The following is a 114586-nucleotide window of genomic DNA, read 5'->3' as shown; positions in this document are numbered from 1 at the left end:
GCGGGTCGGGTTCCGCAAGGCCGGCAGCCAGTTCGAGGCGGTGCGTGGCATCGACCTCGACGTCGCCAAGGGCGAGGTGGTCGGCATCGTCGGTGAATCCGGATCGGGCAAGTCGGTCGGCATGCTTGCCGCTCTCGGCCTGACCTCGAAGAATGCGGTTGTCACTGGCTCGGTGCGGTTCAAGGGCGAGGAACTGGTCGGCAAGCCGGCGCGCGAAATGCGCAAGATCAGGGGCGCGCGCATCGCCATGATCTTTCAGGATCCGCTGTCCTCACTGAACCCGGTAATGACCGTCGGCGCCCAGATTGCCGAAGCTGTCCGGCTGCATCAGCGCGTCACCCGCAAGCAGGCCATGGCGCGCGCGGTCGAACTGCTCAACCTGGTGGCGATCCCGCAGCCGGAACGCCGGGCCAGCCAGTACCCGCACGAATTCTCCGGCGGCATGCGCCAGCGCGCGGTGATCGCCATGGCTGTCGCCAACGATCCCGATTTGTTGATCGCCGACGAGCCGACCACGGCGCTCGACGTGACGGTGCAGGCGCAGATCCTCAGCGTGCTGCGCTCGCTGCAGGAGCGGCTCGGCCTCGGGCTGGTGCTGATCACCCATGATCTCGGTGTCGTCGCCGGCCATGCCGACCGCGTCGCGGTCGTCTATTCCGGCCGTGTGGTCGAGCAGGCTGATGTGTCGCAACTGTTCGCCGATCCGCGCCATCCCTATACGCGCGGCCTCATCGCTTCGATCCCCAATCTCGAGGAAAGCCGCGAGCGGCTGTTCTCGATCGACGGCTCGCCGCCGGCGCTCGGCCGCTTGCCGGGCGGCTGCGCCTTCCATCCGCGCTGCATCCATGCCGAGGCGCGCTGCCGGACCGAAGACCCGCCGCTGCACGATATCGGTGGCCGGTTCTCGGCCTGCCATTTCGCGACGACCTTGCCGCCCTTCCACAGTGCTGCGCTGGCAGCGGCAAGCCTTGAGACTGGAAGCCTGATCCCATGAGCGCAGCGGAGCAAACTCAAGCCGAAACCAGGCCGGAAGCGGCACTGTCGGTGCGTCATCTGGTCAAGGATTTCCCGGTTCGCGGCGGCCTGGTCTTCGACCGCGCGGTCGCCCACGTGCGCGCCGTTGCCGATGTGTCCTTCGACGTGGCACCCGGCGAAACATTGGGCTTGGTGGGCGAATCCGGTTGCGGCAAGTCGACCCTCGGACGCTGCCTGATGCGGCTGATCGAGCCGACCAGCGGCGAAAGCTGGTTCCGCGGCCAGAACCTTCTGGCGCTGAACCACGAGGACATGCGCCTGATGCGGCGCTATATCCAGCTCGTCTTCCAGGACCCCTACGGGTCGCTGCATCCGCGCATGCGCATCGCCGACAACATCGCCGAGCCGCTGCGCATGAGCGACATGTCGAAGGCGGACCGTCGCACGCGCGTCGCCGAGCTGCTCGAACTGGTGCGGCTCAATCCCGAGCATGGCAAGCGCTACCCGCACGAGCTGTCCGGCGGCCAGCGCCAACGGGTCGTCATCGCCCGGGCGCTGGCGCTCAACCCGCAAGTGGTGATCCTCGACGAGCCGGTCTCGGCGCTCGACGTCTCGGTGCAGGCCGGCGTGCTGAACCTGCTCAAGGACATCCAGCAGTCCTTCGGCACCTCCTACTTGTTCATCGCCCATGATCTGTCGGTCGTGCGCCACATCTCGCATCAGGTCGCGGTGATGTATCTCGGCAAGATCGTCGAGATCGCGCCGGCGGCGGAGCTCTATTCCAAGGCGTTGCATCCTTACACGCAGGCGCTGCTGTCGGCGGTGCCGCTCGCCAATCCCGAGAAGGAGCGCAGGCGCGAGCGGATCGTGCTGACCGGCGACGTGCCGAGCCCGCTCAACCCGCCGTCGGGCTGCCGCTTCCGCACGCGCTGCTTCAAGGCGCAGGCCATTTGTGCCTCGGTCGAGCCGCCGCTCGATCCGGCCGGCGGCACGCATCGGGTCGCCTGTCATTTCCCGGAACCCGTCAACACCTTCAGGACCGTATGACAGGCTTGCCGAATTCATCACCGCGAAGGAATTTTGATCGTGACTGAGGACCATTCCGAAAGTGCCGGTACGGCGGGACCCGCGCGCTTGCCGCTTGAAGGCATCAAGGTTCTCGATCTGTCGCGGGTGCTCGCCGGTCCATGGGCAACGATGAGCCTGGCTGATCTCGGTGCCGAGGTCTGGAAGATCGAGAACATCGATGGCGGCGACGACACCCGCGCATGGTCGGTGCCGAGCTACAAGGGTGTCTCGACCTATTATCTCTGCGCCAATCGCGGCAAGCAGAGCATCGCGCTCGACATGAAGAGCCCGCAGGGCCTGGCGATCGTGCGCGAACTCGCAGCCAAGGCCGACGTTGTCGTCGAGAATTTCCGCTCCGGCACCGCCGACCGCCTCGGCGTCGGTTACAAGGAACTCAGTGCGTCCAATCCCGGGCTGATCTACTGCTCGATCTCCGGCTACGGCCAGACAGGGCCCGATGCCAACCGGCCCGGCTATGACTTCGTCATGCAGGCCGAGAGCGGCCTGATGGCCATCACCGGCGAGAGCGATGGCGAGCCGATGCGTGTCGGCGTCGCCATCACCGATGTGGTCTGCGGCATGGTCGCAACGCAGTCGATCCTGGCCGCGCTTTTCGAACGCGCGACAACCGGCAAGGGCCAGTTCCTCGACCTGTCGCTCATCGACTGTGCGCTCAGCCTGCTGATCAATGTCGGCAGCGGCTATCTCAACACCGGCCGCGAGGTTGCCCGCTACGGCAATGCGCATCCGACTGTCGTTCCCTACCAGATATTCGAAGCCTCGGATGGCGGCTTCGCGCTGGCCGTTGGCAATGACCGCCAGTTCGCGGCGCTGTGCGAGCAGGTGGTTGATCTGCCGCATCTGGCGAGGGATTCACGCTTCATCAAGGCAGGCGCGCGCGCAATCAACCGTGAGGCGCTGATCCCCGAACTGGTGGGAGCCTTCAGGGCCAAACCGCGAGCCCACTGGATGGCGGCCTGTGCGGCGGCCAGCGTGCCGGCCGGGACGGTGAAATCGATACCAGAAGTCTTCGACAGCCCGAATGTGCGCGAGCGCGGCCTGATCCAGACTTTGCCGCATCCGCATCTCGGTTCCGTCGCCATGGTGCGCCCGGCGCAGGGGCTGGCCGCTCAGCTGACCGCCAACTTCACGGCACCGCCCATGCTTGGACAGGACACAGCTTCTGTCTTGACTGACGTCCTCGGCTACAGCCCCGAGACCATCGACCAACTGATCGGCACCGGCGCCGTAGGTGTTTACGCGCCTGCCGCCGAGCCTGTTTCCGCCTGACCTTCACGGAGCCTGCAATGTATCCCGACGTTCACCTGCATATTGACGGTTCGTGGCGACCCGCGCGCGGCGGCCGCACCATGCCGATTGTCAATCCTGCGACCGAAGCTGAACTCGGCGCGCTCGCCCATGCCGGCATCGACGACCTCGACGAGGCACTGGCTGCCGCCGCGAAGGGCTTCGAGGCCTGGCGGCGCGTCTCGCCCTTCGAACGCTCCAAGCTGATGCGCAAGGCGGCTAGCATCCTGCGCGAGCGCAACGAGCATATCGCCACGCTGATGACGCTGGAACAGGGCAAGCCGATCGCTGAATCGCGCATGGAGGCTTTTGCCGCAGCCGACATCATCGACTGGTTCGCCGAGGAAGCGCGCCGCAGCTATGGCCGCATCGTGCCGGCGCGCCTCGAGGGCGTCAGCCAGTCTGTGGTGAAGGAGCCCGTCGGCCCGGTCGCCGCCTTCACGCCATGGAATTTCCCGCTCAACCAGGCGGTGCGCAAACTGTCCGCGGCGCTTGCCGCTGGCTGCTCGATCATCATCAAGGGGCCGGAGGAAACACCGGCTTCACCAGCCGAACTGGTGCGCGCCTTCATCGATGCCGGACTGCCCAATGGCGTCTTGAACCTCGTCTACGGCACGCCGTCGGAAATCTCGGCCTATCTCATTCCGCATCCGATCATCCGCAAGATCTCCTTCACCGGCTCGACGCCGGTCGGCAAGCAACTGGCGTCGCTGACCGGCCTGCACATGAAGCGGGCGACGATGGAACTTGGCGGCCATGCGCCGGTCATCGTCCTGCCCGATGCCGACCTCGACCGCGCCGCACGTTCGATGGTGGCGTCGAAATTCCGCAATGCCGGCCAGATCTGCGTCGCGCCGACACGCTTCCTCGTTGATCATGCTGTCTATGATGACTTCGTCGGCCGCTTCGCCGAGGCGACAAGCCGGATCAAGGTCGGTGATGGCCTTGCCGAAGGCACTACCATGGGTCCGCTCGCCAACCCGCGCCGCGTCCAGGCGATGGAGGAGCTGGTCCACGACGCCGTGCAGAAAGGCGCCGAACTCATCGCTGGCGGCAAGCGTATCGGCAATTCCGGCTATTTCTTCGAGCCGACCATCCTGTCGAATGTCGGCAGCGATGCCCGTGCCATGAACGAGGAGCCATTCGGCCCGCTGGCATTGATGACGCCGGTCAGCGGGCTGGACGAAGCCCTCGCCGAAGCCAACCGGCTGAACTACGGCCTTGCCGCCTATGGCTTCACCCGCTCGGCGGCGAGTGCCGCGAAAATGTCGTCGGGCATCGCCAGCGGCATGGTGTCGATCAACCATTATGGCCTGGCGCTGCCGGAGGTGCCGTTCGGCGGCATCAACGATTCCGGCAATGGCACTGAGGGGGGTGCCGACGCGCTGGAGAGCTATCTCAACTCGAAGTTCGTCTCGCATCTGCAGGTCGACTGACGCGCGGCCAGTTATTCTGCGGGCCGCCACTATTTTTGCTGACCGTAGGTCTTGTAGCGCCCGCGAATGGCGGCGAGTTCACTCTCACCGATCAGCACCGGCGTGCCGGCGCTGCGCGCCAGGAGATATTGCCGCGCCAGGGTTTCGAGCTTGATGGTGCGGATGAGCGCCGTGTCTAGATCGCCGCCGAAGGCAATCATGCCGTGGTTGGCGAGCAGGCAGGCGGTACGGTCCTTGAGCGCCACCACCGCCACCTTGGCCAGTTCGCTCGACGCGAACAGCGCATAGTCCGAGCAGCGCACATCGTCACCGCCGAAGCCCGCGATCATGTAGTGGAACAGCGGCAATCCTTCGCGCAGGCACGACAGCGCCACGCAGTGGTCGGGATGGGCATGCACCACGGCGCCGGCCTCCGGAAAGGCCTTGTAGATTTCGGCATGCATTTCCCATTCGCTCGACGGCTTGAAAGCGCCGTCCCAGGCTCCATCGAGTTGCATCGCCACCATCTGTTCCGGCCGCAGAGCGCTCGTGGCTATTCCCGTCGGCGTGATCAGCATGCCCTCCGCCGTGCGCACACTGATATTGCCTGTCGTGCCGACATTCATGCCGCTGGCGTCCAGGGTCTCGGTCGCGGTGATCAGACTGGCGCGTGCGGTCTCGGTATCCATTACGATGCTTTTCCTCTGGAAGCCCTTGTCGGGGGCCATGTGTCGATTGACGGCGCGATGGTGGTTGCCCGCGTCATGTCCTGCAGCACGTCGACGAAGATATCGGGGCCGCCGAGCTTTCCCGATTTGAGCATCAGCGCCAGCGGGTCATCGGGCAGGCCGGGCAGGTCGGCAATAGCGCGCGACAGGCCGGGGCCTTCATAGGCGCCCATGGCGATCCCTGTGATGCCGAGCGCCTTGACCACCGAGCCAGCGGTCTCGCCGCCGGCGACAACAAGCCGCCGCACGCCGAAATCGCGAACCAGTATCTCTGCAATTCCGGCCAATATCTCTTCCGCCCGTGCCGCCACCACGTCGCGGCCATGCGCCTGCTGAAGCGCCTCGACCGTCGCCTGCGGCGCGGTCGTGGCGATCGCGATCATCGCGTGCGGCAAATGCTGCTCGGCAAAGGCCCGTGCTTGCGCCATGACATCGGCACCAGCGAAGGCACTGGTGAGGTCGATGGTCAACAGCGGATTGTTTTGCGCGAAGCGGTCGAGCTGTTCGATGGTGCGGTCGGCGACGCTGCCGGCCAGCACCGCTGCCGGACCGCTCACAGCCGGCAGGCTGGCGGCAACGAGATCATCTGACTTCACCAGCCCATGCGCCAGCCAAGCCGGCGGCAGGTGCGCCACGACGGAGGAGTTGCCGGTCATCAGCGGTAGGTCGAAGGCGGCTTCCGCGATCGCCGCCAGATCGCGTTCGCGGATCGTGTCGGTGACCAGCAGCGTCTCGCCGCGCGCGCTTTTCTCCCGTACGGCGTCGCGGATGGCTTCCGGGCCGGCATCGATGGTGAGCCAGGGCACCAGCCCGGCCTTGCCCTTGCTCTGCGCTTGCAGCACGCGAACCAGGTTGGAATCGGTCATCGGTGTCAGTGGATCGAAGCGCTTGGGCGATTCGGCCAGCAACTGCGAGCCGCCGAACATATGCCCCTGGTAGACGGTGCGGCCGGTCTCGCAGAGCGCCGGTGTGAACAGCGTCACGCCGCCGCCAAGCCGCTCAAGCAACGCTTCCGCGCAAGGACCGATATTGCCGGCCGGTGTCGAATCGAAGGTGGCGCAATATTTGAAGAAGATCTGCCGCGCGCCCGCTTCGACCAACCGGTCGGCAGCCTCGAGCACTCGGCGCACTGCATCGTCGGCAGCGATGACGCGGGTCTTGAGCAGGATCACATGGGCGAGATTGCCTGAGGGGATCGGCGCCTCCAGCCCGACCGTGCACCCCGTCGGGATGCCACGCGCGACCAGCATCGACGCCAGTTCGGTGCCGCCGGTCAGATCGTCGGCGATGGCGCCAAACAGAAGGGAAGGCGTCGATGCGGTCATACGCTTCGTGTCATTTTTGCGTGTCTCATGTCGATGGTCAGGCCGTTCGTGATATCATATACACAGCCCGCTCGACTCAGGCGACGCCTGCGCCCCGGCAAGGACGGAGACTGGATGTGACTGCTTCCATCGCGCCGATCGCGCGCGACAATCTGACGACCCGCGTCTACGAGGAGCTGCGCCGTGCCATGATGGAAGGGCGCTTCTGGCCGGGCCATCGCTTCAAGATCCGTGATCTCGCTGCCAGCCTCGAAGTGTCCGAAACGCCGGTGCGCGAGGCACTGATGCAGCTGGTGCGCGAAAAGGGCCTGGAGATGGAGGCGGGCCGTTCGATCACCGTCGCCCAGCTTTCGCTCGCCCAGTATCTTGAGCTGCGCAGCATAAGGCTGCACCTCGAAGGCATGGCGGGCGCGGCGGCGACGACACGCATCGAGCCGCGCGAGATCGATCGCTTGGCGGCGGTGCATGAGAAGCTGATCGCCAACGAGGACAATGGCCACTGGTTCGAAGCCGTTCGCGACAATTGGGAATTCCACCACTCGATCTACCAGGCAGCGGGCATGCCCGAACTGCTCGCCATCATCGAGGGCATCTGGCTGCGCAACGGGCCGCTGGTCAACTATCAATACCCAAACGCCAGGCCGACCTATGATGGTCGCCACCGCCATCTCGACATCCTCGAAGCGTTGCGCGCGCGCGATGAGAACGGCGTGCGCAAAGGCATCCAACAGGACATGATCGAAGGCGGCCGCCTGCTGGTCAAGGTTCTGGAAAGGCTGAACGACGGTTCGGTCACCTCGGAAGAATTGCGCCGCGCGGCGCAGAACGGCCGCCTGGTCTCGGCGGCCGGCTAGGCGATCTTTTCTCTCCAAACGCACAGGCGCTGGCTCACGCCACCTGCGCCGCCGCGGCCATGCCGGCATCGGCGGCCTGAAGCGCCAAGTCCACGTCCTTCGCCGTGTGCGCGGCGCTCAGGAACATGTTGTGCCGGGGGTGGAAATAGGCGCCTTCGCGCAAGGCGGCCGAGCAGAAGGCGTCGGCTTTCTTGAACTCGGAATCGCCGTCGAACAGCACCATTGGCATTGATACCGGGCCGGTCTGGCGAAGCGAAAGGCCATGCTTCTTCGCGGCCGCGTCGAGGCCCGTCCGCAACCTCTCACCGGCTTCATTCATGCTGGCGATCGCGTTGGTTTCGCGCAGCGTCTTGATGGTGGCGATGGAGGCTGCCATGGCAACGGCGCCATACCAGAACGAGCCTGTCACATAGACCTTGGTAGCGGCTTCGCGGAACCGATCCGTGCCGGTGATGGCGGCAAGCGGATAGCCATTGGCGATGGCCTTGGAGAAGGCGGAAAGATCAGGCCGCACGCCGAGCGGCTCCCAGCTGCCGCCGAGGTCGATGCGGAAGCCGGCCCGCACATCGTCGACGATCAGCGCCGCGTCGGCGGCGGCGGTGAGCTCGCGCGCCCTTTTGGCGAAAGCGGCGGTCGGTAGTTCCTGATCGCGGGCAATGTCGTGTCGGAAGGCGGTGACGACGACAGCGGCAAGGTCATTCCCGGCCTGTTCGACGGCCGCCTCCAGGCTGGCGACGTCATTGTAGTCGAAATGGATCAGATGGGCGCGGTCCTCGGCGGTGACGCCGGCGAGTGAGGGCGTGCACCACGGCACGGCACCATGATAGGAGCCGCGCGCCACCAGCACCTTGCGTCGGCCGGTGCCGGCGCGCGCGATGGTCACGCAAGCCGTGGTGGCGTCGGTGCCATTCTTCTGCAGCATCGCCCAGTCGGCATGCGCGACGGTTTTGACCAGCAACTCGGCCAGTTCGACCAGCACTTCACCGGGGCCGTTCATGGCATCACCAAGGCTGCGCTGCCGCGCCGCCGCTTCCTCGACCGCCTTGTGGTGATGCCCAAGGATATTAGGCCCCCAGCTGCACATCAAATCAATGTATTCGCGCCCGTCGACGTCCCACACCCGGCAGCCATCGGCGCGCTCGAAGAACTGCGGATAGGCGGAGCCGAGATAGCGGGTGGCCATATGGCCCCACATGCCGCCCGGAATGACCGAGGCCGCGCGCTCGCGCAGCAATTGGTCCTTGGAGTTGATCAGGGAAGGCATAGCTTGGTCTCCGAACATTGATATATCATATATTGATTCTGAGTGCTGGAAGGACAGGATTTTCCGACCTTCCACAGTGGGAGGACGGGGAGGCGGCTTTCCGCCTCCCCGTCCTCTGTTTGCTTAGTGGCTCAGTTCCGCCAGCGGCAGGTTGCAGCAGGCGCTGTAGCGCACGCCCTTGACGTCGGACTTGTAGGCCAGGATCAGATTCGGGCTGACCAGCGGCAGGATGATCCTGTCCTTGATCATCTCCTCGCCGGCCTGATGCCAGAGCTTGGCGGCTTCGTCGCCACTCGCGGCCAGCGCTGCCTTGTAGATATCCGCTTCCTTCGGGTTGATCACCGATGGGTCACGTTCCGCGCCGGCGCGGCGCGACCATGGGGTGCCTTTGGTCATGGCGAAATAATCAACGTACTGCGAGGTGCCGTAATAGTCCGGCGCGTAGAACACTGCGGTCATCGGGATGCCGTCGCCATTGACGCGCTCGCGCCAGTTGGCAAAGGGGATCGGCTGCAGGTCGAGCTTGATGTTGACCTTGGCCAGATCCTGCTGGACCTTCTGCATCAACAGCGAGAGATCGACGCCGTAGACGTTCATGCCGGGGAAGGCCGCTTCCATCTCGAAGCCGTCGGCATGGCCGGCCTTGGCCAGCAGCGCCTTGGCCTTATCGAGGTCGTAGGGCTGCGCCTCGAAGCCCGACCCGCCGGGGAAGCCGAGCGGGATTGGCGCGCTGATCAGCTGGCCCTCGGAGCCGATGGTGAAGTCGAGGATGCTGGGGCGGTCAAGCGCAAGCGAGATCGCCTCGCGCACGTCAGGCGTCAGCGGAACCTTGTTGGCCTTGGCGCCGGGCGACAGCGCCACGTAGATGAAGTTGTAGGACGGCACGGTCTCGATCTTGACGTCGCTGCCGGTCATCGTCTTGGCCGTGTCCGGGTCGATCTGCATGGCGATGTCGGCGGTGCCGCTCTGCAGCATCTGCGCCTGCGCCACCGCGTCCTTGGTCTGGCGGATGACGACTTCGCTCAGCGCCGGCGCGGTGCGCCAGTACTTGTCGTTGCGCACCAGGCGCACTTCCGAATTCGGCTCATAGGATTTGAGTACGAACGGTGCGCTGCCGGCCGAATGCGCCAGGAACCACGCCTCGGCATTGTCCGTGGTCGAGGCGTCCGCACCGGCCTTGGCGCCGGCTTCCGAAGCGACCTTGCTGTTGACGACGGCGGTATAGGGTGCCGCCGCGATGTTGAGGAATTCCGAGCTCGGGCCACCATTTTGACAACGACCGTGTGTGCGTCCGGGGTCTCGATCGAGGCGACGTTGTCCATCAGGAACGAGGCGCTGCCCTTGAGGTTCTTCAGCCGCTCCCACGACCATTTCACGTCCTTGGCTTCGACCGGCGAGCCGTCCGAGAATTTGGCGGCCGGGTCGAGCGTGAAGGTGAAGCTGGTCTGATCGGCATTGCCTTCCCACTTGGAAGCCAGCAGCGGGATCAGCTTGTTGTCCTTGTCCAGTGTCAGCAGCGATTCATAGACGCTGGAATTGTAGATTTGGCAGGTGTCGCAGAAGGCGCGGTGCGGATCGAGCGAATTGAGGTCGATGTTGCGCGCGATGACCAGCGGCTTCTCGTCCTGCGCGAAGGTCGACGGTGCCCAGAAGGCACTGGTGGCCATAAGCACGGCCGCCAGCATCGTCGCCCTGGTCTTGGTTTTCGGTAGGATATTCATTCCGGTTCTCCCATTTTCTTGTCGGATCGTTGTGGCAATACGTCGGCTCTAACCACTCACACCGGTGAGGGATAAAAGCGCGGCCTTGAGCTTGTCGGCGCCGCCCAGTGCGGCGCGGTTGAGCGGGGCCGATACGACGGGAGCCGAGAGGCTTCCCGTCACATGCAGGATCTCGTGATCGAGATAGTCGAACACGCGGTCCTGAATCTCCTGGGTCAGTCGTCCGCCGAGCGACAGCCCACGCTGCACCTGTTCGACGACAGCAACACGGTTGGTCTTGCGGATCGAGGCTTCGACCAGCGTCCAGTCCAGCCCGGTCGGGTCGAGGCTGCGCAAATCGATGATCTCGGCATCGACGCCGGTTTCCTCGGCCACTTGGCGAGCGACGGCAACCATGCTGGCGCTGGTGAGCAGCGTGCAGGCGCTGCCCCGCCTGACGATCCTGGCCTTGCCGAGCCGCACGCAATAGTCACGATCATCGGTCGGGACAGGGCCTTCGCTCGAAAACAGTTCGACATGCTCGATGACGACGACCGGGTCATCGCACTTCAGCGCTGAATTCATCAGCCCGATATAGTCGAAGGGTGTCGTCGGCACGACGATGCGCCAGCCGGGGTAAAGTGCGAACAGTCCGGAAGGATCGCCCGAATGCTGCGAGCCATAGCCGGTGTGCGGCGAGACGCGCACCCGGACCACGATCGGCACCGGAAAGCCGCCGCCGAACATGTGTCGGACCTTGCTCACCGCATTGAAAAGCTGGTCGGCGGCCACCAGGCAGAAATCGCCGAACATGATCTCGACGATCGGCCGCAACCCACACAGCGCCGCACCCAGCGCCACGCCGACAAAACCATTCTCGGCGATCGGCATGGCCAGCACGCGCTCGGGCCACCGCTCCAGCGCGCCCTTGGTGGCGCCCGAGACGCCTCCACGCAGACGATGCACATCCTCGCCCATGATGATGATGCGCGGGTTCTGCTCCATGGCGCGCGCGATCACTTCCGACGCGGCAACCATGAACTTGACCGGCCTGCTCTCGGCCGGCGGCACGTCTTCGATCTCAAGGAAACGCTCATCCTTGAGTTCCGACAGGTCGCCGCGGATCTGGTTGTCGACTTTGCCGGGATCCGGCCATAGGTGGTCCGGAATGCGCAGCGCGTTGCCGCTCATCTCGGTCAGCGAGTCGGCTGCGGTGTTGACAACCTCCATGACGCGCTGGTCGAGCGTGGCGAGGTCGGAGGCATCGAGAATGCCCATCGTCTTCAGCCGCGCCGCCATTGTGGTGAGCGGGTCACGTGCCTTCCAGGCATCCTCCTCGGCGCGCGAGCGGTAGCCGAACTCGCTGCCCGGCCGCGCGCCGCTCTGATGCAGGAAGCGATAGCAGAGCGCCTCGACCAGCACTGGCCCGCCATCTTCCTCGATCGTCCGGCGCGCTTCGCGCATGGCGTGGTGGACCGCCACGACGTCCATGCCGTCGCACTCGATGCCGCGAAAGCCCAGCATCGGTCCGCGCGACGCCAGCCGCGTCTCGCGCGTCTGTTCGTTGACATGGGTGGAGACGGCATAAAAATTGTTTTCGGCAAAGAAGATCACCGGCAGCCGGTAGAGTGCGGCGATGTTCATCGCCTCATAGGCTGGTCCGGCCATCATCGTGCCGTCGCCGAAGAAGGCGACCGAGATGTTGCCGGTACCAAGCAGCTTGTCGGCCAGCGCGTAGCCTGCTGCATGCGGCAGGTTGCCGCCAATGATGGCGCTGGTGCCGGGAATGCCTGAGGCGTCGTCGCGCATATGCATCGAGCCGCCACGGCCGCCGCAATAGCCTGCGTCGAGACCCATGATTTCGGCCATTAGGCCGCGCACGGAACCCTGCATGTCCGGATTGAAACCGTCATGCAGCGGATCAAAACCGGTTGGCGTCTGCGCATTGACCAGCTTGGCCAGCACCTGGTGATGAGCGCGATGGGTGCCGTTGATGCGGTCACCGGTGCCAAGCACCGACATGGCGCCGACCGCCGTCGCCTCCTGGCCGATGCTGGCATGCGCCGGGCCGTGCACAAGCCCTGCATTGGCCAGGTCGAGCACCTTTTCCTCGAAACGGCGGATCAGCAGCATCTGGTGATACCAGCGCACCAGGCTCGACACCTCGGCCGCGTTCCAGTCGGAATCGTCGACGTCGAGCCGCAACCAGGGCGCGGATGGCTGGATCGATGTCTGCTGGACCATTCAGCTAGCTCCGTTCTGGTAGATGATATATCAAATATTTTCTCAGTCGATTGTGTCAGGCGATTTTCTGGACATGACACTGGCTTGCGGGGTTCGGCATACAAATGGAATTAAATTTCATTTTCCGCGCGGAGCCGAGACTAAGCTGGGATGGCGGCGTTCCGCAAGTGGAATTTTTGAGATGATCGGCAAGTCATTCCGGTCTTGAAAACCGAACGCCGAACGCCTGAGACCACACAACGACCTTAAAGGCTGCGAGCATGTAGGCATCCTCGCCGCAGGGGTGACGGGCGCGTCAGATTGCAGATGCCATCCCTTTCTGGTATGATATTATCACACCAATTTATAGGAGAGATCATGGCAGCAACAGAAAAACGCACGTTTAGTCTGCCAGCGGAACAGGCTGCCTTTATCGACCGTCTCGTTGAATCCGGAACCTATGCGACCAGCAGCGAAGTGATCCGCGCCGGGCTTCGTGCCCTGCAAGAGCGCGACGCGGCTGTAGAGCGCTGGCTACGCGAGGAAGTCGTGCCGACCTATGACAGATGGAAGGCAGATCCCACGGGTATTTCCGTAGAAGAGATGGCCGAGGGGGCGCGCAAACGCCACCAGGCGCGTTAGCGGAGAGACGCGTTGTGGCGACTTGAGTCCCGGCTACCGGTCCGCCCGATGCTGGAAGAACTGCAAAAACAGTTCACGTTCGGTGGTGATATCGAGCTTCTCGTAGATGCGCCGGCGGTGATTCTTGACCGTGCCGACCGTGATACCGAGGCGCTCGGCGATGTTGGCGGTCGGGTGGCCGGCCAGGATGAGCTGGACCAGTTCCCGCTCGCGCTGCGACAGTTCGGGCCACAGGCTCGTCGGGATGGTCGGCTCTTGCCGGGGCGAAGCGCCGGGGCCGGTCGGCGCCGATGTCCGGGAAAAGTCCGCGCCCCGCGCGGTAATGTCGAGCGCATGCAGCGCCTCGAACACCGGTAGCCGCTCCTCCAGTTGGGCGATTTCGCTGTCCTTGAATGCGGCGATCGAGCGGTCGAGGAAGATTCCGAGACACCAGTCGCCGCCATCGGCCAGCATGATGCCGACCTCGTCACAGATTTCCGACTGCGCCAGGAAGCCGGCTATATACTGGCCGCGCTTGGCCTCATCGTCGGCAAGCCGTTTCAGCGGCATGATGCCGAGCCGGCGCTCCCGCCGCCACGAGGCATAGAACGGGTCGAAGACATAGTAGTTGTCGAGATAGAGCCGTACCATCTCATCCGAGAAGCGCCGGTGCTTGACGAATTCCGGTGTCTGCGTCGCCGAATAGCGCGTCACCGTGACGAGGTCGTGCTCGATATCCCCGCCGATCAGGTCGATCAGGCAGTCGACATGCCTGTCCGTGCCGGTGGCGGCGATCGCCCTGGCGAGCGGCGCCCAGATAGTGCCCATGCGCATGCCCTCTTCTCGGCGATCCCGGCCTGACAGTCATTGTGTCTTTAGGCATATGGCGCGGTGCCGCCTCTCGAATCTAGCCTTGCTCCATCCTAGACCAGATACCGAGGCGACCGTGACCCAACCCAATCCCTCTGCCCCGATAATCGGCAATCCGATCGTGATCGGTATCGACGCCGGCGGCACCATGACCGACACGATCCTTGTCGATCAGGACGGCCACTTCAAGATCGGCAAGTCGGCAACCACGCCGAAGAACGAAGCCGAGGGCTTCCTCGCATCGGCCGAGGACGCGGCGGATGCCTGGGGCATCTCGCTGGAGTCCCTGTTTTCCGGCGTCAACGTCGTGCTCTATTCCGGCACCGGCATGCTCAACACGCTGCTGTCGCGCACCGGCCGTCGCCTCGGCCTGATCACCACCAAGGGCCTGGAGGACATGATCCTGATGGGCCGCGGCCTGCAGGCCTGGGCTGACTATTCCTATGCCGACCGGTTGCATGCGGTGACGCATCATCATCCCGATCCGCTGGTGCCGCGCCGCCGCACCCATGGCGTCACCGAGCGCATTGACCAGTTCGGCGACATCGTGCTGCCGGTCTACGAGCATGAGGTTTCCGCCGCTGCGAAAAAGCTGATCGCCGATAAGGTCGAGGCGATCTGCATCATGACCATCTTCTCGCACGTCAATCCGGTGCACGAGAAGCGCATTGCCGAGATCTGCCGCGAGGAGATCGCAAAGGCCGGCGCTGATATCCTCGTCTACACCAGCCACGAGGTCCGCCCGGTCATCCGCGAACAGTCGCGGCTGAACTCGGTGCTGATCGAAGCCTACGCCACCTCGCGCGGCCGCAAGCAGCTTAGGGGTATCGAGGACGTCTCGAAGAAATACGGCTTCAAATATGGCGTGCAGACGCTGCTCTCCTTCGGCGGCCTGACCTCGATCAACCATCCGCGCCTGCACGAAACCATGATCTCCGGCCCGATCGGCGGCATCCTCGGCGCGGCCTATGTCGGCAAGCTGATCGGCAACGATTCGCTGATCTGCTCGGACATGGGCGGCACCTCCTTCGACATGGGTGTGATTTCACGCGGCCAGACGCGGGTCGAGAACGAGCCGCTGATGGACCGTTTCAAGCTAAACGTGCCGACGCTGCATCTCGACACGATCGGCGCCGGCGCCGGCATGATCCTGAAGGTCGACCCACTGACCAAGAAAGTCTCGCTCGGGCCGGAAAGCGCCGGCTCCGATCCCGGCCCGATCTGCTTCGCCAAGGGCGGCACCGAACCCACCATCGCCGACTGCGACGCCATCCTCGGTCGCCTCAATCCCTACTATTTCCTGGGCGGCAAGGTCGTCTTGCAGGTCGAGAAGGCGCGCAAGGCCTTCGAGGAAAAGTGCTCCAGCATCCTTGGCGTCGGCGTCGAGGAAGCCGCCGAAGGCATGATCGACATGCTGGAGGCCGACGCCAACAACGCGCTGCGCCGTGTCATCTCCGGCCAGGGCATCCACCCCTCGGAATTCACCTTGCTCTCCTATGGCGGCTCCGGACCGCTGCATCTGGCCGGCTGCTCCAGGGGCATCGGCTTCAAGGACATCATCACCTTCCAGTTCGCCGCCGCCTTCTCGGCCTTCGGCTGCACCACCGCCGATTTCATGCGCCGCCATTCAGTGTCGACGCAGCACGACATGGGCGCTCGGGCCAGCGATGACGAGCTGCTCGCCTTCGGCAAAAAGGTCACCACGGTCTGGAACGACCTGACCAAGGCCGCGGTCGACGAGATGATCACCGACGGCCATAGCAGGGACAAGATCAAGACCGTGCCGTTCCTGATGATGCGCTACACCGGCCAGCTCGAGGATGTCGAAGTCATGGCGCCGCTCGCCGAGGTCAACTCCGCCGACGACATGCGCAAGGTCATTGACGAGTTCGAAGCGGTCTACGCCAAGGTCAATCATCGCGTGTCGCGTTATGGCGAGGCCGGCTTCACCATCACCGAGCTTGGCCTCATCGCCACAGCCGACAAGGTCAAGCCAGTGCTGCTCAAGCGGCCGCTCGGCAAGTCCGACCCGGCAGCCGCCCACAAGGGCGTGCGCGAGGCCTATATTGGCGGGCGCTGGCACAAGGCTAATCTCTACGAGATGGATCTCCTGCAGCCCGGCCATGAAATGATCGGTCCCGCCATCATCGAACATCCCGCCACCACGCTCGTCGTTCATCCGCAGGACCGTGTCCATGTCGATGAATGGACGCTGCTGCACTACACCCACGCTTGAGAGGGCGACCGCCATGTTGGACAAACCTGCTTCGGCCCTGCGCCTTCGCGAAAGACTGCTCGATTCCGAGCGGCTGATGGAGGAGACCGGCTGCTATGACGGCATTACGGAACTCATGCTGCGCAACCAGGATCCGCTGAAATTCGAGACGCTGCACACCAAGCTGCGTGCCTACTGCGTCTCGGCCCGCGAAATGGCGCGTCGCATCTCGGCTTCGCCTGGCGTGCGCGAGGTCGGTGAAATGGTGGTCGCCATCTACACGCCCGAGGGCGACGCCATCGCGCTGTCCAACGGCATCATGGTGCATGTCCACACGATGAGCCGCTTCATCAAGTGGATGATCAAGAACAATTACGAGGAAAACCCGAAGATCCGCGAAGGCGACATCTTCGCCAACAACGATGCTTTCATCGGCACCGTGCAGGTGCCCGACGTCATGGACGTGGTGCCGATCTTCCATGAAGGCACGCTGGTCGGCTGGGCTGGTGCGGTCTGCCACGAGCTGGAAGCCGGCGGCATCACCCCCGGCGGCGACGTCTGTCTGGCGCAGGAACGCTTCACCGAAGGCCTGTTCGTCTGCGCCGAGAAGATCGGCGAGAATGACGAGATCCGCCGCGACTACGTCATCCGCTGCGAGCGCAATCTGCGCATGCCGATCTACTGGGTGCTCGACGAGAAGGCCAAGGTAGCCTCCTGCATCGACATGCGCGAAAGCGTCCAGCAGTTGATCTCGGAGATCGGCCTGGACTACTGGATGAAGGTGTCGAAGGAGTTCATCGAGGAGGGCCGCCGCGCCCAGCTCGCCCGCACCCGCCAGCTCACCGTTCCCGGCATCTATCGTGGCCACACCTTCTACGGCCACGTCACGGCGGGCAAGCCTGGTTTCCAGCTGCTCGGCGATCCTGATTGGCTCTACAACATCCCGATCGAGATGGAGATCACCACCGACGGCAAGATCACCATGGACTTCGAGGGCACGCAGCCCTGGGGCTACCATTCGATGAACTGCACGCCGGCCGGCATGGATGGCGGCATGTTCGTGACGCTGACCCAGCACATGAATTTCGAGGGCCTGGTCAATGACGGCGCCTGGATGGCGACCGAGCTGAAACTGCCGCATGGCACCTGGACCAACCCCGACAATGAGATGGTGGCGACCGCCACCTCATGGGCGCTGCTGCTGCCGGCCTATGGTGTGTTCCAGCGGCTCTTGTCACGGGGCTTCGTCGCCCGCGGGTTCGTCGAGGAGGCCTTTGTCGGCCAGGTCAACAGCCCGATGATCGAGATGGGCGGAGAGAGCCAGTACGGCACGCCGTTCGGCATGGCGCATTTCGAATGCGCTGCTGCTGGCTCCGGTGCGCTCGCCATCGCGGACGGTCTCGACACCGCCTATGTCGGCTGGAATCCGGAATCCGACATGGGCAACATCGAGGTGTGGGAACAGTCGATGCCGATGGTCTATATCGGTCGCTCGATTGTCCCCAATTCGGGCGGCGCCGGCAAATATCGCGGCGGCTGTTCGTTCGTCTCGACCTGGCTGATCAACAAGACCTCGCATCTGCGGCTCCACACCTCGGAGCATTCCTCGCGCGTGTTCGACAATGGCGGCATGTGCGGCGGTTATCCCGCGCCGACCTGCCAGAAGCATCGCGCGGTGCGCAACTCCAACATCCATGAACTGGCGGCCAAAGGCGAGCCGCTGGCGCATGCGCCCGGCATCGATCCTGACGTCTCCGACTATGAGAAGAATATCGGCGGCGACCATGTCGTGGTCGAAGGCCCCTACATCACCGCGCCGCACAAATCCGGCGACATCTTCAGCCATTCCTACAATGGCGGCGGCGGCTATGGCGACGTGCTGGAGCGCGACCCGATCAAGACGGCCTGGGATGTCGAGAACGGTTTCCTCACCCGCCAGGCGGCCGACCAGATTTTCGGCATCATCCTCAAGGACGACGCAGAGGGCTATCCGGTCGCCGATATCGACGCCACGGTCGAACGCCGCGCCGCCATGCGCGAAGAGCGCCTGGCCAAGGCGATCCCGGTTACAGACTGGATCGCCGCCGAGCGCGGTCGCGTCGAGAAGGCTGACTTCGCCCCGGAAGTGAAGAAAATGTATGCCAGCGCGATCAAGCTTTCCTCGCGCTTCACCAAGGATTTCAGCGATTTCTGGAACGTCGACGCTAGGTCGATCTTCATGCCGGGAGCAAAGCCATGACCTCGTACAGCAAGGAAGTCCTTGCCGATCTGGCCGCCGGCCAGCTGCCCTGGCCGCAGACAAAGCGCATCATGAGCGCCTACAAGGACGATGACCGCTTCTTCAAGATGGTCGCCGTCTATCAGGACCGCGTCGCCTGGAAGGACCCGATCCTGCTGCCGGTCTCGGATCATTTGTTCATCTGCCAGAGCGGCGACGAGCGCATCACCCGGTGCGAATGCGGCCACTCCTTCGGCGACTACCGCAAGAACTGGAAGCTGAAGGCCGCGATCATCGTGCGCAACACCGATGAAGCATTGCGCGAGATCTACCCGAACAGCGATATCCCCGATCCGCAGTGGATGGAGATCCGCGAATTCATCTGCCCGCAATGCGGCACCGTGCACGAGGTCGAAGCGGCTGCACCCGGCTATCCCATCGTGCATGATTTCGAACCCGACCTCGAAGGCTTCTACCGCGAATGGCTGGGCAAACCGCTCTAGGAAACTGATTTGTGAACCGCGTCGCCGGCAAGGTAGCGTCCTTTGCCGGCACCGGCCTATGAATAGCGTGTCGGACGTTGGCATCGGAGACTGGCCTCATGACAAATCTTTCCGGCCGCAGCGCGATCGTCACCGGCGGGTTATCCGGCATGGGCTTCGCCATTGCCACGGCCCTGGCGCAGGCCGGCGCCAATGTCGCCGTCGGCTCCTACATTGCCCCCGCCGGGGCCGACAAATCCGATGCCGCCTACTATCCCGGCGCCGACGAGATCGAGCGGGTTCGCGCAGCTCTCGCGGCCCACGGCACGAGGGTTCACGCTGCTCATCTCGATGTCCGTGACAGTGAGGTCACCAACCTTTTCGTGGCCGAAGCCGAAGCCGCCGTCGGCCCCTCGAACATCCTTGTCAACGCCGCCGGCACCACCGCCGAGCAGCCGGTCTGCGGCCATTCCGACGCGCTATGGGACAAGATCGTAGACACCAACCTGACCGGCGCATTCCGCGCTACCCGTGCCGTGCTTCCCGGCATGATCGAGCGCGGCTGGGGGCGCATCGTCAACATCGGCTCGACCGCCGCTTCCGTCGGCTGGAAGGATAACCCCGCCTATTGCGCCTCCAAGGCCGGACTTCTCGGCCTCACCCGCTGCGTGGCTCTGGAAGGGGCCGCACACGGCGTCACCTGCGTCATGATCAGCCCGACCTGGGTCGAGACCGAACTGATGCGCCGCAATGTGGCGCAGGTCGTCGAGCGCGAGGGCAAGGGCCGCAGCGCCCAGGAAGCGATGGCCGAAATCGCCAGAGGCAATCCGCAGCAGCGCATGCTGCAGCCGCAGGAGATCGCCGCTCTGGCGGTATTCCTGTGCTCGGATCTCGCCAAAGGCATCACCATGGAAAACATACAGATCACCGGCGGAGCCCTTTGGTAGCGTGTTCTCCTCGCCTGATCCGGGCGGGCGTGCTGGGTGGGCTACCGGCTGATCTCTCCCCGTTCGCTAAGCAATTCCAGGAAAAGTGTGAACGGTTTCCCGTCCGGAATCGCGTCAAAACAAAGAGTTAGGGCGGTTTGCCGTTTCCGTGAAACGGCGAACTGCTCTAGTGTAAGACAAGGTGACCGGATTTGCCATTGAGCATGCGGTGCGATAGGTTATATTGCACTGCACAATGGAGATGCCCCTTATTGCACGCCCCAGTTTGCGGATATGTCGGCCAGCTTGCGGCCTGCCTGGCTTGCCGGCCCTGGGTCGCGTCAACGGGACTCTGAGATGAAGATTCCAAAGTCCCTGCTGGTCGATCCCGAGAAGAATTCGGTCTATGGCGCCTTTGCCGTTGCCGTCTCGATCTGGGCGTTCTCCTACTCCGTCATTTTCGGCCAGGTGCTGATCCTGGCCTACTACGCCGTCTGGCTTCCGCTGATCCTGGTCGACTACCGGCGCTTCCTGCGGCAACTGTCCAGCGCCTGGCTGCCGCTGCTGTTCGCGGCCTATATCTGCTTCTCCGTCTTCTGGTCGCAGGCACCCGGCGTCACCGCCAGAACCGCGATCCAGTATCTTTCCCACATTGCCTGTGCCTATGTCGCGGCGCGCACCGTCAGCGTGCGTACTCTGACGCTGGGCGCGCTGATCGGCATATTCGTCGTTATGCTCTACTCGCTCAAGGTAGGGGCCTATTCCGAGGACGTTCTCGACGGCAGCTACAGTTTCGTCGGCGCGTTTGCCTCCAAGAACCAGATCGGCTTTGTCGCCTCGCTGGGTATCTATTTCAGCGTGGTATACCTTGCCTTTTACCGGCGCGGCCGGCTGAGCCTGATCCTGGCTTTGCCTGTCGTGATCTTGTCGACGTATCTTCTGGCGCTCTCCCATTCCGCCACGTCGATGGCCTCGATCCCTGCGGTGCTGGCGCTGGTGGCCCTTCTCGCCATGACCAAGCTACTGCCGAGACGTTATCGCCGGGTCATTTTCATAGTTGGCGCGGGCCTGCTGGTCGTGGCGGTCTTTGTCGCCCTTAATCTCGGTCTGATGGATTTCGTTCTCGGCATCTTCGGTAAGGATTCGACGCTTACGGGGCGGACCTATCTCTGGGACCAGGGCTGGAACACCGCGCAGCGGTCACCGATCCTTGGTGTCGGCTATGCAGCCTACTGGGTGCAGGGCTTTGCCGAAGCCGAGCGGCTCTGGAACGAATTCTACATAACCTCGCGCACGGGCTTTCATTTCCACAACACCTATATCGAAGCCCTCGTCGAACTTGGCTTCGTTGGCGCGGTTATGATTTCGCTGATTATCCTGCGCACGCTGGTCGGCCACGTCACCGCGGTGATCTTCAGGACGTGGCAGACCGAGCCGGTGATCCTTGCAGGCGTGATGGTGCTGTTGGTGATCAGGTCATTCGTCGAGGTCGATATCCTCAACCCCTACATAATGGGCTCGTTCTTGCTCTATTACAGTCACTTCAAACTGGCGCGGGTGCCTGTTACCCGCACGCGATGGGCGCGGGCCGGCTTCATGGAGCCCGGTGGCCCGGAGAAGTCGGCATTGCCCGGCTAATCGGTTCCGACCAAGGCGCGTAGCGGCTTTGACCGACAGGGATCAAGTACGGATGTAGTCGGGGGATGCCACGACCTCGCGCAGGATCCGGGCAGGATTTCCTGCCACAAGGCTTCGCGGGGGAACGCTCTTCGTGACGACCGATCCGGCGCCAATGACGCTGTGGTCGCCAAGCTCGACCCCGGGCAGAATTATGGAATTTCGACCGATCCAGACATTGTCGCCGATGAGAACGGCTTTGGTCTTGACGCCCGAGCCTTCGTCGATCTCGTGATAGTTCGAATCCTGGATGACGACGCAATCGCCAATAAGACAGTTTTTCCCGATGCTTACACGGAGCGCGGCATCGATCATGACGCCGCTGTTGATGAACGATCTCGAACCGATAGACAGCTTGCCTTTGCCCGACACATGAAACCAGGAGCGCGATCCGAAACCGCGAAATGAGACAAGCGAGCCAAATTCAATTGCGCCTCTTCCGGCGATGTGAGGCGGCGTTCCCAGCACGGAAACCCGATCGGCAATTTTTATGCCTCTCATCCTCCAGACGAGCGTGAAAATCGAACCCTTCAAATATCTTCGAATGCGGTAGACGTTCACGACGCCATCTCTTCGTTCGCCCGCGACGGTATCGTCACGCAGGCAGGATTATCAGGCAGGGTAATACGTGGTCTTCGATGGACAGTGGGCTTGCGCGCCCGCGAGACCTGTCTTCTTCAAACGCCTGCAAACGCTCGATGCTCTTTATCGAAATCCTACTGGCTGGCCAGCGGCGCCATCTTGACCTTGATCACGTCGCCGGGCAGCACCGGCGTGTCTTCCTTGGCGGTGATTTCGCTGGTCTTGCCGTCGACATTGCGGACCAGCGAATAGACGAGAGTGGGCTGCTGGTCATTGGTGATGGCTGCTGTCGTCGAGGGATCGCTGGCCTGGGCGATCAGGCCTTTCTGCATATTCACCTTCAGCGCGGCCTCGTTCAGGTCGGCTTCGGTCTGCTGGCGGTCTGCGGCGAGACTCGAGCTCAACGTGTTCTGGGCATCGATGGCGTCCTGCGTCGCCTTGCTGATCGACTGCTTGGCGGTGAGGATGGCTGTCTCGTAGTCCAGGATCTTGCCCTGCAGGTCGGTGACCGACTGCTGCGAATCCAACAGCCGCGAATTGGCGACAAGGCCCTTCTGCGCCAGCGGACCGATGCTGGCGAGCTGCTGCTGGGCCAAGTCGACCTGCTTCTGCTGGTTGACGATCTTCTTCTGCAGCGATTCGATTTCGGCCTGCAGGACGCCCTTGAGGTCGTCGAGCGCCTCGAGCTTCAGCTTCAGCGCCTTCTGGTCCGCCGTCAGGATCGTCATTTCGTCGGCGACGATGGTCGGCAGCCTTGGATCGCTCTGGACCTCCTGCGGCGCTTCGAAGCTCGCCTTGCCGGCCAGATCGGCATCGATGCGGGCGCGCCTGACGATCAACCGGACGCGCTGGTCGTCGGAAATATCGAAATTGCCCTTGGCGGTAACCAGGTCCTTGCCGAGCTGCGGGCCGTAATCGGTGTTGCGCCTGATGCCGCCGGCGACACTGATCGCCTTCAGCACCGTCAGATCGGGCACAAAGGGAAATTGGCCGGGGTTCTGCACCTCGCCGGAAATATAGAACGGGCGGAATTGCGCCATCTCGACCGAGGCTTCGGGCTTGTCCGACAGAGCGAGCTTGTGCTGCAGCGCTTCGCCGATCGCGGCCGCGACTTCCGCCGTGGTCTTGCCGGCCGCCGGCAACTCGCCGACGAAAGGCACCGACAGCGTTCCGCCCGGACCGACCGTGTATTCACCGTTCACCGCCGACCAGTCACGGAACGTGCCTTCCACGGTCTGCCATTCGGCGATGCGGATGGTGAGCTTGTCTTGCGAGCCGAGCTGGTATTCGCCTGATATGGCGATCTGGGGAAGAAAAGCGAGCGACACCGCAAGGCACGTGGCCATGAGCCGCGAGCGGCCGGAAAGAGGGCCGCTGCCAAAGGCTTCGAACATGTCTGTTTTCAACTGAACGTTCCGATCCGTTTTAGCCCCATCGCCCGATGAGCTTGCCGCCGGATGCCTGGTGCCGGCGGCCGGTCAGTAAGAGCCGCGTGACATCCAGACGGCCGGCACAGTCTTGATGATGATGCGAACGTCGCCGAACAGCGACCAATTCTCGACATAGTGGCGATCGAAGGCGACACGGCTGTCATAGGAGACGTCGTTGCGGCCGCTCACCTGCCACAGGCCGGTCAGGCCGGGCCGCGACTTCAGATAGTACACGGCGGCACTGCCGTAGATTTCCAGCTCGTCGCGTACCACCGGGCGAGGCCCGACAAGGCTCATGTCGCCTTGCAGGATGTTGATGATCTGCGGCAGTTCATCGAGGCTGAGCTTGCGCAACACCGCGCCGACGCGGGTGACACGCGGATCGTTCTTCAGCTTGCGGGTCGCTATCCACTCCGCGTTGGCGTCCGGATTGGTGGCAAGGTAGGCCGCCAATACCTTGTCGCCGTCGGGAACCATGGTGCGGAACTTCAGGCATGGGAAAATCCGTCCGCCGCGCCCGATTCGCCGATGACCGTAGAAAATCGATCCGCCGTCGGAAAATTTGACCAGCAGCGCGATCATGATGAACAGCGGGCTGAGTGCGATCAACCCCGCCAGCGAACCGGCAATATCGAAGCTGCGCTTGATGAGGCCGCCGATCGGCGGCGGAAAGTCGGTGTCAGGCTGCGAAAAGTCCGCCGTGGCCGACTTGGCAATATCCCTCATGCGGAAACTCCATGCGTTGAACGAATGGTTCACCACAAAGATATCAAAAAAATGCTGCAGCGCAACACACAATTTCCCAGACCCTTGAAATAGTCACGTCATGAATTGACTAAATTATAAGCTAGCGATGCACATTTTTCGGGATGCTTAGCACATTTGTGACAATAAATGGGCAAGTGAAAAAAAATAAGGATATTTTTGGGGCGATTTTTGGGCAAGCCGTTCTCGGCGGTCCGGAATGGTGCATTTTAGTGCTTTAGGAAGGTGCGAAGTTCGCGACGATTAACATAAAATACTACTTAATATTGTGGATTGTACTGAAAAAACATAGCCGCTTCAGGTTGAGTGAATTGTGGTAGTGTGCATTGCAGCATGGCAGAGTCGATCGCGTAAGCTCAATCAAAAATATGTGCGGTTGCCCTTGCCGCCCTCTGCTCGCCTTAATAGAATTGCAAATTATACCTGTCAGAGTGGCGACAGGTTGAAAGGCCGGAAGCAACCGGTCGATAGCGGGCATCCTTACAAGCCCGCGTAACAAGGGACGGCGCTCGGGTGGGGCTATCGTTGGATATAACCCGAGCCGGTTTATGGGCTGTTGGGTATGTCACTTCCAAAATTCATCGTCGGGATGGTTTTCGCTCTTGCGATCGTCGTCGCCTGGTCCTGGCTTGGCGGCGCTTCGCTAGGCACGACGCTGCTGCGTGTCATCATCTGCGCCGTGGTCATCCAGGCCGGCTATTTCGTCATCGTCTATGCCATGATCGCCAGGAGCGCGCCGACGCCGGCCGACATGGCGCGCGAGGCCGAAAGAAAGCTGAGCTCACCCGACGTTACGGAAGGCGAGAAGCTGGGCAGTGCCAGGCGCAGTCTGCACTAGTTTCCACGGGGATTTGACCTGGCTTCAGGCCACATTGGCGGGTTCGGTTTCCGACTGTTCTCCCGACAGCATCTTGGACAGCCGGCTCGCCGGCTTCGCTTTCAGTCGCTGATACTGCCCGACTTCCACGACACGGCCGTCTTCCATCGCCACCACCCAGTCGGCGAAGGCGATCATCGATGGCCGGTGCGCGATGGTCAGTATGGTCATCGTGCCGCGCAATCCGTCGATCGACCGGGCGATCAGCGACTGGTTCTGCCAGTCGAGTGCGCTGGTCGCCTCGTCGAGGATGAGCAGCGACGGCTTGCGCAGCAGCGCACGCGCCAGCGCGATGCGCTGGCGTTCACCGCCCGAGAGCCGCACGCCGCGGTCGCCGACCACCGTATCCAGCCGATGATCGAGCCGTTCGACGAATTCGCCGGCATGAGCGGCGCGCAATGCGGTCCACAAATCGTCGTCGCTGGCTTGCGGTGCGGCAAGACGCAGGTTCGCCGCGATCGTGTCATGCAGCAGGAACACGTCCTGCGGCACATAGGCGACCTGGTTGCGCCAGCGCCGGCGATTGCTGGCATCGATCTCGACGCCGTCGACAAGGATCTTGCCGGTGGTCGGCTCGAGCAGGCCAAGCAGCATGTCCGCGATCGTGCTCTTGCCCGATCCCGAGGGCCCGATCAGGGCGGTCACCTTGCCCGAGGGAAGGCCGAAGGTGATGTCCCTCACCACCGCCTTGCCCGCGCCGTCGTAGTCGAAGGAGACGCCGCGAATGTTCAGTCCGGTATCGAGCGACAGCTTTTGCGAATCTTCCGATTCGGCATGGCCCGGCTCGCGCTCGGCGTCGAAACGGGCCTGCAGGCTGCGCATGGCCGTATAGGCGGGCAGGTTGATCAGCACCTGCTGGGCCTGCGTCTGCATGTCCATGAAGCGCGGCGCGATGCGCATGAAAACCAGTAGCAGCACGACAATCTCGGCCAGCGACAGATTGAAGCGGACCAGCGCCACATAGATGAACAGGCTCAAGCCGACGACGCTCGCCACCTGGAACACGGCGGTGCCGATCGAGCTGTTGCTGACATAGTTGATGTTGTCGGCCTTCATCTTTTCGAGCGTTGTCTGCAGTTGCGCGAAATAGCTGGCCTCGACATTCAGGCTCTTGGCCACCTTGATGCCACCGAGGAACTCCGAGACCGTGCGGTACTGATCCTGGCGATTGGTCGTCAGGACCCGGCCAAAGGCGGTGGCGCGCGCGCGAAACGGCTGCAGCGCTATGAACATCACGATGCCGATGGCGATGGCAAACGCCGTCATGACAGGCGAGATGAACATCGAGATCACGAGATAGCCCACCAGCAGCACTGATATCTGCACCAGCATGAGCAGCGAGAAGGCGGCGCCCTGGACGCGGTCGATGTCGCCGGTCAGGGCATGGTCGAGATCCGAGCTGCGCATGCGCGAGAACACGCCCCAGCGCGCCTTGCCGATGCTTTCGAACAGGTTCATGCGCAAGCGGTTGATGAAATCAAAGAGAAGCCTGGCCATGTAGACCGACCTGAAGCGGTTGAACGCGGCCTGCACGGCAACAAGCCCGACCAGCGCGCACAGCACCGTCGTCAGCTGCAGCGTTCCGTCCGGCACCAGCCAGCGCACGAAATCATTGTTCGGCAAACGCACCGCGAAATCCTGGTCGGCGCGCCCGACCAGGTGCAGCAGCGGCACCAAAAGCAGGATGGAAATGCCCTCCGTCAGGCTGCCGAGGATCAGGAACAGCAGCGCCGTCCAGGTTCGCCGGCCGCCGATCTGGGCAATGACGGCGCCGAGCGCGGCAACATCGCGAAACAACGACAGACGGAGGATTGAAGGCTTCGCCATGATTGCGCTCACCGCTGCCGACGGCCAGCCGCCAGATCCTTGGCTGCCAGACTCCCGGCTGCCAGATCGGTTTCGATCAACTCCACGGCCTCGCCAATCCTGTCGAGGCCGGCCGGGACTTCCAGCCGGAACACGCCGACATGGTTAGCGATTGCTGAACACTGGCGAAAATGCAGCGCCGCGAAATCGCCCGACAGCGCCGCGCGGCCGAACCGCGTCACGTAGGAAAACTTGATGATCGCCGGCAAGGCGGCGATGCCGGGCAAGGCCGTAACCGCGGCTCTTTGGCCGCGCTCGAGGACATAGATTCTGGTCGCCGGCACCGTGCCGCCGGAGAAGGCGCCGTGCAGGCGATGTTGCATCTTCTCGATCGCCGGATGCACTTGCGGCCGCACCTCCGCCTGGCCAAGCGAGATCGCGGCCGCGGCGTCGGCGGCAAGCTTGATCTGCGGAAAGCCCGGAACGATCATCGGTGCGTCCGGGTTCGCGAGATCGAGCGCCACGACATCGTCGGTAAGCAGATCATGCCCGGCCTGGATCAGAGCGCTTGCCGTTGTCGATTTGCCGGCGCCCTTGTCGCCCATGAAGATGGCGCCCTTGCCGGCTACCGCAATGGCGCTGGCATGCAGGACGAGCAGGCCGCGCTGGTGCAGCAGCAGCGCCAACACCGGTCCCAGCAACGGGAAGGCGAGCAGCGCGTCGTCGACCCCGGCCGCCGGCTCGATGTCGATGCGGCTGAAATCGCTGATCAGGAAGGCGCCAACGGCATGCCATGCCAGATATTGCCGGTCCGGCTCGAAGCGGAAGATCGTCGCGGCCTCGGGCGAAGGCTTCGGCATGTCGATCGTGCCGATGGCGATCAGGATATCCGGCTCCGCCGGTTCCGCCGGCTCCAGTTCAGGCAACGCCACGTCGGACGCGATGGTCAGGCCGTACGCCCGGTAGAAACGGCGCTTTCTGACCATCCCGCCAAGCGGAGGCGGATTATCAAGGTAGGTGGCGAGCGGCTGGTTGCGAGGCATCATGCGGGGCTGCCGCCATGCTGGACCTGCCGCAGCCACAGCGACAGCGAAGCCGAGCGCCAGACGTACTGGACGTCGAGGGGCGCCGCCTGGTCGGGCTGGCGCAGCAGCCGCGCATAGGCGGCGCTCACCTGTGGCAGGTTGACATAGGGTGCGATGCGGCCGGCATCCGAAACGAGCAGCTTTTCCAGCAGGTCGCGGTGGTTGCGCACCATGCCGTTGACGAGATTGGCGGTGAAATCGATCTTGGTGCGCCGCCATTGGACCTCCGCCGGCAGGATGCCTTCCATGGCGCGGCGCAGCACATAGCGGCCAAAGCCGTGGCTGAGTTTTTCCTCGCCCGGCAGCGCCAGGCAGAATTCGACCAGCGGCTTGTCCCAGAAGGGATAGCGCGGTTCGACGCCGAAATTGGCGGCGGCTTTGTCGAGCACCTCGAAAGAGTGCGGCACGTAGCCGTTGGACAAGATCCAGCGATGGCTGAGCGCGTCGCTGGCCTGGACGCCGGGCGGCATGTAGCCGGCCCGGTGGAAGCGGTCGATAAGGTCGGTCCGCCTGGCCAGGTCCGGATTGACCAGGTCGCGCCAGCTGCGGCCGCGCTGCATTTGCGTGGGCTTGCGTATCTTGTTGAGAACCCGATTCGCGATCTGTCTCGCCTTGGCGATCCGCCAGGCTGGCCCGTAAAGGGTCAGGAACTGGAAATAGAGGCCAAACGTGCTGTCGCCATAGGTGTTGGAGGCGCTGCGGACCTCGCGCCAAAGGTCAAGCCACCTGCCGCCATTGGCAAGCTCGTGCAGATGGCCATGTCCTTGTGAAACGACCTCGTCGCCGCCATGGCCGTCGAGCAGCACCTTGAGGCCCTTGGCACCTGCCGTCCGGTAGATGCCGCGGGTCAGCGTCAGGCCCGGTGCCAGGAAGGTACCTTCCTGCTCTTCAAGGACCCGCTCGAATTCCGCAAAGGGTGCGTAATTGCCGACAGGGATCAGCGTCGGGTCGGTCTTCTGCTGATCGAGCACGGCATCGATGAAGGGGCGCTCGTCCATCGGCGAGCCCTTGTCGAAAATCAGCGAGAAGGTCGGCAGCTTCGGTTTGCGATCGGTGGCGTTCTGCAGGCCGGCGACACAGGCGATCGACGAGGAATCGAGGCCGCCGCTCAGCATCGCGCCGATCGACTGGCTTCCGCGCATGCGGTTGCGCACCGATTGCGAGAACAGATGGGCGAATTCTTCCGCCGCATCCGACCGCAACGGTCGCGGCGACGGCTCGATCTGCCAATATCGGCGCAGCACCACCTGTTGTGCCGTGACGGTGAGGCTGTGGCGCGCCGGCAGGCTGAAGATATCGCTGTAGGCGGTGGATTGTGGGTCGTCGGGAAGTCCTGCCAGGAACCCCGAAATGCTGTGCTCGCTGATGCGCGCGCCAATCCCGTCGAGGCGAAGCATCGGCCCGATCTCGGAGGCGAAGGCAAAGCGCCGGTCCGCTGCGTGGTAGTAGAATGGCTTGACCCCGAAATGGTCGCGCGCGCAAAACAACAGCTGCCGCTCGGCATCCCAGATCGCAAAGGCGAAATCGCCCTGCAGATGCACGGGGCTGGCTTCCCCCCAGCGCAGATAGGCCCGCATCAGCAATGTCGCGTCCGCGACCGACCTATCGCGTATGCCGAGCCTCGCCATCAGCTCGTCGCGATTGTCCAGCCGGCAATCGGCGGTGATGGCGAGCTTGCCGCCGGCCATGGTCAGCGGGCCGGGGCCGGCTTCATCGGTCGTGTTCAGCCAGGCGTGGCCAAGCGCGATGCCGCTGTCCAGCCACCATGAATTTCCGTCAGGGCCGCGATGGCGCATGCGTGCCAGCATCCGTTGGATGTCGGTCGCTGCGTCCGCCGGCGCGGGCTCCTGTCGCAGCAGGATTCCGGCCACGCCGCTCATCGGCTGCCGTGGTCTACCAGATGCGCGAAACCATCGATGGAGCCGCCAAGCACGACATGGTTGTCGCTGACCAGCCAGGCATGCGCTTTCAGTTGCTCGCCGGTGCCGCGTTCGATACCGATGCGGATGTTGGAGGCATTGCCCTGGCGCGCGAGAATGTATTGGCCCGAAAGCGCCTGGGTGAGGCAAGAGGCGCGCGGCACGAACCGTGCGGCCGCGGTAACCCCCCAGGCGACGAGCCGCAACTCGCCCATGCTGGCGCACTGGTGCGCGTTGAGCCGGGTCACCATGCCGCGAACACGGTTGTACGAGAACAACGTCAGCCCAAGCCGGACGGTCGTGACCACCAGCAGGCAATGGCAAAGGAAGAGTGCTTCGGAGCCGCTCAGGGAGAGAACCCTGGCCAAGCCCGGCTTGCGGGGCCGACGGTTCGCTGGCCTCGGACGTCTTTCCGCCGCGGGTCTTTGCCGCGAAACCACGGCCTTTTGCGGAACCGGCCTAGACAAGTGCCTCATTGTGCAGCCTCGCAAGTCCGTTTTCGGCCAGGCCTTTCAGCAAGGCGTCGACGTCGGCCTTGCAGCGCTCGGCGTCGACATTGTAGCGCGCAAGCACAGCGCCACGGATATCGGCGATCGACTTCGGCTCCTGAATCAGCTCCCAGATGAACGCGCCGACGCCGTTGAGGCTGTAATAAACATTGGATTTAAGATTGAGGAGCGCGAGGCCTTCACCGAAGTCGCAAGCCACGGCGTCCTTCGTGGCGCTCACATTATCGCGCTCGGATGGGTTCCAGTTCATCCAAAACCTCGTTTGAAACACACGGTCTACGCGTCGTCAGTTCAAAAAGGGAAAGTCGGGGATTTTCATCCCCGGCTCCATTCACGGTCTTCAATCCTGGAGGCCCAACGTCACTCCTCCAGAACCAGGCTAGTCTCAGGAGAACGTCAGATCGCCAATCGGGGTGTGCGCCGGAAACGACGCGTCGATTGCCGTGCTGCCGCCACCACCCTGGGTGATGGTTTCGATCGAACCATGTACCGTCAGGCTGGGCGTTTCGTACTCATGCTTTTCAACATTCTGTTCCATTTTACTCTCCAATGAGGACTGGAAACGGCCTGTCGAGTGCCGTCAGCACTTTCATGCTGCGCTGCAATAGCTGCATGGCACCATTTATGAGTCAAGCCTGATTTACCTCTGGTTAATCAATTACGGGTTGCGGACGTCACCATGCGTGTGCGAACTGCTCAAAATTCTGCCTCTATTGGGCTTAAACCGGGTGCAGTTGGGTCTCGCAGCTGGCGATTCTTTAAGCAATTGATTTTGCTTGCATAAAAAGTTGTTATTGTTGGCGCTTTTTTAGGCGCCGCTAAAAAAATGGAATTTCTGTTAGCCGAGCGTGATGATGGTCGGCTAAAGTGCCTCGATAGGGTTGGAATTTCAACCGCATATCTCGCCGCTCTTGGGAAAGGTCTGCAAACGCTCTGGTTGTAAAATTCCGCACTGCGAAAGGAAACGCTTTACGGCGCCGAGGTTTTTGAGGATGCTTTGCTTCGCACTTGCAGCATACGCGCCGCGTGAACCGCTTTTTGGAGACTGTGCGCTCAATGGCCTTGCCGGAAAGTTCCTATGAACGACTGCGCGCAGCTGACTGCGCCGACGAGATAGCCTATGTGCAGGCCTGCCTGCGGTTGTATTTCTCAGGCGCGGTGGCCTCGGTCGGCGACGTTCCGACGCTGGGCCTTTCCGATGCCGCAGTCGCCGACATCGCCAGGCTGAACAAGGTCGCCACCTTCGTTCTGAAGGCGCTTTCGCGTGCGCCGGCGGGCGACAGGCCGGCCGAACTCTTCCAGTGGCTCGACACGTATCGCCGACGCACGGTTTCGATGAATGCCGCCTGCCTCATGGATTCGATGGCGATCTATCAGGCGCTGCGCGACAGGCAGATCGACTTCGTCTTTCTCAAGGGTCCGTTCCAGCAGCATCTGCTCTACGACGATCATTTCATGAAGCCTTCGGGCGATGTCGACATCCTGGTTTCACCCGCCGGGTTTTCCAGGGCCCGCGATGCCCTACGCTCGATCGGCTACGAGGTTGCTGGCAAGTCACGCTCGGTCTGGTGGGTTCGTTTCCTTGGCGAGCAGCACATGATTCGCGACAATGGGCCTAAAGCATCCACCGTCGACCTCCACCATCGCCTCCAGCAGCCCGGCTCGCCCAGTCCGCGTGACGCCGATGGGTTCCTGCGGCGCAAACGGCTGGTCGAGATCACCGGCGTCGAAGTGCCATTCACCTCGGCCGCCGACACGCTGATGCTGTCCTGCATCAGCGTCGCCAAGGCGCTGTTCAACCGCGAGCCCTGCGCCGGCTATGTCTGTGACATCAGGGCCAGCGCCAACCGTCTCGACGAGGCTGATCAGCGCCGCGTGCTCGATGCGGCGGTGAGCCAGGGGCTGGACGATACACTGCTGCTCGGCCTGCGCGCCGCCGACGTGTTGCTGGGCGGCACCGGCACGCTTTTGTCCGAGCGGGCCAAGCCGATCCTGTCGCGCATCGGCAATGAGGATCTGCTCAACATGGTCATCGCGCCATGGCTGTCGTCGCTGCGATGGCCGCAGCGGCGAACCGTGTTGTGGGAATTGTGCGGCAAGGCTCCCGTCCGCTACCTGGCGGAGGCCGGCTGGGCGGCGTCGGCCGACATCAGCCGCCGCATCTTCGAACGGCCGGCCAGTCCGTGATGGCGGTTGTGTCGGAATACGTACAGGGCGAGGGCATATCGGAACCTGTGCAAGAGGCAAAATTCATGTCGATGACGAAATCCGAGGTCTGCGTGATCATCGCGGCCAAAAACGCGGGGCTCACGATCGCGGTTGCCATCGCATCCGCGTTGCGTGAACCTGAGGTGGCCGAGGTCGTCGTTGTCGACGACGGCTCCACCGACAATACCGCTGAGGTCGCTCGCTCCGCCGACGACGGCAGCGGACGCCTCAAGGTCATGCGCCTCGACGTCAATCGCGGCCCATCCTTCGCCCGCAATGCCGCGATCGCCGGCTCAAAAGCGCCGTTCATCAGCATTCTGGACGCCGACGACTTCTTCCTCGAGGGCCGGTTTCGCACCCTGTTTGCCGGCGCCGATTGGGATTTCGCGGCCGACAACATCATGCTCATCAGGGATGACGCGACGAGCGACGCGACGAAAATCGTCGCCCCGGATTTTGCCGCCGATCCGGAATTCCTCGATTTCGAGCGCTTCGTCGAGGGCAACATCTCCCGGCGCAGCGTGCAAAGGGACGAGCTTGGCTTTCTGAAGCCCGTGATCAGCCGTGCCTTCCTCGACCGGCACCGGTTGCGTTACGACGAGAGCTTGCGGCTGGGTGAGGATTACGAACTCTACGCCCGCGCCGTCGCCCACGGGGCAAGGTTCAAGGTCATCCGTTCCTGCGGCTATGGTGCCATCGTGCGCGCCGATTCGCTCAGCGGCCGCCACAAGACGCAGGACCTGAAGCGGCTGGCCGACGCGGATCTGGCGCTGCTGGCGATCGACAGCCTGCCGGAAGGCTCCAAAGCGGTGCTGCGGCGGCATGAGCGGCATGTGCGCGACAAATATCGGCTGCGCAATTTCCTCGACGTGAAGGCCGAGCGCGGGCTGGCTTCTGCCGCGGCCTATGCCTTCGCAAGCCAATCCAACCTGGTGCCAATTGTTCAGGGCGTCGCGTCAGACAAGCTCGCGGCGCTGTTTCGTCGCGTTGGCCTTGTCTCCGGGCACAAACATGTGCCGCCGCTGCGTTTCCTGATGGCCGGGACCAGTGCGGGCAAGGAGCGGTAAGGCGCTGGGAATGCCCGGTTTACCCGCCAGCAGGCAAACTCACCACGCAAACCATTTCCGTCAGATTTATGAGTTTATGAAATGGGAGGTTGCCTCATCGCTCCGACGATGGCAGTCTATGTTGCGGTGCAGCAAATTGGACGACCAACCGAACTGGCCCCCGATCGGATTGGTCCGAAGTCTCTCCCGTCAGCGGAGTTGGACGACGCGGTACGAGTTTTTCAGCCCCGGTTGCGGGGATCGGCCAGGTGTCCGGCAGGCAAGCCGGCGATGACAGGAATTTAAGCCCATGGCCTCGATATTCGGCTTCAGATCAAGGGATCCGGCCCGCGACCGGCAGGCCGACATCGCGCGCCTCGATCGGCTGGCGAAGCTGTTCGAGCAGATCTCCGCCGAGATCGAGGCTGAGAGAACCGGCCTGGAGAGCCGCTACCGCAAGACGGCGACCAACGCGGCCTTCCTCGTCGAAGCCATGGAAAACGGCTCGGCCTCGCAGAAGCGGTCATCCGAAGTCAGCGCGCTGACAGGGTCGATCCTGAATTGCGAGCGCCGCATCGCGGCGCTGTCGCGCCAGAACGGCATGATGAAAGAACTGCGTCATTCGTTGGATATGGTCTTTGACGAGAATGCCGATTCGGCCGCCGCGGTCGACTTCGGCAGGCCTGCGGGCACCCGCCGGGCGTGACCATGAAGGCGCGGGAACTGCTGCAAAGATGTGATGCGAGACAGGAAAGGGACTTCGGGAGGGTCAAAGAGGAGGTCAAGGTTGGCCCGTTTGGAAGCGGTTCAAACGTCGACTTTGGGTTGGGGACACACAGCACAAAGGTGAGTTTGGTATGAATTCGGATCCGAAAACCACGTCCACGATAGCGATTGACGCATCGCCCTTCGCGCATATGACCCGGCAAACCGGCCTGCGGCGGTCGGGTTTGATCGGGGCGCTCTTGCTGTCCGCTCTTGGCAGCCTTCCGGCGGCCCCCGCCCATGCACAGGATATCCAGTCCGCCCCCTCTTTCGTCGATGATTTCAAAAGCTTCGATCGGTCGCGCTGGTATGTGTCCGACGGCTGGAACAACGGCAGCCATCAGAACTGCACCTGGTCGAAGGGGCTGGTCGCGCTTTCCGACGGGGTGTTGTCGCTTGGCTTCGAAAAGCAGAAGCTGAAGGATCGTGAGTTCGCCTGTGGCGAGATCCAGACCAAGCAGCGCTTCGGCTACGGCACCTACGAGGCGCGGATGAAGACCGACACCGGTCCTGGCCTCAACGCGGCTTTCTTTTCCTATATCGGTCCGTCCGACAAGCAGCCCTGGGACGAGATCGACTTCGAGATCCTGACCAAGGACACCTCCAAGGTGCAGATCAACGCCTATATCGGCGGCAAGGGCAAGAACGAGAAGCTGGTCGACGTGACGGGCGGCACCGACAAAGCCTTCAACGACTACGCCTTCGTCTGGGAAAAGGACAGTCTGCGCTGGTACGTCAACGGCCAGCTGGTGAACACCATCACCGATCCGACAAAACTGCCCAGCCATGCGCAGAAGATATTCTTCAGCCTTTGGGGCAGCGACACCATGAAGGGTTGGATGGGCGCGTTCGCCGATCCTGGTCGCAAGCTTTCGCTGCAGGTCGAACGCGTTGCCTTCACCGCGCTCGGCGAGCCATGTCAGTTTCCAGAATCGCTCGTGTGCAGCGTAAAAGAGTTGGGAAAGACGAATTGAACCGGCCGGACCGAAAACGGATCACGGCCCTGGACAGGAATGAAACCGAATGAACTTGACGGTGTTTGGAATTGGCTATGTAGGCCTCGTGCAGGCTGCGGTGCTTGCCGAGGTTGGCCACCAGGTTGTTTGCGTCGACATCGACGCCAACAAGGTGGAACGGCTCAACCAGGGCCTCGTCCCGATTTTCGAGCCGGGCCTTGAGAGCCTCGTCAAGGAAAACCACGCCGCCGGTCGTATCAAGTTCACCACCGATGCCGCCGCCGCCGTCAGGCACGGCGAAATCCAGATGATCGCGGTCGGCACGCCGCCCGGCGAGGATGGTTCGGCCGATCTCAAATATGTGCTGGCCGTTGCCGAGACCATCGGCCGTGAGATGGATAGTGCCAAGATCGTCGTCGGCAAGTCGACCGTGCCGGTCGGCACCTGCGAAAAGGTCAAGGCCAGGATCGCCGAGACGCTGAAGAAGAGGGGGCGCGAGGATCTGGGCTTCGACGTCGCCTCCAATCCCGAATTCCTCAAGGAAGGCTCGGCCGTCGCCGACTGCATGAAGCCGGACCGCATCATCGTCGGCACCGACAGCGAAGAGACCGAGGCGGTGATGCGCGAGCTCTACGCGCCCTTCAACCGCAACCACGAGAAGATGATCGTGATGGACGTGCGCAGCGCCGAATTCACGAAATACGCCGCCAACTGCATGCTGGCGACCAAGATCAGCTTCATGAACGAGATGGCCAATCTGGCCGAGCAGCTTGGCGCCGACATCGAGGAGGTGCGCAAGGGCATCGGCAGCGATCCGCGCATCGGTTACCACTTCATCTATCCGGGTCTCGGCTATGGCGGCTCGTGCTTCCCCAAGGACGTGCGCGCCCTGATCAAGACCGCCGAGGGCGTCAAATTCGACGCCAAGCTGCTGCGCGCCGTCGAGGAGCGCAACAACGACCAGAAATCCGTCCTGTTCGACAAGGTGAACCGCTATTTCAAGGGTAGTCTCAAGGGCAAGACCTTTGCGCTGTGGGGCCTGGCCTTCAAGCCCAACACCGACGACATGCGCGAAGCGCCGGCGCGTGTGCTGATGGAAGCGCTCTGGAACGCCGGTGCGACCGTGCAGGCCTATGACCCCGAGGCGATGCAGGAATGCCAGGCCATCTACGGCCTGCGCGACGACCTGCTTTTGTGCGGCACCAAGGAAGCGGCCTTGCGCGGCGCCGATGCGCTGCTCATCGCCACCGAATGGAAGAGTTTCCGCGCGCCGTCCTTCGATGCGTTGAAGGATGCGCTGACCACGCCGGTCATCTTCGACGGCCGCAACCTCTATGACCCCAAGGTCGTGGCGCGCCACGGCATCGAATACCACTCGATAGGCAGACTGGCGGCGTGAGACCGGACGCGAAGAGCAAACAGGAGCTGGCACGCGCACCCGGCGCGGAAAGGAGTTGTGGCTGATGGTGCTGGACGTAAAGCCCGAGCAAATCACCAGGGATCATTTCGATGTTGTCGCGATCGGTTCCGGTTTCGGTTCGGCCTTCTTCCTGCACGAGTTCGCCAGGCGGCGTAGGGCGCGCATCCTGGTCCTGGAATGGGGCCGCCACAACACGCATGAATGGCAGCTCGACCAGAACGCCAACACCGACATCGACGACGAGACGACCTACAAGACCAACTCCGACAAGCCGTGGAATTACACCATCGGGCTGGGCGGCGGCACCAACTGCTGGTTCGCGCAGACACCACGCTTCCATCCCAACGACTTCAGGCTGAAAAGCACCTACGGCATCGGCAATGACTGGCCGATCAGCTATGACGATGTCGAGCCGTTCTACTGCGATGCCGAAGAGATCATGTCGATCTCCGGCGATCCCGACATGGCGCAGATGCTGCCGCGTTCAAAACCGTTTCCGCAACCGCCGCATCGCATGTCGACGCCCGACAAGATGATGAAGGCGGCCCAGCCCGACCAGCACTTCGTTATGCCGACCGCGCGGGCGAGGGTACCAACGGCGCAACGCACCTCGTGCTGTGCCAATCTGCGCTGCTGGCTGTGTCCGGCCGACGCCAAATTCACCGTCAACAACGGCCTGATGCATGTCTTCGAGCATCCCGACGTTTCGGTTTGCCTCGGCGCGGAAGTGCGCAGGCTCGATCATGTCGGCGGCACGGTCCGTTTGGTCAGCTTCGTGAAGGATGGCAAGGAGTACCAGGTCGGCGGCGACCTCTTCATTCTCGGCGCCAATGCCATCCAGAGCGCGGCGATCATGCTGCGATCCGGCCTCGGAGACGAATTCGTCGGGCGTGGCCTGCATGAATCCTATGGCTGGAATTTTGAGGTCTATCTCGACGGCGTCGACAATTTCGACGGCAGCACCATCACCACCGGCCTGAATTTCGGCCTCTATGACGGTCCCCACCGGTCCGAGCACGCAGCCGCACTGGTTTATTTCGAGAACCGCTGGCAGCACGGGATGCGGGCCGAGAAGGGTCGGCTGCGCCAGACATTGCCGCTTGTCGTGGTCACCGAAAACCTGCTCGACCACGAGAATTTCGTCACCCTCGACGAGGACGACAATGCTTTCGTCAGCTTCAAGGCACCGTCGGACTACGCGGTCAAGGGCATGGCCCGGGCGCTGGACAAATTGCCTGGCCTGCTTTCGCCGCTGCCGGTCGAAAAGCTCTTCGACCGCGGCATCCGGCCAACGGAATCGCATGTCCAGGGGACGCTGAGAATGGGCACCGGTCCGGCTGATTCTGTGATCGACAGCAACATGATCCATCACCGGTTGAGAAACCTGGTTGTCGTCGGCACCAGCACCTATCCGAGCTGCTCCTGCGCCAACCCCAGCCTGACCGCGGCAGCCTTGTCCTTGCGGGCGGCAAGCCGGATCGCGTGAGAGGAGCAACTTGATGATCGGAGTCACACGGCGCTCGGCACTGGCCATCCTGGCGGGAGGCGTCGCCTCGACGGGCGTTGCCTATGCTGCTGTCTCCTCGTTTTCGGACGAGGATCTGGTTCGCGTCACGCTCGAAAAGTATCTCGGCAGGCTGAACATGCGCATCGAGCATCTGCAGCAGTTCGTGCTTGAGTTCCGCAACCGCAACCCGTGGATATTTCCCAGTGACAAGCTGGGCGATGCCATCACCTTGCTCGAAACGACCAAGCTCGGACAGGCGCGCGGCTTGTTGCCGAAGCAGAAGCGGCGCGATCTCAGGCATTTCGATCGTTGGGCCGTAGCCGAATTCCACATGCTGACGGACTATGCCTGGCGTAGCTCGCCTGATGATCCGATCCGGTTCACGGGATGGCAGTCATGCACCAACCCGTTTGCGACGCTTGATCCACCGCAGAGTGCGTGAGGCGAAAGTGGCCTGCCGGTCAGGCCGCTTTGGAGAAGAGAGCCAGAAGATCAGAATGCGACAAGGAGCCGGTTCATGAAAGTCCTGTTTGCCAGCGGCAACGGCTATCCGCCCGAATTCGGTGGCGGCGTGCAGTCCAGCACGCATCATCTGGCGCAGCAGCTGATCGAACACGGGCATGAAGCCTCGGTGCTCGCCGCCCTGTTCGGCGACGGAATGTTCGGCCTCAAGGCGCGCGCCAAGATGAAACTGCTTCGGCAACCGGCGGTCGTCGACAGTCATCCTGGCTATCCGGTGATCCGGTCATGGTTTCCCTGGGAGGCGGCAAGTTTTGCCGTCGGCAGGCAGAAGCCTGACGTGGCGGTGGTCCAGTGTCACAAGTCGGTTCCGCTGGGCAAGGCGCTGCAGGCCGAGGGCGTGCCGCTGGTCGTCTATCTCCGTAATGTCGAGTTCCATGAACTGGGCGGCGATCTGCGCGAATTACGCGGCGCGCTCTACATCGCCAATTCCGAGTTCACCGCGCGCACCTACAAGAAGGAGTTCGGCATCGAGGCGACGGTGATCCCGCCGACCATCAACCCGACGCATTACAGCACGCCGACAACGGGTAAGTTCGTCACCTTGATCAACCCCTATGAGGAAAAGGGCTTTGAGTTGGCGGTGCGCATTGCCGGCGCCTGCCCCGAAATCCCGTTCCTGTTCGTCGAAAGCTGGAAGCTAGAGGACGACCATCGGGCGCGCATCGAAGAGACGATCGCACCTCTCGGCAATGTTACGCTGGAGAGCCGCACCAACGACATGAAGATGGTCTATGGCCGCACCAGGATCCTGCTTGCGCCGAGCAAATGGGAGGAGGCGTGGGGGCGCGTGGCCTCGGAGGCCCATTGCAGCGGCATCCCGGTCGTAGGCTCGCGGCGCGGCGGCCTGCCCGAAGCAATCGGCCCGGGCGGCACGGTGCTGGATTATGACGCTCCGCTCATTGACTGGGTCGCGGCGATCAGGCTGCTGTGGAACGACAACAAGGAGTACGACCGGGTTTCCAGCCTTGCGCGCGGCTTCGCGGGGCGCCCGGAGCTCGATCCGGATCGCCAGTTCGTCACCTTCTTCTCTATATTGGACCGGGCGGTGCAGCAGCGCGCGCTGCAGGCTGCTTAGCGCTCCGAATGGTGCTGATCAGGCCGGACGTTTAACCCGGCTTTTTAGCGTCTCGTAGCCACGGGCACCAAGCAATGCGCGGGCAAGGGTCTTGGCGGCGCTCTTGCGGCCTTCCGGCGAGTTGATCTGCCGCAGTCTGGCCGGCAGGTTGCGCGCGGCCTGGCCAAGCGCCGGCAGCGACAGCGTGTCGGGAAAGCTGACCATGTGCGTTTCGACGCACAGCACCGGCTTGCCTGACAGCTCGGTGATTCTCAACGCCTGCGCATGCTCGCTTTCGATGAACAGGATGGCATCGGATTTGCGGTAGAAATCGGCCTTGAAACTGCCATGCGCGCCAAGCCGCTGGCGCTCCGCCTTGGTTGGCAGGTCCAGCATAATGAGTTGATCGTACTGGATTCCGTTTTTGGCCAGCCACGCCTCGGTCAGCGCTCGGTATTTCTCCAGCCGGCTGGTGACCAGCCAGCCGATCCTGTGGGTCGGGGTGTGAAGCGGGCGCGCTTCGCTGAGGAATTTCTCATAGGCCGGGCCGTCGTCGTTTTCCGCCTCGGTCGGATCGAGGCAAAGCACACCATCGATGTCGACGCAGCATTGCGCCAGGAATTTGTGGTGCACGAAATTCCACTGGAACATGCGCGGATGCGGCACGACCTCGAAGACGACATCGATCCCCTGATGCTGTGGCTCCAGGCCGAACACGGCGGCAAATGTGTAATCGGCCTCAATGCCGGCAGCCTCGATACGGGCGCGGGCATCGCGCATGGCATTGCCGCCGGCGACGCTGTCGTCGATCACCACCACCTTGCGCATCTCCGAGACCTTACGGTCGAGTGCCGCCCGGCGTTTGGTAATGCCTGACGTGTAGACGCGGCCTTCCAGGAAGCTGTCCAGGTCGGTCATCGGAATGTTGGCTGCAAGGCTGACCAGCGTCGCCGCCAGCACGCCGCTTCTCGGGACGCCGACCACCAGGTCAATGTCGCGCGGCAGCCGGTGAAGGTTGCCGACGACGGCGTCGTTCATGTCTGAAATCGATCGGTAGTGCATGGATCAGGCCTCGAGTGGATGTCCGTAGCTGGAGAAGGCGCCCAAATTACTGCGCCTCACGTGGCGTTGCGGCAGGCAACCTTGCCGGCAGCATTTTCAACGCCTCGCGCAAGGCCTCGCGTCCGGAAGCGAAAGCCAGCGCGACGACTGTTGTGATGAGGTAGGCGAGGATGGCGCCACTGGCCAAGGCAACGACATGCTGCTGCGGCAGCCATGGTTTGATGAACCAGACAGCCGCCAACGCCAGATGCGCGCCAAGCACGAACGGCGTTGCGGCGCGCAGCACATGGTGCGCCTGCAGCGGCCCGCTCTTGCCGACATAGAGCCACAGGAACGGTGTGCGCAGATATTCGCTGACCGCATAGGCAATCGCGACACCGAGCGCGCCATAGGGCAGGCCGAGCGCGAAGGCGAGTACCGACGTTACCGCCGTGATGATGCCCCAGCGCATGAAGTCGCCGGAGCGGCCCTGGCTGACGAAAAGCCAGCCGGCAGGATTGTTAAGGGGTTGGAGCAGGCCGGCAAAGCCCAGCGCCAGGAAGATCGAGGCGCTTGCGCGCCACTGTTCGCCGAGCACGAAGGGGATCAGCACATCCGACATCGCGGTGGCGAAGGCGACGCCCGGCAGCGCCACGACGAGAATCAGCGGCATGACGCGCAGATAGGCGCTTCGGTAGCGGTCCGGCTCGTCCTTCAGCCTGGAAAGCGCCGGCACCATGACCTTCGACAGCGGATTGGTGATCTGACTCAGCGGAAACAGCAACAGCTTGTAGGCGCGGTCATAAAGGCCGAGTTGCGCCTCGCCCCAATATTTGCCGATCAGCACATTGTCGAGGTTGCGGGCAAAGAAATTGGCGAAGTTGAAGCCGGTGATGCCGGCGCCGAAATTGATCAGCTCGCTGATGCCGGCGACCTTGCGCGGCAGACCGGGACGCCAGCGTGAGCTTGCCCAATAGCACAATGTCGGCAGCACCGCGCCGGTCAGCGTGCCGGCAAACAGCGCCCAGTAGGAACGGTCGATGAAGGTCCAGGCGATCGACACGACAAGGCCGGCGACGGCGCTGGCGACATCGATGATCGCCAGACGCCCGAACTGCATGCGGCGCGTCAAAAGCGCGAGATGCTGCGCGCCGAGCCCATAGGCCATGATCTGCAGGCCGAATGCGGCGACCAGGCCGGTCACGCGTGGTTCGCCATAGAAGGCGGCGACCATCGGTGCGGCACCTGCGAGCACGCAAGCCAGGATCGCGCTGACAGCGACATTGATCCAGAAGAGGTAGTTCACCTCTTCGTTGCGTATGCCCGTTTTCTGGATCGTCGCCTGGGTCAGCCCGAAATCCTGGAACAGCGCGATGAAGGCCAGCACCGGCGCGCACATGGCCACCACGCCGAAATCCTGCGGCGACAACAGCCGCGACAGCACGATGACGGAGATGATCTGCGTCGCAACCCGCACTGATTGCGCCATGGCCGTGACCACCGCGCCGCGCCCCACTGATTTGCGGAGCGAGCCTTCTGGCGGATCGAATGGGTTGGCTTCCAAATTCAGGATTCCTGATTTTTGCGCGGATTTCCGAACCCTGAAAATCCACGTCCGCCGCCAACGCCAAACTACGGCAATAATTTTGCAGTGCAACAGAAAATGTCCATTGCCGCGCCAAAAATGTTGCGATGCAGCAAGAGCTGTACTAGCATCCCTTTGGGTGGGGTCAAACAGCGGTCGAGTTTTCATGCTGCATGTCTTGTACCTGGTGCACGATGTTTCCGATCCGGCGGTTCGCCGGCGGATCACAATGCTCAGGACAGGTGGCGCCAAGGTTACCCTCGCAGGTTTCCGCCGCACCGCCACCCCGATTGCCGATATAGAAGGATTGCGGCCAATAGACCTTGGCGCGACGCGCGACGGACGATTCGCCCAGCGCCTGGCGGCTGTGGCGAAAGCTGCGATTTCAATCGGTTCAAAGCTGGCGGGCACGCCGAGGCCCGATCTCATCATCGCGCGCAACCTGGAAATGCTGGCACTTGCCCGTCGCGCCAAATCGGCTTTCGGCGCCACGGTGCCGATCGTCTATGAATGCCTCGACATCCACCGCCTGGTACTCCGCGACGATGTCCTCGGCAAGGCGCTACGCGCCACGGAGCGCCATCTGGCGCGCGACGTGAAGCTGCTGGTGACCAGTTCGCCCGCCTTCATCGCCAATTATTTCAAGCCCTTCCGGCAGGTCGCCGCTCCCGTCGAACTCGTCGAGAACAAATATTTCGAGGCCGCGGCGATCCTGCCCAACGAAGGTGCGGCGGTGGAAGGATCTGTCGCCCCGCCATGGCGGATCGGTTGGTTCGGGGCGCTGCGCTGCCGCCGCTCGCTTGAGCTGCTCGCCGATTTCACGCGCCGCATGAATGGACGTTTCGAGGTCGTGCTGCGCGGCCGCCCGGCACTCTCCGAATTCCCCGATTTCCATGCCTTCGTCGATGCCGAGCCTTATTTGTCGTTTCGCGGGCCCTATCGCAATCCGGAGGACATGGCGGCGATCTACCGGGACGTGCATTTTTCCTGGGCAATCGATTTCTTCGAAGAGGGCCAGAATTCGGAATGGCTGCTGCCCAACCGCCTCTATGAAGGCTGCCGCTTCGGAGCGGTGCCAATCTCGATGGGCCATACGGAAACCGGACGGTTCCTCAGCCAGCAGGATATCGGCATCCTGTTGCCGCAGGCTTCATCAGACGCGCTCGAAACCGCGCTCGGCAAGATGGAGGAGCACCGCTTCGGCAGGCTGAAGGCGCGCGTGCTTGCCCACAATCCGCGGACGTGGAGCTACGATCGCAGCGACTGCAGGGCCTTGGTCGAAAAACTTCGCCGCCTGACGAGTGTGCGCGAACCCCTCGCGACTGAGGCCTTGGCATAGGATGGATATCGCCCGATGACGCAAGCGCTTCCCTCCAGCCTGATCGTGATCCCCTGCTTGAACGAGGCAGCCCATATCGGTGCGCTGCTCGATCAATTGCGGCCCGCTGCTGAAAGGCTTGGTGCCAGGATTATCGTCGCCGATGGCGGCAGCACCGACGGCACGCTGGCCATTGTCGAGCAGATCGCAGCGAAGGATGCGCGCGTCATCCTGCTGCACAACAAGCGGCGCATCCAGAGCGCGGCCATCAATCTCGCCGTCGGTACGTTTGGTGAGGGTGCCGAGTATCTGATCCGCATCGACGCGCATGGCGGCTATCCCGATGACTACTGCGACCGGCTGCTTGAGGAAGCACTGGCCACATCAGCTGATTCGGTCGTGGTATCGATGCTGACCAGCGGCAGCGGCGCCGTGCAGAAATCGGTCGCGGCTGCGCAGAATTCGAAACTCGGCACCGGTGGCTCAAAGCATCGTCACCTCTCCGCCGGAGAATGGGTCGACCACGGCCATCACGCGCTGATGCGGATATCGGCCTTCGGTGCCGTTGGCGGCTATGACGAAACGTTCAGCCACAATGAGGATGCCGAGCTCGACTACCGGCTGAGAAAAGCCGGCTACAAGATCTGGATGAGCGGCAAGACGCAGATGGTCTACTACCCGCGCGCCTCGCTCAAGGGTCTCTATTTCCAGTATCTCGGCTATGGCCGTGGCCGCGCCAAGAATGTGCTGAAGCACCGCGTTATCCCGAAGGTCCGGCAGATGGTGCCGCTGGCAGTCTTCCCGGTGGTGCTTCTGGCGGCCTTCTCCTTCGTCCACTGGATGGCGGCGGTGCCGTTGCTGATCTGGGCGGCGGTATGCCTGGGCTACGGCCTGGTGACGGCCATTCGCGAACGCAATGCCGATATCGCGCTGGCCGGTGTTTCGGCCATGGTCATGCATTTCGGCTGGTCCGTCGGCTTCTGGCTGCAACTTCTCGGCCTCGGCACACGACGCAGGGTGGCGTGATGGCCGGCAAGAACCGCAGCATCGACATCGGCGTCTGTACGTTCCGGCGGCCGGAGCTGGCCGACACGCTGCGCTCGCTCGCCGCCATGGAGATGCCGGCAGGGTTCGATATCAGCGTCATCGTCGCCGACAATGACGACACGCCAAGCGCGCAGGCGCTGGTGACGGCGCTGTCACGGGAATTGGCGTTGCCGATCCGTTATCGGCATGCCCCGGCGCGCAACATCTCGATCGCGCGCAACGCTTGCCTTGACGCCAGCGCGGCGGATTTCCTCGCCTTCATCGACGATGACGAAACCGCCTCTACCCGTTGGCTGGCCGATCTGGTCGCGACGGCTGAAGAGAGTGGTGCTGCCGCCGTGCTCGGCCCGGTCCGCGCGCTCTACCATCCGGATGCGCCCGACTGGATGCGGCGCGGCGATTTCCACTCGACCTTGCCGGTCTGGGTGCGCGGCGAGATCCGCACCGGCTACACCTGCAACGTCCTGCTGCGTATGGGATCGGACAGCTTGCGCGGCCGCCGCTTCAGCCTGGCGCGCGGCCAGACCGGCGGCGAAGACACCGAGCTTTTCGACCAGATGGTCAAGGCCGGCGGCCGCATCGCCTTCGCTCAAGACGCTTGGGTGGACGAGGTGGTGCCGCGCTCAAGGGCCGCGTTCGACTGGCTCGGCCGCCGCCGTTTTCGCGTCGGTCAGACGCATGGTCACCTCCTGGGCAGCAGCGCGCGTGGCATTGGTCTGGTCAAGCATGTCGGTGTCGCCGCGGCAAAGGCAGCCTATTGTTTCGCCGCGGCACTTCCCTTTGTCGCCAGCCCGGTGCGCAGGAACCGCAGCGTCCTGCGCGGCATCATGCATGTCGGGGTCGTCAGCGGCCTTGTCGGCATCCGTGAAATCCGCCTCTACGGCCAGCCCTCAGCTGGGGAAGGAGGCAAGCGTGCAGCCTGACGTTTCCCCGACCCCCGATGGTTCAGTCCCCGATGTCTCCTTCGTCATTGCCGCCTACAATGCCGAGGCGACCCTCGACCGCGCGATCGCCAGTGCCATTGCGCAAAAGGGCGTCAGCGTCGAGATCATCGTCGTCGACGACCAGTCGCGCGATGCCACGCTCGACGTGGCGCGGGCCTATCCCAGGGACATTGTGCGCGTCGTAGCCCTGGCCAGGAATTGCGGTCCCGGCGGCGCCAGGAATGCCGGGCTCGACGTTGCCCGCGGCCGGTGGATCGCGGTTCTCGATTCCGACGACGCCGTCTTTCCCCTGCGCATCGCCGCCATGATCGACTGTGCTGAAAAGGCGGGTGCCCAGATCGCTGTCGACAATCTCCAGGTCATCCGCGAGGACGGGGTGATCGAGGATGCGATGTTCCCGCGACACTATCTGGAAGGCTTGCGAGAGATTTCGCTGGCCACCTATATCGCCGGCAATATCGTCTTCGAATCGAAGTTCAATCTCGGCTACCTCAAGCCGATCTTCCAGCGCCGGTTCATGGACGAAAACCGGCTTCGCTATGACGAGAAACTGAGGATCGGCGAGGACTATATCCTTTTTGCCGAAGCCCTGGCCAAGGGCGGCAGATGCGTGGTCGAGCCTGATATCGGATACGCCTATCACATTCGCAGCGGCTCCATCTCGCGTGTGCTCGAGCTTCATCATGTCGAAGCGATGCGCAAGGCAGACGAGATGTTCGCTCAAACCCATCGGATGGATGAGGCAGCCCAGGCGGCGTTTGCGCGGCGCGGCCGCAGCCTGCGCAAGGCGGCCTCCTTCCTGGCGATGGTTCAGCACATCAAGGCGCGGTCCCCGCTCAAGGCGATCCGGACGGCGCTCAGCGACCCGGCGGCGGTCAGGCATATGGGCATGCCGATCGCCGTGCGGTTGCGACGCGTAGCGGCACAATTTGCCGTGGGGGTGGGGAGGTGAAGATGCAGGCACATGGAGGGATTTTTCGTGGCCTGTGAAGGGACTGTAGTCGATCTCCTCAGAAGGAATTTGCGATGAAGAAAATCAGGAAGGCCGTGATACCGGTGGCGGGGCTTGGAACACGTTTCCTGCCGGCGACCAAGTCGATGCCGAAGGAAATGCTTCCGGTGGTCGACAGGCCTGTCGTGCAATATGCGGTGGACGAAGCTTTCGAAGCCGGCATCGAGCACATCGTGTTCGTGACCGGCCGCAACAAGGCGGTCATCGAGGACTATTTCGACCTGCATCCGGAATTAATCGGCACCCTGGAGCAGACCGGCAAGAAGACCCAACTGGAAGCGCTCGAAAGCATGCTGCCGGTGGCCGGTGCCACTTCCTTCATCCGCCAGCAGTCGCCGCAAGGCCTCGGTCACGCGGTCTGGTGCGCCCGCGAAGTCATCGGCAACGAGCCATTCGCGCTGCTCCTGCCTGATATGGTGTCCTTCGGCGGGCGCGGATGTCTCGCCGAAACCGTCGGGCTCTATGAGCGCACCGGCGGCAACGTCATCGCAGTGGAGCGTTGCGATCCGAGCGAAACCAACAAATACGGCATCGTCGGCCGTGGCGCCGATATTGGCGGCGGTTTCGAGGTCTCGGCCATGGTCGAAAAGCCGGCCCCGGCCAACGCCCCGTCGAACTTCTACATCAACGGCCGCTACATCCTGCAGCCCGAGATCTTCGCGCTGCTCGGCAATCAGCAGCGCGGCGCCGGCAACGAGATCCAGCTGACCGATGCCATGGTCCGCCTGTCGAAGGACCAGCCATTCTTTGCCCAGCCCTTCTTGGGCCGCATGTTCGACTGCGGTTCCAAGGAAGGCTTCATCCAAGCCAACATCGCGTTCGCGCTGGCGCGCGACGACATGAAGGGCCCGGTTTTCGAGATGCTTCAGGAGTTCGTCCGGTCGCATGAACGTCAGGAAGAAGCCGCATAATGCCCATCTTTCGGGAGCATTGTCGGGCGGCTGACGGCGAGGGTCGACTGACCTGCGCAGTCTGGCACGATGCTTGCGTTGCTTTTGGCGATGCTCCCGATCTTCGAGGCGCCTGTAAGCTAGAATTGGACCGACGATGAATTATGCCAACTTTCCTCTCGACAAGAGGATGCCATTGCCGAATTCGGATGCAGGAAACGGTGACGACTTCATCGATATCGAGCGGCTGCTTGGCATGGCCGCGCGGCAGGCCAAGGTGGTTGCCGTGTGCGCCGCCATCGGCCTTTTCCTGGGCATGCTATATCTGCAGACCACGCCGCCCAAATTTGTCTCGGTCTCAAGCGTGCTGATCGACGAGGGCCTGAACAAGATCGTCGACGACATCTCGGCGGCGTCGACGACGATGCAGACCGATTCCGCCATTCTGAGCCAAATCGAGATCCTGACCTCGACGCGGCTTGCCGCGGTGGTCGTCGACAAGCTAAAGCTCAGCCAGAACGATGCCTTCATGAACCCGCCGCAGTCGGCGTTGGCCAAGGGTGTCGGGTTCATCCGCGGCCTGATCCAGCTTGTCCGCCCCAGCCCCACCATTCCGGGCGTAGCTGACATCAGCAAGCTAGACCCTGCCACCCGTGATGCACTTATCGCTACGTCGAGTCGCGATTACGCAATCCTCAAGCTGCAGAACGAGGTGAGGGCGGAGCGTGTCGGGCGAAGCTACGTCATCGCGCTCGGCTATCAGTCGACGGACCCGGCATTGTCGGCGGCGATCACCAAGGCCTATGCCGAGGCCTATCTCGCCGACCAGCTCGATGCCAGCTTCGACGCCACCGAGCGCGCGGCGGTCTGGCTGCAGGGTCGGTTGACGGAACTGCGCGAGAGCTCGCAGCAGGCATCGCTGGCGGTCGAGAAATTCAGGGCCGAACACGGACTGTCCGCCAACAGTGACGGCCAGCTGATGAGCGACAAGCAGCTTGCTGATCTGAACGCCCAGCTCATCGTGGCGCAGGCCGACACGGCACGCGCCAGCGCCCGCTACCAACAATACAAGGCGATTATCGACAGCGGCTCCGACAACGCTTTCAACGATGCCGCCATATCGGCCGACCAGCCGAGCAGCTCGGTGATCGCAGCGCTGAAGACCCGTTATCTCACGGTCGCCAAGCGGCTGCAGGACGTCGAGGCCAATTTCGGCCCGCAGCATCCACAGGCGGTGGCGCTGGCCAAGGAGAAGGCCGACATTTCGACGCAGATTTTCGGCGAGCTGAAGCAACTGACCGAAAGCTATCGCAACGAATATGAGGTGGCGCAGGCGCGCGAGACCGCGCTCAGGGCCAATGTCGCCTCGGCGCAGGGCAAGAGCTCCATCGACAACCAGTCGCAGGTCCAGTTGCGCGACCTCGACCAGAAGGCGACGGCGCTCACCACGCTCTACCAAACGTTCCTTGGTCGCTACGAGGAAGCCGCGCAGCAGCAATCCTTCCCGGTCGGCAAGATCCGCATCATCTCGGACGCGTCGATGCCGCAGGCGGCTTCGAGCCCGCGCACGGTGGTGGTGCTTGGGCTCTCGCTCGTGCTCGGGGTGCTGATGGGCGCCGGCTTTGGCGGCCTCAACGAGTTCAACGAGCGGTTCTTCCGCACCGGCGAGGACGTGCGCGACCGCGTCGGCCTCAAATTCCTCGGCTACCTGCCGACCATCGGCAGCAAACCCGCCAAGGAGGACAAGCAGGACGAGGCCCAGCCGGATCAGAAGGTCGCCAGATCGCCGGCCGCCCTCGAAAGACGAGCGCGCATGCGGGTCAGCATCGACGCTCCGGCATCGATGTTCGCCGAAACGCTGCGCAGCGCCAAGATCGCCTTCGACGTCGTCATGGAAGGGCAAGGCAGCCGCGTCATCGGCGTCATTTCGGTGCTTCCCGGCGAAGGCAAGTCGACGGTCGCGGCCAATCTCGCCGGACTGCTGGCCGCCAACGGCGCCAAGACGCTGCTCATCGATGGTGACTTGCGCAATCCGGGCCTCAGCCGCAGTCTTGGCATGGAGGCCGAGCAGGGCCTGATGGAAGCCGTGGTCAACGGCCAGACCTGGCAATCCGTCGGCAAGATCGACCGGCAGACCAAGCTCGCCATCATCCCCGCCGTGCTGCGCGGTAACTTCTCGCACACCAGCGAGCTGTTGTCCTCGGCCGGAATGCGCCGCTTCGTCGAGAACGCCAAGGAGACGTTCGAGTACATTGTCGTCGATCTGCCGCCGCTCGGGCCGGTGGTCGACGCCAAGGCCTTCGCACCGTTGGTCGACGGCTTCGTGCTGGTCACCGAATGGGGCCGCACGCCGCGCGCCATGGTGCGGTCGATGCTGGAATCCGAACCCTATGTCGCCAACAAGATCGTCGGCGCGGTGCTGAACAAGGTCGACCTGAAGAAGCTCGCCAAATATGGATCGTTCGGCGCGTCGGAGAAATTCTTCGACAAATACTCGAGCTATTATCTCGACAAGTCCGAGGTGCGGAGCAAGGCGTCGGTCTAGGCGGCGGCTGCCTGGAGTTCAGCCTTGACGGAATTGGCGATGAAGCCCCGTTCATGCGCCAAGGCTGGAATCCCGGCGACCTCCCGCGCGTCAGTCGTGCGATACAGACAGTCCCGCGAGAAGCGGGGCGTGGGCGGCGAGCCTGCGGGACACGAACTCGGTGAAGAGCCGCACGCGCTTCGTCTTGCGTGCCTCCCCCTGTGTGAGAAGCCAGAGCGTCCCATGCATGGGCTGATCGGTGCCCGGCACCCTCACCAATAGAGTATCGGCATCTCCGACGAAGCACGGCAGTTTCGTCATCCCGATCCCCAGCTGCGCCGCTACGATCTGCGTCTCGGCGTCCGGGGTCCTGAACGGAACTCCCGTGGTGTGAACCTCCCTCTCGCGCGCCCAGGCCGGGATTCCATGATTGTCTATGACGATCCACCGGATGGGATCAGGCGCGCCCGCACGCCATGCAGCCAGTCGATCGCGAGACATGTAGACGCCGCTGAACAGCTCCGGTCCCTTCAGGCCGTGAAGATTAAGCGGCAGAGTCTTGCGGTTGGCGACAATGCGGATCGCGACGTCGGCCTCTCGGTTGGTCAGATTTGCCACCTCGCCGGACGTCAAGATTTCCATCTCGATGTCCGGATGCAGACGCGCGAAATCGGCAAAATCCGGCATGAGCAGGTGTGTGGCGAGGAACGGTGGAACCGTCACCCGTAAAAGCCCGCGCGCGCTCTGGTCACGCCCGAAGACGCGCGTCTCCAACTGGTGCGACGACACTTCCATCTGTTCCGCGAGCTCGAGGACCTCCTCCCCGGCGGCCGTCAGGCGGTAGCCCGAAGGCAGCTTTTCGAACATGTGCGCTCCCAGGCGTTCCTCAAGCTGAGCGATGCGTCGCAGTACGGTCGCGTGGTTCACACCAAGGCGCTTGGCAGCAGCCCGCACCGAGCCTCCGCGTGCGACGGCAAGAAAGTAACGAACGTCATCCCAGTCGATCATGGTGCAATCCCGCACCGCGCGGTGCGCCTTCCAAAGCTCTGACTTGTCGCACAACAGCACAGGGCGGCCATTATAGCACCTGTTGAGGTGCGGGCCCAATTCCGAACGCAGGAACCTTATCGTCGCCGCTGCCGTTGATAGCCGTGTCGGATCGATTTTGCACCACCGATGTGCGCTCTTCCTCACTCAACGCCTGAACTCGGCAGACCCATCTTGATGGTCTCGGGGCGTTCCCGAATGACCAAGGCGGAAGCCTGGAAGGATGCACGTCATGACCAGATTGAATGGAAAGACCGCCGTCATCACCGGCGGCGCCACCGGCATCGGCCGCGCGGCGGCAAAGCGCTTCGTTGACGAGGGCGCCTTCGTCTTCATCTACGGCCGCCGACAGGAAGCGCTCGACGCCGCCGTGGCGGACCTCGGCCCCAATGCTCGCGCGGTGAAGGGCTCAGTCTCGGATGAGGCCGACCTCGACCGGCTCTACGCGGCTGTGAAGGCCGAGCGCGGAAGCCTCGATATCGTCTTCGCCAATGCCGGGGCGGGAAGCCCGCTTCCGCTCGGCCAGATCACCGCCGAACACATTGACGAAACCTTCGACACCAATGTGAAGGGCACGATCTTCACGGTCCAGAAGGCGTTGCCGCTGATGGGCCCGGGCGGTTCGATCATCCTGACCGGATCGAGCGCCGGCACCACGGGCGCTCCGGGGTTCACCGCCTACAGCGCGAGCAAGGCGGCAGTGCGCAATCTCGCGAGGACCTGGGCGGAGGACCTGAAGGGCACCGGCATCCGGGTCAATGTGTTGTCGCCCGGGGCGACGGCGACTGAACTCGCGAAGGAAGCGCTGGGCGAGGAGGGCCAGAAGGCCTACGGCGCGATGACTCCGCTCCAGCGCATGGCCGATCCGGCGGAGATCGCAGCGGCGGCGGCCTTTCTCGCGTCGTCGGACAGCAGCTTCATGACCGCCAGCGAGGTCGCCGTTGATGGCGGTCTTGCGCAACTCTGAGCCCGATGCGGGACCACGCTTCTCAAACTTTACGACAAAACAAAACACACGACCAAAGGTGAAAGATCATGAAAAAACTTGAAGGCAAAGTCGCAGTCATCACAGGCGGAAGCAGCGGGATTGGCTTGGCCACCGCCAAGCGCTTTGTGGAAGAAGGTGCACACGTCGTAATCACTGGGCGACGGGAGAAAGAGCTGAAGGAGGCCGTAGCCTTCATCAAGAGTAATGTTACGGCGGTCGTCGGCGACGTGTCACGCTTGGAAGATCTGGACCGGCTCTACGCCACCGTGAAAGAGAAACATGGTCACATCGACATTCTCTTCGCGAACGCGGGCGCAGGGACAGTCGCGCCGCTCGCGGCAGCCACCGAGGCCCATTTTGACCAGACCTTCGATGTGAACGTGAAGGGGTTGTTCTTTACGGTACAGAAGGCCCTTCCCATCTTCAAAGACGGCGGATCGATCATTCTGAACTCTTCAGTCTCGAATGTGATGGGGCTACCAGCGTTCAGTACCTACGCAGCAAGTAAGGCGGCTGTTCGCAGCTTCTCGCGGTCTTGGACACTGGAACTGAAGGACCGCAATATCCGCGTCAATACGATGAGCCCTGGCGCGATCGAGACTCCCGCCTTGGCGACAACGACCGGCCTTAACGCTGAGCAAGCCGAGCAGGCGGTCGCCCAGTTTGCTGCACAGATCCCAATGGGTCGCAGGGGCAAGCCAGAGGAAATCGCGGCTGCCCTCACGTTCCTCGCCTCGGATGAAAGCTCCTACATCACCGGCATAGATCTCGCGGTCGATGGTGGTTGGGCGCAGGTCTGAGCCCAGCGCGGTCCCCGTGGCTGGCCCTTCAACCCCGCCAGTAGTGATCCCGCTTCTCAAACTTTAGTTCCAACACAAGATAGGAGAACCATTGTGAGCTACGCAATTATCGGCTTCGGCAATATCGGCAAGGCCCTGGCCAAGGCCTTTGCCCGCAAGGGCATCGACGTGTCCGTTGCAACCACGCGCGACCCTGAAAGCTTTGCAGCCGATGCGGCCGCGATCGGACCCACGGTCATTCCCAAGAAGCTGGTGGACGCCGTCAAGGCGGACATCATCTTTTTGGCGGTCCGTTTCGACTCGCACCCTGAGGTCGCGAAGGCGCTCGCCACCTGGCAGGGGAAGACCATCGTCGATGTGACCAATGCCTACGGCGTGCCCCCTGAGAAACTGGGAGGACAGCCTTCTTCCAGGTTCGTTGCGCAGGCCTTCACTGGCAGTAGACTGGTCAAGGGCTTCAACCATTTGGTCGCTGCCGTTCTTGACCAAGACCCGGCCGTGCATGGTGGCAGGAGAGTCGTGTTCCTGGCGAGCGACGATGACGCTGCCGCGGCGGAGATTGGTACGCTCGCGGAAAATCTCGGTTTCGCGCCGATCAAGCTTGGCGGCCTGTCGGAAGGTGGGCTGCTGGTCCAGGCGCGCGGAAACAGCTGGGGTCACCTGATCTTCAAGGACCTGGTCAAGTTCGACGGATGAACGCGACATGCCAACCGGCAGGGCCACGATGCACGGATCGGATCGAGCGCGATGCGATCCAAGCGAAATGGAGAAATTCCCATGAGCATTGAGAAGAACATCCAGACCGTGAAGGACTTCTTCGCCGCGATCGGCAGCGGCGACAGGGAAGCTCTGCTGGCGTTGGCCGCCGAAGACATCGAGTGGATCATTCCGGGCGACGACTGGCCGCTGGCCGGAACGCGCCACGGACACGCCGGGCTAACGGATTTGCTTGAGACGGCCTCCAAGTCGATAGAAACGTCCACGGAACCCCGGGAGTTCGTGGCGCAAGGAGACCGTGTCCTCGTCGTCGGATTTGCCAAGGGGAAGATCAAAGCCACGAACAAGACGTTCGAGGACGACTGGATTTTCGCGATCACGGTCCGGGATGGCAGACTGACCAACATCCGGGAATACGTCGACACACAAGCACTGGCGCGCGCCGCGCAGATGGGCGCGGCCGGGGCTGCATAATGGCTGGCCATCTTCGGCCATCAGCTCGGGGAGACGGTAGATAAGCCGAAAATCGCCCCATTATGCGCCGCACGCTCGTCTAATGCCCAACCGTAAAGGAGATTCCGATGTACGACCAATCCAAGGTATCCGAGTTGATCCGGTTCGCACGTATAGATGCGGGCTCCACCGTCATTGATGTCTACCCAGGCGACGGCGACTGGACGCGCCTGTTCTCCGATATCGTCGGACCAGAGGGGCGGGTCTACAGCTTCGTGCCGGCCGAAGTCGCCCACTTCAAGAACGATCCGGTCGGTCTCATGCGGACGCTTGCCAAGGAGTCGGGCCGAGAGAACGTCGAAGCCGTATCGGCGGACCTCGTTGCGATGCCGGAGGTTACGCAGCCAGCGGATGTCTTGTGGCTGCATCTGTTCTACCACGATCTCCACACTGCGCTGATGCAGAAGAAGGGTGCGACGGCGGCCGACTTCAATCGAGCCGTCTACGGCTGAAGCCCGGTGGGTCCTACGTCATCGTCGACCACGCCGCTGCCGCTGGGTCGGGCACGAGCGACACCCAGTCGCTGCATCGGATCGACCCTGCATCCGTCCGCGAGGAGGTGGAGGCGGCCGGCTTCGTACTGGACGCGGAAAGCACCATGCTCGCGAACAAGGACGATCAGCACGCGATCAAGGTCTTCGATCCCTCGATCAAGGGCGAGACCGATCGCTTCGCCTATCGGTTCGTGAAGCCCTGACAGGTCCCGGCGCCGACTTCGTGTCGAACAGTCGTGGCGGCGCCATATCCTGATCAGGTTTGCACAGCCTGGAGGCCGACGCCGCGCACCCAATGCCCGGCATGGACGAGCACGAATTTCCGGACGATCGCGTCTAAGCGGCCTTGAGCCGGTAGCGGAAAACGGTGTGGTCGAGCAGCAGCCGGATACGCGGTTCGGCCTCGGTGGCCACCAGCCAGCTCGCCGCGATCATGGTTGCGCCGACGATTGCCATGGACAGGAGATAAGGCACGCCGGCACGGACCATCGGCCCCAGCATTGCCGCGCCGACGACGTCGTGGATCAGGTAGAGCGGATAGGTCATCAGGCCGATCCGCCGCCAGCCGCTCCAGCTGAGGTCGAGCCGCAGCGACCATGCCATGAGCGCGATGGCGATAAGGAAGATCAGGATTGGCGGCGCATAGGGCATCACGGCATTGACCTTGATGCTGTGGACGTCGACCGAACTGGCGATCTGCAGCACGCCGCCGCCGAGGAACAGCAGGCAGAAGGCAAGCCGAGACACCGTCAGCGCCTTGAACCGCATCAGCCACAGCGGCACGCCGACGGCGAAGAAGCAGCCGTGATGCACCAGGGTGAGCTGCAGCCAGCACGTCTCGGCAAAGTCGGCCCAGCCGAGCGGATAATAGAGGCACCAGAACAGCGTGCTGACCAGGCCGATGGCGACAGCAACCGCCTCCATCAGATGGAAACGGCCGAGCCGCAGCAGGACCCAGACGATGGCGTAGAAGGCGATCTCGATGCCGAGCGTCCAGTAGACGCTATCCACCCACGGACCATAGGGCGCGAACAGGCCGGTGCGGAGCAGCCGGACCACTGCATCGGTCGGCCAGCTCAGGCCGATGAGAAGAAGCAGCACAGCGGTGACCGGCGCGCAGATCCAGACCGCCGGCGCCAGTCGTTTCACCCTGGCCTCGAAAAACTGCAGTGGCGTCGACTTCTCGGCGCTGAAGGCAATGACGAAGCCGCTGATGACGAAGAAGATCTCGACGCCAACCCAGCCTGACCCGACCCAGGCGCCGATACCAGGCTGTGCCGGCACGCCGCCCGTGGCCTGCGCCGAGATGCCATCGGGATAGGCCCACACCCAGAAGCCATAGTGGTAGACCATGACCAGAACGGCCGCGAGGAACCGCAGGATGTCGACGCCGCCAAAGGTAATTTTCTGCTGAGCCATACCGCACCGCCGGATGGCCCCCCGCCAGACAGTCTAGGGCGGCTTGCTGCATTGCACAATGAAAGTATTGCTTGCCGATCAGGATAAGCCGCTCGGCAAGGAGAGGCTGCGGCGAGGATCGATCGCCATGTCGGCCCTAAACCCCGATCCCGCGCTCCTTCATCGCGGCGGTGATCTCGTCCAGGATGGCCGGGTCGTCGATGGTCGCCGGCATGGTCCACGCTTCCTTGTCGGCGATCTTCTGCATGGTGCCGCGCAGGATCTTTCCCGACCGTGTCTTGGGCAGGCGTTTGATCGTCACCACGGTCTTGAAGGCGGCGACCGGCCCAATACGTTCGCGCACCAGTGCGACGACCTCCTTCTCGATGACGTCGCCGTCGCGCGCGACACCGGCGTTCAGCACCACGAAACCGAGCGGAATTTGCCCTTTCATCGCATCGGCAATGCCAACGACAGCGCATTCGGCAACATCGGGGTGCGCCGAGAGCACTTCCTCCATCGCGCCGGTCGACAGGCGGTGGCCAGCGACATTGATGATGTCGTCGGTGCGGGCCATCACGTAGAGGTAGCCGTCCGCGTCGATCATGCCGGCATCGGCCGTCTTGTAGAAGCCGGGGAACTCATCGAGATAGGCTTGGCGAAACCGCTCGTCAGCGTTCCACAATGTCGGCAGGCAGCCGGCCGGCAGCGGCAATTTCACCACGACATTGCCGAGCGTGCCGCGTGGCACCTCGTGGCCGGCATCGTCGAGCACACGGATGTCGTAGCCCGGCATCGGCACGCCGGGCGATCCGTATTTCACCGGCAGCAGGCCGAGCCCGGCCGGATTGATGGTCATCGGCGAGCCGGTCTCGGTCTGCCACCAATGGTCGACCACCGGCACGTTGAGCTTCTGCTCGGCCCATTTGATGGTTTCGGGATCGGCGCGCTCGCCGGCGAGGAACAGCGTGCGGAATTTCGACAGATCGTATTTGGATACGAATTCGCCCTTGGGGTCCTGCCCCTTGATCGCCCGGAACGCCGTCGGCGCTGTGAACAGCGCGACGACGCTATGGTCCGAGATGACCCGCCAGTAGGTGCCGGCATCGGGCGTGCCGATCGGCTTGCCTTCGAACAGGATGCTGGTGCAGCCATGCAGCAGCGGGCCGTAGACGATGTAGGAATGGCCGACCACCCAGCCGACATCGGACGCCGCCCAGAACACTTCGCCAGGCTTCACGCCGAACTCGTTTTCCATCGTCCATTTCAGCGCGACCATGTGGCCGCCATTGTCGCGCACGATGCCCTTGGGCTGGCCGGTCGTGCCTGAGGTGTAGATGATGTAAAGCGGGTCGGTGGCGAGCACCGGCACGCAGTCGACATTGGCGCCGGCCGCCCGCTCGCGGGCGACGGCATCGGCATAGTCGATGTCGAAATGCTCCTTCAGGTCGCAGCGCAGCTGGTCGCGCTGCAGGATCAGGCAGGCGTCCGGCTTGTGGCGGGACATCTCGATCGCCTTGTCGAGCAGCGGCTTGTAGGCGACGATCCGGCCCGGCTCCAGGCCGCAGGAGGCCGAGATGATCAGCTTCGGCTTGGCGTCGTCGATGCGGGTGGCCAGCTCATGCGAGGCAAAGCCGCCGAAGACGACCGAATGCACTGCGCCGATGCGGGCGCAGGCGAGCATGGCGATGGCCGCCTCCGCCACCATCGGCATGTAGATGATGACGCGGTCACCCTTGCCGATGCCCCGGTTCTTCAGCACCGAGGTCAGCGCCACCACTTCGCGTTTCAATTCGGCATAGGTGAACTTCTTCACCGTTCCGGTGATGGCACTGTCGTAAATCAGCGCGATCTGGTCGGCGCGTCCCCCGGCGACATGCCGGTCGATGGCGTTGTAGCAGGTGTTGCAGGTTGCGCCGGTAAACCAGCGGCCATAGACGCCGGCGGTGGCATCGAACACCTTGTCCCAGGGCGAGTACCAGTCGATGGCGGCGGCCGCGTCCGCCCAGAATTGTTGCGGGTCGCGTTTCCAGCCGTCATAGACCTCGTGATAGCGTGAAGCCATCCGTAACCTCCCCGGGAACCATTTGCCGTCTTTGCAAACAGCCTATGCTGTTTTTTCCGGCGTTGTCTTGCCTGATTTTCGTCTGGCGGGTCTCGTATTGACCCGGATCAGTGGTGTCGTGAAGTATGCGACGAGGGGGAGATGTCAACCAATGCGCCATCCATGGTCGATTGTGGCGGGCCCGGCGCGAGCCTTGATGATCGGCGCCATGCTCCTGGTTACGGCGGCAACCGCTCAGGCTGGCGACGCGGCCGCACGCCGTATCATCGGTTTCTCGCCCGACGGCGCCTACTTCGCCTTTGAGCAATATGGCGAACTCGACGCCGGCGCCTCGGCTTCCGGTTACTCTGAGATCGATATCATCGACACACGGACCGACGAGTTCGTCGGCGGCAAGCCGATCCTGGTCGTCGACGAATCCGAGGAATCGACGCTGACACTGGAGCAGGCGAGAGCGCAAGCGGCTGCGAAGGCTGCACCCATACTTGCGAAATACGCCATTGTCATGCGCGGCCAGCAAACGGCCTCGGACAAGTTCACTTTCCCGGGCGAGATCGTCGGTTACAGCGACATTTCCCGTCTCGAACAGGTGTCGCAGAAATGGCTTTCGCCGGTCTATGACGAGACGGAGGTTTCGACGATCCAGCTCGACGAGATCCTGGCGAACAGTTCAGCCGATTGTTCGCCGAGCTTTGAAGACGCCCAGCAGGGCGACCAGGCTCTTCAAGGTGATAAAACAGGCAAGGCGCTCGGCTTCCGTCTGACCTTGCAGGGACAGGATGGCAAACCGTTCAAGACCTTGCACGAAGACAAGGCCGTGCCGGGCTCAAGAAATTGCCCAACGTCCTACAGCCTGTCGGAATCCTATGAATACACACCTTCCGGCAAACCGGCGGTGATTGTCGTGCTGGTGCAGCGCTTCAGCCAAGGCTTTGAAGGGCGCGACCGCCGCTTCATTGCCGTGACCGGCCAGCCCCGCTAAGAGACCGGCCGATAGCCGCCTAACGACCGGTTTTCATTGGACAAATGTCGACTGCACTAGATCGGCAGAGCCACAAGCATGAGGCCTACGCCGCCGAAGATCAAAATGGCCGCCGCCAGGGCTTTTCGATGACGTTCGAAAGTCGTCGGAGCCCGCTCCCAATTGTAACGCATACGCTATCTCCCCAAAACCCCAGGAGTCCTTACCTTACTCTGGGGAAGAAAGGCAACGGTCATGCCGGCCAACACACTTGCCCATGGCGCCGCACTGACGACTATTTCTGGGATGATTTTCGGTGGGGAACAGGTGTTGGCGCATTTTGCGATCGGCCGGAATCTGTCGCCGACGCAAAGCAGCATGGGCTGCCTCCCCCGGCTGGCAGATAGACAGCACCGCACCACCGCGCTATCTCATCTCGGGGTTTGTTGGGGTTCGAGATGGAAATTGTTTCTGAAACTGTTTTGCGGCTGGCCGACGACGCCTCGGTTCAGCATGTCGGCGACGGCGCGGTCGTGCTTCTGGCGCGCAGCGGCCAGCTCTATACCTGCAACGGCACCACCGAAGCCTTTCTCGACAAGGTCGACGGCGCGCGTAGTCTCGACCAGATCGTCGGCCTGCTTTGCGCGGAGTTCGAGGTCGACAAGGATACGCTCGATGAGGACATGGCGGCACTGGCCAACGAGCTGGTCTCGGAAGGTATCCTCGCCGCGCCGGTCGCCTGATGGCCGACGGTCCGCTCCTGCGTGCCCTTTTTCGCTGCCATCTCTGGGCAAGCGCGCGGCTAATGCCGGTTTTGATCGCCAGGCGCAGCTTCGAGGAGGTGCTGAAATGGGCGCCGCTCGCCTCCTCCACCCCCTATCGCGGCCTGCCGGCCAGCTATATCGTCGCCCGCGTCAACCGCACGGTGCGCCATCCCTGGCTGATGCGCGACCGCAGATGCCTAAGGGAAGGCCTGCTCGGCCATCGCTTCCTGCGCCTTGCCGGCTTCGATCCGGAGCTGCGTTTCGGTGTAGATCCGAAGTCGCTGCAGACGCCACGCGTTTCGGCGCATTGCTGGGTCTGTCTCGACGGCAAGCCAGTGGTCAGTGACGGCCTTCCCGGCATGGTCGAGATCTATCGTCACCATGCCGATGCCGCAAAGGTACGCACCGCTTGAGCAGACCCTCAGTCGCCTATGGCCTCAACGGCCAGGTTCTCGGCATATCGGCCGAGCGCCCCGAGCTCTGGCAGGATTTCGACAGGATGCTGGGCATCCTGCGTATCGAAGGTCCCGTCGAGCCGGGCTTTCACCTCGATATCGCGGAGGTGGATGTCCTGGTCGAGGAACCCAGCGGATCGCTGGTCTTCGATGGCGAGATGCCGGAAGATGGCTACTGCCGGATGATCGTCGATGGTGCCACCATTCACCTCGTCTTTCCCGAACGTCAGACCGTTGCCATCAATGACGTGGAGGGCTGGGCTCAACTAAGGGTTCGTCCTGGCAGCAAAGCCGCCTGGACGCCATCGATGCTGGTGCTGGACGCGGCACTCGACGCCGGAGGCCAGCATATGCTGCACACGGCCGGGCTGACGCTGCCGGACAACGACACTGTCGTGCTGATCCACGCGCCGAGCGGCACTGGCAAGAGCACGACATCGCTCGCCCTGGCAACGCGAGGTTTCGGCCTCTGTTCCGATGATGCCATGATCCTGAATGTCGCTTCGGACCAACCCATGGCCTGGGGGCTGCCGCGCCACGCCAAGATCCACGAGAACACCGCCCGGATGATCCCGGAGGTGTCGCCATGCCTTGGTCCATCATGGGACCGCAACGGCGAACAGGCCGTCTCGCTGGAACGGTTGAGTGAAATTATACGCATCGAAAGCCCGGCGGCCCGGCCGGTCGCCGCGCTCCTGCACCTGGCGCGCTCCGCCGACAGGGAGACCCGGCTCGTGCCCATGGCCCGGACCGACGCGATGGTGGCTCTGGCGATGGACAATGTCCGCACCGGCATGACAGGCCTGCTGCCGTCGCAGAAACGCCGGCTGGCAACGATCGGCAAGTTGGTCTCGTCGGTGCCGACCTTCACGCTGGAAGTCGGTGCACGCCCGGCCGACGCTGCGGCGCTGATAAGCGCTACATTGACCGGGCAGGACTGAACCGGAGGTTCAGGCTACGTATGGCTTGGTCTTGGCTAGCCGCTGGATCCAGCGGAAGGCATCGCGGCGCAGGCGCGAGCCGATCTTTTCCCGGGAATTGACCCTGAGCAGCGTGTTCGTTGTGATCAGCCGCTTGGCCAATCGGATCGAGAGGTCCGGCTTGATCCGCCCGGCAAGCTCAAGCGCATGCTGTTCATGGAACAGCTGGCCGGTCACATTGAGCACGATCGCAAGTTCGAGTTCGATGCCGGTCATGCGAGCCGCGTCGAGCAGGCGGGTTTCCGATTCCGCCGATTGCAACGTCCGCACGCCTTGCAGCACGTCGACGCAAAGCTGCAGCCGATGGAATTTATGGCCGCCAGCGGCGTGCACGATGGCGATCGTCAAAAGCGCCGCCGGCGTGTCCGTCGCCTCGCCGTCGATGATGCCCAGTTCGCGGAACCCCAGCGACAGGCGCCGCCGCATGCCGGTGTCATGCACAAGGTCGCCATGCAGTTCGACGAGCAGGCTGGAATTCTCCTTCTCCAGCCATTTGAATTCCTGCAGCTGGTAGGATTCAGCCTCGTTGCTGCCGAGCTCGAAACCGCATGCGGCGATGACCTGGTTTGCCCGCGCAAGATTGGCGGGCTCGACGAGGATATCGATATCGGTGAATGGCCTGTCGGATACGTTGCGGTAGAGTTTTCGCGCGAAGACCGGTCCCTTGACGATCCGCGCCGGAATGCCTTGCGCCGCCATCCCCTTCATGATGCGGTCGCCATGATATTGCAGCAGCATCGACTGGCCGGTGGCGATCGTTGCCTTGTCGCGCAAATCGTCGAGCTTCTCCCGCAAACCGGCGTCTGGCGGCAGACGCGCGTCACCGCTCTCCTGCAATTTGCGCAGCATGATCGGCAGGACGCCGTGGAATTCGGCATTGTCGAGCAGCGCCGACAGAGCCTTTGCCGACACATCGTCCTCGACCGCCGCGGCCTCCGGGTCGGCGTAGCGCACCAGTAGTCTTTCTTCAGCGGAGGTGAGGGGTGGCAGCATCAACCGGACAAATGTTTAAGTGGATTGTCCGGAATGGTTGCAGAAAAGCGCGGGTGAAGCCAGCTTTACATGCCCCAGCGCAATGCCGCCGTGTGGACAGGCGCGTCCCACCAGCCGGTCATCTCGTCATCCAGCATGGTCAGCGTGATCGAGCAGCCGGCCATGTCGAGCGAGGTGACATAGCTGCCGACCAGCGAGCGGGTTACCGTCACGCCGCGCTCCTCCAAAATCCGGCGCGCGCTGTTGTACATCAGATAGAGCTCCATCAGCGGCGTGCCGCCGAAGCCGTTGACGAACAGCAGAGCCGGGCCTTTCGCCCTGTCACCGAGATCGCCTGATATGGCGGTGCAGATCTCCTCGGCAATCGCGTCGGCGCCTTTCAAGGTGTCGCGGCGGCGGCCGGGCTCGCCATGGATGCCGACGCCGAATTCCATCTCGCCGTCGCCGATGTCGAAGGTCGGTCTGCCGGCGGCCGGCACGGTGCCGCTGGTCAGCGCCACGCCCATCGAACGGGTGGCGGCGTTGACGCGCTCGCCCAACGCTTTCAACGGCCTCAACGCCAGGCCATGCTCGGCGGCCGCGCCGACGATCTTTTCGACCACCAGCGTGCCGGCGACGCCGCGCCGGCCGGTCGTATAGGATGAATTCTCGACAGCGACATCGTCATTGGTCACCACTTGCAGGATGCCTTCGGACATTTCGGCCGCCATGTCGAAATTCATCACATCGCCCTCATAGTTCTTGACGATGAACAGGCAGCCGGCGCCGGTGTTGACGGCTTGCGCCGCCGCCAGCATCTGGTCCGGCGTCGGCGAGGTGAACACCTGGCCGGGGCAAGCGGCATCCAGCATGCCGTGGCCGACAAAGCCACCATGCATAGGCTCGTGTCCGGAGCCGCCGCCGGAGATCAGCGCCACCTTGCCCGGCCGCAAGGTCCTGCGGCGGATGAATTTGTGCTCTTCGCCAAGCACCAGGATATCGGCATGGGCGGCGACGAAACCGTCGAGGCTCTCGGTCAGCACCGTGTCTACCGCGTTCATAAATTTCTTCACGGCTGTCTCCTCCCGAAATAGGCCCCAGCCAGACGATCAGCCACCTTTTCCGGTGATGCTTGTGATCTTCTGGATGAATTCGTTGATCGCCCGGTCGAGCGCCGCATTCTGCTTGTCGTCGCCGAAATCCGGCACGATGAGCGATACATGCCGCGTCTTGCGCATGCCTGCGGCGATCGACATCTTGCCCGGATGCGCCCGGTGATAGGCATCCAGAAACTGATCCCGCTCCGCCGGGCTGAAATGGCAGACGGAAAATATGGCCGGCAGATGTTTTGACGGGATAGGGATCGAATAGGCCGGGCTCGAGATTTGCGTCACGAAACTGCGGTGCTTGCCAAGTGCGTCGGCGAGACGCTGACGCATGCCGGACGGGCGCTGGTCGATGACCTGCGACAGGATCGTCTTGTAGGCACGGATCGCCTCTTCGGAACCGGGTTCGGGTGTCTTGCCAGCCATGCCTAGACCGAAACATCCGCTATGGCCGCCTTGGCCATAGCAAGTTGCGCCGGCGCGACGGAAAGATCGCGCAGACCCGCTTCGAGCAGTGCTGGGATCGCAGCGGGATCGCCGCCGGCGTCGCCGCACAGGCTGACGGGAATTCCATTCTCGCGTCCGAAAGCGACAACCGAGCTGATCAGCCGCAGCACGGCGGGGTGGCGGACCGAATTGAGGTGGGCGACGGCAGCGTTGTCGCGCGCGGCCGCCATCACATACTGCGTCAAATCGTTGGAGCCGATCGAGAAAAAGGCGACGCCGGCGAACGCCTCCGGCGCGATGGCCACCGACGGCACCTCGACCATGATGCCGAGCGGTGGCATCTTGTGCACCACGCCATGCGCGGCAAGCGTCGCCTGCTCCTCCGCAAACAAGGCGGTCGAGCGTTTATACTCCTCTGCGACGGTGATCATTGGAAACATGACCCTGAGATTGCCGTGTGGCGCGGCGCGCAGCAATGCCCTGATCTGTGCGCGAAAAATGTCGAGCCGTGCCAGCGACAGCCTGATGCCGCGCAGCCCGAGAAACGGATTGCCTTCCTCGACAGTGAAGCCTGGCACTGGCTTGTCGCCGCCAGCGTCGACAGTGCGGATCGTCACCGGTTTGTCGCCGGCCCATTCCAGCACTTTGCGGTAGGCACGATACTGCGTCTCCTCATCCGGCAGCGTCTTGCCGAACAGGAATTCGGTGCGCATCAGCCCGACACCGTCGCAGGTGGCGATGTCGATGGCGTCGACATCGGACGGGTCGGCGATGTTGACCTGCACGCGCACCGCCGTTCCGGCCCTGGTCACCGCTGGCCGCGCCAGAAAACTCCGTGCCTCGCCCTGGCGGGCCGCGAAGGAAGACGACGCCTGCCGGAACGAGCCGATCTCCGCCGGCGAGGGCGCCAGGACGACACTGCCGTGCTCGGCGTCGAGCAGCGCCATGCCTATGAGACTGGCCAGGGGTTCGCGCAGCCCCACCACCATCGGCACGCCACGCGAGCGCGCCAGCATGGCGACGTGGCTGGCGGTGCTGCCCGCCTTCAGCGCGATGCCGCCGCCATGGCTCCAGTCGGTTTCGAGAAAGCGCGTCGGCGCGATGTCCTCGCCGCAGAGTATGGCGCCGGCCGGTGTTGTGCTGCCACCATCCTCGGTCAGGGCGCGCAGCACCTGGTCCCTGATATCGCGCAGATCGGTGGCGCGGGCGCGGAAATAGTCCTGATCCGAGGCCTCGTAGCCGGCGATCTCGGCATCGAGTGCCTGCCGCCAGGCCGCGTCCGCTGTCTGTCCGGAGGCGATCGCCGCGAAGGCCGGCCCGCTCAAGGCGTCGTCCTCAAGCATGGCGATGTGGAACTCGAGTATGCCGGCGGCATCGCTGTCGACGCTTTCGACCATTGCCGAAAGCCGGCTCACCGCCTTGCCGATCGCGACCTCCAGCGAAGTCTTCTCTTCCGCTGATGTGGCTTTGCCTGCGTAGACGGCCGGCGGCCGGTCGAGGTCGAACAGCGGCCCCTCGGCATAGCCGGCCGAGGCCGGAATCCCCTCAATCCGCATGGCCCGCATTCCCCACCGGCCGCCGAGGGCGCGCGCCAGCTTCAGGCCGAGCGGACATGACCTGCGTCCTCGTCGAAATCGCGCTGCACCAGGTCGATCAGCGCGCGCACCGCGTCGTCGGCGCCATCACCGCTGGCCCTGATGTGCAGCACGGTGCCTTTCGGCGCCTTGGCCGCCATCACCTTGACGATGCTCTTGGCGTCGAACCATGGACCGTTCGCGGCAAGCGCGATTTCCACCTCGGCGGCAAAGCTCTTGGCCAGCTTGGTGAACTTCACCGAAGGACGCGCATGCAGGCCCACATCGTGGGTGATCAGGACGGTCGCTTCGGCGGCTGCGGACATTTCAGAAATCCCGTTCACTTACGACGGCGACAATTCGTGCGCCGTCGCCACCACTTCCCTGAGCGAGGCGCCGCCGGATGCCTCGGTCGCCGCCATCACCGCGCCTTCGACGATCGGTGCGTTGCAGACAATGATCTTCTGCGCGCGCGGCTCGCCGATCATCTCCACCGCCATTTCCGAATTGGTCTCGGCGCCGCCGAGATCGACGAGGATGGCGACACCGGCTTCCGACCAGGCCTTGTCGATGGCGCCCATGATCGCCTCGACATTGGTGCCGAGCCCGCCATGGCCGTTTCCGCCGCACCACGCAAGCGGCACTTCGTCGCCCACCATCTGGCGTACCATGTCGGCGGTGCCCTCCGCGACCAGCGGCGAATGCGAGACGATGACGATGCCGACATTGCTCATGCGCTTTCCCCGATCGCTTGTCCCACGGTGCGCACCAGCAGCGCGGTCGAGCGCGCGCCGGCATCCATATGGCCGATCGAGCGGTCGCCAAGGAACGAGGCGCGGCCACGCATCGCCTTCATCGGCGCGGTCGCTTCTGCCGCGGCGTCGGCAATGTCGGCTATTTCCGTTGCCGTCTTGCCTCCGGCCAACGCGTCATGCACCGGCTGCAGCACATCGAGCATGGTCTTCTGGCCGACCTGCGATTTGCCGCGCGCGGCCACCGCTTCGATCGCCTTGCCGAAGGCAGTCGTCAGACTGGCACGGTCGGGGTCCACCGAGATCTCCTTGCCGAGCGCCAGGAACAGCGTGCCGAACAGCGGGCCGGAGGCACCACCCACTGTCATCACCAATTTGGTGCCGATCGCCTTCAAGGCGTCGGGCAGCGGTTTTGCCGAGAACGCCTCGGCCTCGACCCGCACCGCCTCGAAGCCGCGCTTCATGTTCAGCCCATGGTCGCCGTCACCGATCGCCTGGTCGAGCGCCGTCAATTCCTCGGCGTGCGCGGCAATCGCATCGGCGGCGGCCGCGATCAGCCCGGCAAGGTTCAACGCCGCCATGTCAGTCAAATTCCCGGTTTCCACCTTGTCGGCAGTAGCGAAAGAATTTTCGTTCGACAACTGCAGCATGCCATTCAGGCCGCTGTGAGCAGCGCGGCGGCGGCCGCGAAGACTTCGGCAACCGCATGGGCGCCGGGGTCGACCACGCCTTGCAGCTTGCTGCCGACATAGGCGGAGCGTCCGGCTTTCGCCTTCTCCATGGCGGCCGTAGCCTCGGCGCCGTGCCGAGCGGCCGCCGCTGCCCTTTCCAGGTCATAGGCATCGAGCGCTTTCAGCGCTGGCTCCAGGGCATCGACCATGGTCCGGTCACCAATTTTTGCGCCGCCGTAAAAGGTCATCCGTTCGAGGCCGGCAAGCAGCGCCTTGGGCACATCGGTACCGCTGTCCAGGGCCTGCGATGCTGCCGTGAAGAAGATAGACAGCAGGACCCCGCTGGAGCCACCCATGGATGCGCTCAAAATATCGCCGGCAGCGCCAAGCGTCGCGGCGGGGTTGGCCAACGGCAGCGTGTCGAGCCGTTCAAGAATGCTACCCGCGCCGGTTGCCACCGTCGAGCCGGTGTCGCCGTCGCCCGCCTTGGCGTCCAATCCATTCAATGTCGCTTCGAGTGAAATCAGCTTTTCGCAGACCGTGACGATCAAGCGCCTGGTGCCGGCATCCTGGCTGGCCTTGTGGGCAGCGCCCTGCCCGGCTGCTCTTGCCATCGGCACGATAGCGGGCGACGCGACCGGCTTGGCCGGCATCCAGGCGTGCGGACCGACCGGCGCCAGCAAGGCAGCCTCGCGGACTGCGTCGAGTTGGATCAGCGACAGCGAGAAACCGTTCATGTTGAGCGCCGTCATCAGCGGGCCGGGACCGATCGTCAGCTTGACGGTTTTGCTCAGAGACGAGGCCAGCACCGCATTGGCGACCACTGACATTTCGAGCGGCGGTACCGAGCCGAGATTGTTGATCAGCAAGGCATAGCTGGCCTTCGGGTCAAGCTGCGCCGCCAAGCGCTCGGCCATGATCGCGACCAGCTTGTCGGCGCTCTGCACCGTGATGCGCTCGACTCCCGGTTCGCCATGGATGCCAAGGCCGAGCTCGCCATCATTTTCGCCGAACCTGTCTTCGTGTGGCTGGCCGGGGATGGAGCAGGACGACAGCGACATGCCGAGCGAAAAAATGTCCCTCGCCGCCGCGCGCGCGGCTGCCGCGATGTCGGCCAGATCGTGGCCGGCTTCCGACAAATGTCCCGATATCTTGTGCACGAACAGGGTGCCGGCGACACCGCGCGGCTGGGCAATGTCGGGCAGCGCGATGTCGTCGGCGACGATCACCATCTCGACGCGAAATCCCTCGACGCGTGCCTTCTCTGCCGCCAGGCCGAAATTGAGCCGGTCGCCGGTATAGTTCTTGACGATCAGCAGGCAGCCTGCCGGGCCGGTCACGGCACGGATGGCCGCGAGCACCGCTTCCACGCTTGGCGAGGCAAAGATCTCGCCCGACACCGCCGCCGTCAGCATGCCCTTGCCGACGAAGCCGGCATGGGAAGGCTCGTGCCCGGCGCCACCGCCGGAAACGACGCTGACCTTCGTCTTGTCCCAGTCGGCGCGCAGCACGACCTTGATCTCGGGATAGCCGTCGAGCCGCGCGAGATCGCCTGAACCAATGGTCCGCAACAGGCCGTCCAGCGCCTCGGTGACGATCGTTTCCCTGCGGTTGAAAAAGTGCTTCATCGAATTCGTCCCGTATTCGCGATCGTCAATCAAAAGCGGTGTTGCCCCTTTGGGAATGCACCGAAACCATTCACATCAGTCTTTGTCCGTCGGCACCGAAATAGAGTGGCGAACGGTAGCGGATCACCACTCTGTCGCCTTGCGCCAGATCGGTGTCGGGATCCGTCAGCGTCACCAGTTTCTTCGCCCCCACCGTCACATGCAGATGGTTCTGGTCGCCGAGATGCTCGACCCAGTCGACGACGCCGTCGGCGTGGCCATTTGTTGCCTTCTCGATGGCCAGATGCTCGGTGCGCGCGCCGATCGTCTTTGTCCCGGTCGGCGCGCCGCCATCGGGCAGCAGGCCCGTCGGCAGAAGATTGATTGCCGGCTGGCCGAGCCTTGCCGCGACATGCAGGTTTGCCGGCTCGGAATAGATTGTTCGTGGCGAGCCGATCTGCACCAGCACGCCGTCGGCAAGGATGCCGATACGGTCGGCCATGGTCATCGCCTCGATCTGGTCATGCGTGACATAAAGCATGGTGGCGCCGAGCTCGGTCTGGATGCGCTTCAGTTCGAGCCTGAGATCCGCCCGCAGCTTGGCGTCGAGCGACGACAGCGGCTCGTCCATCAGGTAGATCGAAGGCTTGCGCACCAGCGCACGGCCGATGGCAACGCGCTGCATTTCGCCGCCAGAGAGCTTGGTCGAGCGGTTGGCGAGCTTGTGATGGATGCGCACCATCTTCGCCACCTCCTCGACCCGGCGGCGGATCTGGTCTTCCGGGATTTTTCGAGCTGGCGAACGCAGCGGGAAGGCGAGATTGTCGAACACCGACAGATGCGGATAGAGCGAATATTGCTGGAACACGAAGGCCGTGTCACGCTCGGCGGGCGACAATGTCGTCGCATTGTGGCCGCCGATTTCGATGGTGCCGCTGTCCGGCCGCTCCAGCCCGGCTATCAGCCGCAGCGTCGTCGTCTTGCCGGCCCCGGTCGGCCCGAGCAGCACGACGAATTCGCCGTCTGATATGTGCAGGTCGAGACCATTGACGGCGACATGCTCGCCAAAGCTCTTGGTCACGTTCTTGATGTGCACGTCAGCCATGCTGCGCTCTCCCCTGAGAGGCGGTATCGTGAACCGCGGTTCTCACCGCGCGGCCGGACCCTTTGTCGAACAGTGACAGCCGCGCGCTGTTCAGGGTGAGGCCGACATGATCGCCGGCATTGAGCCGGATCTCGGCCGGCACCCGCGCCTTGATGATGCCGTCCGCCGTTTCGACCGCGACGATCTGCGTGGTGCCGAGATATTCCGTGCCATAGATCGCCCCGCGCAGCTTCGAGGCATCGTCGAATCGGATGTGTTCGGGCCGGATGCCAAGCGCCATGTCGGCGGGCGCGATATCCTCGCGGACCTCCGGCACCGCGACTGTCGCGCCCTGCACGACAATCTCCTTCGCGCCCTTGGTGAGCCCGCCGCCGAACCCCAGAAAATTCATCGGTGGCGAGCCGATGAAGTCGGCGACGAACATGGTTGCGGGACGGTCGTAGATTTCGCGAGGGCTTCCGAACTGCTCGATGACGCCATGGTTCATGACAGCGATCTTGTCGGCCATCGACATCGCTTCCATCTGGTCGTGCGTGACATAGACCGTGGTGGCATGGATGCGGTTGTGCAGTTCGCGCAGCTCATGGACCATCAGATCGCGGAATTCGGTGTCGAGCGTGCCTAGCGGCTCGTCCATCAGGAAGCATTTTGGCCGCCGCACGATGGCGCGGCCGAGCGCGACGCGCTGGCGGTCGCCGCCGGCAAGGCCGGAGACGGATTTGTTGAGCAGATGGTCGATGCGCAGGAGTTTCGCCGTTTCCTCGACCCTTGTGCGGATTTCGGCCGACGGCATGCCTTGCGCCAGGAGGGGAAAGCCGATGTTCTTGCGCACATTCATGTGCGGATAGAGCGCGAACAGCTGGAAGACGAAGGCGATGTCGCGCTCGCGGGCCCGCAGCATGGTGACGTCGTCGCCGCCAAGCAAGATCTGGCCGCCGGTCGGCAATTCGAGCCCGGCGATCATGCGCAAGGTTGTCGTCTTGCCGCAGCCCGATGGCCCGAGCATGACGAAGAACTCGCCATCCTCGACGACGAAGTTGGAATCCTGCACGGCGACGAAATCGCCGAAGGCCTTTCTCAGATGTTGGACGCGGATTTCGGCCATGATTATTCCGGGAACTTCGAGACAATGATGAACATCACGGTGCCGGCAAGCATGGTGATGAAGGAATAGGTGTAGAGCGACAGCGCGAAGGGCTGGAACAGCATCAGGAAGCCGATGGCGATCAGCGCCGTGGCGATGTTCTCCATCACGCCGCGCCGGGCCCACACCGGCCAGCGTGATTTGCGTTTGACTGATTTGGTCATGCTCATTTGCGCACCGCACCGAAGGTGATGCCGCGCAGCAATTGCTTGCGAAGCAGGATGGTGAAGACAAGGATCGGCACCAGGAAGATCGTCGTGCCGGCCGCAACCGCCGGCCAGTCCTGGCCGCCTTCGCCGATGATGGTCGGGATGAAGGGCGGCGCGGTCTGTGCCGTGCCCGAGGTCAGGAGTGCAGCGAAGGCATATTCGTTCCAGGCGAAGATCAGGCAGAAGATGGCCGTTGCGGCAATGCCTGTCGTCGCCTGTGGCAACACGGTGCGCCAGAAAGCCTGCAACCTGGTGTAGCCGTCGATCATCGCCGCTTCCTCATATTCGCGCGGGATTTCGTCGATGAAGCCTTTCAAGAGCCACACCGCCAGCGACACGTTGACCGCCGTGTAGAGCAGGATCATGCCGAGCGCGGTGTCGGAGAGGCCAAGCTCGCGGTACATCAGGTAGATGGGAATCGCGACAGCAATCGGCGGCATGAAGCGTGTCGACAGGATGAAGAACAGAAGGTCGTCAGCGAGCGGCACCTTGAAGCGCGAGAAACCGTACGCCGACAGCGTGCCGAGAAAGACCGCACAGAAGGTCGAGCCAAACGCGATGATCAGCGAGTTTACGAAGCGCGGCAGGAAGTTGGACGGGCCGGCGATGACCATGTTGCGCTTGCGCGTGGTCTCGTCGCAGAAGCCGGTCGCCGGGCCCAGCGAATTGATGTATTCCGGCGTCTGCCGCGTCCGTGTCGTGAACAGGTTGCAATAGCCTTCGAGGCTCGGCTGGAACAACACCTTCGGCGGATAGGCGATCGAATCCGGCGGCGTCTTGAAGCTGGTGGCGAAGATCCACAACAGCGGCACGATCGAGATCAGCGCATAGGCGATGATGATCGCACCGGCGATACGCTTCGAATTGTCCGAAGGAGCGACGACCGAATGGGCTGTGGTCAGGCTCATCTCTGCTTCACCTTGTTGAGCGCCTTGACGTAGATGTTGGCGAGACCGAACACCGCGACGAACAGGATGATGGCGAAGGCCGAGGAATAGCCGGTGCGCCAGCTCTCGAAAGCCTGCCGCTTCAGCGTGATCGAGGCGACCTCGGTGGTCGAGCCCGGCCCGCCGCCGGTCAAGAGATTGACCATGTCGAACATCTTGAAGTTCTCGATGCCGCGAAACAGCACCGCCAGCATGATGAAGGGCAGCGCCATCGGCAGGGTGATCGACCAGAACTGCCGCCAGTTGGAAGCGCGGTCGACCTCGGCCGCCTCATAGATGTATTCGGGGATGGAGCGCAGGCCCGCGAGGCAGATCAGCATCACGTAGGGCGTCCACATCCAGGTATCGACGATGATGATCGACCACGGCGCCAGCGACACGTTGGAGAGCATCTGGATACTTGTAGGTGGAATGCCACTGACGAACGAGATGACATAAGAGAACAGGCCGATCTGCGGCTCGTACAGGAAGCGCCAGAAATTGCCGACCACCGCCGGCGACAGCATCATCGGCACCAGGATCAGCGTCGTCCAGAAGGCGTGGCCGCGGAATTTCCGGTCGATCAGCCAGGCCAGCGTGAAGCCGATCAGCGTCTGCAACAGGATCGTCCAGAACACGAAATGCGCCGTCGTCTGCATGGCGATCCAGATGTCCTGGTCGCCGAGAATGCGCTGGTAGTTGGCAAAGCCGAGGTTCTTCACCACTTCGTTAGGCCGGTTGGCCCGGTAATTGGTGAACGACAGATAGATCGCCCAGAACAGCGGGAAGATGTTGATGGCCAGCAGCAACAGGATCGTCGGCGAGATGAACAGCCAGGCGAGGCCCTTGTCGCTGATGCCCCGGACCTTGCGGGCCAACGGTTCCGGGGTCGCCCGGGCAACGTTCTCCGCAGTCCGATTGAGCATGGTAAGTCCTGCTTCGGTCACTTGGGTCGTCTCTGTCATGGAATTTATCTGAACTGCGTCCCGTGCCAAGGGTGGCACGGGACGCTTGGGCCCTAGCTCGGGAGGAGCCGGTTACATCTTGCCGTCATCCTGGAACACCTGGGTCCAGTCCTTGACCAGGCCGTCGAGCGCATCCTTGGCAGAGCCCTGGCCGGCGACGACATAGTCATGGAAGCGCTTCTGCGAGGCCTGCAGCAGCGGCGCGTAGCTTGGTTCGGCCCAGAAGTCCTTCACGATGGCCATCGAGTCGAGGAAGGTCTGCGCATAGGGCTGGCTGGCAGGGAACTTCGGGTCCTTGACGACCGCGTTCAGGCAGGAATAGCCGCCAAGCGACCACCACTTGGCCTGCACATCCTTGTTGGCGAACCACTTGATGTATTTCAGCGCCGATTCCTGCTTGTCGGAATAGGAGACCACCGAAATGCCCTGGCCGCCGAGCTGCGCGAACTGGGCGCCGCCGGGACCCTTGGGATTGACGAAGTAGCCGATCTTGTCGCCGCCGACATTCTCGTCCTTCTGCAGGCCTGGCCAGGTGAAGGCGAAGTTCATGTGCATCGCCACCTGACCGGATTTGAAGGCATCGACGCCTTCACCCATGTAGCTGTTCGATGCGCCCGGAGGGGTGCAGCAGTCGTAAAGCGCCTTGTAGAATTCCAGGCCTTTGACCGAGTTGGCCGAATTGACGAAGCCTTCCATCTCGTAGGGCTTCTTCGGGTTCTCATACTGGAAGCCGTAGCTGTAGAGCACGTCCATGGCGCCCATGGTGATGCCTTCCGAGCCACGCTCGGTGTAGATCGAGGCGCCATAGACGGTCTTGCCGTCGATCTGCCGCTTCTGGAAGAATTCGGCGATCTGCTTCAGTTGGTCGAAGGTGGTCGGCGGGCCGAGATCCCAGCCGTACTTTTCCTTGAATTCCTTCTGCAGCTCCGGCTTGGAGAACCAGTCCTTGCGGTAGGTCCAGCCGACGACGTCGCCCATGGCCGGCAGTGCCCAGTAGTTGGGCGTGTTCTTCGGCCATTCCGAATAGCCGACCACGGTCGCCGGCACGAAGTCGTCCATGCTGATCTTCTCCTTGTCGAAGAAGTCGTTCAGCTTGACGTAGTGGCCGTTCTCGGCCGCGCCGCCGATCCACTGGCTGTCGCCGATGATCAGGTCGCACAATTTGCCGTGCGAGTTCAGCTCGTTGAGGAAGCGGTCGGCATAGTTGGTCCACGGCACGAATTCGAATTTCATGCCGATGCCGGTTTCCTTGGTAAAATCCTTGGACAGTTCGACAAGTGCGTTTGCCGGGTCCCAGGCGGCCCAGCACAGTGTCAGGTCTTCAGCGTGCGCGGCGTTCGAGGCGGCTGTCGACGCAAAGATCGCCGAGGCCAGTCCCAACGCCAGTTTCAAGCTCGATTTCATGCCTTCCTCCCATTTGCGAAACGCGCCCGGATGACGGTTTCAAGAGCCCTCAACCCCTCTCCTCAGGGGCCTAAACATGGCGGCGCGGTGCGTCGCAGATGTTTAGTAATTTGTTTAGTGATGCAATTTTTACTAAACAACGCAAGCGAATTCGTCGCTGCGCCGCAGCATGTCGGCGCCGGTATCTGAAAATATTGGGAAAAGTGTCGGCGCTAGATGGACGCGTCCGGATTGTGGGAAGCCCCGCGGGCCGATTTTCGACCCACCTGATGATCGCCTGCGGGCTCAGTCGACCCGTATGGTGCTCACCATCACCGTCCGGATCGCCGGTGCCGGCGGCAACAGCGCGCGGATGTCGGCGAAGGGAAACATCGGCTCAAAGCGGAAGGCTTCGGCCAGCGAGCCTGGCGCACCGTTGCACTGGCCGGAGCGGAAAAGGTTTTGCGTCCGCGCAATTTCGACGAAGCGGTCGGGATCCTGTGACTGGTGCATGCGGATCGCTTTCGCCTTGATCTCGGCATAAGCGGAAACATCGACATAGTGCGTCGGCGAGAATCCGGTGCCGCCCATCGTGTCGGCATTCAGCACCGGAACCGCGAACGAGGCCGCGATGCGCACGCCGTCCGACAGCGCGCGGTGGTCGGCGTGATAGTCGTTGGGCGCATGCGTGATCACCAGATCCGGTCCGGTCTCGCGGATCAGCGTTTTCAGCGCACCGATCAGCGCGGCATCGGCCACCAGTTCGCCATCGGGAAAGTCGAGGAAGCGTGGCGCAGCACCGAGCAGCGCGGCCGCCGCCGTTGCTTCCTCGCGCCGGACACGGGCAAGCAGCGTGGCATCACTCTTGCCGCCCCTGGCACCATCGGTGGCCACGGCAAAAGTGAGCTCTGCGCCTTGCGCCGCATAGGCGGCCATCGTACCGAACATGAAGATCTCGATGTCATCCGGATGCGCACCGAGCGCCAATATTTTCAAAGCCACTCACCCCCGGAAATGAAAAAGTGACGAACGGAATTCTGCTCGCCCTGATCGCCTATGCAAGCTATTCGGGCAGCGATGCCGTTATCAAGAGCCTGGGCGGACAGTTCACCGTCTTCGAGATCGGTTTCTTCGCGACCTTGTTTGCCGGGTTTTTCCTGTTCTTCACTCGCCCGGCGGGCGAGCGCTGGCGCGATTTCTGGCACATGAAGCGGCCATGGGCCGTGCAGGCGCGGGCCTGGGCCGGCATCGCGTCCGGCGTGCTCAGCGTCTATGCCTTCACGCACATTCCGCTGGCCGAAGTCTACGCTTTGATCTTCCTGGCGCCCTTGCTGGTCACCATCCTATCGACCGTCATCCTGAAGGAAAAGGTTGGCCCCTGGCGATGGCTCGCCGTGGTCGCCGGCTTTGCAGGCGTGATGCTGGTGGTGCGGCCGGGTTTTCGCGAATTGAACCTCGGCCACCTGGCGGCCTTTGTGGTTGCCTTCCTCGCCGCGACCAGCATCATCCTGATGCGGTCGCTCGCCCAGCAGGAAAAGCGCACATCGATGCTCGGCGTGCTTGTCGGCTATGGCCTGCTGTTCAATGGGGTCGGCGCTGCCGCCACCTCTTTCACCTTGCCGAATGCCATGCAGTTTGTTTGGCTGGCGCTGGCGGGCGCCTTCACCGCTGGCGGACAATTCATGCAGCTGCTCGCCGCCAAATATGCCCCCGCCAACCGGATCGCGTCGACGCATTATTCGCAGATCGTCTGGGCGGTGATTCTTGGCGCCCTGTTCTTCCAGGAATATCCCGATTGGCTGTCGCTGGTCGGCCTCGCGGTCGTCGGCGGCTCCGGCCTGTTGACCATGGTGCGCGAGGAAGCGCGGCTTGGCACGGTGCGCTGGAACCCGTTTTCGCGCACCCGGCTTTGAACCGGTGCCGTTGCATGGCGACCGCGACCGCTGATATGCGGACGCGATGAAGACAAACCCCTTGCCCGAGCTTCCGGTATCCGCCGTGTTGCCGGCGCTGAGCGATGCGCTCGGCGCCGGCAACAGTGCGGTGCTGGTGGCGCCGCCCGGCGCCGGCAAGACGACGCTCGTGCCGCTGGCGCTGCTCGATGCCGCCTGGCTCGGTGCCGGCAAGATCGTGCTGCTCGAACCACGTCGGCTTGCGGCCCGCGCCGCCGCCCGCCGCATGGCGGAATTGCTGGGAGAGGAACCGGGCGCCACGGTCGGCTACGCCATGCGCATGGAAAACCGCACCTCGGCCGCGACAAGAATCCTGGTCGTCACCGAGGGCGTGCTCGCGCGCATGATCCTCGACGATCCCGAACTGCCCGGTGTCTCGGCGGTCATTTTCGACGAATTCCACGAGCGCTCGCTCGACGGCGATTTCGGTCTTGCGCTCGCGCTCGACGTGCAAGGCGCGCTTCGGCCGGATCTGCGTCTGCTGGTGATGTCGGCGACACTCGACGGTGCCCGCGTCGCGAAACTGCTGTCGGGCGCGCCGGTTATCGAAAGCGAGGGCCGCGCCTTCCCCGTCGACATAAGCTATGACGAACGGCCGGCCGGTGTTCCGATCGAGGACGCCATGGCCAAGGCGATCCGATCAGCACTTGTTGACGAGAGCGGCAGCGTGCTTGCCTTCCTGCCCGGCCAGCGCGAGATCGAGCGCACCGCCGAGCGGCTGGCCGGCAAGCTCGGCGCCGACACAGATATCGTGCCGCTCTATGGCCAACTCGACGGCAAGGCGCAGGACGCCGCGATCAAGCCGGCGCCGGCTGGCCGCCGCAAGGTGGTGCTGGCGACCTCGATCGCCGAAACCTCCATCACCATCGACGGCGTGCGCGTCGTCATCGATTCCGGCCTGTCGCGGCTGCCGCGTTATGAGCCCGCCAGCGGTCTGACGCGGCTGGAGACGGTGCGCGTCAGCAAGGCATCGGCCGACCAACGCGCCGGCCGCGCCGGACGCACGCAGGCTGGCGTCGCGGTCCGGCTATGGCGGGCCGAACAGACGGCGGCGCTTCCCGCCTTCACGCCGCCGGAAATCCTCGAGGCCGACCTCTCCGGCCTGCTGCTCGACTGCGCCGCCTTCGGTGTTGCCGATCCGACGGCGCTCGCCTTCCTCGATCCGCCGCCTGCGCCGGCGCTCAACGAGGCACGGGCGTTGTTGCGCGCGCTGCATGCCATCGACGAGGCAGGGCGGCTGACCGAAGCGGGCACGGCGATGCGTAAGCTCGCTTTGCCCGTGCGGTTGGCGCATATGGTCGCCGAGGCGGCCAGCAGCGGCCACGCTTTCGAGGCAACGATGTTGGCCGTGCTGCTCACCGAACGCGGCCTTGGCGGCGACGGCGCCGACCTCGAACGGCGGCTGATGCGCTTTCGCTCTGAACGATCACCCCGCGCCACCGCCGCACGGCAACTGGCTGAGAGGCTGGCCAGGCAGGTGGGCGGCGCGAAAAACGGCGAAGCGGCCCCTGCCGGCGCACTTCTTATCCACGCCTGGCCGGACCGCGTCGCCAAGGCGCGCGGCGAACGCGGCCGCTTCGTGCTGGCCAATGGTTCCGGCGCCATGCTCGATGCCGCCGACCCGCTGGCGGGCGAGCCGTTTCTGGTCGTCGCCGACCTGCAGGGCAAAGCGCAGAATGCCCGCATCACGGCGGCGGCGGCCATCGGTGAGGAGGACATCCGCGCGGCGCTGGCCGACCGGATCGAAACACGCCGGCAAACGAGTTTCGATCGCGAGCGCCGTGCCGTGCGCGTGCGCGAAACCGTTCGCCTTGGCGCCATCACCCTGGCCGAGCGCATGCTGCCGGCCCCTTCAGGCGGCGAGGCCGACCGCGCCATCATTGATGCCTTGCGTGAACACGGGCTGTCGCTGTTGAGCTGGAGCAAGGAGGCCGAGACGCTGCGCCAGCGGCTGTCATGGCTGCATCGTGGCCTCGGCGCACCCTGGCCGGACATGTCAGACGCGACCCTCATCGGGCGCCTCGACGACTGGTTGCTGCCGTTCCTGTCCGGTGCCGCATCCCTGGCCGCGATCGGCCCCAATGTCGTTTCGGCCGGGCTGGCCTCGCTCGTGCCGCACGATCTGCAGCGCAAGGTCGATGCGCTGGCGCCGACCCATTTCGACGCGCCGTCGGGCAGCCACGTGCCGATCCGCTATGACGGCGAATGGCCGGTGCTCGCAATCCGCGTGCAGGAACTGTTCGGCCTCGACCGCCATCCCTCGATCGCCAACGGCACGGTGCCGTTGACGCTCGAACTGTTGTCGCCGGCGCACCGGCCGATCCAGACGACACGCGACCTGCCCGGCTTCTGGCGCGGCTCCTGGACAGACGTGCGCGCCGACATGCGTGGCCGCTATCCCAAGCATGTCTGGCCGGAAAATCCGCTGCTCGCCGCCGCTACCGCCCGTGCCAAACCGCGAGCATGATCCCAAAAAGTGGGAACCGGTTTTTGGAAAAGATCATGCTCAAACAATAAGCAAAGCTCCAATCCGACTTCATCGGATTGGAGCGGACCTAGCGCTTGCAGCCCTACGGTTGTAATCCATGGCCATGATCAACGTTTTGCGTTCGCCCGATTTCCAGCAGAGCCAGCGACTGCGCCTCAACACGCTGATCCGGCTGCGCTGGCTGGCCATTGTCGGCCAGAGCGTCACGGTGCTCGTTGTCGCCTATGGCCTGAAATTCCCGCTGCCGGTCAGCCTGTGCTTCGCGCTGATCGCCTGTTCGGCCTGGATGAACCTGTTTTTGGCCTTCCGCTTTCCGGCGGCGCACCGGCTCACCCCATTCGCGGCCTTCGGCATCCTGGTCTTCGACAGCTTGCAACTCGCCGGCCTGCTCTACATGACCGGCGGCCTGACCAATCCGTTCTCGCTGTTGATGACCGTGCCCGTCGTCATTTCGGCGACGTCGCTGCCGCTTCGCCTGACAGCGCTGCTGGGCGGGCTGGTGATGACGGCCGCGACCTTGCTGGTGTTCATCCATTTGCCCTTGCCCTGGCATGAAGGCGCACCGTTGGCGATGCCCTTCATCTATGTCGCCGGCATGTGGATGGCGGTGCTGTCATCGATTGCCTTTACCGCCATGTATGCTTTCCGCGTGGCCGCCGAGGCGCGGCTGCTGGCCAATGCGCTTGCCGCCACCGAACTGGTGCTGCAGCGCGAGCAGCACCTTTCGGCGCTCGATGGCCTGGCGGCGGCGGCGGCGCATGAGCTTGGCACGCCGCTCGCCACCATAACGCTGGTCGCCAAAGAGATGGAAAAGGCGCTCGGCAGCGATCCGAAATATGGCGAAGACGTCAAGCTGCTGCGCTCGCAGAGCGAGCGCTGCCGCGAGATACTCAAGCGTCTGACCAGCCTGTCGTCCGAGGGCGAGGCGCATCTTTCGCGGCTGCCGCTGACCTCGCTGGTAGAGGAGGTCACCGCGCCACATCGCGATTTCGGCATTTCGATCAAGCTCCGTCCTGGCGACCGCACCGGGCCGGAGCCGGTCGGACGCCGCAATCCGGGCGTCATCTACGGCCTTGGCAACCTGGTGGAGAACGCCGTCGATTTTGCCCGCAAGAGCGTCACCGTGCGCTGGAGCTGGGATGATGCCGCCGTCACCTTCTCGATCATCGACGACGGGCCTGGTTTTCCCCCGAAATCATCGACCGCATCGGCGAGCCGTATATGTCGACGCGCCAGGGTACGGAAGCCGGCGGTGGCCTGGGACTCGGCCTGTTCATCGCCAAGACGCTGCTCGAACGCTCGGGTGCGGCACTCGATTTCCGCAATTCGAGCGGCCTGGGCGAGGGCGCCGTGGTGCAGATTTCGTGGCCGCGCAATGTCTTCCTGAACCCGGAAATGGCTCCAGCCACCATGTTTGACACTGCGTGAATTGGACAATAGCGGCGCAAAACTATATCTGCGTAAAATTAAGGCAGCAGGAATTTTCAAGACGATGACAGGCGATGAGAATATTGGCGCAATGGTTGAAGGCGAGGACACCTCGCTTCTGATCGTCGATGACGACAAGCCGTTCCTGACCCGTCTGGCCCGCGCCATGGAAACCAGGGGTTTCGTGGTCGAGACCGCCGAGAGCGTCGAGGAGGCCGTGGGCAAGGCCCGTGCCAATCCGCCGGCCTATGCCGTGGTCGACATGCGGCTGGGCGACGGCAACGGCCTCGACGTCGTTGCCGCCATCCGCGAGAAGCGCGAGGATTCCCGCACCATCATCCTGACCGGCTACGGCAACATCGCCACTGCGGTGACGGCCGTAAAGCTCGGCGCCGTCGACTATCTCTCGAAGCCGGCCGATGCCGACGATGTCTTCGCCGCACTGACCCGCACGACAGGCGAGCGCGCCGCGCCCCCGGAAAACCCGATGTCGGCCGACCGCGTGCGCTGGGAACACATCCAGCGCGTCTATGAAATGTGCGAGCGCAACGTCTCCGAAACCGCGCGCCGGCTCAACATGCATCGCCGCACGCTGCAGCGGATTCTGGCCAAGCGCGCGCCGCGCTGAGTTTGAGCATCATCGCGAATGAAGCCCGCCGAACGGGCGGCATGACGGAGGCGACATGCAGGATTTGAAGCAGCGGTACGTCTTCCGCGAATTTCTCGACAGCGAGGCGGCTGGTGGCATCATCCTCATGGTGGCCGCCGCCCTTGCCCTGATCGTCGCCAATTCGCCGCTTGCCGAAACCTATTTCTCCGTTCTCCACGCCTATCTCGGCCCGCTCAGCGTCTCGCACTGGGTCAATGACGGGCTGATGGCGGTGTTCTTCCTGCTCGTCGGGCTGGAGATCAAGCGCGAGATGCTGGACGGCCAGCTCTCTACATGGCCGCGCCGGGCGCTCCCTGGTATTGCTGCGGCTGGCGGCATGCTGGTTCCGGCACTCGTCTATGTCGCCATCAACCGCAACAATGCGGCCGCACTCTCCGGCTGGGCGATCCCGACCGCCACCGACATCGCCTTCGCGCTCGGCGTGCTGTCGCTGCTCGGCAGCCGCGTGCCGGCCTCGCTGAAAGTGTTCCTGACGGCGCTTGCCATCATCGACGATCTCGGCGCCGTCATCATCATCGCCATCTTCTACACTAGCGGCCTGTCTCTGGCCTATCTCGGTGCCGCCTTCGCCGTCATTGCCGCGCTCGTCGTGCTCAACCGCATGCGGGTGATGACGCTGGTGCCTTATCTCGTGCTCGGCGCGATCCTCTGGGTGCTGGTGCTGAAGTCGGGTGTCCATGCGACACTTGCCGGCGTGGCGCTGGCGCTCACCATTCCGCTCGAACGCTCCGCCGACATCGGCCACGACCTCGACCATTCGCCGCTGCACCAGCTCGAGCATGGCCTGCACGGGATTGTGCCGTTCTTCGTCATTCCGATCTTCGGCTTTGCCAATGCTGGCGTTTCGCTCACGGGCCTGAGCTTCGGTGCGCTGATCGAGCCGCTGACGCTGGGCGTCGCCGCCGGCCTGGTGGTTGGCAAGCTGGTTGGCGTGTTCGGCGCGTCGGCACTTGCCATCCGGTTCGGCCTTGCCGATCTGCCAGCCAATGCCGGATGGCCGCACATGGTCGGCATCTCGTTGCTCTGTGGCATCGGCTTCACCATGAGCCTGTTCATCGGCCTGCTTGCCTTTGCCAATGATGTGGCCCTGCAGGACGCCGTCAAGGTCGGCATCCTCGCCGGCTCCTTCATCGCCGCGCTGCTGGGCGCCGCCGTGCTTCTGATGGCACCAACTGCTGGTGGAGTGGAGGAGACGGAATAGGGGCGAGGAATCCAGGTTCCGCGAACTACTCGCTCTCCCCCTCCAGCGCCGGCACCGACACCCCCGCAAGCTCCGCCGCCAGCAGCCGCGAAGCCCCTGCTCGCGCGATGCGCAGCATCAGCGCCTTGCGCGTTGCCGCCGCCATGCGGTGCTCGGGCGCATCGCGCAGGATCTCGGCGCCGTAGCCGTCGGAGAGGATGAAGCCGCACTCTTCCGGAAAGATCTCCGAGGGCACGCCCGGATGGGTGGCGAAGAAGAAGCGGTCGGAATGCAGCCGGTAGTCAGGCCATTTGCGGTCGACCCTGAAATCCTCGATGGAGGATTTGATCTCGATGATCCAGATGTCGCCCTGTCGGGTCAGAGCCACAAGGTCGGCGCGGCGGCCGGTGGCGAGCGACAGTTCAGGCAGCACATGCATGCCCATTTGCATGAGCAGCCGCTGCACCCCGCGCCGCACCAGCATGGCGCGCTCGGACTGGCGACCGTCGATGAGGGGATTGAGGGGAATCGGAGAGATGATGGGCATGGCGGGCACAATGCCAGATTTTGTTCACGGTTTGAACCCGGTTTGTGATGGAGATTATCTAGTTGACAAACCCGCGCTTGCGGTTGGCGGCTACCTATCCGCAACGGAGCCGCTTGAACCAGTTGCGTTATCGGCGCGGACAATTCTTTCCTCACCTCTCTTCGCTTGGAAAAATTTGCGCTGCGCACGTGACATTCTGCTATTGAAGCTTCCTAAAAGATAACCTCCGGGCAATACGCACATTATTCCGGTTGCAACGTTATTTGGAAAAACAAAGTACAATAGCGTATAACCTAAACAGCTTACAATAAATATCCAGAATACCGTTCCGGTAGCGTCTTGCGCAGGCCCTGTTTGACCCAAGGCCAGCATGCGTCCCGATGGTAGGATAGACCAATCACAATATCGAGCATGGGAGGTGGCGGCCTAAGCCCGCACTCTCGCCCTTCCAGAAGGCGGGCTGTTTACGCTACCCAGCCGTAGGTGGCAGCACCGGAACCGCCCGACCGCCAGCCACCGCCCCCGCCATATCATCCAAAATCGGGCAGTCCGGCCGCTCATCTCCATGGCAGGCATGGATCAGCTTCTGCAGGGTCGTGCGCATCGATTGCAGTTCGCGCACCTTCTCCTCGATCGCCGTGACATGGGCGGCGGCGATCTCGCGCACGTCGTGGCTGGCGCGGCTGCGATCCTGGTAGAGCGCCATCAACTGGCGGCAATCCTCAATGGAAAAGCCGAGGTTGCGCGCGCGTCGCAGGAAGGCCAGTCGGTGGATGTCGTCGCCGGAGTAATCGCGGTAGCCGTTGGCGGCGCGTGCGGGCGCGATCAGGCCGATCTCTTCGTAGTAACGGATGGTCTTGGCCGGCAGGCCGGACCGGTTGGCTGCATCACCGACGTTCATGGCTGTTCCTCGATTTCAGGTAACCGTTTGATGTCGCCACCATTGAAATTCCTTCACAATCCGGTGAGGTCTGTTGCCGAAATGCCATAGTGATACGCTTACCAGCAAGTAAGGCCACGCATATAGGCATCGCCCGCTTGGCAAGCAAAGCAAATGCCAGCATGAATGTGGCCAAGAAAGCGGCTGACTCGTGCCGCACAGGTTTTGGCGGGGTACGGATCACCTTATGCGGATGAAGTCGCTTGCAATAATTGCCGCATTGGCGCTCTCCACTGCACTCGCCGGTTGCAGCACCATCGGCGGGCAGATCTTCTCCAACGACTATGGCGCGGTGACCGATGCCGGTTACCAGCTGCCGCGTATCCCGATCGAGAAAGTGCCGAGGCAGTTCCACCGGCAGGAAGTCAACTACGACAGCCCGGAGAAGCCGGGCACCATCATCGTCGATACGCAAAACAAGTTACTCTACTTCGTCGAGGGTGACGGCCGGGCGATCCGCTACGGCATCGGCGTCGGCCGCGAAGGCTTCGAATGGCACGGCACCGCCCATATCGCGCTGAAGCGCGAATGGCCGACCTGGACGCCGCCACGCGAGATGATCAAGCGCCAGCCGGAACTGGCGAAGTTCGCTGACGGCATGGAGCCAGGCCTGAAGAACCCGCTCGGCGCGCGCGCCATGTATCTGTTCAACAAGGGCGGCGACATGGGCTACCGCCTGCATGGCAGCCCGGAATGGAACTCGATCGGCAAGGCGATGTCGTCGGGCTGCATCCGGCTGATGAATCAGGACATCATCGACCTCTATGACCGCGCCGAGGTGGGCGCCAAGGTCATCGTGATGTAAGGACCGCGATCTCCTCGCGGGTCATGGTCAAACGAGAAGACAAGTTTCGTACGCGGACCGTCTAGGCAACAACGGACGTCCCAAACAGAAAACCGGGCAATTTGGCCCGGTTTTTTGTTATTTCCTCGATGCGACACCTGCTCGGCGGTCAGGAGACCGCCGAGAACGAGGTGGGAGCCAAAATTTGATTGGTGATTGTCTCGGTGATCTGGCCATCACGCTCGGAATCTTCCCGCGCCTGCTTCCAGGCAGGGTCCTTCACGAACGCCGTCCAGCGCTCTTCGCGTTCGGCCAGCGATTCCCATGCCAGCATGTAGGTCAGATCGTTGTTCGAAGCACCGATCAGCGTGGTGAAGAAACCCGCTTGGCGGATACCGTGCTTTTCCCATAATTTGAGGGTGATCTTGTCGAAGCGATCAAGAAGCGCCGGCAAGCGCCCCGGCAAAGCCCGGTAGACGCGAAGTTCGTAGATCATCTTGGAGTTCCTTCTGATCGATACGCCGGAACCGAAGAAAATCGGACCAGATGGTCAGCAGGGTAGAATTATCAAAGGGGCGTCAGGAGACCTGTTCAACCTGCTGCACTTCGGGCACGAAATGCCGTAGCAGGTTCTGGATGCCGTGCTTCAGCGTCGCCGTCGATGACGGGCAACCCGCGCAGGCGCCCTTCATGTGCAGGAACACGGTGCCGTTCTCGAAGCCGCGGAAGGTGATGTCGCCGCCATCCTGGGCCACCGCAGGGCGTACTCGCGTGTCGAGCAGTTCCTTGATGGTGACGACGAGTTCCTCGTCCGCCTTGTCGTAGAATTCACCGGTCTCGCTGGTCTCGGCGGCAGGGCCGGCCTTGGCCATGACGGGCGCGCCCGACATGAAATGCTCCATGATGGCGCCAAGAAGCGCCGGCTTCAGGTGCTGCCAGTCGGGACCGTCCTTGGTCACGGTGATGAAGTCGTAGCCGAAAAAGACGCCGGTAACGCCAGGGATTTCGAACAGCCGGCCGGCGAGCGGCGAGGCCGTGGCCGCACTGTCAGCATCGCGGAAATCCGCGGTGCCTTCCAGCAGCACTTCCTTGCCGGGCAGGAATTTCAGCGTCGCCGGATTGGGCGTCGATTCGGTCTGGATGAACATGGCCGCCTCCGTGCCCATCTTGGGCAGATACTTTGGAACAGTTCTAAATAGGCTCTATCGGCTGGACATTCAAGCGAAACGCATCGCTGGAACGGCTGGCTGGCGGAATGTTTTTGCTGGCTGGGGAACAGAATCCCTGGCGGGCTCAGGCGAGACTATCGATCTCTTCGTCCGACAGGTTTTGCGGCACCACTGTGACGGGGATAGGGAAAGCCGCACCCTTGCCGGCCACCGCGCCGACCAGTGGCCCTGGTCCCTCCTTGCCGGCGCCGGCCGCCAGCACCAGGATGGCGATGTCCTGGTCTTCCTCGATCAGCTTGTGGATTTCTTCCGTCGGCTTGCCTTCGCGCACCACCATCTCCGGCTCGATGCCGAGCTTCTGGCGCACTTTGTTGGCGTAGCTGTCGAGGGCCGCGCGTGCCGTGGCGGTCGCCTCCTCGCGCATGATCTTCTCGACGCCCAGCCAGTGCTGGAAATCGTCGGGCTCGATGACATAGAGCAGCACCAGCGTGCCGCTGGTGCTCAGCGCGCGTTTCGAGGCGTAGGCGACGGCGCGCTCGCACTCCGGCGTATCGTCGATGATCGTCAGGAATTTCCTGCGATGGCCGGCTTCGCGACTGAGGCGTTTGGAGACCATGTCTATCTACTCGGTAAGTTTTCGGCCGCAATCTGCCACTGCGGCAGACCGGCGGCAAGCCGCCGGTCTTAGGCCAGTATGCCTAGGCCTGTATGGCTTGGGCCAAAGTTGGCGCGTTGCACGGCATCGCGATCAGCCCTGCAAGAGGCCGATGATGTCGCGCACGGTCTTCATCGTCGTTTCGGCCAACACGCCGGCGCGTTCGCCGCCGTCCTTGAGCACCGCGTCGACATAGGCGCGGTCGCCTTCGATGCGGCGCATCTCGGCGGCGATCGGCGCCAGTCTCTCGACCGCAAGGTCGGCCAGCGCCGGCTTGAACACGGAAAACTGCTGGCCGCCGAATTCCCTGAGCACGTCGGCCTTCGACATCTCGGCCAGCCCGGCATAGATGCCGACCAGGTTCTCAGCTTCCGGCCGGCTTTCCAAGCCGTCGACTTCGCTCGGCAAGGCTTCCGGATCGGTCTTGGCCTTGCGGATCTTCTTCGAGATGGTGTCGGCATCGTCAGTCAGATTGATGCGCGACAGGTCCGACGGGTCCGACTTCGACATCTTCTTCGACCCGTCGCGCAGGCTCATGATGCGCGCCGCCGGGCCGCCAATGACGGGCTCGGTGATCGGGAAGAAACCGTTTACCGTCTCCTCGCCGATCTGCATCTCGACGCCGACGCCAAGCCTGGCAATGCGGTCGGAAAAATCATTGTTGAATTTCTGCGCGATGTCGCGGGTCAGCTCCAGATGCTGCTTCTGGTCCTCACCCACCGGCACATGCGTGGCACGGTAGAGCAGGATGTCTGCGGCCATCAGCGAGGGATAGGCGAGCAGCCCCAGCGAGGCATTCTCTCGGTCCTTGCCGGCCTTGTCCTTGAACTGGGTCATCTTGTTCATCCAGCCGATGCGCGCGACGCAGTTGAAGATCCAGGCAAGCTCTGCATGCTGCATCACCCGCGACTGGTTGAAGACGATGTGCTTCTTCGGGTCGATGCCGGAGGCAAGGAAGGCGGCGGTGATCGAACGGGTCTGATAGGCAAGGTCGTCATGGACCAGCTGCGCGGTCAGCGAGTGCAGGTCGACGACGCAGTAGATGCAATCGGAAGTTTCCTGCAGGGCGACGAACTTCTTGATGGCGCCGAGATAGTTGCCGAGATGCAGATTGCCGGTCGGCTGGACACCGGAGAAGACGAGGGGCTTGAAGGCGGACATCGGGTTTTCCTCAGGGCTTGTGGAGGGCCGTTTCGCGCGCGGCGAAAGTCTTTTAGACGGCGCGCTTATGGACGAGAGTGCGGGGCGGATCAAGAGTGCTTCGACCCCAGACGGACTGTGAGATGTTGACTTCGCAGTGTAGATAGCTACATTATTTGTGCTACATCCGAGGGTATGCAAAGCGGTCATGACGATCAACATCAACAACAAGGAAGCGGATAGCCTGACGCGTGCCTTCGCCAGGATCGAGGGCGTTGGCATTACCGAGGCAATCGTGATCGCCATGCGTGAGGCTTTGGAACGTCGCCGCAACCGCGAGACACCCTTGGAGACGGCGGCAAGGCTCCGTGCCGAGTTCGGGATTGAGTTGAGCGAGCAGGCACGCAACCCGCTTCCGCGGTCAGTCTATGACGAATTGTCAGGCGAAGACTGATGTTTGTCGACGCCGCCGCTATTGTTGCGATGCTGAGCCAAGAGGCCGAAGCCGAACGCTGTGCGCAAGCGATCGTCGAAGCATCGGCTCCGTTCACGTCGGCGATCGCCATATGGGAGGCATCAATGGCGCTTTCGCGATCCGAAAAGCTGGCAGTACCGGTCGAAGTGAGCCTCAAGATAGTTGGTCGTTTTCTCGAAGAGCGGGCTATCGCCTTGCGGGAGCTTCCGCCAGCGCCTGACGCAACGTCGTTGTCCATTGAGGCCGCTTCGCGATTTCGTAACAACGCCATCCGACTGAATTTGGCGGACTGCTTTCATTACGCTTGCGCGCGCTATTATGCTGTTCCGATGCTTTCGACGGCCGACGAATTCCGATTCACTGATCTGGAGACTGTTCCTTAGGCGCTGGCGTACCCTTGCGCCCGACATTGCGCCGGATCATGCCGAAATCGGCGCCACCGGTGGCAAAGGCGGTGACGAAATAGAGCGCCGCTCCGCCGGCGACGAGGCCAAGCACCGTCGTCGCCTTGATGACCAGTGGCGAACCCGGTCCGAGCCTTGCCGCGAAATAGTGCTCGGCGAAATACAGCGCCACTGCCATCACGACTGCCGACAGCACCAGCCTTGGAATGCGCTTCAAAAGCGGCACGTCCCGGCCCCAATGGCCGCGCCGGATCAGCACGGCAAGCAGCATCACCGCGTTGACCCAGCCGGCCACGGCCGAGGCGACCGCAATGCCGGGCGCGCCCATTCTGGGAAACAGTGTCAGTGCGGTGGCAACGTTCACCGCAACCGAAATGGCGGCGAAGGTCATTGGCGTGCGCGTGTCCTCGCGGGCGAAATAGCCTGGGGTGAAGGCCTTGATCAGCACGAAGGCCGGCAGGCCCAGACCGAAGATCGCCAGGATCGCCGCCACCGTCGGCGTCGAATGGTTGGCGGCGAACGCGCCACGCTCATAGACCAGCCGTACGATCGGCTCGGCCATGACCCAGAGTGCGGCCGCCGCCGGCAAGGTCATGAACAGCGTGAACTCGACCGAGCGGTTCTGCAGATTGGCGGCCTCGATCAAATTGCCCGACTTCAGGGCCCGCGACAGTTCAGGCAGCAGCACGATTGCCACCGCCACGCCGACGACGCCGAGCGGCAGCTGGTAGACGCGGTCGGCATAGGCAAGCGAGGACACGGCGCTGTCCTGCGCCGAGGCGATCGCCGTGCCGATCAGCTGGTTGATCTGGGTGATGCCGCCGGTGATCGCCGCCGGCAGCGCCAGGATCAGCAGCCGCTTGACGTTGGGCGTCAGCTTGGGGCGGCGAAAGCCGATCGCAATGCCGGCGTTGCGCACCGCCACCCAGACGATGGCGAGTTGCACGAGCCCCGCCGCCAACACGCCCCAGGACAGGCCGAAACCAACGGCACGCGCATCCATGCCATGGTACCACGCATAGCCAAGAACGCTGATCAGGATGATGTTGAGGAAAGCGGGTGCGACGGCAGCCGCGAAATAGCGGCGTAGCGAATTCAGCATGCCGGCCATCATGGCAGCAAGCGACATGCAGATCAGATACGGGAACATGATCGTCGCCAGCGTGACGGTCGTCTCGAACTTGCCCGGCGTGTCGGCGAAACCCGGTGCCACCAGATAGCGCACGATCAGCGGCATCGCCAGTTCCATGGCGATGGTCAGCGCCAGCAGCGCCGAGAACAGCACGCCGAACACTTCCTCCGAAAAGCGTTTGGCGCCGTCGGTGCCGTGCGTTTCGATCTCCTTGGCAAACAGCGGCACGAAGGCGGCGTTGAAGGCACCTTCGGCGAACAGCCGGCGAAAGGTGTTGGGAAACTGGAAGGCGGCGTTGAAGGCATCGGCCACCGGTCCGGTGCCGAGCGCTGCCGCCATCAGCATCTCGCGGCCAAAGCCAAGCGCGCGGCTCATCAGCGTGCCGGAAGCAACCGTTGCGAATTTCTTGACGAGGCTCATAAGTCTGGAAACTGCCTGCGGAATTGGGAAGGGGAAATTGTCGTCACTCGGCGGCCGCCTTGGCCTTGCCGCTGCGTTCGGGCGCGATGCCTTCCAGCGTCGCCATCAGCCGGTTGCGGATCGTATTGATGCGGGCCGGGCTGTCGATCTTCTGGCCGGTGAGGTCGGTGACATAGAAGGTGTCGATGACCTTTTCGCCGAAGGTGGTGATGTGCGCCGAGGCGATGTCGAGCGACAGGTCGGACAAGGTCCCGGTGATCTCCGACAGCAGGCCGGGCCGGTCGAGCCCCTCGACCTCGATGACCGAGAATCGGTTCGACAGCGTGTTGCGGATTTCGGCGCGCGGCGGGATCTTGAACACCTTGGATCCGCGCCTGGGCTTGGTGCGCTTCTCGATCATCTCCGGCAGCCAGCTCTTGCCCGACAGCACGTCCTCGATCAGCCGGCCGACACGCTCGGCGCGCCGGCGCTCATCCTCGTCGCGGTCGAATTCCCTCGAGATCAGGATCGTGTCCAGTGCACGGCCGTCCGAGGTGGTGAAGATCTGCGCGTCGACGATGTTGCCGCCGGCCCCAGCACAGGCACCTGCGATCACCGACAGCAGGCGGGGATGGTCCTGCGCCAGCACGGTGATTTCGGTAACCCCCTCGAATTGGTGGGTCTTGACCATGGTGGCGAGCCTGTTGCCGGCCGCGTCCGCCTCACGGATGAATTCGGCGTGGCGCAGCTGATCCGGCAGGTCGACGGCCAGCAGATAGTTCTCGTAGTGCAGCCCGACATAGCGCTTGCGGTCCTTCTCGGGCCAATCGGCGAGCGCTTCGGCCAGGCGTTCGCGTGACGCGGCCGTGCGCTGGGCACGCGACACTTCCGAGAAGCCGCCGGTCAGAAGCAGCTCGGTCTCATAGTAGAGCGTGCGCAGCAACTGGCCCTTCCAGCCGTTCCACACACCGGGGCCGACGCCCCTGATGTCGCAGACAGTGAGGATCAAAAGCATCTTCAGCCGCTCGACCGACTGCACGATCGCTGCGAAATCCTCGATTGTCTTGCGGTCATTGAGGTCGCGGGTCTGCGCCGTCATCGACATGACGAGGTGGTTCTCGACCAGCCAGGCAACCGTTTCGGTGTCGGCGGGCGACATCCCCATATGCGGGCAGATGCGGCGTGCGATCCGGGCGCCGGCCTCGGAGTGATCCTCCAGCCTGCCCTTGGCGATGTCGTGCAGCAGCACGGCGACATAGAGCGCCTCGCGGCTCTTCCTCAGGCCCGGCATCAGCGAATGCGACAGCGGATGCACCTTCTCGCCGTCGCCACGCTCGATCTCGGCCAGCACGCCGATGCAGCGGATCAGGTGCTCGTCGACCGTATAGTGATGGTACATCGAGAACTGCATCATGGCGACGATCTTGCCGAAATCGGGGATCAGCCTGCCCAGCAGTCCGGCCTCGTTCATGCGCCGCAGATTGAGTTCGGCATTTCGGTCGGAGGTCAATATGTCGAGGAACAGCCGGTTGGCTTCCTCATCGCGACGCAGCGACTTGTTGACCAGGCCAAGCGAGCGGGTCAGCAGCTTCAGCGCATCGGGATGGAACTCCAGCCCGTGCTTGTCGGCGAACCAGAACAGTCTCAGCAGATTGACCGGATCGCGCTCGAACACCTGGTCGTCGGCGATGTTGATACGGTGGTTGTCGACAATGAAATCGGACGTGCCGGCAAGCTTGCGCTTGCGGCGTTGGAAGGTGAGGAAGATGCGGTTGAAGCCCGGCACGTGCTTGGCCTGCTCCTCCTCGAGCGCGGCACAGAAGATGCGGGTAAGGTCGCCGACATCCTTGGCGACCAGGAAGTAGTGCTTCATGAAGCGCTCGACCGCCGACAAGCCGGGATGGGTCGTGTAGCCAAGCCGTTCGGCAATCTCGCGCTGGATGTCGAAATGCAGCCGCTCCTCGGCCTTGCCGGTGAGGAAATGCATGTGACAACGCACCGCCCACAGGAAATCCTCGGCCTTCTGGAACTCGCGGTACTCGGCCTCGGTGAACACGCCCTTGTCGACCAGTTCCTCGCCGGTACGCACCCGGTAGAAATACTTGCCGATCCAGAACAGCGTCTGCAGGTCGCGCAAGCCGCCCTTGCCGTCCTTGACATTGGGTTCGACCAGATAGCGGCTCTCGCCGGCCTTGGCATGGCGCTCGTCGCGTTCGGCGAGCTTGGCCTGGACATATTCCGGCCCGGTGGTGCGCACCACCTCATGGTCGAAGCGCAGCATCAGCTCGTCGTAAAGCTTGCGTTCGCCCCACAGGAATCGCGCTTCCAGGATCGAGGTACGGATGGTTATGTCGGTGCGCGACAGCCTCAGGCACTCATCGATGTTGCGGGTGGCGTGGCCGACCTTTAAGCCCAGATCCCACAGCATGTAGAGCATGTATTCGACGGTCTGTTCGCCCCACGGCGTCTGCTTGTAGGGCAACAGGAACAGAAGATCGATGTCGGATCCCGGCGCCAGCGTGCCGCGGCCGTAGCCGCCGACCGCCACGACGGCCATGCGCTCCGCCGACGACCGGTTCTTCACCCGATAGACATGGTTTGCCGCGAAATCGTAAAGCGTCCGGATCAGCTCATCCATCAGATGCGACAGCCGCTCGGCGCAGGCATTGCCGCCGCCGTCCTCCATCAGCATCGCCTCGGCGATCTTTCGGCCTTCGGCGAGCCGGGCCTTGAGAAGCTGTAGAGCGCCGGCACGGGCGGCCTTTCCGGAACCATCGCCGTCGGTGGCCGTCGTCAGCGCGGTCATCTCGCGGCGCAAGGCTTCGCCGTCGATCAGTTCATTGAGCTTCAGGGAGATTTTCGCCATAGGTACCCGGTTGGCCTTGCCTTTTGGGCGGCGTCTATAGCGTGTTTTCGCGGCGCTGGGTATGGGGCCGGTCGACAGCGCCGCATGTGGGCTGGTCTTGCGCCCCGGGCGCATCGAAAGGGACGATCGTAAATCGCCGCAGCCTGCCGTAGTCGGCGACCCACTCGATGATCCGCCTTGTCTCTTTCCAGACCTTCTCGGCGATCGGCCTTCGTCGTTTCGTGTTAAGCCCGCTTGCGTCCCAGGAGGCCTCCCTTTCCTCGTAAAGCAGGCTTGGAAATCTGTCGCCGACGAACTGATCCTGCACGCAAATCGCGGGAATGAGCTGGTAGATTGTCTTGCCGGTCGCCGTCGGGAACGCCGGATTGAAGACGGCATCATCGGAGACCACGTTGGCCAGTGCTGTGGATTCGAACAGGTTGCGCGCCATCTGCCTCGACAGGATGTAGCCGCCGGTTCCAACGTGGTTCCAGATGAGCCTGGAGAGGAAAAAGCCGCTGCCGACGGCAGTCCTTTTTCGCTGGATCATGGTTTTTCTAAAGAATGTTTCGAGCTTGACGACATCGGCATCCGCTGGAATCCAGCTGATGTCGGCAAGCAGCGCACCGGCTTTTGCCGAAAACACGATGTCGTCCTCGAACACCGCGCCATAGGGAGCGTTATCATGGGCGATGATCGACCAGCAGGCGCGGTGGCTGTGCATGCAGGCCACCTCGGTGGCGGTCAAATGCCGGACGCCGTACAGCGCGTGCTGTGGTTGCAGCATCAGGTCAGGACGGTCACGGGCATCCGTTGCAACGATTCGCTGGAAGGCGATGCCGATGCGGGCAAACTCCGTCGTTATATGGGCAAGTCGGTCAGGTGACCGATCGAGATTGATGACCAGACACTTCATTGTTTTAAAGGAAACGGCACCATTTTTGAATATCGGCACCCTCTAGCACATGCGGTGCTCCGGCGTACGGGCCTTCCGAACGACTGGCCCAGTCTACGGCCGAAAACACGAAAATCCAAATAGCCCTTGACCTTCCAGTTACTGGAAGCACTACCTCCGCATTAGACAGAGGCATAAAGGCATTTTTTCAATGACGCATTCAGATCATGACCACCACGGCGCCCATGGCGGCTGCTGTTCGCCCAAAGGCGCGGTCGTGGATGCGGTTCTGCGCGATCCAGTCTGTGGCATGACAGTGGATCCGGCCACCGGCAAGCCGACAGCAGAGCACGGCGGCAGGCTCTATCATTTTTGCAGCGAAGGCTGCCGCACGAAATTTGTCGCGGAGCCGGAAAAATACCTGACGGCCACCGACCCCGTCTGCGGCATGAGCGTCGACCGCGCCACGGCCAGGCACTTTGTTCGTCATGAAGGGCAGGGCTTCTATTTCTGTTCCGCCGGCTGCAAGGCGAAATTCGAAGCAGCACCGCAAACCTGGCTCGGCGACAGGCCAGCGCCGGTGCCGGCGCCTAAGGGCACGCAATACACCTGCCCGATGCATCCCGAGATCATCCGCGACAAGCCCGGTTCCTGCCCGATCTGTGGCATGGCTCTTGAGCCGATGGGCCTGCCAACAGGCGATGAAGGGCCAAATCCCGAACTGGTCGACTTCACCAGGCGGTTGTGGGTCAGCGCGGCCCTGTCGGTCCCGCTTCTGATCATCGCCATGGCGCCGATGGTCGGCCTGAGCTTCGAAAATCTGGTCAGCGATCGGACAAAGACCTGGGTTGAGTTGGCGTTGGCGAGCCCGGTGGTGCTGTGGGCTGCGTTCCCGTTCTTCCATCGCGGCTGGGAATCGATCCTCAATCGCAGCCCCAATATGTGGACGCTGATCTCACTCGGCGTCGGTGCCGCGTATCTCTACAGCATTATCGCCACCTTCTTCCCCGACATCTTCCCGCACCAGTTCCGCAGCCATGGCGGTGCGGTGCCGGTCTATTTCGAGGCCGCCGCTGTCATTGTCGCCCTGGTCTTCCTCGGCCAGGTGCTGGAATTGCGCGCCCGCGAAAAGACCGGCTCGGCGATCCGCGCCTTGCTCGATCTGGCGCCAAAGACCGCGCGGCGTATCGACGGGGACGGGTCAGAGAGCGATGTGCCGCTGGACAGCGTCAAGGCCGGGGATCGCCTGCGCATTCGGCCCGGCGATGCCGTGCCGGTCGACGGCACCGTGCTCGAAGGCCGCTCTTCCATCGACGAATCGATGATCACGGGCGAGCCGTTGCCGGTCGAAAAGGCCGAGGGCGACGCCCTGACCGGCGGCACGCTCAACAGACAAGGCTCGCTGATCATGCGCGCCGAGCGGATAGGCTCCGAGACCACGCTTGCGCGCATCGCCGAACTCGTCGCCAAGGCACAGCGCTCGCGCGCTCCCATTCAAGGGTTGGCTGACCGCGTTTCCTTCTACTTTGTCCCGGCAGTGGTCCTTGTCGCGATCGCTGCGTTCATTGCCTGGGCAGTCTTTGGCCCGGAGCCCAGCCTGATCTTTGCCATCGTCTCGGCGGTCTCGGTGCTGATCATCGCCTGTCCCTGCGCGCTCGGCCTCGCCACGCCGATGTCGATCATGACCGCCACCGGGCGCGGGGCGCATGCCGGCGTGCTGATCAAGGAAGCCGCTGCGCTCGAACGCTTTGCTTCCGTCGACACGCTGATCATCGACAAGACGGGAACGCTGACCGAGGGCCGGCCGAAACTGACCGATGTTCTCGCGGCAAACGACTTTTCCGAAGACGAATTGCTGGCGCTTGCAGCCGGCCTGGAGAAGGGGTCGGAGCATCCGCTGGCCGAGGCCATCGTCGAAGGCGCCGCCGCGCGCGGTATAGCCGTCGCCGATGCGGGAGATTTCGAGGCAATCACCGGAAAGGGGGTGTCCGGCACGGTCTCTGGAAAAACTGTCGCTCTCGGCAATGCCGCCATGATGGCCGGTCTTGGCATCGAGATATCCGCCATGTCGGCCAAGGTCGAGGCGCTGCAGGTCGAAGGCAAGACGGCAATGTTCGTCGCTGTCGGCGGCAGACTGGCCGGCATCGTCGCCGTCGCCGATCCGGTCAAGGCGACCACCGCCGAGGCGATCCGGGCGCTGCATGACAGCGGCTTGAGGATCATCATGGCGACCGGTGACAATGAGCGCACCGCCAGGGCGATCGCCAAAAGCCTCGGTATCGATGAGGTCCGCGCCGGGCTGCTGCCGGAACAGAAGGCAGCCCTGGTCGAAGAGCTGCGCGCCAAGGGCAAGGCCGTCGCCATGGCCGGCGACGGCGTCAACGACGCACCGGCCTTGGCCAGCGCCGATGTCGGCATCGCCATGGGCACCGGTGCCGATGTCGCCGTCGAAAGCGCCGGCATCACCCTGGTCAAGGGCGACCTCAACGGCATCGTGCGGGCTCGAACGCTGGCCCAGGCAACAATCCGCAACATCCGCCAGAACCTGTTCTTCGCCTTCCTCTACAATGTGCTTGGCGTGCCGGTCGCCGCCGGCGTGCTCTATCCGCTCACCGGCACGCTTTTGTCGCCAATGCTGGCGGCGGCGGCGATGAGCCTATCCTCCGTCTCGGTTATCGCAAACGCATTGCGGCTAAGAACGTTGAAACTCTGATCCAAACCCCCAAATACGAAACCCCAAAAATACAACACCGAAGCAACAGGAGACCATGAATGACCTTGGCTAAAAAACTCGTGCTTTTGCTGATGGCGGCCGGGATGCTGCTCGCCGTCTTCCTCGAAAGCGTCCCGGCGCAGAGCGAAGAGATGAAACATGACATGGCCGGCATGGCGATGGGGGCGCAAAGCCCTGCCACCGTTGGCTACAAGAAGGCGATGGACAAGATGCACAAGGGCATGATGGTCAAATACACCGGCAATGCCGATGCCGACTTTATCAGGGGCATGATCCCGCACCATCAGGGCGCCATCGACATGGCCAAGGTCGAGCTTGCCAATGGCAAGGACCCGGAAATCCGCAAGCTCGCCGAAGGCGTCATCGCCGCGCAGGAAGCCGAGATCAAGCAGATGCAGGATTGGCTCGCAGCCCATCCGGTGAAGTGAGCCTTTTCGCGACGAAGAATCGGGCGAGGATATCTCTGGATTTCCCGCCCGCCCTGTGATGCGATCCGGCCTCAAACGGAGCCTGCCATGCCACCGACCATCAGAACCACCACGCTACCCCAAGGCGAAGCCATTGCGGTGCTCGGCCAGGGCACATGGAAGATGGGCGAGGATTCGCGCCGCCGGGCCGGTGAAGTGAACGCTCTAAAGCTCGGCCTCGACCTTGGCATCACGCTGATCGACACCGCCGAAATGTATGCCAGCGGCGGCGCCGAGGAGGTGGTGGCCGAGGCCATTGCCGGGCATCGCGACGAGACCTTCCTGGTCTCGAAAGTGCTGCCGTCAAACGCTTCCCGCGCCGGTGTGCAGCGCGCCTGCGAAAACAGCCTGAAGCGGCTGCGCACCGACCGCATCGACCTCTATCTCTTGCATTGGCCGGGCAGCGTGCCGCTGTCGGAGACGGTCGGGGCTTTCGAGGCGCTGAAAAAGGCCGGCAAGATCCGTCACTGGGGCGTCAGCAATTTCGACACCGAGGAAATGGAAGAGCTGGTCGGCGTGGCCAATGGCGGCAACGTCCAGACCAACCAGGTGCTCTACAACCTCGTCCGGCGCGGCCTCGAGTTCGATCTCGCACCCTGGAGCCGGCAGCGCGGCATTCCGCTGATGGCCTATTCGCCGGTCGAGCAAGGCGCGCTGGCGCACAACGGCCGGCTCGACGCCGTCGCCTCCCGCCACAATGCCACCCCTGCACAGATCGCTCTCGCCTGGGTGATGCAGCAGGACGGCGTCATCGCCATTCCCAAGGCCAGCAGCCAGGAGCATGTGCGTCAGAATTTTGCCGCGCTCGACATCAAGCTTACGCCGCAGGACCTCGCCGATCTCGACCGCGCGTTCCCGCCACCGACGCGCAAGCGCGGGCTGGAGATGATCTGATTACTTCCCGGCCAGCCCCTTCAGCCGGTACAATGCCTCGAGCGCTTCCCGTGGCGTCATCTCGTCGGGGTTGATGTCGCCGAGCGCAGCACCCAGCGCGTCGTTCTTCACCGGCTTCGCTGCCTCGCGCTTTACCGCCACGGAAAACAGCGGCAGGTCGTCTACCAGACGGTTGGTCTTGCCCGAAACTTCGCCTTCCTCCAACTGGTGCAGTACCTGCTTTGCGCGGTCGACCACGGCTTCCGGCAGGCCGGCCAGTCGCGCCACCTGCACGCCGTAGGAGCGGTCGGCCGCACCCTTGCCGACCTCATGCAGGAAGACGACGTCGTTTTCCCATTCCTTGACCCGCATGGTGACGTTGTGCAGCCGCGCCAGCTTGCCGGCGAGCGAGGTCATTTCGTGGAAATGGGTGGCGAAGATCGCCCGGCAGCGGTTCTTCTCGTGCAGGTATTCCACTGCCGCCCAGGCGATCGACAGGCCGTCGAAAGTGGCGGTGCCGCGGCCGATCTCGTCAAGGATCACCAGCGCCCGTTCGCCGGCCTGGTTGAGGATCGCCGCCGTTTCGACCATCTCGACCATGAAGGTCGAGCGGCCGCGCGCCAGATCGTCGGAGGCACCGACGCGCGAGAACAACCGGTCGACGACGCCGATATGAGCCGATGCCGCCGGCACGAAGGAGCCGGTCTGGGCCAGGATGGCGATCAGGGCATTCTGGCGCAGGAAGGTCGACTTACCACCCATATTGGGGCCGGTCAGCAGCCAGATCGCGCCATTCTTCGCGTTCCCTTCCGGTGACAGGTCGCAATCATTGGCAACGAACGGGCCTTCGCCGGAACGTCGCAGCGCCTGCTCGACCACCGGATGCCGGCCGCCCGAAATCTCGAAGGCGAGGCTGGAATCCACGACAGGCCGGCACCAGGCCTCGCTTTCCGACAGAAGCGCGAGTGCCGCCGACACGTCGATCACGGCCAGCGCATCAGCGCCGGCGCGGATTTTTCCCGCCTCGCCGACGGCTTCCGCCGTCAGCGCATCGAAGGCGGCCAGTTCGATGCTCAGTGCCCGGTCGGCGGCATTGGCGATCTTGGTTTCGAGTTCGGCAAGCTCGGTCGTGGTGAAGCGCATGGCGTTAGCCATGGTCTGGCGATGGATGAAGCGGGCCTTGGCGCCGTCGCTGCCGGTCATGATCGCATGATGGTTGGCGGTCACCTCGATATAATAGCCGAGCACATTGTTGTGCCGGATCTTCAGCGAGCGGATGCCGGTCTCCTCGATCAGCGAGCGCTCCAGCCCGGCGATCACCTTTCGCGATTCGTCGCGCAGTGCCCGCATCTCATCGAGTTCCGGGTGGTAGCCGCCACGCACGAAGCCGCCGTCGCGCTTGAGCAACGGCAGCTCCTCGCCCAGCGCCTGCATCAGATGCCGGGCAAGCGCCTGGGGCAGTGCTTGAACAGCGTCTAGCGATGTCGTCAATTCCTGGGGCAGGGCGGTCGCGGCAAAGATTTCGGCGATCGCGCCGGCGGCCTCGAAACCGGCGCGCAGCGCACCGAGATCGCGCGGGCCGCCGCGGTTGAGCGCCAGTCTCGACAGCGCGCGCGGCATGTCGGCGACGCTTTTCAGGCTCGTCCGCACCGCCTGGCACAGCCGCGTCTCGGAGCGGAAGAACGAAACCGAATCCAGCCGGGCGCTGATGGCAGCCGGGTCGGTCAGCGGCGCCATCAGCCGGTCGGCGAGCAGCCTTGCGCCGCCGCCCGTCACCGTGCGGTCGATCGCCTTGAACAGCGAACCCTCGCGGCTGCCGGACAGTGTGCGCAAGAGCTCGAGATTGCCGCGCGTTGCCGGATCGATGAACAGGGTCGAACCCTGCTCCTCGCGCTCCGGCCGCGACAATGGCGGCCGCTCTGCCTTCTGCGTCTTCTCGACATAGGCGATGGCGCCCGAGATCGCCGACAGTTCGGCGCGCGAAAACGCCCCGAAACTGTCGGGCGTCGCCACGTCGAAGAAGCGCGCGATGCGCCCGGTGGCCGAGGCCGAATCGAACAGGCTCGGCGGCTGTGGGCTGGCGACGCGGCCAAGCACGTCGAACACCGGCTTCAGCTCGGGATCATGAAACACCGGCTCGGCGACGATCAGCTCGCGTGGGTCAACGCGGAAGATGTCGGCCAGCAGCCGGTCGGCGGTGGTCTCGGCAACACGGAACGCCCCGGTCGAGATATCGATCCAGGCAATTGCAAAGCTGTGGTCGGCCCCACCTTTCACCCGCCCCAGCGCCATCAGGAAGCTCGATTCCGACGGCGCCAGCAATTTGTCTTCGGTGATGGTGCCTGGCGTTACCAGCCGCACCACGTCGCGGCGCACCACGGATTTGCCCCCGCGCTTCTTCGCCTCGGCCGGATCCTCGATCTGCTCGCAGACGGCGACGCGGAACCCCTGGCCGATCAGCTTCTGCAGATAGTCGTCGGCCGCATGCACCGGCACGCCGCACATCGGGATATCGTGGCCCTGGTGCTTGCCGCGCTTGGTCAAGACGATACCCAACGCTCGGCTCGCCTTTTCGGCATCGTCGAAGAACAGCTCGTAGAAATCGCCCATGCGGTAGAACAGCAGCGAATCCGGGTTCGCCGCCTTGATCTCGATGAACTGCTCCATCATCGGCGTCACTGCGGCCGAAGCGGTGGGCAATGGCGTCATCGCCTCGGGGGCGTCCGGCTCGTTGGGGATGTGCATGTTCATGCCGACACGCTAGCAGATGTGATGGCAGGGTTTAATGCCGGCGCCTCGAAAAGCAGGGGACGACTGCGTTGCCGCCACCCTCGTTTGATGGGTCACCGGCATTGCAACGATGTGAAGTCGCACCTAATCATCGCTGCGGACAAGGCATTGGCAGATGGACAGGTTTGGCCAGGAAGCATTTGAGGAGATGATCGGCGCAGTCCGTTCGCCCTTCGAACGGCTGGACATCGTACGGCGCGCGGCCAAGGTTCTTGGCAAGGTCCGGCTTTCGGCCGCCAAGCGCATACCTTTCTTGCTTCCGATCCACGGTCCGTTGCGGGATGTCGACGGGGGCATGGTCGTTTCGGGTTATGCGGTCAGCCACGATCCGCTGATACTCTACACGCCGGTCGGCGGCGCCCGCCCGCTCTCCACCGTCGCCGCCATCGGCCGGCGCCTGGCCAAGCGGCGCGCGACCTTGCTGCTGTCGCCGAACTGGACATTGGAGCGGCCGCATGTGGTCGGAAGGATGGGCGCGGATCTAGTCTGGTACCGCGAGCGCTTCCCGCTTCACGAGCTGATTTTCCTCTGCAACACCGAGGAGGAGCGTCGCCTTGTCGCCGCGGCCGGCGGCACCGCGATTGTTTCCAACCACAATCTCATGGTCTCGGAGGAGATATTCCGCCCGTTGCCGGACGTGCCGGTCGTATTCGATGCTGTATATAATGGCCGCATTTCGCACACCAAGCGCCATTATCTCGCGCTCGACATTGAAAGGCTGGTCCATATCACCTTTTCGATCGGCGAGGTGTCACCAGAAGGCGCCCGCGCCTTTATCCGCCGCCTGCAGGCGCAATCACCGCTGCATCACATCGCCAATCCGATCGTCGACGGCATGACCGCCAAGCTGACAACACCCGAAGTCAATCGCGTCTACAATCAGGCCGCCGTCGGCCTTTGCCTGTCGGCCGAGGAGGGGGCGATGTATGCCTCCATGGAATATCTGCTCGCCGGTCTGCCGATCGTTAGCACGCCAAGCCTCGGCGGCCGGGATGTCTTTTTCGACCCGGACTATTGCATGATCGTCGAGCCGGAACCGGCAGCCATCAGGCGCGCTGTCGAGCGGCTCCGTGACCGCGCCATCCCGCGTGAGGAAATCCGCGAGCGCACGCTGGAAAAAGTGCGGGCCGGGCGGCTGGACCTGACGGCCTATCTGTCGACACTGAAGCAGCGCCTGGGCAGCAGCGACCCGCCCTTCTCGCAATGGCCATTTCAGGGTGCTGGAACCTTGATGCGCTGGGCCACACTGCGCGAGCATGCACGTGAGATCGCGGCATTCAAGCCAGCGCAGCATGGTTCCTGACCGAACGTTTCCGCTTTGAAGCAGCTTTGCCGAGCTTGGCGGTTTACACGGGGCGGCGCGTGGTCTTAATTCGGAGCGAAACAAAGCACCCGCTTCAACGAGGTGCTGCACCGGCGAGGAAATCAAAAGCATCATGGCCAGGAAAACCGAAAACAGCGGTCCGTCCGTCAGCGCCCAGGAGGCGCTCGAATTCCACGCCATGGGCCGCCCCGGCAAGCTGGAGGTCGTCGCCACCAAGCCGATGGCGACGCAGCGTGACCTCAGCCTCGCCTATTCGCCGGGTGTCGCGGTGCCGGTTCTGGCAATCGCCGAAGACCCCAGCCGCGCCTTCGACTACACGACGCGGGGCAACATGGTCGCCGTCATTTCCAACGGCACCGCCATTCTTGGCCTCGGCAATCTCGGCGCGCTGGCCTCCAAGCCGGTGATGGAAGGCAAGGCGGTGCTGTTCAAGCGCTTCGCCGATGTCGATTCCATCGACCTTGAGGTCGACACCGAGGACGCCGATGAGTTCATCAACTGCGTGCGCTTCCTCGGGCCCTCCTTCGGCGGCATCAACCTCGAGGACATCAAGGCGCCGGAGTGCTTCATCATCGAGCAACGCCTGCGCGAACTGATGGACATACCGGTCTTCCACGACGACCAGCACGGCACCGCCATTATCTCGGCCGCCGGCCTGATCAACGCGCTGGAAATCACCGGCCGCGACATGAAGACCACCAAAATGGTCTGCAATGGCGCCGGTGCCGCCGGCATCGCCTGTATCGAGTTGATGAAGGCGATGGGCTTTGCGCCCGAAAACATCATCCTGTGCGACACCAAGGGCGTGGTCTTCCAGGGCCGCACCGAAGGCATGAACCAGTGGAAGTCGGCGCATGCCGCCAAGACCGATGCGCGCAGCCTTGCCGAGGCGCTCGATGGTGCCGACGTTTTTCTCGGCCTCTCGGCCAAGGGCGCGTTGACCACCGCCATGGTGCAATCGATGGCCAAGAACCCGATCATCTTCGCCATGGCCAATCCCGATCCGGAAATCACGCCGGAGGAAGTGGCCGAGATCCGCACCGACGCCATCATGGCGACTGGCCGTTCGGATTACCCGAACCAGGTCAACAACGTGCTCGGCTTCCCCTACATCTTCCGCGGTGCGCTGGATGTCAGGGCCACCACCATCAATGACGACATGAAGATTGCCGCCGCCCAGGCGCTGGCCGCACTGGCGCGCCAGGACGTGCCCGACGACGTTGCCGCCGCCTACCAGGGCAACCGGCCGAAATTCGGCCCCAACTACATCATCCCGGTGCCGTTCGATCCGCGCCTGATCTCGGCCATTCCGCTTGCGGTGGCCAAGGCGGCAATGGATTCGGGCGTTGCCCGCAAGCCAATCCTCGACCTCGACCGTTACGCCCAAGAGCTCTCGGCCCGCCGCGACCCGATCGCCTCCACCTTGCAACGCATATACGACCGCGTGCGCCGCCAGCCCAAGCGCATCGTCTTCGCCGAGGGCGAGGAGGAGCAGGTGATGCGCGCCGCCGTCTCCTACGTGAACCAGCGGCTCGGCACCGCCATCCTGCTTGGCCGCGACGATGTCATCAAGGAAAACGCCAAGCACGCCGGCATAGACCTCAACAAGCAAGGCATCGAGATCATCAATGCCAGGCTGTCGCGCCGCAACGGCATCTACACCGATTATCTCTACGAGCGCATGCAGCGCAAAGGCTTCCTGTTTCGCGACTGCCAGCGCCTGATCAACAACGACCGCAACCATTTTGCCGCCTGCATGGTGGCGCTGGGCGATGCCGACGGCATCGTCACCGGCGTCACCCGCAACTATTCGACAGCGCTGGACGACATCCGCCGCGTCATCGACGCCAAGCCGGGCCACCGCGTCATCGGCGTTTCGATCGTGTTGGCGCGGGGCAAGACAGTGCTGGTCGCCGACACCGCTGTGCACGACATGCCGAACGCCGAGCAGATCGCCGACATCGCCGAGGAGGCGGCAGGCTTTGCCCGCCGCATGGGCTATGAGCCGCGGCTCGCCATGCTCGCCTATTCCACCTTCGGGCATCCGCAGGGCGAACGCTCCGAGCGCGTCCAGGAAGCCGTGCGCATCCTCGACAAGCGCCGCGTCGACTTCGAATATGACGGCGAAATGGCCGCCGACGTGGCGCTCAACGCGCGCGCCATGGCGCAGTACCCGTTCATAAGGCTGACGGGCCCGGCCAATGTGCTGATCATGCCAGCCTTCCACTCGGCCTCGATCTCGACCAAGATGCTGCAGGAACTCGGCGGCTCGACAGTCATCGGCCCGCTGCTGGTCGGCCTGAACAAGCCGGTGCAGATCGTGTCGCTGAACGCCAAGGACAGCGATATCGTCAACATGGCGGCGATCGCGGCGTATACGGCGGGGACGTGAGTAGCGGTCTACGCAAGGGACGAAAAGCCAACGATTCCGGCTTTCGAACGAGGCGGCCTTCAAACCGCCACCGGCCCCCCATAACATCTTGATAAGATTCAGCTGATATAGGGAAGCTCTTGCCGCATGCCGTAACGGCATCCACGGCGCGCTCAGACCGCCAAATGGGGGTGCGGCCATGAAGCATGACGGCGTTTCTGTATCCGTGGCCGGCGAGCGAGCCTACCACGACGAGCGATTGGATGCTTTGCTCAGCATCCCGGGCGCATGGACGGTTATCTCTACCGTTGCCGCAACGACGCGTCCTACACCATGCTCTATATCAGCGACGGCATTTTCACCGTCAGCGGCTATCGGCCGAGCGATTTCATTCACAACGCCGTACGAGACTATGTCTCGGCAATCCACCCGGATGATTTGCCGTCGGTCTATGCCGCCGTCGACGCCGCGCTCGAGGCGCGCTGCAACTGGAACGTCGACTACCGCATCGTGCCGCAGGTCGGCGAACCACTCTGGGTCCGTGAGATCGGCGGCGGTGTCTGGGACGAGGCCGGCGAACTCGAATTCCTGGAAGGCTTCGTCGTCGACATCAGCGACCGCAAGGTGGTCGAGGACCTCAACGCCCAGCTGCTTCTGGACCTGAAGACCGCCAATGAGGAACTGTCGGCGCAAAAGCGCGAAATCGAGGTTGCCAAGCAGCAGAGCGATCACTCGGCCAACCACGATGCCTTGACCGACCTGCCCAACCGGCGTGCCTTCCACAACGAGCTCAAATCGGTGGTTGCGCGCTGTGGCGCCACCGGCGAGGCGGCTGGGCTTCTGTTCATCGACCTCGACCGGTTCAAGGAAGTCAACGATACGCTCGGCCACGAGGCCGGCGATGCGCTGCTGCAGCGCGTGTCGGGCCAGCTTCGCTCGATCCTGCGCAGCGCCGATTTCGTTGCCCGGCTTGGCGGCGACGAGTTCGCCTTCCTGTTCTCGGCCGACACCGATCTGGCACAGCTGAAGGCCGTGCGTGTCGCTGAACGCATCCTGGAAAGGTTGCGGATAAAGGTTCCGACGCCCAATGGCGCCATCCAGGTCGGCTGCACTGTTGGCGTGGCCATATATCCGGCGGAGGCTGCGGACTCCGAAGCGCTGATCGCGCTCGCCGACCTGCTGATGTACATCGGCAAAAAAAGCGGTCGCAATCGCCTGGTCACCGCCAGCGAAATGACGCCGCAACAACCATCGTCCGGGCCTCACCTTCGCAAGACCGCGTAGAGCTATCGGTACGAATTTAACGTCGACTCCGATATCCGACAGTGCCGGCTTCAGCCCGGCGCGAACACCCTTGCCGCTTCCACAACGTCGTCGACCTGATCCTCGCGCAGCAGGTCGATCGGAATGCGGCCGTCGAGTTGCACCGCAGGCCGAGTCAGCCACAGCCAGGCGAGCCTCGGATTGCCGATCAGGGACAGCACGTCGCTTATGCCCGCCACTGGCCTGCCGTCGACGAACTGCGCCAACGGGAAGACGTGTTTGCGGCCACCCTTGCGCAAGGCGATGACGTTGTTTCGCCTTTGCCAGCGATGCAGGGTCGAGCGGGCAATGTGCAAATTCTCTTCCAGATAGGTCGAGCCGGCGACGCGGCCGGCCCAGTCCTCGATCAACATCGATTCGAGGTCGTCGGATGGCGAGGGAGGCGTCTCATTGGCCAGCAATGCTGTCGGTGGATTTCCGGCGGTGCCGGCTTCGCTGCGGCGCGCGGCTTCCGCCGCCAGCGCGCGCACGAATTTCGAGGCAAGGCCGGGAAGGTCGGCATGGATGGCGTCGATGGCGCGCTGATGCTTCGGCGACAGCAAGGTTACGGCCGAAGCTATGCCGGCGGCGATCTTGCCGAGCGATACCACCGTGGATTGGTTTATAGCCTCGTCATGGCGGGCAAGTGCGCGCTCGACGTCCTCGGCGACCATCTCCGCGAAGTCGTCCTGTCCGAGACCGGTTGTCTGAAATCTGCTCATGCATCTGTCTTCTGGCCGCGCGCGCTCCTCCCTCGGCTGCGGCCTGTTGCGGAATTTCTAGCGCGGAAAACGGAAATCGCGGCGCGAACGAATACATCCGCCCGACAGCTTGCTGTCTTGCATCTTTCAACACCCCATCTGACTGCGAGCGCCCCGAAATGTCAGTCACGGGACGCTCTCGTTTTCGTGTAGGAGCGATATATGACAATCACGCGACATTGAAGTTGCCGATCTCCCCCCTCGTGGGGGAGATGCCCGGCAGGGCAGAGGGGGGCGCGAAGGATCGCTGCGTAGCAATGCTTGCGCCGTGCCCCACGCTCTCGGCGGGCGTCGCGCCCTGTGAAGTAAACATTGGAAATGCCGGTGGGACAGCGCCCCCCTCTGGCCTGCCGGCGTTCGTCGTTCGGAAAGCCAAGCAATTGGCTTTCCGCCCGCTTCGCGGACCACTCCTCACCCCCCACAAGGGGCCGATCGGCAGTCGTCCCTACAGCAAGCCCGCCAGTTCGGCTTCGCGGCGCAAATTCTGCCTTGGCCTTGGGCCGATCTGCTGAATCACCAGGCCGGCCGCCAGTGAGCCAAGATCACCGCAGGTCTTGAGGTCGCGGCCTTGCGTGTAGCCGTGCAGGAAACCGGCGGCGTAGAGGTCGCCGGCGCCCGTGGTGTCGACCAGTTCCCTGATGGTGGTGGCCTGGATGACCACGGTCTCGTCGCCGCGCACGATGACCGAGCCTTTTTCCGAGCGGGTGACGGCGGCGATCCTGCAGTCCTTGCGGATCTTGGCCAGCGCCTCGTCAAACGACGATGTCTGGTAGAGCGACTTGATCTCGTGGCTGTTGGCAAAGACGATGTCGACGGTGCCCGAGCGCATCAGCTCGAGGAACTCGTCGCGGTAGCGGTCGACGCAGAAAGAATCCGACAATGTCATCGACACTTCGCGGCCTGCCGCGTGCGCCAGCTTCGCCGTCTGCCGGATCGCCTCCTTGGCGCGCGGCGGATCCCACAGATAGCCTTCGAAATAGGTGACCTTGGCGCCCGATGCCTTGTCGGCCTCGACATCCTCGGGGCCGAGCTCGACGCAGGCGCCGAGATAGGTGTTCATCGAGCGTTCGCCATCAGGGGTGACGAAGATCATCGAGCGCGCCGTCGGCGGCTCGCCCGTGAGCGGTTTGGTGTCGAAGGCAACGCCCTGGGCATGGATGTCATGCGCGTAGATTTCGCCCAGCGCATCATTGGAAACCTTGCCGAAGAAGGCGGCGCGGCCGCCAAGGGAGGCGACGCCGGCGGCCGTGTTGCCGGCGCTGCCGCCTGAAGCCTCGATCGCCGGGCCCATGCGGCTGTAGAGCAGTTCGGCACGCTGGGTGTCGATGAGATTCATCGCGCCCTTGATGATGCCGTTGGTCACGAGGAAGTCCTCGTCGCACTGGGCGATGATGTCGACAATGGCATTGCCGATGCAAAGCACGTCATAATCCGACATCAATGTCTCCACCAAAAACCCAGAGCAATTCCAGCAAAAGTGCTTAGCGGTTTTCCCACAGGAATTGCGTACAAAGAGAGAGCCGGCTTCCTGCCACGCCCGCGCGGGTCTACAGCATGACCCTGAAAATTTGCAACCGATTTTCTGTCGTTGCGGGTGTGTCTGCGATGACCCGTGCGCATAAAAACCAGGTGCTACGACAATTCGACCGTGGACGAAGCATTTCCTCGTGGCGTTGCCTACAACTCAGGCTTGACCGATCACAACCCGAAGGCGGCAAGCCCATGTCTGCAAAAAACGATACCACCACCGACCTGGCGTTGCTCGGCGTGCTGGCGGTGTTGTGGGGCGCCTCCTACACCTTCATCAAGATCGGCGTCGAGACGATCCCGCCGGTCACTTTCATTGCCGCCCGCACCTTGATCGCCGGCGGCATCTTGTTTGCCATCATTCGCTGGCGCGGGCTTGCCATGCCGCGCGATGCGGCCACCTGGCGCCGCTTCGCTTTCCAGGCCTGCCTCAACAGCGTGATCCCGTTCACGCTGATCGCTGCCGCCGAGCGCTCGGTCGATGCAGGCCTCGCCACCATCCTCAATTCCACCTCGCCGATCTTCACCTTCGTCTTCACCGCGCTCATCACCCGCCATGAGCCGGTGACGGTGCGCAAACTGATCGGTGTCGGCGCCGGCATTGCCGGCATCTGCCTTATCGTCGGCACCGAGGCGCTGGGTGGTCTCGGTCACGAATTGTGGGCGCAGGTCGCCATCGTCGTGGCAACAATCAGTTACGCCGCTGCCGCGATCTTCGGCCGTGGCTTCAAGGGCCTCGATCCGATGCTGCCGGCCGCGGGCTCGATGCTGTGCGGTGCCGTCATACTGGTGCCGCTCAGCCTGGTCGTCGACCAGCCCTGGACGCTCACACCGTCCATGGCGTCGATCCTGGCCCTGCTCGGCCTGTCGGTGTTCTCGACGGCGCTGGCCTTCGTCATCTATTTCCGCCTCATCCACACGCTGGGTTCTGTCGGCACGACGTCGCAGGCCTATCTGCGCGTGCCGATCGGCGTCGGCATTGGAGCCATCTTCCTCGGTGAAAGCCTGGGGCCAGCTGTATGGCTGGGTATGGCCTTTGTCGTGGTCGGCGTCGCGGCCATGACCATCCCTGTTGGAAAGCCAGCTTTCGCTCGGTAGCGATACGCGCTTGTGCTCGCGACCTACGCTGCCTATCTCGGGAGCGTCCCGCGTCCGGCGGTGTCCGCTGATTTAGGGGGTTGAAGCACGGTGATTTTTGACGCTGCCCGCAATGCGGCCCTCGAGCTGCTTTCGCCGCCGTTTCGCGCCGTGTTCATCAAGACGCTTGGCCTGACCGTGCTGGCGCTGGTCGCCCTGTGGTTCGGCCTGACCGGCTTTGTCGAGTGGCTGGCGCTGCCGTGGCTCCAGGCATTGTTGCCGGGCATGCCGTCCTGGGCCGGCTGGCTCGGCGGCATCATCGCGGCCATAGCGCTCGCCTTCGGCATGGCGTTGCTCATCGCGCCGGTGACGGCGGTGATCGCCGGCCTGTTCCTCGACGATGTCGCCGAAGTGGTCGAGCGCACCGACTATCCCGGCGACCCGGCCGGACGCGCCATGCCGGCGCTGCGCTCGCTGGTGCTGGCGATAAAATTCTTCGGCGTTGTCATCTTCGGCAACATCGTGGCGCTTCTGCTTCTGCTGGTGCCGGGCGTCAACATCGCCGCCTTCTTCATCGTCAATGGCTATCTGCTCGGGCGCGAATTCTTCGAATTCGCCGCCATGCGCTTTCGCCCCGAGGAAGAGGCCAGGGCGCTGCGCAGGCAGTATGCCGGCAAGGTGTTTCTCGCCGGGCTGGTCATCGCGGCCTTCCTCGCCGTGCCGCTGCTCAATCTGGTGACGCCGCTCTTCGCCGCCGCCATGATGGTGCATCTGCATAAGGTGATTTCGGCGCGGGAGCGCCCTTCGCGGGCTTGAACCCGGTTCAGCGCAATAGGAAGCCGCGCCCCAGTTCGTCGTCTGGTTCGACGATGAATTCCGCCCGCCCGGAATAATAGGCGCGGCCGCCGACGCGGGCGATGATCGCCTCGTGCGGGCCGGCCTGCGCGGTCCGCACCACCGCGCCGGAAAAGCGCGAGCCGGCGATACTCTCGAAGGTACGCGTCTGCTCGATACCGATCTCGCCCTTGGCATGCATGGCAGCCAGCCTGGCGGTGACGCCGGAGCCGGTCGGCGAGCGGTCGACCTCGGCCTCGGCGAAGACGCAGATGTTTTTGGTCACCTCGTTGGACAAGGCATCGTTTCCGTCGGTGAGGATGGTGCCGTAAAGGAAGGCAAGATCCGCATGATCGGGATGCGAGAGGCGGAAATCCGCTTTCAGCCTGTCCGTCAAGGCCGTCGCCGCATCGACAAAATCGCGCACGCGGCTGCGGCCGAATTCCAGGCCGAACTGGTGGCAATCGGCCAGCGCGTAGAAGGCGCCGCCGTAGGCGACATCAAAGCCGACCTTGCCATACCCTGTCAGCTCGATCTGTTGGTCGCGGGCAAACAGGAAGGCCGGCACGCTCTCGAACGACACCGCGCCGGCCTTGCCGTCCCTGACCTCGACCGAGGCGATCACTAGACCGCATGGCGCCTCGATGTTGACGATCGTGACAGGTTCCTGTGCCGCTACCAGCCCTTCATCGATGGCATAGCGGCCGAGCGCGACGATGGCGTGGCCGCACATGGTCGAATAGCCCTCATTGTGCATGAACAGCACGGCAAGGTCGGCGCCGGGCAGGTCCGGCTCGACCAGCAAGGCGCCATACATGTCGTAATGGCCGCGCGGCTCGAACATCAGGATTCTTCTGAGATGATCGAGATGGTCGCGCACATAGGCGCGCTTTTCCAGGATGGTGCCCTTCGGGATGGCGGGATAGCCTGATGTGACGATCCTGAGCGGCTCCCCGCCCGTATGCATGTCGACGACGGTCAGCGTCATGATACAGGCTTGCTGTACAGCGCCTGCAACTTGCTGAACGGCATGGCGGCGCGGGTGAAGCCGAACGTGCCGTCCTGCTGGATCTCGCGCGCCGCCGTTTCCAGCATGCCGTAGGCGAAATTGGTCAGCCACGGCCCGAGCGAAATGCGCTTGACGCCGGCCATGGCGAGATCGGCGATGGTGAAGCCGGGTTTTGCCATGACATTGACCGGCTTGCTGACCGCCGAGCAGACCGTGCGGATCGTCTCGACGTCACCTATACCCGGCGCATAGAGCACGTCGGCCCCGGCTTTTTCGAAGGCCTGCAAGCGCTTGATGGTGTCGTCGAGGTCGGACTTGCCCCACAGAAAATTCTCGGCCCGCGCGGTGAACACGAAATCGCGCTTCAGCGCGCGTGCGGCTTCTACGGCCGCGGCAACGCGCTCGACCGCATGCGCAAAATCATAGATCGGCTTGTCGGGATCGCCGGTGTGGTCCTCGATCGAACAACCGGCAAGGCCGGCCGCCTCCGCCGCGAAGATGGTCTCGGCGGCCTGCTCGGCGCTGTCGCCCTTGCCCTTTTCGAGATCGGCCGAAACCGGCAGGCTGGTCGCCGCCGTCACCTCGCGGCAATGATGGATCATCTGCTCGAAGGTCACCGCGCCATCCGGCAGACCGCGCGAAAAGGCAAAGCCGGCGCTGGTCGTCGCCAGCGCCTTGAAGCCGAAGGAGCCGAGCAGCTTGGTCGTGCCCGGATCCCAGGGATTGGGCATGACGAAGGTCGATGCATGCAGGTCGCGAAAGATCTTGCCCTTGTCCATGGTAGTTCCCCCATCATGTGCGGCGTGATGACGCGAATTTTAGCTTGCCCGCCTTGCTCGAGCAAACGAATGCCGTTGGCTCAGAAGCGTTTGGCGTTCTCTGCTGACAAACGCTCGAACGCTTTGGAATCCTTGATGTAGCGCGACCGTTTCTTGTTCCAGTGATAGGTGACGGCGATCTGGTGAGACGCCACCTTTGGCGGTGCCTCATCGCAGCTATCACCGGTCGGTCCCGTGGCGTCTGTCACTGTCACCCTGATCGCGGCATAGCGTCGGCCCTCTGCGATGGCTCTGAAGGCAATGTCCTGCGTCCGGCTGAAGGCACATACGTGTTCATCGAGCATGTAGATCATGTCGATCAGCTTGAGCTTGTCGTTGGCGAGCATGATCAGCGACGCGATCATATAGTTCTGGTTCGAATTGGAATGTGAACTCTCGACCGTGAGGATGTCATCGTTGGGGCCGACGGCGAGTTTGCCCGGTTTCTGGAAATAGGTGCTGCGATCTACAGCGACATTGGCCGCATCGAGCAGCTTTGGCTTGGCGGTGACGTCATAGAGCGCCAGCACCGCATAGCCCTCGGCGCTGTCGGAAGAGTCGCCGAGGTCGAAAAGGACCGCCAGCCGGTCCTTGCCGCCAGACTTGATGGAGAGCACCTCGGCGTTCGAAAGGTTCGATGCTTCGGGTGGGGATCCGCCGCTATCGGCTCCTTCGATATGGCGCATTTCGATCGGCAACCCGCCCTGATAGACGCCACCCTTGTCTACCGTCAGATCGGGGATGACCATCTTGGCCAGGTCGAGATAGGTCACGTCGGTCCGGCCAGGCAGCGTGCTACCGAGTTCGGGAAAACCAAGGGCCTGTGCGCCGGCCATGACCGTTAGAAACGGCAGCAGCGCGAGGGCGAGGCTGAAGTGGGAGAGACGCGGCATTGGCATGTGTGGCTCGATCTGACGGGCGCGCAAAGCTACCACAGCACCCCAAACCGTCCAGCCCGCTATCTGATCGGGAAAATCAGTGGATCGGCACCAGCCCCGCCAGTTCGCGCATGTCGTCGAACAGGATGCCGCCAGCCTGGATCAGGCCATCGCGGTCGGAATAGGGGTCGCCATGATAGGAAAACACCCGCATGCCGGCCGCTATTCCCGCTTGCGTGCCGGCGACGCTGTCCTCGATGACGATGCAATCGGCGGGCCGAAAACCCATGGTCTTGGCCGCATGCAGGAACAGGTCGGGGAACGGCTTGCCGCGCCCGACCATGGTCGCGGAAAACATCGCATGTTCGAACAGCGGCAAGAGGCCGGTCTGGCCAAGCGTGATGTGCATCTTCGACACCCTCGCCGAAGTGGCGACGCAATAGGGGATGCCGGCCGCGCGGACCGCCTCGATGAACTCGCGGACATAGGGGATCGCCTCGACCCCATGCGCAAACAGATCCGGCAGGCCGGCGTTCCAGCGATCGACGAAATCGGCGCCGAGCCGCACCTCGGTCTGCGCCTCGATCTCCTTCTGCACCGAGAGCATGCTGCGGCCGGAGAAATTCTTGCGGCAATATTCGAAATTTGTCGGGTATCCAGCCGTGCTCAGCCATTCGGCAAGGCGCCGGTTGGCGAGGTTCTCCGTGTCGACGAGAATGCCGTCGCAGTCGAAGATGACTAACTTTGGAACCTGCATCAGGCGGTCCCGGTCGACCCGAACCCGCCAGAGCCGCGCGCCGTGCCGCCAGCCAAGCTGCGCTCTTCGACGGCAGCCTGTGTCACAACAGCAAATACGATCTGCGCGATGCGCATGCCGCGCGTCACCGCAAAATCCTCGTCGCCGAGATTGACCAAGAGCACCTTGACCTCGCCGCGATAGTCGCTGTCGACCGTTCCCGGTGAGTTGAGGACGGTAAGGCCATGCTTGAAAGCAAGGCCGGAGCGCGGCCGCACCTGACCTTCCATGCCTTCCGGGATTTCCAGGATCAGCCCGGTCGGCACAAGCGCGCGTTTGCCAGGCAGGATCAGCAGCGGCCGGTCGTCGGGCACCGCGGCGCGAAGATCCATGCCGGCGGCACCGGTGCTTTCATAGGCGGGGAGGGGAAGCCCTTCAGCGTGCGGCAATCTGACGAAGCCGACAGTCGGGCCGATGACGGAGGAGTTTTGAAGGGCTGCGCGCATAAAATCGATCCTATCGGCGCGATTGCCGATTCGGTCAATTCGCCCGCAAGCCTATCAACGGCTTTCTTTCGGGCATCACTATGACCTGACCATCGGAACCACCGTCGTCTCCTTGATCTCCTCCATCACGAAGGAGGCGGACACATCAGACAGCGCCACCTTGGCGATCAGTCGTTGGTAGAGCCGGTCGTAGGCCTTCACGTCGGCGACGCGCGCGCGCAAGACATAGTCGAGGTCGCCCGACATGCGGTAGACGCCGGTGATCTCGGGAAAGCCGGTCACCGCGGCCCGGAATTTCTGCAGCCAGTCCGGATCATGGTTCGACGTGCGAATCAGGATGAACACCGAAAGCCCAAGCCCGAGCTTTTCGGCATCGACCAGCGCCACGCGGCCGGTGATGACGCCATCCTCCTCCAGCCGTTTGACGCGCCGCCAGCAGGCGTTGCGCGACAAGGCCACTCGCTCCGAGAGCTGGTCGACCGACAGCGTGCCGTCGCGTTGCAATTCGGTGAGCAATTTCCGGTCGATTTCGTCGATTTCCAGTGATGGGATGGACGCCCCCCTGACGGCATCGATGTGCCAGAGTGGTGGCGTTGAGAACCACCGAAGGGAGACGTCCATGACACAAGTTAGCACCATTGGCCTGGATCTGGCCAAGAACATCTTCCAAGCCCATGGCGCAGATGCCGCCGGCACCGTTGTGTTCCGCAGGAAGCTGCGGCGCGAACAGGTGCTGGCCTTCTTCGCTGCGC

At 63.2% G+C, this 114586-nt stretch carries 102 protein-coding genes and 3 pseudogenes (2 of these 105 cut by a window edge); 52 read left to right on the top strand and 53 right to left on the bottom strand.

Going from position 1 to position 114586, the window contains the following annotated elements; translation table 11 throughout:
• The 4 genes in view from ACZYHG_RS03660 to ACZYHG_RS03645 are tightly spaced (at most 39 nt apart) and all read left to right on the top strand, a layout consistent with a single transcriptional unit that may run on beyond the window.
• On the top strand, nt 1–994 hold the 3' portion of the coding sequence (locus ACZYHG_RS03660) for an ABC transporter ATP-binding protein (RefSeq protein ID WP_464614608.1). Its footprint begins 62 nt before the window's first position; only the last 994 of its 1056 coding nucleotides appear in the window; its start codon lies beyond the left edge, outside the window; the stop codon is at nt 992–994.
• Nucleotides 991–2022, top strand: coding sequence for an ABC transporter ATP-binding protein (locus ACZYHG_RS03655; RefSeq protein ID WP_464612584.1), 1032 nt, complete (start codon nt 991–993; stop codon nt 2020–2022). Before ACZYHG_RS03660 ends, ACZYHG_RS03655 begins: the two co-directional genes overlap by 4 nt.
• A gap of 39 nt (nt 2023–2061) precedes the next feature.
• On the top strand, nt 2062–3333 hold the full coding sequence (locus ACZYHG_RS03650; RefSeq protein ID WP_464612583.1) for a CaiB/BaiF CoA transferase family protein: 1272 nt from the start codon (nt 2062–2064) through the stop codon (nt 3331–3333).
• Between the two features lie 17 nt (nt 3334–3350).
• Nucleotides 3351–4787, top strand: a complete 1437-nt coding sequence (locus tag ACZYHG_RS03645) for an NAD-dependent succinate-semialdehyde dehydrogenase (RefSeq protein WP_464612582.1) — start codon at nt 3351–3353, stop codon at nt 4785–4787.
• 29 nt (nt 4788–4816) lie between these two features.
• On the opposite strand, the gene ACZYHG_RS03640 is transcribed toward ACZYHG_RS03645, so the two are convergent.
• Both ACZYHG_RS03640 and otnK read right to left on the bottom strand, forming a co-directional pair.
• Nucleotides 4817–5455, bottom strand: coding sequence for a class II aldolase/adducin family protein (locus ACZYHG_RS03640; protein ID WP_464612581.1), 639 nt, complete (start codon nt 5453–5455; stop codon nt 4817–4819).
• Nucleotides 5455–6819, bottom strand: a complete 1365-nt coding sequence (otnK, locus tag ACZYHG_RS03635) for a 3-oxo-tetronate kinase (protein ID WP_464612580.1) — start codon at nt 6817–6819, stop codon at nt 5455–5457. Before otnK ends, ACZYHG_RS03640 begins: the two co-directional genes overlap by 1 nt.
• Before the next feature lie 116 nt (nt 6820–6935).
• On the opposite strand from otnK, the gene ACZYHG_RS03630 reads away from it, so the two are divergent.
• A complete protein-coding gene (locus ACZYHG_RS03630) occupies nt 6936–7673 on the top strand; it encodes a GntR family transcriptional regulator (RefSeq protein WP_464612579.1) in 738 nt (245 codons plus the stop codon).
• A 34-nt stretch (nt 7674–7707) separates the two neighbouring features.
• Here the strand turns inward: ACZYHG_RS03630 and ACZYHG_RS03625 are convergent, their stop codons facing one another.
• The 3 genes and pseudogenes from ACZYHG_RS03625 to ACZYHG_RS03615 all read right to left on the bottom strand — a co-directional run bounded on the left by ACZYHG_RS03625 (nt 7708) and on the right by ACZYHG_RS03615 (nt 12881).
• On the bottom strand, nt 7708–8937 hold the full coding sequence (locus ACZYHG_RS03625) for an aminotransferase class III-fold pyridoxal phosphate-dependent enzyme (RefSeq protein ID WP_464612578.1): 1230 nt from the start codon (nt 8935–8937) through the stop codon (nt 7708–7710).
• Between the two features lie 123 nt (nt 8938–9060).
• Nucleotides 9061–10622: pseudogene (locus ACZYHG_RS03620) on the bottom strand (ABC transporter substrate-binding protein).
• 84 nt (nt 10623–10706) lie between these two features.
• Entirely contained in the window at nt 10707–12881 is a 2175-nt protein-coding gene (locus tag ACZYHG_RS03615) for an alpha-ketoacid dehydrogenase subunit alpha/beta (protein WP_464612577.1), read from the bottom strand.
• 357 nt (nt 12882–13238) lie between these two features.
• Here ACZYHG_RS03615 and ACZYHG_RS03610 point away from each other — a divergent pair, with 357 nt between their 5' ends.
• Nucleotides 13239–13502, top strand: a complete 264-nt coding sequence (locus tag ACZYHG_RS03610) for a type II toxin-antitoxin system ParD family antitoxin (RefSeq protein WP_464612576.1) — start codon at nt 13239–13241, stop codon at nt 13500–13502.
• A 33-nt stretch (nt 13503–13535) separates the two neighbouring features.
• On the opposite strand, the gene ACZYHG_RS03605 is transcribed toward ACZYHG_RS03610, so the two are convergent.
• Nucleotides 13536–14315 (bottom strand): helix-turn-helix transcriptional regulator, encoded by a 780-nt coding sequence (locus tag ACZYHG_RS03605; RefSeq protein WP_464612575.1) that lies wholly within the window; start codon nt 14313–14315, stop codon nt 13536–13538.
• Nucleotides 14316–14457: 142 nt separating this feature from the next.
• On the opposite strand from ACZYHG_RS03605, the gene ACZYHG_RS03600 reads away from it, so the two are divergent.
• The 5 genes from ACZYHG_RS03600 to ACZYHG_RS03580 all read left to right on the top strand — a co-directional run bounded on the left by ACZYHG_RS03600 (nt 14458) and on the right by ACZYHG_RS03580 (nt 21830).
• A complete protein-coding gene (locus ACZYHG_RS03600; protein WP_464614607.1) occupies nt 14458–16587 on the top strand; it encodes a hydantoinase/oxoprolinase family protein in 2130 nt (709 codons plus the stop codon).
• A 13-nt stretch (nt 16588–16600) separates the two neighbouring features.
• Nucleotides 16601–18805, top strand: a complete 2205-nt coding sequence (locus tag ACZYHG_RS03595; protein WP_464612574.1) for a hydantoinase B/oxoprolinase family protein — start codon at nt 16601–16603, stop codon at nt 18803–18805.
• Nucleotides 18802–19287, top strand: coding sequence for an acetone carboxylase subunit gamma (locus ACZYHG_RS03590; RefSeq protein ID WP_464612573.1), 486 nt, complete (start codon nt 18802–18804; stop codon nt 19285–19287). Before ACZYHG_RS03595 ends, ACZYHG_RS03590 begins: the two co-directional genes overlap by 4 nt.
• A 98-nt stretch (nt 19288–19385) precedes the next feature.
• The gene (locus ACZYHG_RS03585; RefSeq protein WP_464612572.1) at nt 19386–20213 is read left to right on the top strand and encodes an SDR family NAD(P)-dependent oxidoreductase; all 828 of its coding nucleotides are present in this window, start codon (nt 19386–19388) and stop codon (nt 20211–20213) included.
• Between the two features lie 336 nt (nt 20214–20549).
• Nucleotides 20550–21830 carry an O-antigen ligase family protein gene (locus ACZYHG_RS03580; protein WP_464612571.1) on the top strand — a complete coding sequence of 427 codons (1281 nt, stop codon included), beginning with the start codon at nt 20550–20552 and terminating at the stop codon, nt 21828–21830.
• A 42-nt stretch (nt 21831–21872) separates the two neighbouring features.
• Here the strand turns inward: ACZYHG_RS03580 and ACZYHG_RS03575 are convergent, their stop codons facing one another.
• From ACZYHG_RS03575 to ACZYHG_RS03565, 3 genes are all read right to left on the bottom strand, one after another.
• Entirely contained in the window at nt 21873–22430 is a 558-nt protein-coding gene (locus ACZYHG_RS03575) for an acyltransferase (protein WP_464612570.1), read from the bottom strand.
• A 155-nt stretch (nt 22431–22585) separates the two neighbouring features.
• Nucleotides 22586–23845 carry a polysaccharide biosynthesis/export family protein gene (locus ACZYHG_RS03570; RefSeq protein WP_464612569.1) on the bottom strand — a complete coding sequence of 420 codons (1260 nt, stop codon included), beginning with the start codon at nt 23843–23845 and terminating at the stop codon, nt 22586–22588.
• Nucleotides 23846–23929: 84 nt separating this feature from the next.
• The gene (locus ACZYHG_RS03565) at nt 23930–24607 is read right to left on the bottom strand and encodes a sugar transferase (RefSeq protein ID WP_464612568.1); all 678 of its coding nucleotides are present in this window, start codon (nt 24605–24607) and stop codon (nt 23930–23932) included.
• A gap of 601 nt (nt 24608–25208) precedes the next feature.
• On the opposite strand from ACZYHG_RS03565, the gene ACZYHG_RS03560 reads away from it, so the two are divergent.
• On the top strand, nt 25209–25484 hold the full coding sequence (locus ACZYHG_RS03560; protein WP_464612567.1) for an exopolysaccharide production repressor exox: 276 nt from the start codon (nt 25209–25211) through the stop codon (nt 25482–25484).
• 24 nt (nt 25485–25508) lie between these two features.
• On the opposite strand, the gene ACZYHG_RS03555 is transcribed toward ACZYHG_RS03560, so the two are convergent.
• The 6 genes from ACZYHG_RS03555 to ACZYHG_RS03530 all read right to left on the bottom strand — a co-directional run bounded on the left by ACZYHG_RS03555 (nt 25509) and on the right by ACZYHG_RS03530 (nt 31380).
• Nucleotides 25509–27350 (bottom strand): ABC transporter ATP-binding protein, encoded by a 1842-nt coding sequence (locus ACZYHG_RS03555; protein ID WP_464612566.1) that lies wholly within the window; start codon nt 27348–27350, stop codon nt 25509–25511.
• A gap of 8 nt (nt 27351–27358) precedes the next feature.
• Complete coding sequence (locus ACZYHG_RS03550; RefSeq protein ID WP_464612565.1) at nt 27359–28375, bottom strand: phosphoenolpyruvate carboxykinase (ATP); 1017 nt, start codon at nt 28373–28375, stop codon at nt 27359–27361.
• Nucleotides 28372–30294 (bottom strand): lasso peptide isopeptide bond-forming cyclase, encoded by a 1923-nt coding sequence (locus tag ACZYHG_RS03545; protein ID WP_464612564.1) that lies wholly within the window; start codon nt 30292–30294, stop codon nt 28372–28374. Before ACZYHG_RS03545 ends, ACZYHG_RS03550 begins: the two co-directional genes overlap by 4 nt.
• Entirely contained in the window at nt 30291–30701 is a 411-nt protein-coding gene (locus ACZYHG_RS03540) for a lasso peptide biosynthesis B2 protein (RefSeq protein ID WP_464612563.1), read from the bottom strand. The genes ACZYHG_RS03545 and ACZYHG_RS03540 overlap by 4 nt, the downstream gene beginning before the upstream one ends.
• 91 nt (nt 30702–30792) lie before the next feature.
• Nucleotides 30793–31092 carry a PqqD family protein gene (locus ACZYHG_RS03535; protein ID WP_464612562.1) on the bottom strand — a complete coding sequence of 100 codons (300 nt, stop codon included), beginning with the start codon at nt 31090–31092 and terminating at the stop codon, nt 30793–30795.
• A gap of 135 nt (nt 31093–31227) precedes the next feature.
• Nucleotides 31228–31380: a lasso peptide gene (locus ACZYHG_RS03530; RefSeq protein WP_010913078.1), complete on the bottom strand. Its 153-nt coding sequence runs from the start codon at nt 31378–31380 to the stop codon at nt 31228–31230.
• 518 nt (nt 31381–31898) lie between these two features.
• Here ACZYHG_RS03530 and ACZYHG_RS03525 point away from each other — a divergent pair.
• From ACZYHG_RS03525 to ACZYHG_RS03490, 8 genes are all read left to right on the top strand, one after another.
• Nucleotides 31899–33029 (top strand): nucleotidyltransferase family protein, encoded by a 1131-nt coding sequence (locus tag ACZYHG_RS03525; protein WP_464612561.1) that lies wholly within the window; start codon nt 31899–31901, stop codon nt 33027–33029.
• Nucleotides 33030–33094: 65 nt separating this feature from the next.
• Nucleotides 33095–34117 carry a glycosyltransferase family 2 protein gene (locus ACZYHG_RS03520; protein WP_464612560.1) on the top strand — a complete coding sequence of 341 codons (1023 nt, stop codon included), beginning with the start codon at nt 33095–33097 and terminating at the stop codon, nt 34115–34117.
• A 289-nt stretch (nt 34118–34406) separates the two neighbouring features.
• Entirely contained in the window at nt 34407–34802 is a 396-nt protein-coding gene (locus tag ACZYHG_RS03515) for a hypothetical protein (protein ID WP_464612559.1), read from the top strand.
• A gap of 151 nt (nt 34803–34953) precedes the next feature.
• The gene (exoK, locus tag ACZYHG_RS03510; protein WP_464612558.1) at nt 34954–35835 is read left to right on the top strand and encodes an endo-1,3-1,4-beta-glycanase ExoK; all 882 of its coding nucleotides are present in this window, start codon (nt 34954–34956) and stop codon (nt 35833–35835) included.
• A gap of 49 nt (nt 35836–35884) precedes the next feature.
• On the top strand, nt 35885–37216 hold the full coding sequence (locus ACZYHG_RS03505) for a UDP-glucose dehydrogenase family protein (RefSeq protein WP_464612557.1): 1332 nt from the start codon (nt 35885–35887) through the stop codon (nt 37214–37216).
• Nucleotides 37217–37280: 64 nt separating this feature from the next.
• Nucleotides 37281–38723 (top strand): GMC oxidoreductase, encoded by a 1443-nt coding sequence (locus ACZYHG_RS03500; protein WP_464612556.1) that lies wholly within the window; start codon nt 37281–37283, stop codon nt 38721–38723.
• A 13-nt stretch (nt 38724–38736) separates the two neighbouring features.
• Nucleotides 38737–39186 carry a hypothetical protein gene (locus tag ACZYHG_RS03495; RefSeq protein ID WP_464612555.1) on the top strand — a complete coding sequence of 150 codons (450 nt, stop codon included), beginning with the start codon at nt 38737–38739 and terminating at the stop codon, nt 39184–39186.
• 75 nt (nt 39187–39261) lie between these two features.
• Nucleotides 39262–40341 carry a glycosyltransferase gene (locus tag ACZYHG_RS03490; protein ID WP_464612554.1) on the top strand — a complete coding sequence of 360 codons (1080 nt, stop codon included), beginning with the start codon at nt 39262–39264 and terminating at the stop codon, nt 40339–40341.
• Nucleotides 40342–40359: 18 nt separating this feature from the next.
• Here the strand turns inward: ACZYHG_RS03490 and ACZYHG_RS03485 are convergent, their stop codons facing one another.
• On the bottom strand, nt 40360–41382 hold the full coding sequence (locus tag ACZYHG_RS03485) for a phosphoribosyltransferase (RefSeq protein ID WP_464612553.1): 1023 nt from the start codon (nt 41380–41382) through the stop codon (nt 40360–40362).
• Between the two features lie 46 nt (nt 41383–41428).
• Nucleotides 41429–42925 carry a lipopolysaccharide biosynthesis protein gene (locus ACZYHG_RS03480; protein WP_464612552.1) on the bottom strand — a complete coding sequence of 499 codons (1497 nt, stop codon included), beginning with the start codon at nt 42923–42925 and terminating at the stop codon, nt 41429–41431.
• A 187-nt stretch (nt 42926–43112) separates the two neighbouring features.
• On the opposite strand from ACZYHG_RS03480, the gene ACZYHG_RS03475 reads away from it, so the two are divergent.
• From ACZYHG_RS03475 to ACZYHG_RS03450, 6 genes are all read left to right on the top strand, one after another.
• Nucleotides 43113–44285 carry a glycosyltransferase family protein gene (locus ACZYHG_RS03475; protein WP_464612551.1) on the top strand — a complete coding sequence of 391 codons (1173 nt, stop codon included), beginning with the start codon at nt 43113–43115 and terminating at the stop codon, nt 44283–44285.
• A 15-nt stretch (nt 44286–44300) separates the two neighbouring features.
• Nucleotides 44301–45290, top strand: a complete 990-nt coding sequence (locus ACZYHG_RS03470; protein ID WP_464612550.1) for a glycosyltransferase family 2 protein — start codon at nt 44301–44303, stop codon at nt 45288–45290.
• Nucleotides 45290–46234 carry a glycosyltransferase family 2 protein gene (locus ACZYHG_RS03465; RefSeq protein ID WP_464612549.1) on the top strand — a complete coding sequence of 315 codons (945 nt, stop codon included), beginning with the start codon at nt 45290–45292 and terminating at the stop codon, nt 46232–46234. The genes ACZYHG_RS03470 and ACZYHG_RS03465 overlap by 1 nt, the downstream gene beginning before the upstream one ends.
• Nucleotides 46224–47207 (top strand): glycosyltransferase family 2 protein, encoded by a 984-nt coding sequence (locus ACZYHG_RS03460; protein WP_464612548.1) that lies wholly within the window; start codon nt 46224–46226, stop codon nt 47205–47207. Before ACZYHG_RS03465 ends, ACZYHG_RS03460 begins: the two co-directional genes overlap by 11 nt.
• Nucleotides 47208–47281: 74 nt before the next feature.
• The gene (locus tag ACZYHG_RS03455; RefSeq protein ID WP_464612547.1) at nt 47282–48178 is read left to right on the top strand and encodes a UTP--glucose-1-phosphate uridylyltransferase; all 897 of its coding nucleotides are present in this window, start codon (nt 47282–47284) and stop codon (nt 48176–48178) included.
• A gap of 136 nt (nt 48179–48314) precedes the next feature.
• Complete coding sequence (locus tag ACZYHG_RS03450; protein ID WP_464612546.1) at nt 48315–50702, top strand: polysaccharide biosynthesis tyrosine autokinase; 2388 nt, start codon at nt 48315–48317, stop codon at nt 50700–50702.
• 90 nt (nt 50703–50792) lie between these two features.
• Here the strand turns inward: ACZYHG_RS03450 and ACZYHG_RS03445 are convergent, their stop codons facing one another.
• Entirely contained in the window at nt 50793–51689 is an 897-nt protein-coding gene (locus ACZYHG_RS03445) for a LysR family transcriptional regulator (protein ID WP_464612545.1), read from the bottom strand.
• A gap of 271 nt (nt 51690–51960) precedes the next feature.
• On the opposite strand from ACZYHG_RS03445, the gene ACZYHG_RS03440 reads away from it, so the two are divergent.
• The 5 genes and pseudogenes from ACZYHG_RS03440 to ACZYHG_RS03420 all read left to right on the top strand — a co-directional run bounded on the left by ACZYHG_RS03440 (nt 51961) and on the right by ACZYHG_RS03420 (nt 55443).
• Entirely contained in the window at nt 51961–52695 is a 735-nt protein-coding gene (locus ACZYHG_RS03440) for an SDR family NAD(P)-dependent oxidoreductase (protein ID WP_464612544.1), read from the top strand.
• Between the two features lie 68 nt (nt 52696–52763).
• Nucleotides 52764–53516 (top strand): SDR family NAD(P)-dependent oxidoreductase, encoded by a 753-nt coding sequence (locus ACZYHG_RS03435; RefSeq protein ID WP_464612543.1) that lies wholly within the window; start codon nt 52764–52766, stop codon nt 53514–53516.
• A gap of 93 nt (nt 53517–53609) precedes the next feature.
• Entirely contained in the window at nt 53610–54212 is a 603-nt protein-coding gene (locus ACZYHG_RS03430) for an NADPH-dependent F420 reductase (protein ID WP_464612542.1), read from the top strand.
• An 81-nt stretch (nt 54213–54293) separates the two neighbouring features.
• On the top strand, nt 54294–54707 hold the full coding sequence (locus ACZYHG_RS03425; RefSeq protein WP_464612541.1) for a nuclear transport factor 2 family protein: 414 nt from the start codon (nt 54294–54296) through the stop codon (nt 54705–54707).
• Nucleotides 54708–54814: 107 nt separating this feature from the next.
• Nucleotides 54815–55443: pseudogene (locus ACZYHG_RS03420) on the top strand (class I SAM-dependent methyltransferase).
• Nucleotides 55444–55576: 133 nt separating this feature from the next.
• Here the strand turns inward: ACZYHG_RS03420 and ACZYHG_RS03415 are convergent.
• Together ACZYHG_RS03415 and ACZYHG_RS03410 are read right to left on the bottom strand one after the other, a co-directional pair.
• Nucleotides 55577–56659 carry an acyltransferase family protein gene (locus ACZYHG_RS03415; RefSeq protein ID WP_464612540.1) on the bottom strand — a complete coding sequence of 361 codons (1083 nt, stop codon included), beginning with the start codon at nt 56657–56659 and terminating at the stop codon, nt 55577–55579.
• A gap of 136 nt (nt 56660–56795) precedes the next feature.
• Nucleotides 56796–58703 (bottom strand): propionyl-CoA synthetase, encoded by a 1908-nt coding sequence (locus ACZYHG_RS03410; protein ID WP_464612539.1) that lies wholly within the window; start codon nt 58701–58703, stop codon nt 56796–56798.
• Between the two features lie 151 nt (nt 58704–58854).
• Here ACZYHG_RS03410 and ACZYHG_RS03405 point away from each other — a divergent pair, with 151 nt between their 5' ends.
• From ACZYHG_RS03405 to ACZYHG_RS03390, 4 genes are all read left to right on the top strand, one after another.
• Nucleotides 58855–59685, top strand: coding sequence for a DUF2259 domain-containing protein (locus ACZYHG_RS03405; RefSeq protein ID WP_464612538.1), 831 nt, complete (start codon nt 58855–58857; stop codon nt 59683–59685).
• 437 nt (nt 59686–60122) lie between these two features.
• A complete protein-coding gene (locus ACZYHG_RS03400) occupies nt 60123–60407 on the top strand; it encodes a PqqD family protein (protein WP_027032782.1) in 285 nt (94 codons plus the stop codon).
• Nucleotides 60407–60841 (top strand): lasso peptide biosynthesis B2 protein, encoded by a 435-nt coding sequence (locus ACZYHG_RS03395; RefSeq protein WP_464612537.1) that lies wholly within the window; start codon nt 60407–60409, stop codon nt 60839–60841. The genes ACZYHG_RS03400 and ACZYHG_RS03395 overlap by 1 nt, the downstream gene beginning before the upstream one ends.
• Nucleotides 60838–61824: a serine kinase gene (locus tag ACZYHG_RS03390; RefSeq protein WP_464612536.1), complete on the top strand. Its 987-nt coding sequence runs from the start codon at nt 60838–60840 to the stop codon at nt 61822–61824. Before ACZYHG_RS03395 ends, ACZYHG_RS03390 begins: the two co-directional genes overlap by 4 nt.
• A gap of 9 nt (nt 61825–61833) precedes the next feature.
• Here ACZYHG_RS03390 and ACZYHG_RS03385 read toward each other — a convergent pair whose 3' ends face one another.
• The 15 genes from ACZYHG_RS03385 to ACZYHG_RS03315 form a co-directional block, all read right to left on the bottom strand.
• On the bottom strand, nt 61834–62856 hold the full coding sequence (locus tag ACZYHG_RS03385; protein WP_464612535.1) for a nucleotidyltransferase family protein: 1023 nt from the start codon (nt 62854–62856) through the stop codon (nt 61834–61836).
• Nucleotides 62857–62921: 65 nt separating this feature from the next.
• Entirely contained in the window at nt 62922–63908 is a 987-nt protein-coding gene (gene dhaK / locus ACZYHG_RS03380) for a dihydroxyacetone kinase subunit DhaK (protein ID WP_464612534.1), read from the bottom strand.
• A gap of 36 nt (nt 63909–63944) precedes the next feature.
• Nucleotides 63945–64367: a hypothetical protein gene (locus tag ACZYHG_RS03375; protein ID WP_464612533.1), complete on the bottom strand. Its 423-nt coding sequence runs from the start codon at nt 64365–64367 to the stop codon at nt 63945–63947.
• Nucleotides 64368–64369: 2 nt separating this feature from the next.
• Nucleotides 64370–65944, bottom strand: a complete 1575-nt coding sequence (ptsP, locus tag ACZYHG_RS03370) for a phosphoenolpyruvate--protein phosphotransferase (RefSeq protein ID WP_464612532.1) — start codon at nt 65942–65944, stop codon at nt 64370–64372.
• Nucleotides 65945–65985: 41 nt separating this feature from the next.
• The gene (locus tag ACZYHG_RS03365; RefSeq protein WP_027060810.1) at nt 65986–66288 is read right to left on the bottom strand and encodes an HPr family phosphocarrier protein; all 303 of its coding nucleotides are present in this window, start codon (nt 66286–66288) and stop codon (nt 65986–65988) included.
• An 18-nt stretch (nt 66289–66306) separates the two neighbouring features.
• The gene (dhaM, locus tag ACZYHG_RS03360; RefSeq protein WP_006325214.1) at nt 66307–66696 is read right to left on the bottom strand and encodes a dihydroxyacetone kinase phosphoryl donor subunit DhaM; all 390 of its coding nucleotides are present in this window, start codon (nt 66694–66696) and stop codon (nt 66307–66309) included.
• Entirely contained in the window at nt 66693–67295 is a 603-nt protein-coding gene (gene dhaL, locus ACZYHG_RS03355; protein ID WP_464612531.1) for a dihydroxyacetone kinase subunit DhaL, read from the bottom strand. The genes dhaM and dhaL overlap by 4 nt, the downstream gene beginning before the upstream one ends.
• 74 nt (nt 67296–67369) lie before the next feature.
• Complete coding sequence (locus tag ACZYHG_RS03350) at nt 67370–69013, bottom strand: dihydroxyacetone kinase subunit DhaK (RefSeq protein WP_464612530.1); 1644 nt, start codon at nt 69011–69013, stop codon at nt 67370–67372.
• A gap of 70 nt (nt 69014–69083) precedes the next feature.
• Complete coding sequence (locus tag ACZYHG_RS03345; protein ID WP_464612529.1) at nt 69084–70097, bottom strand: ABC transporter ATP-binding protein; 1014 nt, start codon at nt 70095–70097, stop codon at nt 69084–69086.
• Nucleotides 70090–71202, bottom strand: a complete 1113-nt coding sequence (locus ACZYHG_RS03340) for an ABC transporter ATP-binding protein (protein ID WP_464612528.1) — start codon at nt 71200–71202, stop codon at nt 70090–70092. Before ACZYHG_RS03340 ends, ACZYHG_RS03345 begins: the two co-directional genes overlap by 8 nt.
• A gap of 2 nt (nt 71203–71204) precedes the next feature.
• A complete protein-coding gene (locus tag ACZYHG_RS03335) occupies nt 71205–71411 on the bottom strand; it encodes a hypothetical protein (protein WP_464612527.1) in 207 nt (68 codons plus the stop codon).
• Nucleotides 71408–72358 carry a carbohydrate ABC transporter permease gene (locus tag ACZYHG_RS03330; protein ID WP_464612526.1) on the bottom strand — a complete coding sequence of 317 codons (951 nt, stop codon included), beginning with the start codon at nt 72356–72358 and terminating at the stop codon, nt 71408–71410. Before ACZYHG_RS03330 ends, ACZYHG_RS03335 begins: the two co-directional genes overlap by 4 nt.
• Nucleotides 72355–73302, bottom strand: coding sequence for a carbohydrate ABC transporter permease (locus ACZYHG_RS03325; protein WP_027040434.1), 948 nt, complete (start codon nt 73300–73302; stop codon nt 72355–72357). Before ACZYHG_RS03325 ends, ACZYHG_RS03330 begins: the two co-directional genes overlap by 4 nt.
• Before the next feature lie 111 nt (nt 73303–73413).
• Nucleotides 73414–74745: an ABC transporter substrate-binding protein gene (locus tag ACZYHG_RS03320; protein ID WP_464612525.1), complete on the bottom strand. Its 1332-nt coding sequence runs from the start codon at nt 74743–74745 to the stop codon at nt 73414–73416.
• 285 nt (nt 74746–75030) lie between these two features.
• On the bottom strand, nt 75031–75720 hold the full coding sequence (locus ACZYHG_RS03315; RefSeq protein ID WP_464612524.1) for a PIG-L deacetylase family protein: 690 nt from the start codon (nt 75718–75720) through the stop codon (nt 75031–75033).
• 26 nt (nt 75721–75746) lie between these two features.
• Between ACZYHG_RS03315 and ACZYHG_RS03310 the strand changes: the two genes are divergently transcribed.
• From ACZYHG_RS03310 to nhaA, 5 genes and pseudogenes are all read left to right on the top strand, one after another.
• Nucleotides 75747–76637 carry a DMT family transporter gene (locus ACZYHG_RS03310; RefSeq protein ID WP_464612523.1) on the top strand — a complete coding sequence of 297 codons (891 nt, stop codon included), beginning with the start codon at nt 75747–75749 and terminating at the stop codon, nt 76635–76637.
• Nucleotides 76638–76683: 46 nt separating this feature from the next.
• Complete coding sequence (hrpB, locus tag ACZYHG_RS03305; protein ID WP_464612522.1) at nt 76684–79143, top strand: ATP-dependent helicase HrpB; 2460 nt, start codon at nt 76684–76686, stop codon at nt 79141–79143.
• A 118-nt stretch (nt 79144–79261) separates the two neighbouring features.
• Nucleotides 79262–80592, top strand: a pseudogene (locus tag ACZYHG_RS03300) (ActS/PrrB/RegB family redox-sensitive histidine kinase).
• A 64-nt stretch (nt 80593–80656) separates the two neighbouring features.
• Nucleotides 80657–81220 carry an ActR/PrrA/RegA family redox response regulator transcription factor gene (locus tag ACZYHG_RS03295; protein ID WP_027032803.1) on the top strand — a complete coding sequence of 188 codons (564 nt, stop codon included), beginning with the start codon at nt 80657–80659 and terminating at the stop codon, nt 81218–81220.
• Nucleotides 81221–81275: 55 nt separating this feature from the next.
• Nucleotides 81276–82463, top strand: coding sequence for a Na+/H+ antiporter NhaA (gene nhaA, locus ACZYHG_RS03290; RefSeq protein WP_464612521.1), 1188 nt, complete (start codon nt 81276–81278; stop codon nt 82461–82463).
• Nucleotides 82464–82488: 25 nt separating this feature from the next.
• Here the strand turns inward: nhaA and ACZYHG_RS03285 are convergent, their stop codons facing one another.
• Both ACZYHG_RS03285 and cueR read right to left on the bottom strand, forming a co-directional pair.
• Nucleotides 82489–82989 carry an MmcB family DNA repair protein gene (locus ACZYHG_RS03285; protein WP_464612520.1) on the bottom strand — a complete coding sequence of 167 codons (501 nt, stop codon included), beginning with the start codon at nt 82987–82989 and terminating at the stop codon, nt 82489–82491.
• A gap of 469 nt (nt 82990–83458) precedes the next feature.
• On the bottom strand, nt 83459–83890 hold the full coding sequence (gene cueR, locus ACZYHG_RS03280) for a Cu(I)-responsive transcriptional regulator (RefSeq protein ID WP_464612519.1): 432 nt from the start codon (nt 83888–83890) through the stop codon (nt 83459–83461).
• A 226-nt stretch (nt 83891–84116) separates the two neighbouring features.
• On the opposite strand from cueR, the gene ACZYHG_RS03275 reads away from it, so the two are divergent.
• On the top strand, nt 84117–84734 hold the full coding sequence (locus ACZYHG_RS03275; protein WP_464612518.1) for a L,D-transpeptidase: 618 nt from the start codon (nt 84117–84119) through the stop codon (nt 84732–84734).
• Nucleotides 84735–84882: 148 nt separating this feature from the next.
• Here the strand turns inward: ACZYHG_RS03275 and ACZYHG_RS03270 are convergent, their stop codons facing one another.
• The 4 genes from ACZYHG_RS03270 to trpS form a co-directional block, all read right to left on the bottom strand.
• Nucleotides 84883–85209 carry an NIPSNAP family protein gene (locus tag ACZYHG_RS03270; RefSeq protein WP_464612517.1) on the bottom strand — a complete coding sequence of 109 codons (327 nt, stop codon included), beginning with the start codon at nt 85207–85209 and terminating at the stop codon, nt 84883–84885.
• Nucleotides 85210–85291: 82 nt separating this feature from the next.
• Entirely contained in the window at nt 85292–85861 is a 570-nt protein-coding gene (locus ACZYHG_RS03265; RefSeq protein WP_027032811.1) for a NifU family protein, read from the bottom strand.
• Between the two features lie 145 nt (nt 85862–86006).
• A complete protein-coding gene (locus ACZYHG_RS03260) occupies nt 86007–86498 on the bottom strand; it encodes a universal stress protein (protein ID WP_027060830.1) in 492 nt (163 codons plus the stop codon).
• Between the two features lie 132 nt (nt 86499–86630).
• Nucleotides 86631–87698, bottom strand: a complete 1068-nt coding sequence (gene trpS / locus ACZYHG_RS03255) for a tryptophan--tRNA ligase (RefSeq protein WP_464612516.1) — start codon at nt 87696–87698, stop codon at nt 86631–86633.
• A 187-nt stretch (nt 87699–87885) separates the two neighbouring features.
• Between trpS and ACZYHG_RS03250 the strand changes: the two genes are divergently transcribed.
• Both ACZYHG_RS03250 and ACZYHG_RS03245 read left to right on the top strand, forming a co-directional pair.
• Entirely contained in the window at nt 87886–88131 is a 246-nt protein-coding gene (locus ACZYHG_RS03250) for a type II toxin-antitoxin system VapB family antitoxin (protein WP_464612515.1), read from the top strand.
• On the top strand, nt 88131–88535 hold the full coding sequence (locus ACZYHG_RS03245) for a type II toxin-antitoxin system VapC family toxin (RefSeq protein ID WP_464612514.1): 405 nt from the start codon (nt 88131–88133) through the stop codon (nt 88533–88535). Before ACZYHG_RS03250 ends, ACZYHG_RS03245 begins: the two co-directional genes overlap by 1 nt.
• Here ACZYHG_RS03245 and murJ read toward each other — a convergent pair.
• Genes murJ through ACZYHG_RS03230 form a run of 3 tightly spaced genes read right to left on the bottom strand, consistent with a single transcriptional unit; the run spans nt 88510 to nt 93848 of the window.
• The gene (gene murJ, locus ACZYHG_RS03240) at nt 88510–90108 is read right to left on the bottom strand and encodes a murein biosynthesis integral membrane protein MurJ (RefSeq protein ID WP_464612513.1); all 1599 of its coding nucleotides are present in this window, start codon (nt 90106–90108) and stop codon (nt 88510–88512) included. The two genes, ACZYHG_RS03245 and murJ, sit on opposite strands and share 26 nt — an antisense overlap.
• A 43-nt stretch (nt 90109–90151) precedes the next feature.
• Nucleotides 90152–92953, bottom strand: coding sequence for a [protein-PII] uridylyltransferase (locus ACZYHG_RS03235; RefSeq protein ID WP_464612512.1), 2802 nt, complete (start codon nt 92951–92953; stop codon nt 90152–90154).
• A gap of 34 nt (nt 92954–92987) precedes the next feature.
• A complete protein-coding gene (locus ACZYHG_RS03230) occupies nt 92988–93848 on the bottom strand; it encodes a glycosyltransferase family 25 protein (protein WP_464612511.1) in 861 nt (286 codons plus the stop codon).
• Nucleotides 93849–94038: 190 nt separating this feature from the next.
• On the opposite strand from ACZYHG_RS03230, the gene ACZYHG_RS03225 reads away from it, so the two are divergent.
• The 3 genes from ACZYHG_RS03225 (at nt 94039) to ACZYHG_RS03215 (ending at nt 97922) form a co-directional block, all read left to right on the top strand.
• Nucleotides 94039–96540: a heavy metal translocating P-type ATPase gene (locus ACZYHG_RS03225; protein WP_464612510.1), complete on the top strand. Its 2502-nt coding sequence runs from the start codon at nt 94039–94041 to the stop codon at nt 96538–96540.
• 59 nt (nt 96541–96599) lie between these two features.
• A complete protein-coding gene (gene copM / locus ACZYHG_RS03220; protein WP_464612509.1) occupies nt 96600–96989 on the top strand; it encodes a CopM family metallochaperone in 390 nt (129 codons plus the stop codon).
• Nucleotides 96990–97076: 87 nt separating this feature from the next.
• Nucleotides 97077–97922 (top strand): aldo/keto reductase, encoded by an 846-nt coding sequence (locus ACZYHG_RS03215; RefSeq protein WP_464612508.1) that lies wholly within the window; start codon nt 97077–97079, stop codon nt 97920–97922.
• On the opposite strand, the gene mutS is transcribed toward ACZYHG_RS03215, so the two are convergent.
• Nucleotides 97923–100652, bottom strand: coding sequence for a DNA mismatch repair protein MutS (gene mutS, locus ACZYHG_RS03210; RefSeq protein ID WP_464612507.1), 2730 nt, complete (start codon nt 100650–100652; stop codon nt 97923–97925).
• A 187-nt stretch (nt 100653–100839) separates the two neighbouring features.
• Here mutS and ACZYHG_RS03205 point away from each other — a divergent pair, with 187 nt between their 5' ends.
• From ACZYHG_RS03205 to ACZYHG_RS03195, 3 genes are all read left to right on the top strand, one after another.
• On the top strand, nt 100840–101994 hold the full coding sequence (locus ACZYHG_RS03205) for a glycosyltransferase (protein WP_464612506.1): 1155 nt from the start codon (nt 100840–100842) through the stop codon (nt 101992–101994).
• Between the two features lie 133 nt (nt 101995–102127).
• Nucleotides 102128–104407, top strand: a complete 2280-nt coding sequence (locus ACZYHG_RS03200; RefSeq protein ID WP_464612505.1) for an NADP-dependent malic enzyme — start codon at nt 102128–102130, stop codon at nt 104405–104407.
• A gap of 267 nt (nt 104408–104674) precedes the next feature.
• The gene (locus tag ACZYHG_RS03195; RefSeq protein WP_464612504.1) at nt 104675–105670 is read left to right on the top strand and encodes a sensor domain-containing diguanylate cyclase; all 996 of its coding nucleotides are present in this window, start codon (nt 104675–104677) and stop codon (nt 105668–105670) included.
• A gap of 50 nt (nt 105671–105720) precedes the next feature.
• On the opposite strand, the gene ACZYHG_RS03190 is transcribed toward ACZYHG_RS03195, so the two are convergent.
• Both ACZYHG_RS03190 and ACZYHG_RS03185 read right to left on the bottom strand, forming a co-directional pair.
• On the bottom strand, nt 105721–106410 hold the full coding sequence (locus tag ACZYHG_RS03190) for an antitoxin Xre/MbcA/ParS-like domain-containing protein (protein WP_464612503.1): 690 nt from the start codon (nt 106408–106410) through the stop codon (nt 105721–105723).
• 484 nt (nt 106411–106894) lie between these two features.
• Entirely contained in the window at nt 106895–107887 is a 993-nt protein-coding gene (locus ACZYHG_RS03185; protein ID WP_464612502.1) for an adenosine kinase, read from the bottom strand.
• 284 nt (nt 107888–108171) lie between these two features.
• Between ACZYHG_RS03185 and ACZYHG_RS03180 the strand changes: the two genes are divergently transcribed.
• Nucleotides 108172–109074, top strand: coding sequence for a DMT family transporter (locus ACZYHG_RS03180; protein WP_464612501.1), 903 nt, complete (start codon nt 108172–108174; stop codon nt 109072–109074).
• Nucleotides 109075–109164: 90 nt separating this feature from the next.
• Nucleotides 109165–109869, top strand: a complete 705-nt coding sequence (locus tag ACZYHG_RS03175; protein ID WP_464612500.1) for a sulfate transporter family protein — start codon at nt 109165–109167, stop codon at nt 109867–109869.
• A gap of 7 nt (nt 109870–109876) precedes the next feature.
• Here ACZYHG_RS03175 and ACZYHG_RS03170 read toward each other — a convergent pair whose 3' ends face one another.
• From ACZYHG_RS03170 to ACZYHG_RS03145, 6 genes are all read right to left on the bottom strand, one after another.
• Nucleotides 109877–110875, bottom strand: coding sequence for a proline racemase family protein (locus tag ACZYHG_RS03170; RefSeq protein WP_464612499.1), 999 nt, complete (start codon nt 110873–110875; stop codon nt 109877–109879).
• Complete coding sequence (locus ACZYHG_RS03165) at nt 110872–111675, bottom strand: isocitrate lyase/PEP mutase family protein (RefSeq protein ID WP_464612498.1); 804 nt, start codon at nt 111673–111675, stop codon at nt 110872–110874. The genes ACZYHG_RS03170 and ACZYHG_RS03165 overlap by 4 nt, the downstream gene beginning before the upstream one ends.
• An 80-nt stretch (nt 111676–111755) precedes the next feature.
• The gene (locus ACZYHG_RS03160) at nt 111756–112613 is read right to left on the bottom strand and encodes a hypothetical protein (RefSeq protein ID WP_464612497.1); all 858 of its coding nucleotides are present in this window, start codon (nt 112611–112613) and stop codon (nt 111756–111758) included.
• A gap of 76 nt (nt 112614–112689) precedes the next feature.
• Nucleotides 112690–113349 (bottom strand): HAD family hydrolase, encoded by a 660-nt coding sequence (locus ACZYHG_RS03155; protein WP_464612496.1) that lies wholly within the window; start codon nt 113347–113349, stop codon nt 112690–112692.
• Nucleotides 113349–113834: a dUTP diphosphatase gene (gene dut, locus ACZYHG_RS03150; RefSeq protein ID WP_464612495.1), complete on the bottom strand. Its 486-nt coding sequence runs from the start codon at nt 113832–113834 to the stop codon at nt 113349–113351. Before dut ends, ACZYHG_RS03155 begins: the two co-directional genes overlap by 1 nt.
• A 78-nt stretch (nt 113835–113912) precedes the next feature.
• Nucleotides 113913–114371: an Lrp/AsnC family transcriptional regulator gene (locus tag ACZYHG_RS03145; protein ID WP_464614606.1), complete on the bottom strand. Its 459-nt coding sequence runs from the start codon at nt 114369–114371 to the stop codon at nt 113913–113915.
• 82 nt (nt 114372–114453) lie between these two features.
• Between ACZYHG_RS03145 and ACZYHG_RS03140 the strand changes: the two genes are divergently transcribed.
• Nucleotides 114454–114586, top strand: the start of a protein-coding gene (locus ACZYHG_RS03140) for an IS110 family RNA-guided transposase (protein ID WP_464611638.1). The gene runs 893 nt beyond the window's last position; 133 of the gene's 1026 nt are visible here — the first part of the coding sequence; its start codon is at nt 114454–114456; its stop codon lies beyond the right edge, outside the window.

This window comes from Mesorhizobium subarcticum, from assembly GCF_055456085.1.
The sequence above is the reverse complement of the archived record's forward strand: the minus strand, read 5'-3'. Positions and strand labels throughout refer to the sequence as shown.

Coding starts and splice junctions, on each gene's coding strand:
- ACZYHG_RS03230 (WP_464612511.1), bottom strand. CDS start 93,848: ATGAAGTGTCTGGTCATCAATCTCGATCGGTCACCTGACCGACTTGCC.
- ACZYHG_RS03325 (WP_027040434.1), bottom strand. CDS start 73,302: ATGCTCAATCGGACTGCGGAGAACGTTGCCCGGGCGACCCCGGAACCG.
- ACZYHG_RS03395 (WP_464612537.1), top strand. CDS start 60,407: ATGGCCGACGGTCCGCTCCTGCGTGCCCTTTTTCGCTGCCATCTCTGG.
- ACZYHG_RS03275 (WP_464612518.1), top strand. CDS start 84,117: ATGCGGATGAAGTCGCTTGCAATAATTGCCGCATTGGCGCTCTCCACT.
- ACZYHG_RS03610 (WP_464612576.1), top strand. CDS start 13,239: ATGGCAGCAACAGAAAAACGCACGTTTAGTCTGCCAGCGGAACAGGCT.
- ACZYHG_RS03505 (WP_464612557.1), top strand. CDS start 35,885: ATGAACTTGACGGTGTTTGGAATTGGCTATGTAGGCCTCGTGCAGGCT.
- ACZYHG_RS03570 (WP_464612569.1), bottom strand. CDS start 23,845: ATGTTCGAAGCCTTTGGCAGCGGCCCTCTTTCCGGCCGCTCGCGGCTC.
- ACZYHG_RS03515 (WP_464612559.1), top strand. CDS start 34,407: ATGGCCTCGATATTCGGCTTCAGATCAAGGGATCCGGCCCGCGACCGG.
- ACZYHG_RS03485 (WP_464612553.1), bottom strand. CDS start 41,382: ATGCACTACCGATCGATTTCAGACATGAACGACGCCGTCGTCGGCAAC.
- dhaM (WP_006325214.1), bottom strand. CDS start 66,696: ATGAGCAATGTCGGCATCGTCATCGTCTCGCATTCGCCGCTGGTCGCG.
- ACZYHG_RS03320 (WP_464612525.1), bottom strand. CDS start 74,745: ATGAAATCGAGCTTGAAACTGGCGTTGGGACTGGCCTCGGCGATCTTT.
- ACZYHG_RS03375 (WP_464612533.1), bottom strand. CDS start 64,367: ATGGCTGGCAAGACACCCGAACCCGGTTCCGAAGAGGCGATCCGTGCC.
- ACZYHG_RS03470 (WP_464612550.1), top strand. CDS start 44,301: ATGACGCAAGCGCTTCCCTCCAGCCTGATCGTGATCCCCTGCTTGAAC.
- ACZYHG_RS03160 (WP_464612497.1), bottom strand. CDS start 112,613: ATGCCAATGCCGCGTCTCTCCCACTTCAGCCTCGCCCTCGCGCTGCTG.
- ACZYHG_RS03400 (WP_027032782.1), top strand. CDS start 60,123: ATGGAAATTGTTTCTGAAACTGTTTTGCGGCTGGCCGACGACGCCTCG.
- ACZYHG_RS03465 (WP_464612549.1), top strand. CDS start 45,290: ATGGCCGGCAAGAACCGCAGCATCGACATCGGCGTCTGTACGTTCCGG.
- ptsP (WP_464612532.1), bottom strand. CDS start 65,944: ATGCGGATTGAGGGGATTCCGGCCTCGGCCGGCTATGCCGAGGGGCCG.
- ACZYHG_RS03565 (WP_464612568.1), bottom strand. CDS start 24,607: ATGAGGGATATTGCCAAGTCGGCCACGGCGGACTTTTCGCAGCCTGAC.
- ACZYHG_RS03415 (WP_464612540.1), bottom strand. CDS start 56,659: ATGGCTCAGCAGAAAATTACCTTTGGCGGCGTCGACATCCTGCGGTTC.
- dut (WP_464612495.1), bottom strand. CDS start 113,834: ATGCGCGCAGCCCTTCAAAACTCCTCCGTCATCGGCCCGACTGTCGGC.
- ACZYHG_RS03215 (WP_464612508.1), top strand. CDS start 97,077: ATGCCACCGACCATCAGAACCACCACGCTACCCCAAGGCGAAGCCATT.
- ACZYHG_RS03185 (WP_464612502.1), bottom strand. CDS start 107,887: ATGTCGGATTATGACGTGCTTTGCATCGGCAATGCCATTGTCGACATC.
- ACZYHG_RS03435 (WP_464612543.1), top strand. CDS start 52,764: ATGAAAAAACTTGAAGGCAAAGTCGCAGTCATCACAGGCGGAAGCAGC.
- ACZYHG_RS03405 (WP_464612538.1), top strand. CDS start 58,855: ATGCGCCATCCATGGTCGATTGTGGCGGGCCCGGCGCGAGCCTTGATG.
- ACZYHG_RS03500 (WP_464612556.1), top strand. CDS start 37,281: ATGGTGCTGGACGTAAAGCCCGAGCAAATCACCAGGGATCATTTCGAT.
- ACZYHG_RS03340 (WP_464612528.1), bottom strand. CDS start 71,202: ATGGCCGAAATCCGCGTCCAACATCTGAGAAAGGCCTTCGGCGATTTC.
- ACZYHG_RS03445 (WP_464612545.1), bottom strand. CDS start 51,689: ATGATCGACTGGGATGACGTTCGTTACTTTCTTGCCGTCGCACGCGGA.
- ACZYHG_RS03475 (WP_464612551.1), top strand. CDS start 43,113: ATGCTGCATGTCTTGTACCTGGTGCACGATGTTTCCGATCCGGCGGTT.
- ACZYHG_RS03425 (WP_464612541.1), top strand. CDS start 54,294: ATGAGCATTGAGAAGAACATCCAGACCGTGAAGGACTTCTTCGCCGCG.
- exoK (WP_464612558.1), top strand. CDS start 34,954: ATGAATTCGGATCCGAAAACCACGTCCACGATAGCGATTGACGCATCG.
- ACZYHG_RS03190 (WP_464612503.1), bottom strand. CDS start 106,410: ATGAGCAGATTTCAGACAACCGGTCTCGGACAGGACGACTTCGCGGAG.
- ACZYHG_RS03270 (WP_464612517.1), bottom strand. CDS start 85,209: ATGATCTACGAACTTCGCGTCTACCGGGCTTTGCCGGGGCGCTTGCCG.
- hrpB (WP_464612522.1), top strand. CDS start 76,684: ATGAAGACAAACCCCTTGCCCGAGCTTCCGGTATCCGCCGTGTTGCCG.
- ACZYHG_RS03330 (WP_464612526.1), bottom strand. CDS start 72,358: ATGAGCCTGACCACAGCCCATTCGGTCGTCGCTCCTTCGGACAATTCG.
- ACZYHG_RS03365 (WP_027060810.1), bottom strand. CDS start 66,288: ATGTCCGCAGCCGCCGAAGCGACCGTCCTGATCACCCACGATGTGGGC.
- ACZYHG_RS03525 (WP_464612561.1), top strand. CDS start 31,899: ATGGCCTTGCCGGAAAGTTCCTATGAACGACTGCGCGCAGCTGACTGC.
- ACZYHG_RS03580 (WP_464612571.1), top strand. CDS start 20,550: ATGAAGATTCCAAAGTCCCTGCTGGTCGATCCCGAGAAGAATTCGGTC.
- ACZYHG_RS03385 (WP_464612535.1), bottom strand. CDS start 62,856: ATGCTGCCACCCCTCACCTCCGCTGAAGAAAGACTACTGGTGCGCTAC.
- ACZYHG_RS03555 (WP_464612566.1), bottom strand. CDS start 27,350: ATGGCGAAGCCTTCAATCCTCCGTCTGTCGTTGTTTCGCGATGTTGCC.
- trpS (WP_464612516.1), bottom strand. CDS start 87,698: ATGTCCGCCTTCAAGCCCCTCGTCTTCTCCGGTGTCCAGCCGACCGGC.
- ACZYHG_RS03655 (WP_464612584.1), top strand. CDS start 991: ATGAGCGCAGCGGAGCAAACTCAAGCCGAAACCAGGCCGGAAGCGGCA.
- ACZYHG_RS03645 (WP_464612582.1), top strand. CDS start 3,351: ATGTATCCCGACGTTCACCTGCATATTGACGGTTCGTGGCGACCCGCG.
- ACZYHG_RS03295 (WP_027032803.1), top strand. CDS start 80,657: ATGACAGGCGATGAGAATATTGGCGCAATGGTTGAAGGCGAGGACACC.
- ACZYHG_RS03595 (WP_464612574.1), top strand. CDS start 16,601: ATGTTGGACAAACCTGCTTCGGCCCTGCGCCTTCGCGAAAGACTGCTC.
- nhaA (WP_464612521.1), top strand. CDS start 81,276: ATGCAGGATTTGAAGCAGCGGTACGTCTTCCGCGAATTTCTCGACAGC.
- ACZYHG_RS03625 (WP_464612578.1), bottom strand. CDS start 8,937: ATGCCTTCCCTGATCAACTCCAAGGACCAATTGCTGCGCGAGCGCGCG.
- ACZYHG_RS03535 (WP_464612562.1), bottom strand. CDS start 31,092: ATGAACTGGAACCCATCCGAGCGCGATAATGTGAGCGCCACGAAGGAC.
- ACZYHG_RS03495 (WP_464612555.1), top strand. CDS start 38,737: ATGATCGGAGTCACACGGCGCTCGGCACTGGCCATCCTGGCGGGAGGC.
- ACZYHG_RS03450 (WP_464612546.1), top strand. CDS start 48,315: ATGAATTATGCCAACTTTCCTCTCGACAAGAGGATGCCATTGCCGAAT.
- ACZYHG_RS03560 (WP_464612567.1), top strand. CDS start 25,209: ATGTCACTTCCAAAATTCATCGTCGGGATGGTTTTCGCTCTTGCGATC.
- ACZYHG_RS03260 (WP_027060830.1), bottom strand. CDS start 86,498: ATGGTCTCCAAACGCCTCAGTCGCGAAGCCGGCCATCGCAGGAAATTC.
- ACZYHG_RS03170 (WP_464612499.1), bottom strand. CDS start 110,875: ATGACGCTGACCGTCGTCGACATGCATACGGGCGGGGAGCCGCTCAGG.
- ACZYHG_RS03615 (WP_464612577.1), bottom strand. CDS start 12,881: ATGGTCCAGCAGACATCGATCCAGCCATCCGCGCCCTGGTTGCGGCTC.
- ACZYHG_RS03225 (WP_464612510.1), top strand. CDS start 94,039: ATGACGCATTCAGATCATGACCACCACGGCGCCCATGGCGGCTGCTGT.
- otnK (WP_464612580.1), bottom strand. CDS start 6,819: ATGACCGCATCGACGCCTTCCCTTCTGTTTGGCGCCATCGCCGACGAT.
- cueR (WP_464612519.1), bottom strand. CDS start 83,890: ATGAACGTCGGTGATGCAGCCAACCGGTCCGGCCTGCCGGCCAAGACC.
- copM (WP_464612509.1), top strand. CDS start 96,600: ATGACCTTGGCTAAAAAACTCGTGCTTTTGCTGATGGCGGCCGGGATG.
- ACZYHG_RS03605 (WP_464612575.1), bottom strand. CDS start 14,315: ATGCGCATGGGCACTATCTGGGCGCCGCTCGCCAGGGCGATCGCCGCC.
- ACZYHG_RS03235 (WP_464612512.1), bottom strand. CDS start 92,953: ATGGCGAAAATCTCCCTGAAGCTCAATGAACTGATCGACGGCGAAGCC.
- ACZYHG_RS03585 (WP_464612572.1), top strand. CDS start 19,386: ATGACAAATCTTTCCGGCCGCAGCGCGATCGTCACCGGCGGGTTATCC.
- ACZYHG_RS03285 (WP_464612520.1), bottom strand. CDS start 82,989: ATGCCCATCATCTCTCCGATTCCCCTCAATCCCCTCATCGACGGTCGC.
- ACZYHG_RS03250 (WP_464612515.1), top strand. CDS start 87,886: ATGACGATCAACATCAACAACAAGGAAGCGGATAGCCTGACGCGTGCC.
- ACZYHG_RS03410 (WP_464612539.1), bottom strand. CDS start 58,703: ATGGCTTCACGCTATCACGAGGTCTATGACGGCTGGAAACGCGACCCG.
- mutS (WP_464612507.1), bottom strand. CDS start 100,652: ATGAACATGCACATCCCCAACGAGCCGGACGCCCCCGAGGCGATGACG.
- ACZYHG_RS03350 (WP_464612530.1), bottom strand. CDS start 69,013: ATGAAGCACTTTTTCAACCGCAGGGAAACGATCGTCACCGAGGCGCTG.
- ACZYHG_RS03545 (WP_464612564.1), bottom strand. CDS start 30,294: ATGAGCGGCGTGGCCGGAATCCTGCTGCGACAGGAGCCCGCGCCGGCG.
- ACZYHG_RS03180 (WP_464612501.1), top strand. CDS start 108,172: ATGTCTGCAAAAAACGATACCACCACCGACCTGGCGTTGCTCGGCGTG.
- ACZYHG_RS03165 (WP_464612498.1), bottom strand. CDS start 111,675: ATGGACAAGGGCAAGATCTTTCGCGACCTGCATGCATCGACCTTCGTC.
- ACZYHG_RS03640 (WP_464612581.1), bottom strand. CDS start 5,455: ATGGATACCGAGACCGCACGCGCCAGTCTGATCACCGCGACCGAGACC.
- ACZYHG_RS03550 (WP_464612565.1), bottom strand. CDS start 28,375: ATGATGCCTCGCAACCAGCCGCTCGCCACCTACCTTGATAATCCGCCT.
- ACZYHG_RS03590 (WP_464612573.1), top strand. CDS start 18,802: ATGACCTCGTACAGCAAGGAAGTCCTTGCCGATCTGGCCGCCGGCCAG.
- ACZYHG_RS03440 (WP_464612544.1), top strand. CDS start 51,961: ATGACCAGATTGAATGGAAAGACCGCCGTCATCACCGGCGGCGCCACC.
- ACZYHG_RS03335 (WP_464612527.1), bottom strand. CDS start 71,411: ATGAGCATGACCAAATCAGTCAAACGCAAATCACGCTGGCCGGTGTGG.
- ACZYHG_RS03520 (WP_464612560.1), top strand. CDS start 33,095: ATGTCGATGACGAAATCCGAGGTCTGCGTGATCATCGCGGCCAAAAAC.
- ACZYHG_RS03200 (WP_464612505.1), top strand. CDS start 102,128: ATGGCCAGGAAAACCGAAAACAGCGGTCCGTCCGTCAGCGCCCAGGAG.
- ACZYHG_RS03265 (WP_027032811.1), bottom strand. CDS start 85,861: ATGTTCATCCAGACCGAATCGACGCCCAATCCGGCGACGCTGAAATTC.
- ACZYHG_RS03455 (WP_464612547.1), top strand. CDS start 47,282: ATGAAGAAAATCAGGAAGGCCGTGATACCGGTGGCGGGGCTTGGAACA.
- ACZYHG_RS03345 (WP_464612529.1), bottom strand. CDS start 70,097: ATGGCTGACGTGCACATCAAGAACGTGACCAAGAGCTTTGGCGAGCAT.
- ACZYHG_RS03530 (WP_010913078.1), bottom strand. CDS start 31,380: ATGGAACAGAATGTTGAAAAGCATGAGTACGAAACGCCCAGCCTGACG.
- ACZYHG_RS03155 (WP_464612496.1), bottom strand. CDS start 113,349: ATGCAGGTTCCAAAGTTAGTCATCTTCGACTGCGACGGCATTCTCGTC.
- ACZYHG_RS03245 (WP_464612514.1), top strand. CDS start 88,131: ATGTTTGTCGACGCCGCCGCTATTGTTGCGATGCTGAGCCAAGAGGCC.
- ACZYHG_RS03490 (WP_464612554.1), top strand. CDS start 39,262: ATGAAAGTCCTGTTTGCCAGCGGCAACGGCTATCCGCCCGAATTCGGT.
- ACZYHG_RS03195 (WP_464612504.1), top strand. CDS start 104,675: ATGGACGGTTATCTCTACCGTTGCCGCAACGACGCGTCCTACACCATG.
- dhaL (WP_464612531.1), bottom strand. CDS start 67,295: ATGGCGGCGTTGAACCTTGCCGGGCTGATCGCGGCCGCCGCCGATGCG.
- ACZYHG_RS03205 (WP_464612506.1), top strand. CDS start 100,840: ATGATCGGCGCAGTCCGTTCGCCCTTCGAACGGCTGGACATCGTACGG.
- murJ (WP_464612513.1), bottom strand. CDS start 90,108: ATGAGCCTCGTCAAGAAATTCGCAACGGTTGCTTCCGGCACGCTGATG.